Below are 115343 nucleotides of genomic sequence, written 5' to 3'. Positions count from 1 at the left end.
GCGGCCACCGTGCCGATAGCGCCGCTCGCTTGGCAGGCGGGCTTGCCGAGTTCGACACCCAGCGCGGTGGCGGCTTGTTGCCAGGACTGGCGCATCTCGAAATCCCAGTACGGCCAGGAGTGGGTGCCGGACGCGCGGTAGTTCACCTGCGCCGGGATGGCCAGGTTGGCCAGCTTGGTCACGAAGTTCTGCGAGGTGAGCCGGGACAGGATCTCCAGGCCCATGCCCGCGAAGTTGGTGCTCACCCCTGGAATGGCGGAGATCTGGTCGAAGGGACCGATGGCACCGCTGCCACTGGAAACGTAGAGGCTGACCCCCCTCAGTTTGTCGGCCAGCGCATACGGGTCATGCCCATCCCATTCGGGGCTCGTCGGCGGACCCCACATGGCGGCCGAGTCGAAACCACCCGCGTCACGCATAGCGAACTGAATCGCCTGCGGCATGCCCAGCGTCGTCGTGGTCAGAAAGCCGGAATAGGACGCGGCATGCCGCACGAAGCCGGGATTGCGGGCCGCGAGGAACATCGCGGCCGTGCCGCCCATCGACAGTCCCTCCATGCCCCGCACGTCCGATGCTCGCCAATGGCTCTCCAGCAGCGGCGGGAGTTCCTTGGTCAGGAAGGTCTCCCACTTGTAGTTACGGCCGTTGTTCGGCTCCAGCCAGTCGGAGTAGAAGCTGGCCTGTCCGCCGACCGGAAGGACGACGGTGACGTTCTTGTCGGCGAAGAACTCGACCGCGCCCGCCTCCTTCGTCCAGCCGCTCTCGTCCTCGGTGGCGCGCAGGCCGTCGAGCAGGAACAGCAGGGGGAACTCTGCTTCCGGGCGGGCATTCCAGTCCCTGGCCAGCAGCAGCTGCAGTTGGACCGGCGCGCCCATGGACGGCGAGGTCACCCACAGCGCGACGCGACGGTCGCTGAGCCAGTGGACCTTCTCCATGACCGCCGCGGACGGCGCGGCGGCGGGCTGCGCGATGGCGGGAGCAGCAACGGACAGGCTCGCGGCTAGTGGAACCACCAAGGCGCTGGCGAGCAGCATGAGCCGCCCGCGTGCCGAACGAGCGACGAGAAGCCCGCGCTTGCCCCAGCTATCGCGTGTTATCCCTGCCACAAGAGCTTTGTACTCCGGTTATGGCGGCGTTTACGGGAGACACGCGCTGCTCAGCAAACTTTGTTCGCGGCGTTCGCGAGGCGAGCTGTCCCCGAACGCAATTCAGGCCGCACCGAGATCGGTGCGGCCTGAATGCGTCGGAGCGAACTAGGTCACCAGGCGCCGGTGGCGTCCAGGATCATGTTGCGCGAGTTGAACAGCTGGCCCTCCCAGTACTTCCAGGCGTGGGTGCCCGCCGCCGGGAAATCGTACCGAGCCGGGATGCCCAGCGAGTTCAGGCGAGACTGGAACGCACGGGTGTTCACCAAGGAAAGGGCTTCCAGCGCCATCGCGTTGCCGGTGTTGAACACGCCGACCGCCGAGTTCGGCTGGTCGTGCTGGCCCGGCAGGCCGCTGGCCGCCGAGATGTACATCGGCAGGCCGCGCAGCTGCGGCGCGAAGACGAACGGGTCCATCCGCAGCCACTGCGAGCTCCACGGCGCCGCCATCGAGTCGACGTTGTAGCGGCCTGCGTCGAGCATCGCGATGCGGATCGCCTCGCGCATGCCCGGCGCGGAGATGTTCAGGTAGCCCGAGTAGGAGGCGGCGAACTTGAACTGGTCGCGGTGGTAAGCCGCGAGGGCCAGCGCCGCGCTACCACCCATGGACAGGCCGACGACCGCGTTGTTGGTGCGCGAGACGCCGTAGCCTTCCAGGAAGGCCGGGAGCTCCTTGGTGAGGAAGGTCTCCCACTTGTAGGTGGTCTTCTGGCCGTTGAGGTTCGATGGCGCGTACCAGTCGGCGTAGAAGCTGGACTGGCCGCCGACCGGCATCACCAGGGTGATGTTGTCGTTGCCGAACTGCTGCAGCGCGTTGGTCTCGAACGACCAAGCGTTGCGGTCGTCGCGGGCACGCAGACCGTCGAGCAGGTAGAGCGCCGCGCTGCCACCGCGCGAAGCCCACTGCACCTGCACCTTGATCGGACCCATGCTGGAGGGAACCATCAGGTCCTCGAAACCACCCGCGGGCGCCCGCAATACCGGCGCATGCGCCGACGGGGCCGCGGTGGCGAGGGTCGGGGTCGCCAGTCCAGCGGCGGTCGGTAGCGCCAAGACGGCGGCACCGACAGCCAGAATTCGATTACGCCAACCGCGAGGTGCGCCTCGCCGTCCCGACGGTGTTCTCTTCGGCGCGGCCGCCCTGCCGAAACGCATGAATCCTGCTCTCTTTCTGCTGTTGTGGTGCCACCCGCCGCCCGAAGGCGAACCGGCACCCGTGTTGCCAACGAGACGCGCGTCACGGGCACGGTCCCGACCGTCCGGACCTGTGACGGCGCTACAACGATCTGGTCACACTTGCGCTCGCTGGACGATATTCGACGCCCCTCGGTTTAGCAAGGTCCGGGGCTTTCCACTGGTCGAAATCCCTCCGTTTGCACAAGGTGATGATGCGGTGACCTTATCGCGTTCATGCGGTGATGTCGTGTTGGAGCCCAAGATATTTCCGTCCCTGGCGAGAACTGTCACCGAGCCGAGATCCTGCCGAGTTCGGGGACCCATGTGAGCTCCCGCGACCTTCCGCACCCGACTCCGAGGCCGGAGTCGATTCGGCGCCGCCCGAGACCGAACCGTGATGGAGGCCGAGATCTGCCGAGATAGAGCTAGCGGTGGCCGTGAGCAATCGCACACGGCCAGTGCTAACCCTTCGATAGCAAACATTTAGCAAAGTTCAGTCCATGGCCCGCCGGGCGAACACGCAGCGCCACCGCAAACCAGCCAGCGCCGCAAAACCAGCACAACTCAACCGATGTGCGCCGACATATCCGGAATCATCCGCATGGCCTCGTCGGCCCAGTTGTTCCAGGCGTGAATGCCGAAGGGCGGGAAAGAGTAGACGGCGTTGCCGCCGCCGAGTGTCGCCATCCGGACCTGGAACGCGCGGGTATTGGCCAACGCCAGCGATTCCAGACCCATGCCGTTGAGCGTGCTGAACGACGGGGGGTCGGTCAACCCGGGCAGGCCACTGGCCGCCGCGATCCACAGGCGCGTGCCGTTGCGGACCAAGTTGGGCGCGAAGACGAACGGGTCCATCCGCAGCCACTGCGGGCCCCACGGCGGCGCCATCGAGTCGACGTTGTAACCGCCCGCGTCCATCATCGCCGTGCGAATCGCCTCGCGCATGCCGGGCGCCGAGATGTTCAGGTAGCCGGAGAACGAACCGGCGAAGCTGAACTGATCCGGGTGGTAGGCCGCCAGGGTCAGCGCGGCGCTGCCGCCCATGGACAAGCCGAAGGCGCCGTTGCGGTACGGGTTGAACCCGAGCCGGTCACGCAGCGCCCAGCGCAGGTTGTTGCTCAGGAACGTCTCCCACTGGTACCGGTAGCTCTTGCCCGGCCCGCCGGCGAACCCGTCGAGCATTCCGGAGCCGGTGCTCGAGCCGGAGCCCGCCGGGACGCCCAAGAACTCGCTCGCCGCGTTCCAGTCGGCGTAGAAGCTCGACATGCCACCGACCGGCATGACCACGTTGATGTTGTGACCGGCCAGGACTTCGGGGATGTTGGTCTCGATCTCCCAGCCGTTCAGGTGCTCCGGGGCCCGCATGCCGTCCAGCACATAGACGACCCGATTGGTGTTGCCGTTCGCGGCACGCAGAATCCGGGACTTGATCGGTCCCATGGGGGACTCGACCCAGAAGTCGAAGGCGGCGGGATTGAATGCCGCCGATGCCGGGGCACCGACGCCCGCGACGGTCGCCCCGAGCGGCAACAGCATTGCCACGGCGACACCGAGAACGAATCGCCGCACCCACGAACCGGTTGATCGAGACCTACCGGACCTGCGTTCCCAGCGCTCACTTCCCATCACATGCGACCTTTCCCTCGGACGACCTGATCGGCAAACATCTAGTGACCTCCACCGACCCCCTCATCGGACACCGAGACCCGACGGTCCGTGAGAAACGGACGAATCGACCTCTGCGTATGTGGTTCAGGTATCAATCGGAAACGAATGCCTTCATGTTGCTGGATAGTGATCCAGACCACAACTACCGCAGCGTTTCGTCTTCATATTCGTTACCGAGGGAATGTGGGACGACCCGAGAAAAAGACCGACCGCCCTGTACCAATGGCACAGGGCGGTCGGTTCCTCGTTTACTGCCTACCTATCCGATGTTCGCGGAGAGGTCCGGGATCATTCGATAGACCTCGTCGGCCCAGTAGTTCCAGTTGTGCACACCCACGGCCGGGAAGTCGTAGGTGACGTTGTTCGCGCCGAGGGTCAGCATGCGAACCTGGAACGCGCGGGTATTGGCCAGTGCCAGCGCCTCCAGGCCCATCGCGTTGACCGTGTTGAAGCTCAGGCCATCCGCCCCGCTCGGCAGGCCGCTACCGGCGGAGACCCACAGGCGGGTGTTGTTGGCCTTCAGCCGCGGCGCGAACACGAACGGGTCCATCCGCAGCCACTGCGGGCCCCACGGCGGTGCCATGGCGTCGATGTTGTACCCGCCCGCGTCCAGCATGGCGATGCGCAGCGCCTCGCGCATGCCCGGCGCGGAGATGTTCAGGTACCCGGAGTACGAACCGGCGTAGCGGAACTGGTCGGGGTGGTAGGCCGCCAGGGTGAGCGCGGCGCTGCCGCCCATGGACAGGCCGAATACGCCGTTGCCGTTCGGGTTGAACCCGAGCCGGTCACGCAGGGCCCAGCGCAGGTTCTTGGTGAGGAAGGTTTCCCACTTGTAGGTGCTGGTCTTGCCGGGGCCACCCGCGGAACCGGTCAGCAGGCCGGAGCCCGAGTTCGCCGAACCGCTGGAGGAGGAGCCCGCACTGCCGAGGCCGAAGAAGTCACTGGGACCGTTCCAGTCGGCGTAGAAGCTGGACGGGCCGCCGACCGGCATGACCACGTTGATGTTCCACTTGGTCAGCTCGCGCACGACCTCGGTGTCGATCTCCCAGCCGCTCAGGTCGCTACGCGCCCGCATACCGTCCAGCGCGTAGACCACGCGCCCGGTGTTGCCGTCGGCGGCACGGAAGACGCGCGACTTGATCGGGCCCATTTCGGAATCGACCCAGAAGTCCATGCCGTCCGGATTGAACGCGGCGGAGGCCGGGGCGGCAGGGCCTGCCACCGACACCCCGAGCGGTAGCAGAACAGCCAGCGATACCAGCATGGATCGCTTGAGCCAGGAGCCTGCTCTTCGAGTATTCAGACGACGCCCTATCACGCCACGCATCAGTTTCTAGCCTTTCGTTCCACAGCGACAGCGGCAAGCCGTCCACACGGTAACCCGCCGATGCCCACGACCAGTGGACGCCACGGCCGGGCCTACGGTCGTAGCCTATATCGGTATAGATGCGTCGGCGTTATCAAAAAGAGATAAAGCGGTGTACGCCACTTTATCGAACTCGCACGATGGGCCCTGCACAGCATGCTCGGTGGGCCCATCTGCCGCATGGGTTCAGCGCGGTGCGAGCGGTTGCGGGAACGGATCGACCAGCCCGCAGCGCTGGATCTCGTACTTCGGCACCCGGTCGATGCGGTACTTCGCGAACCGCAGCGCGTTGCGGAAGTTGTGCCGGAAGCGCTCGAAGGTGAGCGGGTCGCGGGAGGAGATCAGCAGCGCCTGGGTGTCCGGGCAGGACATCGCGGTTCGCGCCTGGGTCACCCACTTCTCGTCCAGGTACCAGGGCATCCACGGCTTCTTGTCGACCATGCCCGCGTCCACGACGACCCAGTCCGGGTACAGGCTCTTGTCGTGCCCGATCCGGCCGTCGGCGAGCCGATCGGTGTGCGCGGCCAGCGGGTAGGCCAGGCCCATCGGATCGATCACGTGCACGTCCAGCGGGACGTTCATGCTGGTCATGCCCAGATTGAGGAAGTAGACCGTGTGCCCGGTGCCGCCCGCGGGAATGGGCTGCGGCGGTGGAGCGATGTACCAGAACGTGAACGACGGCGAGTTGAGCAGCAGTCCGCCCTTCGGGCTGGCCGCGATGTCGTTGACCATCGCGCGGACGCGCGGGTAGTCCATGTAGTCCTCGGCCAGGATCGGGTGGTCGTGACCGGTGTTGATCACGTAGTAGATCCGCTCGTCGACGATGCCGGTCGAGGTGATCTTGGTACCGGTCTTGATCGCGGTGGTGCCCGCCGCGAACAGCGCCCAGCCCGCGGTGCCGACGAGCGCGACCGCGAGCACCGCGAAGGACCAGTCGGCCCGCGAACCGCCCACGGGCACCCGGATCGGCAGCACCGCGACCGGGAGCAGCAACAGGAACAGCTGCGGAAGCAGCATTCGGCCGTGCATGAAGTCGCCGCCGACCCGAAGCGCGTACAACGTCAGCAGCAACCCACTGACCAGGACCATAGTGACCACCGCGCCCGGCGAGCGCAGCCAACTCCGCACCCTGCCGACGGACCAGCCGCCTACCTCGTCGCGGTCGGCCTGCGCCGTCCGGCTCGCCCGTATGCGGGCGGCGACCACGCCGGCGATCAGCAGCACCAGCAGCGGGACCCACAGGAAGTACGGGCCGACCAGATCCCAGAGGTAGACGAAGCCCTGTCCCCATTTGGCGCCACCCGCGTCCTTCGCGACAGCGGTGTTCGGGTAGGGCAGGCCGTAGTAGCCCATGCGCCAGATCTGGTAACCCATCGGGACCACCCCGGCTACGACGACGATCATCGCGCGCAGCACGATCGGGCGCAGCCTGCTCTCCGGCATGGGCGCCAGGAAGATCATCAGCAGTGCGAAGGCGCCGACCAGCGTCATCTCGGGACGGATCAGCGGAGCGAGTCCGGCGAGGAAGACCACGCCGAGCAGCCCGGGCAGCCGAACCGATTTCGACTGGCTCCACCGCATCAGCTGCCACCACAGCAGGCCGATCCAGCAGATCACCAGACCGCTCTCCAGACCGGAGGTGACGTAATCGCGAGCCGGGGGCAGCGCGATGTAGACCAGCACACCCGCGGGCAGCAGGAGTCCGGCTCCGGTCCCGCCCCACAGCCTGGCCGAGCCGAGCATGGCGAATACGACCGCGGCCAGCGACACCGTGAGCGCGGCGCCGAGCACTACGTATTCCAGCCGCGCCTGGGTCAGCCAGCTGAAGAACCACACCAGATAGGTCCACGCCGTGCTGGTATTCGCTTCGACGCGCTCGCCCGGGTTGAAGACGGGGCCGTTGCCCGCCATCAGGTTGCGCACCGTGCGCAACACGATGAGGCCGTCGTCGGCGATCCAGCGCCGCTGCCAGCCGCCGATCGCGAAAAGAACTACGGTGAGCGCGATCCCACCGACGAACGTGGCTTTCGATAGACGGGCGGAGCGCGACATGGAGCGCGCCGGCTCCTCGGCCGACCGCCCCCCCGCGTATTCCGTTCGCCCCGCTACCAGCATCTCGTCAGGTGAGATAGACAGCGACACCTACCGCTCCGATCCAGGCGATTGCGAGGAACTGCAGGACGCGGTCCCCCAGCGCGATCTCTTCGGGCTCACCGGCCTCGCCACCATCGACGTCGACCGCGTAACGCAGGATTGCGATGGTAAACGGGATCATCGAGATCGCGAACCACTCGGTGTGATTCGCTCGGTCCTGCTCGAATGCCCACAGCCCGTAGAACACCACCACGGCCGTCGCGGCGAGCGTCCAGATGAAGCGCAGGTAGGTGGGGGTGTAGTACTCGAGCGACTTGCGGATCTTGGCGCCGGTACCCAGCGCGATCTGCAGTTCGGCGTAACGCTTGCCCGCGGCCATGAACAGCGAACCAAAGGCCATGATCAGCAGGAACCATTGCGACAGCGGGATATCCGCCGCCGCGCCGCCCGCCACCGCGCGCAGCAGGAAGCCCGAGGACACGATGCAGATGTCCAGCACCGCCTGGTGCTTGAGGCCGAAGCAGTAACCCAGCTGGATGCCGATGTAGACCGCCATCACCACGGCCAGATGCCACGACGCGAGGAACGACCCCGCGAGCGACCCGGCCAACAGCAGCGTCGAGAGCAGGTAGGCCAGGTTCACCGGGACGATGCCCGCGGCGATCGGCCGGAACCGCTTGGTCGGGTGCGCCCGGTCGGCCTCCACGTCGAGCGCGTCGTTGACCAGGTAGATGCCCGATGCGGCCATGCAGAACACCACGAAGGCGACGCCGACGTGCGCGAGCACATCCACGTCGGTGACCGTGCCCGCGGCCAGCGGCGCGGCGAGCACCAGGACGTTCTTGACCCACTGCCGCGGACGGACAGCCTTGAACAGACCACCGGCCAGCGTCTTGGGCGGGCCCTTGACAACGGCCTCGGCTAGGTCGGCGCCGGTCGGCTCTTCACTCATGTCAACCAAGGCTCTTTCTTGTGCGGTCACTCTCGAGTCTCTTTTCGGCGGCAAGCAGGGCAGCGGCGGACGCGGCACCGAGCGCGGAACCGGCGAGCACGTCGGAGGGATAGTGCACCCCCAGGACCACTCGGGAAAGCAGCATCGGGGGGACGAGCACCGCAGGCAAGGGTAGCCCGGTCAATCTGCCGAGCAACACGGCCGCCGCCGTGGTCGAGGTCGCGTGCGAGGACGGGAAGCTCAGTTTGCTCGGCGTCCCGACGTTGACCTGCACCGTTGGGTCGTTCGGACGCGGCCGACGGACGACGCGCTTGATGACGATCGAGGCCGCGTGCGCGCCGACCGCGCCGACCGCGACCCCGGCCCATTGCCTGCGCCGCGGCTTGTCCAGCAACCAACCCGCGGCGGCGATGCCGACCCAGCCGAGCGCGTGCTCGCCGAAGTGCGACATGCCGCGCGCCGCGGACACCACAGTGGGCTTGTTGCCGAGGGTGGCCTGCACGGCGTTGATGATCGCGACTTCCGGTGGCGCCGCGGGCGCCTGTTCGGCCGCGGATTCCGCGGACACCGGGCCGCCGTGGCCGTTCGCGCTCTGCGGCCGCCGGTACACCGCCGCGTCGTCGGCCGCGCTCGCTCCGAGACTCACTGCTGCCCATCCTTCGTGTCGATGCCGAAGACCTTCTCCCACGCCGCGGTGCTGGTCAGCTGCGGGTGGGCGGCGCGGTAGCGCTGCTGCATCTCCGGGAAGCGAGCGGCCAGCTCCTTGCGCAGGCGCATCGCCTCCTTGAACAGGCCGAGCGCCTGGCGCGGATCACGCTTGCGGTAGACGACACCGCGGCCGTCGGCCGTGGTGACGGTGACGCCGTCGACTTGGGAGAGCAGGAACCACCGTGCGTCCAGGGTCGGCACGTTCAACTGCGGAGTCTCATGGTGTTCATTGCGCGCCGGGCGGAAGTTGTGCACCACACCCTTGGCCAGCCGGACCACCTTGGCAAGCGGGTTGGCGGGCTCGCCCACCGCGCCGACGCCGAGGTGACTGGCCAGCGGCAGTTCGGTGGACGAGGGCAGGATCACCGCGTCGGGGTACTGCTTGCGCAGCTCGTGCACCGCACCCAGGGCGCTGGGCAGCAGCTGGAACAACCGCTCCGGGCCGGCGAGGAAGTCGCGGATGGCCAGGTTCTGGATCGCGACCGTCGAATACTCCAGGCAAAGCAGGTGTTTCAGGGTTGCTTTGACCGTGTTGGCGACCATGGCGCGGCCGTTGCCCGGCAGATGCAGCGAGGCGACCACCAAGCGGTTGCGCAGGTGGAAGTACGCCTGCCAGTCGATCGCGTCGTCCTTGTCGCTCCAGGCCATGTGCCAGACGGCCGCGCCGGGCAGCGTGACGGTCGGGTACCCGGCGGCGCGAGCGCGCAGGCCGTACTCCGCGTCGTCCCATTTCAGGAACAGCGGCAGCGGCTGGCCGAGCTCCTCGGCGACGCGGCGCGGGATCACGCAGGTCCACCAGCCGTTGAAGTCGACATCGATGCGCCGGTGCAGCAGCTTCGAGTTGTCCCGGTCCTTGAGCGGGTACTTCGAGAAATCGTGGTCGTATTCGACGTTCGGCGCCGCGGTCCACATGAAGATGCCGCGATCGACGACCTCGCCCATGACGTGCAGGTGCGAGCGCTCCTGCAGATTGAGCATCTGGCCGCCGACCAGGACCGGCGACTTGGCGAAGCGGGCGAAGGCCAGCGCGCGCAGGATCGAGTCCGGCTCGATCTCGATGTCGTCGTCCATGTAGACGATGTACTCGGCGTCGGTGCTCTTCAGCGCCTCGTACATGACCCGGCTGTAGCCGCCGGAACCGCCCAGGTTGGGCTGGTCGTGAATGGCCAGCCTGCCGCCGAGCGCCGCGGCCGATTCCGCGAAGCCGGGCTCGTCGGCCACCTTCTTGGTGCCCTGGTCGGGGATGATGACGGCCTTGATCTTGTCCAGCACCAGCGGGTCCGCACCGAGAGCGGCGAGGGTCTGCACCGCGTCGGTGGGCCGGTTGAAGGTGGGCATGCCCACCGCGATGCTGCCCTCGCCGGGCGCCTCGACCGGCGCGTACCAGCCGCCGGACAACAGCGTGACCGCCGTGTCGGTGGTGATGTCGAACCAGAGCCAGCCGCCGTCCTCGAACGGGCCGAAGTCGGTCTCGAATTCCACGATCACCGAGTCGGCTCCGGTCGCGACCGCGAACTCTTTGCCCTGCACATTGATGCGTGAGCCATCGGCCTTGGACCTGTACAGGTCGACTCGGCCGTGGCCGGCCAGTTCCAGCCGGAGCACCACCGACGACAGGATGCTCCAGCGCCGCCAGTAGCTCGCGGGCAGCGCATTGAAGTAGGTGCAGAAAGAGACCTCCGACTCCGCGCCGATCGACAGCGAGGTTCGGGTGGTGGCGTGCGCTCGCCGTGCGTTGGTGGCGGATTCCTCGACGTAGAGGGTGCGCACGTCCAGCGGTTCGCCCGGACGGGGCAGGATGATGCGCTGCAGCAGCGACTTCGCGCGGGTCTCGGTGGTCTGGTCTGCCAAGATGGATTGGGAGGTCATTCTGCTCCTATGCCTCCTGGTCGGTCACGAGCGGCGCGCCGTCTTCCAGGTGCGGGCGTAGCACGTTATCGAACGTGTTCAGCGCGCTGCCGATCGCCATGTGCATGTCCAGGTACTGGTAGGTGCCGAGCCGGCCGCCGAAGACGACCTTCGCCGTCGCGGTCTCGTTCTTGGCCCGTTCACGGTAAGCCAGCAGCTTTGCCCGGTCCTCCGGGGTGTTGATCGGGTAATACGGTTCGTCGCCGGTCTGCGCGAACCGGGAGTACTCCCGCATGATCACGGTCTGGTCGGCGGGGTAGTCGCGTTCCGGGTGGAAGTGGCGCGGCTCGATGATGCGGGTGTAGGGCACGTCCGCGTCGTTGTAGTTCATCACCGAGGTGCCTTGGAAGTCACCGACGGGCAGCACCTCCGTTTCGAAATCGATGGTGCGCCAGCCCAGCTCGCCCTCGCTGTAATCGAAGTAGCGGTCCAGCGGGCCGGTGTAGACGACCGGCGCGTCCGGGCTCTCGGCGCGTAGCTGCTCACGTACTTGGAACCAGTCGGTGTTCAGCCGCACCTCGATCAGGTCGGAGGCGGCCATGTTCTCCAGCCACTTGGTGTAGCCCTCGCGAGGCAGGCCCTCGTAGGTGTCGTTGAAGTAGCGGTTGTCGAAGGTGTAGCGGACCGGCAAGCGGGCGATGTTGCCCGCGGGCAGTTCCTTCGGGTCGGTCTGCCACTGCTTGGCGGTGTAGTCGCGGACGAACGCCTCGTAGAGCGGGCGGCCGATCAGCGAGATGGCCTTCTCCTCGAGGTTCTGCGCGTCCTTGGTTTCGATCTCCGAAGCCTGCTCCGCGATCAGCTTGCGCGCTTCTTCCGGCGAGAAGTAGCGGCCGAAGAACTGGGCGACCAGACCGAGGCCCATCGGGAACTGGTAGGCCTGCCCTTTGTGCATCGCGAACACGCGGTGCTGGTACCCGGTGAACTCGGTGAACTGCGTGACGTAATCCCAGACCCGCTTGTTCGACGTGTGGAACAGATGCGCGCCGTACTTGTGGATCTCGATCCCGGTTTCCGGATCCGGCTCGGAGTAGGCGTTGCCCCCGAGGTGGTGGCGGCGCTCGATCACCAGAACCCGTTTACCCAGCACCGTGGCGGCGCGTTCGGCAACGGTCAGCCCGAAGAATCCGGAGCCGACGACGATCAGATCGAACTGTGAGGCGGAATTGACGGAGTTACCCGGGGACGATGCGACGGTCACGGGAGCCCAGAGTATCGGAAGTCCTCGCCGTGTCCTGGGGGAGTCGGAACCTGTGCTGGGCGGCACCGCTCCCCGGCCTGGTTTCACGCCGGGGACCTCCGAATTTCGCCGGACGTTTGCCGAAAGGGGGATCGACGGCAACCGGCCCGCGGTCTACTATCCGGCCGACCCAGTGCGCGGGGTGTTCCGCGTCACGTCCTTTGCCCGTTCCTATACGCGATCAAGGGCCCTTTCCATCGCTCCCAAGGATCAGACGGGAAAGCCCACGTCGAGCTCGACCTTTGTCCCGCTGGGTGCACAGCCGCCAGTAACGGGTCCGCCGAGTACCGCACCGCTGATCCGGACGATCTCGACTCCGGAACGAACTCCGGGTGGGATAGGCCTGCACCCCCATAGGTCGACGGCCGGTACGCGTGCTCCGCGTACCGGCCGTCGGTCGGTGTGATCTACAGGTTCCGCTCGGCGTAGACCTTCATCGCGTCACGCACGAATTCCGCGGTGCCCGCGCCGTGCACGTCGTAGTTCACCGCGAAACGCGGGTCGGCGACGTACATCTCGCCCAGACCGATGAAGGCTTCCTTCACCACGGACCGGCCTTGCCAGCCGACGCCGATCCAGTCGAGGTGGCGCTGGGCGATGGCCTGCACCTCGTCGCTGTCGGGGGCGACCCCGGCGGCGTGCGCCCGGCCGTAGTCGGCGGCGATGTCGAGATGGGTCTGCTGGAAGGCCTTCTTGTCCGCGTCGGACATCGAGCGCCACCAGCGGTCGCCGCTCTCGTAGGCCTCCTTGCCCCAGCGTTCGATCACCTCGTCCTTGTACTTCGTGTGGTCGAAGCCGTCGAAAACTTCTGCTGCCACGAGTTGTTCACCTCTTTCCGTCTTGTGCAGCGTGGTTTGCACCGACTCGATCTGGCGCCGGATCCGATCCTGTTCCTGCTGTAGCAAGTCCAGGTGCGTGCGCAGCGCGGCGGTGGTGTCCTGTTCTCCGGCAAGGACTTCGGCGATGACCGGAAGGCCGAGGCCGAGTTCTCGCAGCAGCAGGATGCGTTGCAGCCGCACAAGGGAGCCCTGGTCGTAGTAGCGATACCCGTTGGCGCCGATCCGGCTGGGCGGCAACAGCCCGAGCTGCCCGTAGTGGCGCAGCGTGCGGCTGGTGGTACCGGCCGCCTTCGCCAGATCCTGAATGGACCATTCCCCGGTGACCATGGTCATGACCGCGTTCTCCCTTCTTGTCTCGTCGGTACAACCAGCATGCAAGTTGACGCTACGTCAAGGTCAAGCCCGATTCGACCGTTGTCCGGTCACTCGGCGACACACCGCCGGAGTGATCTCGCGCCGCCATCGGCGGATCCTCACCGGCGACGCGCGAGGCCGGGTCAGCGCCCCACTGTTTCCTGCAGTGGTTGTGCCACATCGCCGGACGGAGGCGCGCCACCAGAGGAAGCCAGACCGCTGGCCGGAAGCGCACCACCGGACGGAGGCGCCGCGTCAGGCCCACCAGCAGCCGGGGGCGTACCACCAGTCGATGCGGTCGACGGAGCCTCCTGCGCCCCAGTCGGGTCCGGCACCAACTGCAACAACCTCGTGAAGTCGACCACCTGCGCGCCGAGCGTCGGTGTCGCGATGATGACGCCGTTGGTGTAGAGGCGGTAGGTGCCCGCGTGTTGCGGCAGGATCATCTCCGGCCCGAGCGGCGTGCCGACAGCACTGGTCGCGCCGCCGATCCGGCGGTACTCGGCGTCGATCACCGATTCGGCGCCGGGCACCTGCCTCTGCGGATGCTCGGGCGGTGCGGTCGCGAGTAGTTCGCGAGGTGCGGGGCCGACATCCAAGGTGTAGATGTCCGCGGGTGCTCCGCCGTCGGGCGCGGCGGAGTACTCCGTGCGCAAGATCCGGCCATCGCGCAGCAACACAGTGCCCGCGGTCGCGGCGACAGCGGCGGCCGCCCGCGGGTCTTCCATTGCGGTACCGGGATATTCCTGGCAGTCGGTGGTGTCGCAGGTCTGCGCGTACGGATAACGCTGCTCGGCGAGGGCGTACGAGCGCGCCGCGATCGCCTGCGCCCGCAGCGCCTCGCTCGCACCCTTGTCTGCCCAGTTGGCCTGCATCTCGGCCGGGACCACGCCGAGTAGATAGTCCTCGACGTCCACCTGGTTGATCGTGCGCGGCACGCCGTCCTCGGTGGCGACGCCGAGCGCGCCGCGATACGCCGGTCCCCTGCACAACGTGAGATGTTCGGCCGCAGGACGATTCGGCCGGGGATCGAGCGGGTGGATCCACGGGTCGTCGGTGGCCGCCTGCCACAGCACCGCACCGTCGCAGCCGACGGTCACGACGACGTTCGCGCCGCCGCCGGGCAGCGGCGTCAGATGCGCCACCTGACCGGGCGCCACCTCGCGGCCCGCCACGCGCAGACCGGCGGCGGCAAAGGCGCCCAGGGACGAGTCGTCCTGCGCCATGAGGCGAACCCGAAGAGCTGTGGGCGCGACGGCGGCCAGCGCCGCGCCGGGGTAGTAGTGCGCGAGGATCCGTTCGGCCACCCACCCGTCCTGCGCGCTCGCGAACGCGCCGACCTGGCTCATGCCGCGCCCATGCCCGGGCCCGGCCACGGTGCGGTACCGCGTGTCGGTCGGCCAGGCGGACAGCAGGACGGCCGCACCGACGACGAGCGCGGCTCCGCCGAGCGCCATCGGTCGCGGAGTCGACCGGATGCGCGCCCGCCGACCTCGCGGGATGCGAGATTCGGCACCGCGGCACGTTCTCACAAAGCATTTCGACAACCGCCGCGCTCGTGTATTCCGGTGCATTCGTTGACTCCCATGATTTCCGGGACCGGATCGACTCGATACCGGTCGGCATGTCGTCCCCCACCGGTCGCAATCAGCGAGCTACATTCGAGCAATCACCATAATCCTCAACAAGAGGTTTAGACCTGTGACAATTGTGGCTATTGTTATCGTTGAGACATCAGGTAGCAACCTCGAATTGCTCGTGACCACCGGTTCGACCTGATTGGAGACGCTCGTGCGGTACCGCAAACCGAAACGCTCCTACGTGCTCCCGGTTGTCACCACCCTCGCGGTAGCGGCGCCGCTCGCCACGCTCACACTCAGTGACTCGACCGACTACCGGACCGCCACCGACAGCGGACCGGCCGCCGTACCGGCCCAACTCGCCCGAGTCGCACTCACCAACGCGCCCGATATCGTGCTACCGCTGCGCGAACTCACCGGATTGGAGCTGCCTGATCTGCGCCTATCCGACCTGCGCATGCTGCCGATTCCGGAGTCCATTCCGATACCGGACGGACTACCGCTACCACCCGGCGTACAGCTGCCCGAAGAAATACCTCTACCCAGAATGAATTCCGGCCAAACCTCCGGGCCGCACATATCTCCAGGACAGACGCTCCCCAGTCCGAATTCCCCCGCTCAGCCGAATCCCGAACGCGCCCCGAGCAGCGTGCGCTTCATCGCAGATCCCGATCGGCTCCAACCCGGTACCACTCCCGACACTCCCGCGCTGTCACCCGGCGTCGTGACCCCCGAGCTGATGAGCCAAGTGGGGGCGCAGGTGAAAGAACTCTCCCGCGACACGCCGTTCAGCATGGTCGCACTCACCGCCGAGGAGCTGGCGAATACCAAGGCCACGATCCGAGCCCGGCAACCCGATGGCACCTGGGGGCCCTGGTACGACACCGAACCGGTCGACACCCACCGCACCGACCGCTCCGGGCCGGGCGCGACCGACGGCACCGAGCCGATCTACGTCGGCAACACGAACGCCGTCCAGGTGCTGGTCACCCAAGCGTCGAAACCGGAGGTCCAGCCGGTGGCGCAGCCCGTTCATATCGCGGAGGACCCGACCCAACCGACCGACCCGCACGTCGGGGACCCGGCCCAGCAGACCATCCCACATTCCGGCGACCCGGCCCAGCAGACCAACCCACACGTCGGGGACCCGGCCCAGCAGACCAACCCGCACGTCGGCGACCCCGCCACGCAACCTGTCCCCCGCTCGGACGATGTCGCGCAGACCGCCGATCTGACCGCCGTGCTGATCGATCCCGGCCGCGGCGCCATCGACGGCTCGCTGCACAACGTGGCCGCAGCCCTGCCCGGCGGCGGGCCGAGCGTCATCACCCGGGCCCAGTGGGGTGCGGACGAGTCGATCCGCTGCGAAGAGCCCACCTACGACGAGGGCCTCGGCGGCGTCACCGTGCACCACACCGCGGGTCTCAACGACTACAGCAAGTCCGAGTCCGCCGGGATCGTCCGCGCGATCTACACCTATCACGCGCAAACGTTGGGCTGGTGCGACATCGGCTACAACGCGCTGGTCGACAAGTACGGCCAAGTCTTCGAGGGACGCTTCGGCGGCCTCGACCGCCCGGTGCAAGGCGCGCACGCGGGCGGATTCAACGAGAACACCTCAGGTGTCGCGCTACTGGGGAACTACGAATCCACGCCACCGACGGACGAGGCGATCAACGCGATCGGCGCGTTCGTGGGCTGGCGCAGCAAGGTCGCGGGACTGGATCCCAAGGGCTACACCACGATGTACTCCGAGGGGACGTCGTTCACCCCGTACGCAAAAGGCGAAGCCGTGCGGCTGCCGATTGTCTTCGGACACCGCGATGTCGGCAACACCAGCTGCCCGGGAGACGCCGCGTACGCGTCGATGGACCGGATCCGCGACATCGCCGCCGGTGCGCCGGGCGGCCCCTCCGGCGGGTACCACCCGCGGACATCGCCGGGCACCGAACTCGATGTCGCCGCCCTCGCCGAGTTGACCACCAAGTTGCTGAACATGGTGCACGACAACATCATCGCCAGGCACTGGTCGCAATCGGGCGGATCGAACGGACCGCTCGGCGCCGCGCAGTCGGAGGTACTGCCCGCCGCGCAGGGCCAGCAGTATGCGAAGTTCACCAACGGCTACGCCTACACCGTGCCGGACGGACAGGTCGTCGAGGTGCTCGGCACCATCCGGGACCGCTTCCTGCAACTCGGCGCCGACATGGGCGTCCTCGGACTCCCGCTGCGCAACGCCTACCCCGTCCCGGACGGCCAGCGCGCCGACTTCCAACACGGCTCACTGATCCTCAACCAGCTCACCGGCATCGTCACCACCGTGTGGAAGACCTACAACGACACCCACCAGGAGCAACTGCACCGGAACAGCCCCGTCGCGGGCCCCACTCCGGGAAGCAGCCCGACCGCGAACGGTGCTGAATCACCCGCTGTCCCCGCACCCGCGATCACCCCGACTCCCGACACCCGAACCCAGGTCGGCGCCCAGGCCCAGCCACCTGCTGCCCCCGCCCCAACTGGCGAAGGCATCCCCGCACCCTCTGCCCCGGCCCCACCCGACGAAGACATCCCCGCACCCTCTGCCCCGGCCCCAGCCGACGAAGACATCCCTGCCCCCGCCGCCCCAGCCCCACCCAACGAAAGCATCCCTGCACCCGACGCCCCAGCCTCACCCGACGAAGGCGGACTTTGATGCGGCGCTTTCCACCTCAAGCCCCAGCACCGGCCCAACCCTCATTTTCGAGCGAAGCGAGACCGAGCATTCCCCGTTCGCGGCCCGGCTCGCGTCCGAGCGGCCGACGCGCAAGCGACGAAGTCGCAAGCGGCGGTCGCTCGGACGCGAGCCATAAGGGGGCCGCGAACACGCCGCGACGGAGTCGCGGCCAAACAAGCACAGCCGCGAACACGCAGCGCCGCAGGCGCTGCAAATCAGACAGAGCCTTCCCACCAGCGTTCGAGGACGCGCGCAACTCCATCGTCGGAGTTCGATTCGGCGATCTCGTCGGCGGCCGCGAGGGCTTCGGGGTGGGCATTGCGCATCGCGACGCCGTGACCCGCCATGGTGAGCATCGGGACGTCGTTGGGCATATCCCCGAACGCGACGACGGTGGCCGCGTCCACGCCGAGACGCTGGGCGACCACCGCGAGGCCCGAGGCTTTGGTGATGCCGGGCGCGGAGAGTTCGATGAGGCCGTGCTCGGTCGAGTAGGTGATATCGGCGCGCTCCCCGATCAGGGGAGCGAGCACGGTGCGCATATCGGTGCTGCGCGCACCGGGTAGCCGGATGAGCATCTTGATGGCCGGTGCGTCGATGACCTCCTCGCGGGCGACCGAGGTGTCGTCCGGATTGAGCCAGGCGTGCTCGTACTGCGGCGAGCTGACGAATTGCGGCGTCACCGCGTCGTGCGCGCTCTCGCCCACCCGTTCCGCGGCAAGACCGCAGCCCGGCAGCGCGCGCTCGGCGACATCGGCGAGCCAGGCGAGCGTCGCGACATCCAATGTCATGCTCGCCAGCACCCGATCGGCGGCGGCGTCGTAGATCACCGCGCCGTTGCCGCACACGCACAGCGGCGCATGGCCCAGCCCCTCGACCACCGGGGCGATCCAGCGCGGCGGACGGCCCGTGGCCAGCACGAACGGCACACCGTCTGCGATCAGTGCTCCCACCGCGGCCTTGGTCCGCGCGGTGATCCGCTCGTCGTGATCGATGAGCGTGCCGTCCACGTCGGTGGCGACCATCTTGGGCTTGGGCAGGTGCAAAGGCCTCACCTCTTCCATCCTGCCGGACAGCGCCCGGCCACCGCCCGGCCCGTCGCCGGATCAGGATCGGACATGCCCGAACGTCTCGTGGCACGCGCGCGGGCAGGCACGTCCTTATGATCGGGGGCTAATACCGACGCTGGCTCGTCCAGCCGAAAGACCAGAGGACTGATGACCGGCTTCCTGCTACGACGCGCGCTCAACTATGTCGTGCTGTTGCTGCTGGCTTCGTTCCTGACGTTCAGCCTGGCGTCCCTGACGTTCCGGCCGTTGGACAGTCTCGAACAACGCAACCCGCGGCCGCCACAGGCAGTGATCGACGCCAAGGCCGAGGAGTTGCACCTCAACGACCCGATTCCGCAGCGGTACCTCACCTGGATCAAGGGCATTCCGCAGGGTGATTTCGGCACCACGTTGGCCGGTCAGCCGGTGAGCGAGGAACTGCCGCGGCGCGTCGCGGTGAGTTTGCGGCTGCTGATCGTCGGCTCACTGGTAGGTACCGTTCTCGGGGTTCTGATCGGCGCGGCGGGGGCGATTCGGCAATACAAATTCAGCGACTACTTCACCACGGTGGTGTCGCTGCTGGTGTTGAGCACGCCGGTGTTCCTGCTCGCGACGTTGCTGAAGTACGGTGCGCTGGAGATCAATTCGCTCAGCGGCGAGCAGGTCTTCCTCTACACCGGCGAGACCTCGGCGAGCAAGATCGACGGCTTCTGGCCGCAGCTGCTCGACCGCGTCCAGCACTTGATCCTGCCCACCGCGGCTCTGGCCCTCGGCGGCATGGCCGGCTACAGCCGCTACCAGCGCAACGCCATGCTCGACGTGCTACAGAGCGATTTCATCCGCACCGCCCGCGCCAAGGGACTCACCCGCAGCAGAGCGCTCTACAAACACGGCCTGCGTACCGCACTGATCCCGATGGCGACGCTGTTCGCCTACAGCCTCGGCGGCCTGATCACGGGCGCGACGTTCACCGAGAAGATCTTCGGCTGGCACGGCGTCGGCGAATGGCTGGTGGACTCGATCAACGCCCAGGATTTGTACGTGGTGGTGACGGTGACCGCGTTCGCCGGACTGGTCGTGCTGGTGTCGGGTCTGCTCTCCGACATCGTGTACGCGATTCTCGACCCCAGGGTGCGTGTGGGATGAGCGACAGGCCCATCGGAGGCAGCCCGCGTAATCACGTAGATCCCGCCATGGGGGCAGCATGACCGAAGCCGAAATCATCGTCCAAGGCGCTCCCGAGGTCGCCGCGGCCGGACGGCGCAAGCTGGTCTGGCGACGTTTCCTGCGCAACAAACCGGCCGTGGCCGGCGGCGTGATTCTGATCTTGCTGTTCGTCGCGAGCTTCGTGCTCCCGCCCCTGCTGCCGTATGACTACCAGCAACTGGATTACACCGCGCTGCTCCAGCCGCCGAGCCTCGAGCACCCGTTCGGTACCACCCAGATCGGTCAGGACGTGCTCGCGCAAACCCTGCGCGGCCTGCAGAAATCCTTGATCATCGGTCTGTGCGTCGCGCTGTTCTCCACGGCGATCGCGGCGACCACCGGTTCGCTGGCCGGGCTGCTCGGCGGCTGGACCGATCGCGCGATCATGTGGCTGGTCGATCTGCTGCTCGTGGTCCCGAGCTTCATCGTCATCGCGCTGTTCGCGCCGCGCACCAAGGGCAGCGGATCCATTGTGCTGCTGATCATCCTGCTGTCCTGCTTCGGCTGGATGATCTCCGCGCGGATCGTTCGCGGTCTGACGCTGAGCCTGCGCGATCGCGAATTCGTCCGCGCCGCACGGTACATGGGCGCGCCCACTCGCACGGTGATCCTCAGCCACATCATCCCGAACATCGCCTCGATCCTGATCATCGACACCACGCTCACCGTCGGCGCGGCGATCATGGCCGAAACCGGGCTGAGCTTCCTCGGTTTCGGTGTGCAGCCGCCGGATGTGTCGCTGGGCTCGCTGATCGCGACGGGCACCAAGTCGGCGCTGACCTATCCCTGGCTGTTCCTGTTCGCGGGCGGTCTGTTGATCATCACCGTGCTGTGCGCGAATCTGGTCGGCGACGGACTGCGCGACGCGTTCGATCCCAGCGCCAAGCGGGCGCGGTCGAAGAAGAAGGCGAAGGCATGACGCACTCGACCACACCGCTGCTGGAGATCACCGACCTGCGCGTCTCCTTCCCCAGCGAGGAGGGCCGGATCGACGCCGTCCGCGGCGTCACCTACACGGTGTCCGACGGTGAAGTACTCGCGATCGTCGGCGAATCCGGTTCGGGCAAGTCGGTGTCGTCGCTGGCGGTGATGGGGCTGCTGCCGGAGCAGGCGCGGATCACCGGCTCGATCCGGTTCCGCGGCCGCGAACTGCTCGGGCTCGGCGATCGCCCGTTGTCGCAGCTGCGCGGCAGTTCCATCAGCATGGTGTTCCAAGACCCGCTGTCCGCGCTCACCCCGGTCTTCCGGGTGGGCGAACAGATCGCGGAAGCACTGCTCGCGCACGGCAAGATGGGCAAGTCGGACGCCGCGAAGCGGGCGGTGGAACTGCTCGACTTGGTCGGCATCCCCGACCCGGAGGCGCGGGCCAAGGCATTCCCGCACGAATTCTCCGGCGGCCAGCGCCAGCGCGTGGTCATCGCGATGGCGATCGCCAACGACCCGGCGCTGATCATCTGCGACGAGCCGACCACGGCGCTCGACGTCACGGTGCAGAAGCAGATCCTCAACCTGCTGCGCAAGGCGCGCGATATCACGGGTGCGGGCGTCATCATGATCACCCACGACATGGGCATCGCAGCCACGCTGGCCGACCGCGTCGCCGTGATGTACGCGGGCAGGATCGTCGAGACGGCTACCGCCGCGGAGCTGTTCAACACGCCGCGAATGCCTTACACCGTCGGGCTGCTCGGCTCGATTCCCCGGATGGACGGTCCCGCACGCCGTGCACTGATCCCGATCGTCGGTGCGCCGCCCGCCATGCACGCGCTGCCGCCGGGCTGCTCGTTCGCGCCGCGCTGCCCGATCGCGATCGAGGAGTGCAAGGCCGCCGAACCGCCGCTGGAGATGACCGAACCCGGGCACGCCGCCGCCTGCATCCGCACCGCCGAGATCGGCACGGACGCGCTGTTCGAGGCCTACCGCAGCGAGATTTCCGAGCCGGAGGCCGAGGCCGAGGTGGACTCGCAGGTGGTGCTGCGGGTCTCCGACCTGGTAAAGGTCTTCCCGATCACCTCCGGTGTGGTGCTGCGCCGCCGCAAGGGCGAGATCAGGGCGGTCGACGGCATCAGCTTCGAGGTGCGGGCCGGGCGCACCTTGGCACTGGTCGGCGAGTCCGGTTCCGGGAAGTCCACCACACTCACCCAGATTCTCGATCTGGTTCGCCCCCAGGCGGGCGCCATCGAGATCATGGGCAGCGACGTCGCGTCGATGAGCAAGGCGCGCAGGCGGGAGATCCGCAGGAAGATGCAGATCGTCTTCCAGGATCCCACCGCCTCGCTCGATCCGCGCCTGCCGATCTTCGACGCGCTCGCCGAACCGCTGCGCATCGACGGGCGTCCGCGGGCCGAAATCGCCCGCCGGGTACCGGAATTGCTCGAGCAGGTCGGGCTGCGCCCGGAACACGCCGACCGCTACCCCGCCGATTTCTCCGGCGGCCAGAAGCAGCGCATCAGCGTCGCCAGGGCGCTCGCGCTCGATCCGGAGTTGCTCGTGCTGGACGAGCCGGTGTCCTCACTGGATGTCTCGATCCAGGCGGGTGTGCTCAACCTGCTGCGCGATCTGCAGGCCGAGCGCGGACTGTCCTACCTGTTCGTCTCACACGACCTGTCCGTGGTCCGCAACCTGGCGCATGACATCGCGGTCATGTATCGCGGCAAGATCGTCGAATACGGCACCGCCGAACAGATTTTCGCGGCGCCGGCGCACGAGTACACGCGCGCGCTGATCGATGCCGTGCCGGTACCGGCTGTCAGCCGTTAGGGGGAGGAGAGCGCGATGCGAATCCGATGGAACCGAGGCTGCACCCGGCCGCGCTCGGTGCGCTGGACGATCCCCGTCGTCGCGCTCGGGCTGGTTGTTGCTGGGTGCGGCACGGACAGCGTGGAGTCCGCCGAGGGACTCTCCGATGCGCTCGGCACTGCCAGCGACATCAATCCGCGGCACCCGGACGAGCTGCGTGAGGGCGGCAACCTGCGCCTGGCCACCACCTCGTTCCCCGCGAACTGGAACACGCTGTCCAATGACGGGCACGAGGGCGAGATCGGCGACATCGAGCGCCCCTTGATGCCTCGCGCATTCGACACCGACGCCGCGGGGCAGCTCACCATCAACAAGGACTACTTCACCGATATCCAGCTGACCGGCACCGACCCGCAGCAGGTCACCTACACGATCAATCCGAAGGCCGTCTGGTCCGACGGCACCCCGATCACCTGGGAGGACATCCGCTCCCAAGCCCATGCGCTCAGCGGCGCCGACAAACGCTTCCTGATCGCCATCACCAGCGGCTTCGATCGTGTGGAGAAGGTCGAGCGGGGCGTCGACGACCGGCAGGCGATCATCACGTTCAAGCAGCACTACGCAGAATGGCGTGGCCAGTTCGCGGGGAACATGGCGCTGTTCCCCCAATCGGTGACCGCCGACCCCGACGCGTTCAACCACAGCCTGGCCGACCACATGGGCCCGACGGCGGGCCCGTTCCTGGTCGAGTCCACCGATCGCACCCAGGGCCGCATCGTGCTGGCCCGCAACCCGAAGTGGTGGGGCGACAAATCGAAGCTGGACACCATCACCTACACCGTGCTCGACCGCGCGGCATGGGTGGGCGCACTGCAGAACAACGAACTCGACGCCGTGCGCCTGAACACGATCGACGACGTCAAGACCGTGCGCAATACCCCGGGACTGGTCGTGCGCCGGGCGCCGGGCAATCGCTGGCGGCACATCACGTTCAACGGCGCCCCCGGCTCCATCTTCGCCCATCCGAAACTGCGTGTAGCCATTTCGAAGGCCATCGACCGGCAGGGCATCGCCACCGCAACCCAGAACGGTCTGGTGGAGAACCCGAAGCCACTGAACAATCACGTCTTTCTGCAGGGACAGGCGGGCTATCAAGACAACAGTCTCGGCTACGACCCCGCGGCCGCGGCGAAGGAGCTCGACGATCTCGGCTGGAAGCTGGTCGGCGACGTCCGCGAGAAGGACGGCCGCAAGCTGGTCATCCGCGACGTGATGTACAACGACACCACCTGGGTGCAGATCGCGCAGATCATCCAGCAGAACCTGGCCGCGATCGGGGTGCGGCTGGAGATCGACACCAGACCGGGTGCCGCGTACTTCACGGACGTCATCCAGCCGGGCGATTTCGATGCCGCACAGTTCATCTTTTCCGGCGACGCGTTCCCACTCAGCAGCATCCCGCAGATCTACGCCTATGATCCGGACGACCTTCAGGGTAACTACGGACGCATCGGCTCACCCGAACTGAACGCCCTGATCGACCGCACTCTCTCGGAGCTGGACCCGGCGAAGGCTGTCGACCTGGCCAACCAAGTGGACCGAGCGGTCTTCGAGGAGGGCCACTCGCTGCCGCTGACCCAGTCCGAAGGAAACTTCGGTATCCGCGCCGACATCGCCAACTACGGGTCCCCCGGGCTCGCCTCATACGACTACACCAAGATCGGATTCGTGAAATGAGACCGCTTCAGCCCACCTGGAACCATCGGCGGCGGATGCGCGCCGTGACAGTTCGGACTTTGGCCGCGGGAACGGCGCTCACGATGCTCCTGGCCGGTTGCGGCTCGGGCGACAGTGCCGTGCAGACGGGTTCCAGCGCGATCGGCTCGACCAACGACATCAATCCCCGAGACCCGAGCGAAGTGCGCGACGGCGGTAACCTGCGCCTGGCCATCACCGCGTTCCCCGCGACGTTCAATGCGCACCACGTCGACTCCGACGGCGATCTCGCCGAGGTGGTCGACTGGACTCTGCCGGGACCGATCACGGCCGACGCGGCGGGCGAAATCTCGACCGACCACAACTTCTTCACCGACATCGAGCTGACCGAGACCACCCCGCAGACGGTGCGCTACACCATCAACCCCAAGGCGGTCTGGTCCGATGGCAGCCCGATCACCTGGGAAGATCTGCGCTCCCAAGCCGGGGCGCTGAGCGGGCGCAATACCGAGTACCGCGTCTCGGCGACCCAGGGCTACAGCAGGATCGCCACCGTCGAACGCGGCGCCGACGACCGTCAGGCCATCGTCACCTTCGCGCAGCACTATGCGGAGTGGCGCGGCCTGTTCAGCCAGTTGTACCCGAAGGAGTCGACCGAGACGCCGCAGGCGTTCAACGAGCGCGACCGCAACGGGCTCGCCAAGTCGGCAGGGCCGTTCGTGATCACCTCGGTAGATCGAGCGCAGCAGCGCATCGTGCTCGGTCGCAATCCGAAATGGTGGGGCGCGACACCGAAGCTGGATACCGTCACCTACAGCGTGCTCGACTACTCGGCCCGGCTCAACGCCCTGCAGAACAACGAACTCGACGCCATCGATGTCTCGGGCATCGAGGAGGTCAAGGCCGCGACCAATTCGCCCGGCATCATCGTGCGGCGCGCTTCGCGCGCGTACAACTCGCACATCACCTTCAACGGTGCGCCCGGTTCCATTCTCGCGGACCCGCGCCTGCGCGTCGCCATCGCGAAGGCCCTCGACCGTCAGGGCATCGTGACCGCGCTGCAGAACGGGATCGTGGAGAACCCCAAACCGCTGAACAATCACATCTACCTCGACGGACAGAAGGGCTACGAGGACAACTCCGCGGTGATCGCCTACAACCCGGACGAGGCGGCCCGGATGCTGGACGAACTCGGCTGGAAGCTCAACGGCGAGATCCGGGAGAAGGACGGCCGCCAGCTGGTGATCCGGGACGTGATGTTCCAACAGGACACCTGGGTGCAAATGGCGCAGATCATGCAGCAGAATCTCGCGCGCGTCGGGGTCAAGCTGGTGATCGAAACCTATCCGGGCAACGGCCTCTTCACCGACGTGATCGATCCCGGCAACTTCGACATCGCCCAGTTCAGCTGGTCGAGGAGCATTTTCCCGCTCGGCGCGCTGCCCCAGATCTACGCCTACGACCCGGCCAACCCGCTGAGCAACAAGGGACGGATCGGCTCGCCGGAACTGAACGCGCTGATCGAGCAGACCATCTCCGAGCTCGATCCCGCGAAGGCGATCGAACTGGCGAACCAGGCCGACCGGATGATCTTCGAGCTCGGACACTCGGTGCCGGTCGCGCAGTCGGCGGGCAACGTGGCCGTTCGCGCGAACGTGGCCAATTTCGGCGCCTTCGGGCTGGCCTCGCCGAACTACCTCGAGGCAGGCTTCTTGAAGTGAGGCCGTTCGGTAGGAGGTAACGAACAGGAAGGAGCGAGCCATGCGGATCCGTTCACTGACCACACGACTGGCGATCGCCGCTGTCGCGATCGGATTGGTGGCCTCCGGGTGTAGTTCGGACGACGAGGGCGCCCCCGCGGGCTCGGCCGCCGAGGTCGGCACCATCAACGACATCAATCCGCACGATGTCAGCGAGCTACGCGATGGCGGCAACCTGCGTTTGGCGATCTCGGCGTTTCCCGCGAACTGGAACAGCTTGTCCAACGACGGGAACGACGCCGAGACCGGCGGGATCGAACGGCCGATGATGCCGCGCGCGTTCCGGACCAACGCGGCGGGCGAGCTTTCGGTCAACACCGACTACTTCACCGACGTCCAGCTGACCAAAACCGCGCCGCAACAGGTGACCTACACGATCAATCCCAAGGCCGTGTGGTCCGATGGCACCCCGCTCACCTGGGAAGACATCCAGTCCCAGGCCAACGCGCTCAGCGGCGCGGACAAGGCGTTCCTGATCGCCAACAACAGCGGGTTCGATCGGGTCGAGAAGGTCGAGCGCGGCGTCGACGACCGGCAGGCGATCATCACCTTCAAGCAGCACTACGCCGAATGGCGCGGCCAGTTCGCGGGCCTCACCTTCCTGTTCCCCAAGTCCGTCACCGCCACCCCTGAGGCGTTCAACAAGAGCCTCGTCGACGGCATCGTGCTGACCGCGGGACCGTTCGTCGTGCAGTCCACCGACCGAGCACAGGGAAGGATCGTGCTCGGCCGCAATCCGAAGTGGTGGGGTGACACCCCGAAACTCGACACGATCACCTTCAGCGTGCTCGATTCCTCCGCTCAGTTGCCCGCATTGCAGAACAACGAGATCGACGCGGCCGGGCTCGGCACCCGAGACGACTCGAGCACCGCGAGGAACACCCCGGGCATCGCCATCCGCCGGGCCCCGGGCAACAGCTGGAACCACTTCACCTTCAACGGCGCACCCGGTTCCATCCTCGCCGACCAGAAGCTGCGTGTGGCCGTCTCGAAGGCGATCGACCGGCAGGGCATCGTCACCGCCATCCAGAACGGCCTGGTGGAGAACCCGAAACCGCTGAACAACCACGTGTACCTCCAGGGCCAGGCGGGCTATCAGGACAACAGCCTCGGCTTCGACCCGGCAGCCGCGGCGAAGGAACTCGACGACCTGGGCTGGAAGCTGGTCGGCAACGTCCGCGAGAAGGACGGCCGCAAACTGGAGATCCGCGACGTCATGTACCAGGACGACACCTGGGTGCAGATCGCGCAGATCATCCAGCAGAACCTCGCCGCGGTCGGCGTCGAGCTGACCATCGAAACCAAGCCGGGCAAGGGTTACTTCACCGATGTGATCCAGCCGGGCAACTTCGATGTTGCGCAGTGGACCTGGGTGGGCGACCCGTTCCCCCTCGGCAGCCTCAACCAGATCTACGGCTACAACCCGAACGACCTGCAGGGCAACTACGGCCGGATCGGGTCGCCGGAACTGAACGCGTTGATCGAGCAGACCGTGTCCGAACTCGATCCGAAGAAGGCGATGGAACTCGCGAACCAGGTCGATCGCAAGGTGTTCGAAGAAGGCCACTCGCTGCCGCTGATGCAGTCCGCGGGCAACGTCGGGGTGCGTGCCGACTTGGCCAACTACGGGGCCGCCGGGCTCGCGTCTCTGGACTACACGAAAATCGGTTTCTTGAAGTGAGTTCCGGATCGGGCCACCCGCTGGCCTATCCGCTCACGGTGACGATCGGCGCCCTCGCGGTCTGTGCCGCCTGGGCGCCGTTCGGCACGCTGGATCAGTTGGCGGCCATCGCGACTGTCGCGCTCGGCGTAATCGCATACACGGGGTATCGGCTCGGTGTCGCATTCGGGCTACTGCCCTTCCGGCGTTCGGGCTCGCCGCGGACGGTGCGCGTGACCCGCGTTCGCCAGCAGCACCGCCTGGTCAGCCGATCGTGGTTGCAGATCGCCGGAACGGGCCGCCCGCGCTGGCTTCCGGTCTACTTCGATCCGACGCTGATCACCCTCACCGAAACCGAGGCAGACCTCAGCGATCGCACGATCCACAGCGCCGACCGACGTCTCTACCCCTCCGGCCGCCTCCGCGACGTCGAACCGCCGGGCCGCTTGATCGACAACCCCAGCCGCCCCGACCCCGACGCCCCTGCACACGCCGCCAAGGCGACCCGTCTGCGCCGCCGCCTTCTACTCGACGCCCAATCCACGGTCGCCGCTCCCTTCGCCGCCCTCCTGTGGGTCTACATCGACGGCGGCTCCCTGCCCACCTTCCTCGCCGCCACGACCATCGCCGCAGCGACAACCGTCTGGCTCTCCGCCATTCGCGGCTCCGACCCCACCTGAGGTCCAACGCCACGCCGGTTCGGGGAAACTTGTTCGCTGTTGCCTTGGCGGGAGATACCGCTGTCAGTCAACATCCTCGCTGGGCATGACCCATAGTTGTTTCAGCTCCGGAACCGCGCGCTGTATGGTGACGAAGTCCGTGTCGTTATGCACAACCGTGGCATCGTGTCGCAGCGCAACGGCGGCGATGTGCACGTCCGTGGTTTGCGCCCCGCGGCCCGCGCCGATCTTCCAGAGGGCGGATCTGATCAGCGCGACTTGCTTTTCGACTTCGTCGTCGAACACCTGCCACCGGAACACCGAGCCGTACAGCTCCGTGATGAACTTCAGATCCTGGGCGTTGCGCGCGCTGAATCGCGCTTCGTCCATGGTCACCGTGCATGCGCACAGGACCCCGACGACCGCAAGTTGGTCGATCTTCCGTTTGACCACGGGCTTCGCCCAGTAGCGGGACATCACCGATTGGTCGAGCAGATAGTGGGGGCGATCGCTCGGCGCTGTCACTGGTTGTCCGCCGCGGTGACGTCAGCGAGCTCCTCCTCGGTAAGGAAGGGGTTGTGGTCCATTCGCTTCAGCCGGTTCAAGGCCGCGCGCTGTCGGTATCCCTGCACTAGTTCCGACATGGCGAGGTTGATGACGGCCTTCTTGGTGGTGAGGCCGGTCAGCCGCATAGCTTCGGCAAGGATCTCGTCCGGAATCTCTACCGTAGTCGCCATGACAACCTCCAGAATTATGAATTGCTCGTATCAATAATACCCCTGAATCGTAATATGACTCGCTGAACTAAGGCGACGCCAGGCGATTGGTCTGACCACTTGACCTCCTGACCAATCGGGCGCAAAGTAGACGCATGGCGTTGCAACCTGTGGTCAAGCGGTCGGTGTCGGCGGATGTGTTCGAGCAGATCGCGGCGGATGTGCTCAGTGGGGAGCTGGCGCCTGGAGCGACGCTGCCCAGCGAGCGGCAGTTGGCGGAGGCCCTGGGAGTCTCGCGGCCCGCGGTGCGGGAGGCGCTGCAGCGGCTGGCGGCGGCCGGGCTGGTGTCCGTGCGGCAGGGGGACGCGACCACCGTGCTGGACTATCGGCGCGGGGCGGGGCTCGAGGTCCTGCCCAGGCTGCTCGTGCAGGCCGGGGAATTGGAGCCCGCCGTCGCCCGCAGCATTTTGGAGGCACGGCTGCACAACGGGCCGAAGGTTGCGGAGCTGGCGGCACGCCGGATCGGCACCACCGGCGCCGACGAGGTCCGCGCGCTACTCGACGCCTCTGTCGAAGCGCTTGCCGCCGAACAGGATCCGATCGCACAGCAACGGCATGCGATGGAGTTCTGGGATCACGTCGTGGACGCGGCCGATTCGATCGTGTTCCGGTTGATGTTCAACATGTTGCGCGCCGCCTATGAACCGGCGCTCGCGGCGCTGGCCCCGATCATGTCCGCCGAGGTGGGCAACGTCGGGGCATACCGCGAACTGGCCGCCGCCATCGTGGCGGGAAGGCCGCAGAAGGCCGCCACCACCGCTCGGGCGCTACTCGAGCCGGCGACCACCGCATTGATCGAGGTCCTCGGCGGACCCTGAGCACGCATCACCTAGGAACAACAATGACGAAATCCAAGGCATCCGAACCGGATACGGCCGACGCGGAGGCGCGGGCGAAGGTCCGCCGAGACGAGCGGGCGCTGCGCCGCGGACTGTCTCTCGGCCAAGCGTTCCGCGAATTCCTCCGGCATCCCTCGCCGTGGATGATCGCGACCACGCTGGTGGTCGCGGTGATCGGCCGGATCGTCGCCGGCGACTGGCAACCGTCCGACCTGCTCGTGCCCGCCGTGATGCTGGCGGTCTTCCCGGTCTTCGAGTGGATCGTGCACGTCACCGTGCTGCACTGGCGGCCGCGGCGGCTCGGCCCGATCGCCCTCGACAGCGAGCTCGCGCGCAAACACCGCGAACACCATGTGGATCCGCGCAATATCCCGCTGATCTTCATCCCGACGAAAACTCTATCGGTGCTGGTCGTCGTACTGATCGCCCTGGCCGCGTTCGCCTTCCCGCGGCTCGGCCTCGGCCTGACCTTCCTGATCACCATCACGCTGCTCGGGCTCGGTTACGAGTGGACGCACTATCTGGTCCACACCGACTACAAACCGAAAGGCTCGCTCTACCGCGCGGTCTGGCGCAACCACCGCCACCACCACTACAAGAACGAGCACTACTGGTTCACCGTCACCACCTCCGGCACCGCTGATCGCCTCTTCGGCACCTACCCCGACCCGGCGACGACGGAGAGCTCCCCCACCGCCCGCAACCTGCACTCGGCCTGACCCCGACAGCAGCCGTCCTGCGGCGAATAGCGGGACGGCAGCTACTGGTCGGCACCGCATCGCGCGTAGATGGTTGTGGCCGGTACGCGAATCACCCCGCCGAGAACACCGGTGGGCGATAGCACGGGCGGCTGCGTCCGGAGTCCGCTCACGCAGGGCGGTGGATGGCGCCGACGGAGTTCCCGCACACACCTAAAGGACGGCCAGATCGCGATCGAGGACGGCTCCTGCACGTCAAGGTGCGGCATCGGCCGACGTTCAGGTCGTCTCGGCCTCCGCGGTCGCTGTGGTCACCTACCCGGCCCGATCCTGATCTCCAACACTGAACCCGGTCCGCGCGCGGACCGGGTTTTGTCGTGTGCTCCGGACCACACTTGACGGATTCATACCCTAGGGGGGTAGGGTAGATCAGGAGAACGACGCAACCGAAGAGGAGATCGACCATGAGCACCGCCACCACCGTGACCGTCACCGGGATGACCTGCGGCGGCTGCGCCGCCTCGGTCCGGGACGAGATCAGCAGCGTCTCCGGCGTCGGCTCCGTCGCCGTCGACCTCGCCAGCGGCCGGGTTACCGTCGAGAGCGCTGGCCCGGTCGAGCGCGCCGAACTCTCGGCCGCGATAGCCCGAGCGGGCTACGCGGTCGCCGACTGAGCACCGAAACGGAGCGCTGGCGATGAACGCATCCATAAAGTTCGGCGGTTTCGCCCTCGGCCTCGCGGCGGTCTTCGCGATCGCCCTCGCGACCGGCGCGGTCATCGGACCCGATCCCGCCGAGCCCACCGCACACAACTCGGGACCACACGACGGACCCGCCGAACCGAGCGAGGCCCACTCAGAAGCACTACCTGGAGGAATGATGGCGACCGACCGCGGATACACTCTGCGGCTCGACACCGCACAGGCCGCACCGGCAGCGAACGTGCCGCTTCGCTTTCGCGTCCTGGACCAGAACGGGACGGCCGTCACTCACTATGTACGCAGCCACGACAAGGATCTGCATTTGATCGTCGTGCGCCGCGACATGGTCGCCTTCCAGCACGTGCACCCGGTGCTGGGCGGAGACGGAATCTGGAGCGTCCCACTCGATCTCACCCGCGCGGGCGACTACCGGGTGTTCGCCGACTTCACCCCGGAGGGCGGCGACAACCTGACCCTGGGCGCGGATCTGCGGGTGGCGGGCAAGTACGACCCGCAACAACTCCCGGCCGCAACCACCACCGCCACGGTCGGCGAGTACACCGTGACGCTGGACGGCGTCGTCGTCCCCGGCCGGCCTTCGTCGGTGACCCTGTCGGTGCGCCGCGGCGGCAAGCCGGTCACCGACCTACAGCCCTAACTCGGGGCCTACGGCCACCTGGTGGCACTGCGCGCCGCAGACCTCGGGTACCTGCACGTCCACCCGGAGGGTCACCCCGGTGACGGCGTGACTCCGGCCGGACCGGGCATCACCTTCGCCCTCACGGCGCCGAGCGCGGGCGACTACCGCCTGTTCCTCGACTTCCAGCACGAGGACGTGGTCCGCACCGCCGAGTTCACCCTGACCGTTGCCAAGGGCACCCCCGCCGCAGCCACCACCATCCGCACCGAACACACTGGTCACCAGCCGGTGCCGGGCGGCCACACCCACTGACTCGTCGATCCACACCGCCCGCACAGAACGGAGCACCCACGATGACCACCGCGACACAACCACCGCCCTCCGGGCTGGTAGAGCTGGTGATCGGTGGCATGACCTGCGCGTCCTGCGCCGCCCGCATCGAGAAGAAGCTGAACAAGCTCGACGGCGTCACCGCAACGGTGAACTACGCCACCGAGAAGGCGCGGGTCGAGGTCAGCGGCGACGTCTCGCCGGACGACCTGATCGCCACCGTCGAGCAGGCCGGTTACACCGCGGCGCTGCCCGCCCTGCCGAAACCGCAGGAAACCGCACCCACCGAGGATGATCCGGCGGCCGCGTTACGCACCCGCTTGCTGGTCTCGCTGGTGCTGTCGGTGCCGGTAGTCGCCATGGCGATGATCCCGGCTTTGCAGTTCACCCATTGGCAGTGGCTCTCGTTGACCCTCGCCGCGCCGGTCGTGGTGTGGGGCGCGCTGCCGTTCCACCGTGCGGCGTGGACCAACCTGCGCCACGGCACCGCGACCATGGACACCCTGGTGTCGATGGGGACGCTCGCCGCGCTGGGCTGGTCGCTGTACGCGCTGTTCTGGGGGACCGCGGGTATCCCGGGAATGACCCACCCGTTCGAGTTCACCATTTCTCGGATGGACGGCACCGGCAGCATCTACCTGGAGGCCGCGGCCGGCGTCACCACGTTCATCCTGGCCGGGCGCTTCTTCGAGGCACGCGCCAAGCGGCGCGCGGGTGCGGCACTGCGTGCCCTGCTCGAGCTGGGCGCGAAAGAGGTCTCGGTGCTGCTGCCCCGTGCCAGCGACGGGCCCGGCGGAGGCAGCGTGCGCAACCACGCAGGGCCCCGGGAGCACGGCAGTGGATACAGCGGGGCTGAGCGGCGGATTCCGGTGGAACAGCTGATCGTCGGTGATCGGTTCGTGGTGCGCCCGGGTGAGAAGATCGCCACCGACGGCGTCGTGGTGGAGGGCGCCTCGGCCGTCGACGCCTCGATGCTCACCGGCGAGTCGGTGCCGGTGGAGGTCGGTCCCGATGACGCGGTGGTCGGCGCCACCGTGAACGTCGGCGGCCGGATCGTGGTGCGCGCCACGCGGATCGGGTCCGATACCCAGCTGGCGCAGATGGCGCAGTTGGTCGAAGAAGCGCAGACCGGTAAGGCGCAGGCCCAGCGGCTGGCCGATCGAATCTCCGGCATCTTCGTGCCGATCGTGATCGCGTTGTCGGTCGCGACGCTCGGATTCTGGCTCGGCACCGGCGGATCCGTAGCGGCCGCGTTCACCGCCGCGGTGGCGGTGCTGATCATCGCCTGCCCGTGCGCGCTCGGGCTGGCCACGCCGACCGCGCTGATGGTCGGCACGGGGCGCGGCGCACAGCTGGGCATCTTGATCAAAGGCCCCGAGGTGCTGGAATCGACTCGGCGGGCGGACACGGTGGTGCTGGACAAGACCGGCACCATCACCACGGGCCGGATGACCCTGCTCGACGTCATACCCGCCGCGGGCGAGCAGGTCTCGAGGATCTTGGAACTGGCTGGAGCGCTGGAGGATTCGTCCGAGCACCCGATCGCGCAGGCCATCGCCAAGGGCGCCCGTGAGCGGGTGGGCGAGCTGAAGCCCGTCGAGGACTTCGCGAACCTCGAGGGCCTCGGCGTACAGGGTGTGGTGGACGGTCACGCCGTGGTGGTCGGCCGGGCCCGGCTCCTCGCCGACTGGTCACAGCACTTGGACGACGACCTGACGCGGGCGATGCGGGCGGCCGAGACCGAGGGCAAGACTGCCGTCGCCGTGGGCTGGGACGGCGCGGCGCGCGGCGTGCTGGTGGTCGCGGATGCGGTGAAACCGACCTCCGCCGAAGCGATTTCCCAGCTGCGCGCACTCGGCCTCACCCCGATCATGCTGACCGGCGACAACCAGGCCGCCGCGGAAGCGATCGCCGCGCAGGTGGGCATCGACGAGGTGATCGCCGAGGTGCTGCCGCAGGACAAAGTGAACACCGTCAAGCGCTTACAAGTCGAGGGCAAGGTGGTCGCCATGGTGGGCGACGGCGTGAACGACGCCGCGGCGCTGGCCCAGGCCGACCTCGGCCTGGCCATGGGCACCGGCACCGACGTGGCCATCGAGGCGAGCGATCTGACCCTGGTCCGCGGCGACCTGCGGGCGGCGGCGGACGCGATCCGGCTCTCACGCCGGACACTCGCGACCATCAAGGGCAATCTGTTCTGGGCGTTCGCCTACAACGTGGCCGCGATCCCACTGGCCATGGCGGGCCTGCTGAATCCGATGCTCGCGGGCGCCGCCATGGCGTTCTCCTCCGTCTTCGTGGTCAGCAACAGCCTGCGCTTGCGGAGCTTCCGCTCGACGGCGCGATAACAGAAACACCGGACGGGACCGCACACGGAGTGCCGTCCCGTCCGGGTATCGCCAGGCGGCTTTCGCGTCAGCGCATATGCGTATAACGGCATTGGTGAGAGTACTCCCGGCGCAACGGAATCCGAAATGGAAGAGCTCAGCCCCGAAGGGTGGTCACGGTGACGAGCGAGGGTTGGATGAACATCCCGTACACCTCGATCGACACCCCGCCCGTCGGGGATTCGCTTGCCCACCGGGCGTGCTCGGTGATCCCCGCTCCGAGCATCGCTTTCGCTCCGGGCGACCAGGCGACGGCGACCTGGCTCAGCGCCGGTCCGAGGTTCAGGTTCGCGATCGCGGCGGACTCACCGTGGTCGAAGTAGACCTCGGTCCCACCCGGGAACGGGTTCACCGCCACCGCGGACGCGCTCGCACTACCGAACGCCGCGGCCGAACCTCCCGCTACGAGCGCTACCACGACCGACATGACCCGACGACGCATGCGAATCCCCTTTGTGTCAGCGGACTGGCCACCTGCCAGTCATGCCACCCTTGCCCAGCGCCTACCGTTCGGCAATTCGATGTGATGTCAATCACATTTATGGGCGGGTGGTCGACGCGCTCGTTCCGGCCACGAAAGCGCTCGCATGATCGGCTGCCCATTCGGCGTAAGTGCGGGCCCGCCCGAGGATCTCGGCCACCTCACCGGTGATGATCGCGTTGCCTCCCGCACGCACGTAGGCCTGACCCGCCAGCGCCCCGTCCGCGTACTCGGCCGACATTCCGGACGCGAGCATGTATTCGCGCGCTTCGGCTTCCGCGATGTCGATGACCTCGACCGGATGGCCGACGAGGGCGGCCATAGTGGCGGCCAGGTCGTGGGTAGTGCGCAGCTCTGGCCCGGTGAGGTTGTAGACCCGGCCCGCGTGGCCGGCGGACACCAGCACCTCGACAGCGACCGCGGAGACATCGCGGGGATCGATGACACCCTGGGCGGCGTCGGCGGTCATATTCGGCACCGGCTTTCCGGAGCGGATGGCCTCGGCCCAGCTCAGCGTGTTGGAGGCAAAGGAACTCGGCCGCAGGATGGTCCACTCGACGCCACTCTCGCGCGCGGCCTGCTCACCGGGCAGATGCCAGGTTCCGACGCGGCCCAGCTCGGTATCCCCGGTGCCGATGGCGGAAAGCTTGACGATGCGGCCCACACCCGCGTCGCGCGCCGTGGCGACCAGCGCGCGGTCGGCCTCCACATATTCCGGGCCGAGGACGCCGACGATGAACGCGGCGTCCGCGCCGCTCATCGCTGCCGCCATGGACGGCAGATCGGTGTAGTCGCCCCGCACCACCTCGACGCCCGCGGGGACTTCGGCGCGACCCGGGTCCCTGGTGACGGCGCGAACCGGCACGCCACGGTCGGCGAGCTGACGGACGATTTCACTTCCGATGGTGCCGGTGGCACCGGTGATCACGATCATGTGGACCACCGTGCCGCGTGTCAGCGCAGGTCTGCTAGGAAATTTCGGCACGCCCGGCGGGACACGGACTGCCTACAGTGGATGCGGTGACCACCATGCTGCGCCCGCCTCGCGTAACGACCGACCTGGTCGAATCGTCCGAGCTCGCGCCGGAGTCGCTGCGGCCGTGGCTGTCCGAACTCGGCCGGATCCCGACCGTGCTCGACCTGTCCGAACCGTTCGCACACGTTCCGCAGACGTCGACCACCATCGTGCTGCGCGCCGAACACGACGGCCCGCGCGATGCACTCGTGCTCGGGCCGCAGACCAAGGCGATCTACTCGCGGGCGAACAAACCGGCGGGCTGCGTCCGCCTGCGCCTGGCGCCCGGGGCCATCCCCTCGCTGCTCGGCGTCCCGGCCGCGGACCTCACCAATAGGGTCGTGCGGCTGGCGGATCTACCCGGCCCGGCCGCCCACCTCGCCACCGAGTTGGTCGAACTCGAACCCGACGAGGTAGTTCCCTATCTCGCGGACGAGCTGCCGCGCCACGCCGCCGACGATCCGGCCCAGCGCGCGTACCGCCGCCTGCTCGCCGCAGCGGTGGCCGCCATCGCCGACGACGACCCCGTTCCCGTCCCCGAGCTCGCCGCGCGACTGTCGGTCAGCGAACGCCAACTCCGCAACCTCTTCACCAGCGGAATCGGCGTCTCCCCCAAGCATTTCGCGCGCATTGATCGAGTCCGCAAGGTCTTGTCCCAGGCCAGAGACACCCCGTGGGCCGACATCGCGGCCGCCACCGGCTACTACGACCAATCCCACATGGCGGCCGACTTCCGCAGCCTGATGGGCGTTCCACCCACGTCATTTCTCCGAGGTGACGTACCGGCCGCTACCCCCTGCAGCAGCCCTGTTGGCTCCTGAGTACCGAAAGCCCACTTGCTCAACGATCTCGGTTCTCCGGAGGCTCGATCGGCTCCATGTACAACCGTTCGCATGGGAGCCGAGGCAGACCCTCGGCCCCATCGGGCAAGATCTCTACCGCGTCCGGGTAGTGGACGCGCCGCCACTCCTGGGCGAATGTCATCGCGGCTGTGCAGCACGCGGCGAACTCCAGCCGAAGCCCGTGCCAGAACACACTGAGGCGGACATCCGGCCCTGACGGATCCGGGGATGAATCGCCGCTCATCACACACCTGATCTCAGCGTCGAAATCTGGTTGTCCGACATATGGCATCACCCCTGAGCCCGGCGATTGGGCGGAATCTGGTCCGCCCATGCCCGAATGGCTTCGACCACAACTTGCCCAGAAGGGCGAAAGCTATTGCGCGGCGGCTCTATCCAGCAACGAATCGAGCCGACCGATGCAGTGGGAGACGGCAGCGCGATGGTCGCACCTTCCCGGCAAACCGATACGTCCAGCCGGAACAACTCGGCGAACAGCGGCACATCGTCGGGCAAATCGGGCCGGATGAGAAAGGACCATCGGCCCGAACGCGGATGTCCCACAATAGGTCCTAGCGGAACGCCTCGACTCTGCATGTGCGCTTTCACCGCCTGCCCCAGCCGAGTAGGCATCGTCATCGCCCACACCGATCCGGCTCGCAGCACGATCCGCCCGAGTTCAGGAGGATCGACCACCGCGGGCAGGTCACACTGCCGCCGATAGAACAGACACCGCGACCGCGGCGTGTCACCACAGGCTTCCATCCGTAACCCCCACTCTCACATCGAAAGACGGTTGAGGTGCGCCCGGCCCCGATGGAGAGTGCATCATCAGGACGGGATGGGCGGGCGGAGTTTGAGCTTCCCTACCGGGCGCGATCCCAGCGTTGATCAGGCGCGAGGCCGTTCCAACTACGTTTCCAGGACGTTTGGGACGTTTGCACGTTAAGGTTCGGACTGTCCCCCCTGCCATCGGAGGTAGTACGGTGAATGAAGCCCTCCGGCAAGCGATGGCGAAAGCCGGTGTCACAGGCCAACAACTTGCCGAAAAATGCGATGTCGATGTCAAGACAGTTAATCGGTGGGTGTCGAACCCTACGCGCATCCCTCATGCGCGGCACCGGTGGATGGTATGCAAAGCCCTAGGAGTAGAGGAGGCTGATTTGTGGCCTTCAGCAGTACGAGTGACACTCAAGACCGGACCTGACCGTGAAATTGTTCAAGTATTCCCCTATCGTTCGGCGGCTCCGGCATCGTTGTGGCGGACATTGGTTTCCAACGCCCGACGTGAACTCACTTTCGCGGGGTACACTAATTATTTTCTCTGGCTGGAACATGCAAACTTCGGAAATATCCTGAAAAGGAAAGCAGCGAACGGATGCCGAGTTCGATTCTTGATAGGAGACCCGAAGAGCGAGACCACCCGCGAAAGAGAGAGTGAAGAAAACGTTCCACTGACCCTGTCTACGCGCATCGCCGTTACCACTGGCGAACTACAGAAGCTGCGGGGGCTCGGCAACCTCGAAGCTAGATTCGAGACAGGCCATGTCAACTTGTCGGTATTCCGTTTCGACAACGACATGATCGTTACTCCCATCCTGGCTAGAAGGGTGGGCCACGATTCCCCGATGCTGCATATCCGCCGCGAACAGAACGACGGAATGTTCGATCGGTTCAATGACCACGTCGAAGAGCTATGGTCGCGTGGTGTCAGTATCTGGGAGGATGGGCATCATGGGACGACGTGACTACGAGAACGACCCGAACGCACCGCAGCCGAATAGCCTGGTACCGGCTGCCTCGGTAGTGGTAGTGAATGTGGCCGGACAAATCCTGCTACAACGGAGAACCGATAACGGAATGTGGGCCCTGCCGGGCGGCAAGATGGAATTAGGTGAGTCACTCGCCGATTGCGGTATACGTGAAACGAAAGAAGAGACCGGAATAGATATCCAGATAACGGGTATCATCGGTACTTACACAAACCCCCGCCATGTCTTCGCGTACGATGACGGTGAAGTCAGACAAGAATTCTCGATCTGCCTCCTCGGAAAGGCGGTCGGCGGAGAACTCAGCGTCTCCGACGAGTCTCATGAGGTTGCATGGTTCTCTTCGGCCGAGATCGACTCGCTGCCGATGGTCAACAGCATTCGACGCCGCGTAAACGATTGGCTTTCGGGAAAGTACCCCGTAATCAGATAGGGCAGCGTATACCGTTGCGCCGAGGCCGACGCGTTGGAATACATCCGGAAGACCGCCGGACCAGTTCGAGCAAATCTGCAAATCAGGCATGCCGTATCCAACCGAGCAGAGAATGAGCAATCGACGCGACTACTATCGAGATCCCAACGCCCCGAAGGCAAACAGCCTGGTTCCTGGCGGCTCTGCCCCGATCATCGACGATACGGGCGCGATTCTCATGCAGCGCCGGGCCGATTCAGGCAACTGGTCCCTACCGAGCGGCACCATGGAGATCGGCGAGACTCTCGAACAGCGCGTAGTCCGCGAGACCAGGGAAGAACCGCCCCTTGGCCTACCCTCAGCTGGGATTTCTGAACGCAACCAGAGCCGGTTGACCACGCTGGAAGCCAACGGTTTCCGATCGAACTGCGGGAGGTAAGCCGGGTACGGCACCCGACGCGCCCAGTACCGCCAGATGAAAACAATGGTAGGTGATGCCTGGAATGAAGCTCGGGCAGAGAAGTCTCTGGCGATGCCCCCCAGTAGAGCCCACCCTCCATGGGTGTATCGGAGCAGTGCTGGGCACGCCGGGTGCCGTACCCGACTTACCTTCCGCCGTCGATCACGCACCCACAGTCCCAGCCCAGTCAGCCGGCTGTGGTGGCGTTGCAGAACTTGAAATCATCGAGCGGAGTCAAAAGGCGGTCGTAGCGGGTTATTCGAGCCGCCATTTGACTACCTCCGATCTCACGGTGGTACGCGCTGCCTCCCCGATAGCGAAAGTTATCTGGCAACAACTTTCTTGATCGGCGGTGCCTGTTTCTGCCGGTTTGACTACTTCCGGCCTCGCTCCGAACTGTCCCATCTTGTGGTTCGGGCTTATTCGGGTGCGTAGAGCTCAGGCAAGAACAGCGCTTCGGCGCCGTCGCGGGTGTAGAGCTTCCGTTGCAGGGAGCGCAGGATCGTGATCGCTTCGGTGTCGCGTATCGCGTTGACGAGTTGGAACTCGACGCCCGCGCCGAACAGGTCGCTACCGAAGGACAGTTCGCTCAAAAACAGTACCCTGGCGGTCTCGACCTCGGTCAGCATGGCTCCGTCGCGGACCGCGCGACGGAGCCTGGCGGCTTCGTCATCGAACCGATCACGGTCGGCAAACCCCAGTGCGCGCACTGGGATCGGTGCGTTCGTCGACACTCCGACCCAACTGGCCAGAGCCCCGTCCACGAAATCGCGTTCCGCGGGCGTCAGCTTCGACATATCGAATTCCATCAGTATCTCTCCTGAAGTCGTTGTCACTGCCTACCGGTTACCACCAGGTTTCCGGGCGGCGTCCCTCCGGTGCCGCCGGGGACCCTGCCAGGGTCGAGTGATGGATCCGTGGTCTGGTTGGTGAGCCGGATGAACTCGCCCAATGGGTCCTTCGGCCGGTAGACGGTGCCGTGATCAGTAGTGCTGGGTCGACGATGACGATGAACCCGTCGAAACTCATGACGGGATTGCCGACTTTGTCCTTGCCCAGACGCTCCATTTTTATGCATCGAGTTCGATGTCTTCAGGACCACGTCCGCGATCTGGTTGTATCTGTCCGCGATGCCGGCCAGCGCCGAGACGCCCCAGCTCAGCACCTCACCCGGTGTGGGTGTCGCTCTAGCTACCATCGTGGGCACCGGTCGGGATCAGATCGGTCACCGCAGCCAGCTGGGCGGCGGCCACCATATCGTCGTCGCGGTAGGTACTCGCCGCATGCCCGAGCAGCTCTGAGAACCGAGTGAACCGGGCCTTCAACGTCTCTCGCGCTTGGGCCGCCAACGGAGTCGTGGACCCGAGACTGTGCCCGACCACGGATCCATTCAACTTCCCGTCGACCTGATCGGCGCCCAAGGACGCAGCTCCATCTATCTCTGTCGGCAACACAGCCAATGCTTGCGCCGCCGTCCGCAGGTTCTCCGGATTGACTTCGAACACAACGATCCCCCACTCCGGCTCGACCCTCGTCCGGCTCGACCCAGCCTAGTTCACCGCATCAGCCACTCATCGCGAACCTCTCACTCCGGCGCGTTTCTCGAACACAGCGAACCCGTTGCGGGCCTGCGACTTCCGCATTGGTCTGCCTGGTAGGTGATGACCACCTGAGGTCCGATGGTTGCTGGGCCTGTAGTCCCACCGGCCGGAACCAAGAAGGATCCGCCGCCGCCTCCTCTGCCGCCGCTTTGTGTTGGGTTGCCAGTACCTGCCATGCCGCCCGCGCCTCCCTGCAGGCTGACTCGTCCACCTCCAGCCATCGGGTCGAGAACAACGGGCTGAGGTGTATCGGACAGTCCCAGCCCAGTCGACCAGCTGTGGTTGCGTTGTCGAACTCGAGCATCGAGCGGAGTGAAATGGTGGCTTCAGGACAAGAGACAGCGACCATTTGACTACCCCCGAGCTCACGGTGGCACGCGCTACCTGCCCGACTTCGGTTTTGTGACACCGGATTTACGGTTGCGGGCAGGAAACTGCAGCGTGTCTGCCGCGGGGCCGGGTCGGCGCGATACTCGTGCACAACCGTCACCACGACGGCTGGGTGGCCACCGCGCTGAAGGGAAGTTCCATGACAACCAGCCTGCCCGCATTCCCCGCCGCGAACGAGACTCCGCTAGACACCTGTATTCGGCTCCGGGAGATCGCGCCCGTAGTCGAGGTGGAGTTTCCCGGCGGCGTGCCCGCCTACCTGGCATTGACGCACACAGCCGTACGCGAGATTCTCGCCGGCGACAACAAGACGTTCGCCCGCGACCCGATGCACTGGCCTGCCCTGCACGACGGATCGATCGCGGAGGACTGGCCACTGCGTGCCGTCGTCCAGGGCGACCACCTGTCCACCAAGGATGGCGACGACCATCGGCGGCTGCGTGGCCTGATCAGCAAGGCGTTCACGCCGGGCCGGGTGCATGCGCTGGAGCCGCGGATCCAGGCGATCATCGATCGATTGCTCGATGACGTGGTGGCCGCCGGCGATGGGGTGGACCTGGTGCCCACCTTCACCGAAGCGCTGCCGATGGCGGTGATCTGCGAACTGTTCGGGGTGCCGGAGCCGGAACGGGCTCATCTGCGGCATTGGACCGCTACCCTCCTGGCGCACACCACCCCGCCCGAGGAGGCGTTCGCGACGCAGAACGCGCTCATGGCGTACCTGCACGAACTGACCGATCGCAAGCAGCGCGAGCCCGGCGACGATCTCACCACCGGCCTGGTGCAGGCTCGGGACGAGGAGGACAAGCTCACCACCGACGAACTGGTGGCCGTCTTGTGGATCATGCTGGTCGCCGGTCACGAGACCACGGTCCATCTGCTCGGATACGCCATCTTGGCGCTGGCTCGGCACCCCGATCAGCTCGAGTTGGCCAAGGCCGAGGACCGCTGGGCCGACGTGGTCGAAGAGACGGTGCGATACCGGCATTCGGTGATGATGACCAGCTGGCGGTTCACGCTGACGGAAGTCACCATCGCGGGCGTGACCATTCCCAAGGGGAACGCGGTCGGCGTGGCCTACCAGGCGTGTGGCATCGACCCGGCGGAGTACGGCGAGACCGCGAACGAGTTCGACATCACCCGCAAGCAGCAGTCCGGCCATCTCGGGTTCGGCCACGGGCCGCGGTACTGCATCGGCGCCGGGCTGGCCCGCCTGGAGGCCCGGCTCGCGCTCGCCTCGCTCTACCGGCGGCTGCCGGACCTCGCACTCGCGATCGACCCGAAAGACATCCCTTACTCGCCGTCCTTCTTCACGATCGGCCCGCTGTCGGTGCCGGTGAAGCTCGGCGCCGTCCAGCCGTGACCATCTGCGGCCCGGTTCCGATTCCCGACCTCGGTTTTCCGGAACCGGGCTCTGCGTGCCGGCCGCTGTCCGCGCACCAACGGTCGACGTCCCGCGGTCAGCGAAGCTCGGCTCACCGCCTCTCCATTTCCTCCCGCTCCAGGATGGCGACGCTCAGGGTGCGATTCTCATGCGATGGGTCATGTGCTGTCCGGAAGCCTGGCAGCCGACACTTGCCAGGACAATTAGGCCTCGTGTCGCATACGACCGGCGGCCTTGGCTCGGCGCCTGGCCATTTCCTCCTTTTCCAGGACAGCCGCCTGGGCGAGAGTAGGTGCGGTGCCGCCGAGCCGAACGGGGACCCAACGGGCTCCCTCGGGCATCGAGTAGTTCCGCTGGGCGGCTTCCAGCAGTTCGTTCATGCGGGCGCGCATGGTGGCGGTGAGTTCGTCCGCCGGTTGGGTCGGCGGGATCGGGGCGCCGATGCGGATATTGATCGGAAAGTTGTGGCGGCCAAGCTGTTTCGGGATGTCCTTGGTCCAGATGCGGTGCGCGCCCCAGATGATCAGCGGAATGATCGGGACATCGGCCTCGATCGACATTCGGGCCGCACCGGACTTGAACCCCTTCAGCTCGAAACTGCGGCTGATGGTCGCCTCGGGATAGACGACGACCAATTCGCCGTCCCGCAGCGCGGTCACGGCGCGGGCGTACGACTCCGCGCCTGCCGTGCGATCGACGCCGATCGCCTTGCAGTGCTTCATGAGGAAACCGATGATGCCGTGCTCGAGTTCGGCCTTCATCATGAATCGGACGTTGCGGCCGGATTTGCGCCCGACCAATCCCACTTCCATGAAATCCAGATAGGCCGTGTGGTTGACGGCGAGCACAGCGCCACCGGAGCGCGGAATGTGCTCTTGGCCTCCGATATCGATACGCAGACCCTGCGCGAAGAAGATGGTGCGGGCCAAGCCGGTGAGGATGTCGTAAACCGGTTCCCGCGCCATCGCACCTCCCGTTACTGCCCCGCCGCGTTCTTGCGCGCGACCTTCTCCTTCGCCTCGGCGGCATCCATCGCGTCCGCTTCCTCCAGGGTAGGAGCGCTGCCGCCGAGCCGGGTGGGAACCCAGTACGCGCCGGGCTCGTGCACGTAACCTTTCTGCAGGTCGAGCAGCATCTCCTGCATGGTCGAGCGCAGTTTGGCCGTGAGTTCGGCGGGAGGCTGGAACGGCTGGATCGGTTCGCCGACCGCGATCGCAATTGGCGTGTTGGTGCGGCCGAGCCGCTTCGGGAAGCCCTTGGTCCACACCCGCTGCGCACCCCAGATGACGATCGGGATGATCGGCACCTCCGCCTCGATGGCCATGCGCGCCGCGCCGGATTTGAACTCCTTGATCTCGAAGCTGCGGCTGATGGTCGCCTCGGGGTACACGCCGACCAGCTCGCCACGGCGCAGATATTCCACCGCGGCCTGGTACGAGTCGGCGCCCGCCGAACGGTCGACCGGAATGTGCTTGAGCGCCCGCATGATCGGACCGGAGATCTTGTCGTCGAAGACCTCCTTCTTGGCCATGAACCGGATGTAGCGCTTCGGGGTGCGCACCGGCAGGCCCGCGTAGGTGAAGTCCATGTAGCCGGTGTGGTTCACCGCCAGCACGGCGCCACCCCGTGCGGGGACGTGTTCATCGCCCTTGACGGTGAACTTCAGACCTTCGAGAAAGAAGACGGTACGGGCCAGCCCGATGATCGTCCGGTAGACGGGTTCCACAAGTCCGCTAGCGTAGTCGCTGACCGTCACCTCCGGCAGTGCTCCGCGTGCCGCACCGGAGCGAGGACGCGCGAGCAACCCCAACCGCCCGCCCTGAGGGAAGAGGATCGTCCAAGTGCAACGCGCCCGACCGGTACCGCGTGATTACGACCACAGTCCGGCGCGCGATCGGGTTCGGGCATCAGCGAACCCGGACCAGCCGACGTCCACAGCCGCCCATCCGACTCGGCGCCAGAGCGCCCGGCATGGTGGAGCAGCGCTGATCGGTCGGGAATCAACGCCGCTGGGGCAACCGGCGTGCACCCCCACGCACTCGACTCGGCGCCGGGGCGCCCGACCGCGTATGCGCGCATCGATGATCGGCCTGGCCCTGATCGGCGCGGGCGCGCTGACCGGCTGCGACTCCGTTGCCGGTATCCCGGACGAGAGCGCCGCACCGGCAGCGGCGCGCACGACGCCACCCGCCGCCGTCCCGGCGACGACACCACCAACCAGCTCGTCGCTGCCGCCGGTGCCCGCCGACGCTCCGCCGGTGGGCGCGGTCGCCGGGCTTCCCGCCGCGGCGAGCGCAGTGCAGCGCTGGGCTGCCGACCTGCAATCGCACACCATCGCCGAGATGCAGGAGAAGTGCTGGACCATCGCGCCGAAGAACGTGGCCGACATGTACGACGACCAGCAGTCCGTCCTCGCCGCCCTGGCACAGCCGGGGACGGCAACCGAGGACACCGTCATCTGGCAGAGCAGGACCACTACGGTCGCCATCGATCGCGCGGAGGTCGAGACCGGCTACGCCTGTCCGCGCGTCGCCGAGGCCGGTGCGGACGTCGCCTACAACGACGCCGACGCCAGGCACACCGTGCGCCGCTACTTGTCCCGCTTCGTCGGATCTCCGCTCGATCCGGCCGACCAGGAAGGCACCTACCCGCTGGTCTGCAAGGCGTCTCCGGCCACCTGGGATCCCACGGCCACCGGACGCGCGATCCCCGCCCCGCTGGCCAATAACCAGGGCATGCTGACCGGTACCACCGCATTCGCCGACCAGCAGATCCGCTCGGAACAGCTGAACGCCGACTATGTCGCGGTGCTCGTCCCGGTGACAAACTCCTCGGGTGTGGCGCAGACCCGCACCTTCACCCTGCGATCCGGGCCGGACGGCTACTGCATCGGCGAGGTCTCCGCGTAACTACTACCCTGGTTGGCTGGTAACAGCAGGAGGAGCAGCTAGTGCAGATCACCAGCGTCGGACACGCCGGATTCCATATCCGCACCGCGGCCGGGTCGATCCTTTGCGACCCCTGGGTGAACCCCGCGTACTTCGGTTCGTGGTTCCCGTTCCCCGACAACACCCAGCTCGATTGGGACGAGCTGGGTGCCTGCGACTTCCTGTACGTCTCGCATCTGCACCGCGACCACTTCGACGCGAAGACGCTGGCCAGGCACGTCAACAAGGACGCGACCGTCCTGCTGCCGGACTACCCGGTGCCGGACCTGCGGCGGGAGTTGGAGCACCTGGGCTTCCACAAGTTCTTCGAGACCGAGGACTCGCTCAAGCACACCGTGACCGGTCCGGGCGGCGACCTGGACATCATGATCATCGCGCTGCGCGCGCCCGCCGACGGTCCGATCGGCGACTCCGGGCTGGTCGTCTTCGATGGCGAGACCACCTGCTTCAACATGAACGACGCCAGGCCCGTCGACATGGACGTGCTGCACGACGCGTTCGGTCACGTCGACATCCATCTGCTGCAGTACTCGGGCGCGATCTGGTACCCGATGGTCTACGACATCCCGGCCCGCACCAAGTCGAACTTCGGCAAGCAGAAGCGTCAGCGTGGCATGGACCGGGCCCGCAGTTACATCGAGCAGGTCGACGCGACCTGGGTGGTGCCTTCGGCGGGTCCGCCGGTGTTCCTCGATGACGAGTTGCGCTACCTCAACGACGATCGCGGCGACGAGGGCAACATCTTCCCGGACCAGAAGGTGTTCCTGGAGCAGATGGAGATCCACGGCAACACGGGCGGGATCATGATGATCCCCGGCTCGGTCGCCGACGTGCGCGGCGCCGAACTGACGCTGACCCACTCGAGCGACCCCGCGGAGATCTACGACAACAAGGCCGAGTACATCGAGCGGATGGCGCAGCGCCTCGCGCCGGTGCTGGAAGCCGAGAAGGCGACCTGGGCCACCACCGCCGAGGGCGCGCTGCTGGAACCGCTACAGAAGCTCTTCGAGCCGATCATGGCCCAGAGCGACCTGATCTGCGACGGCATCGGCTACCCCGTCGGCCTGGTGATCGGCGAGGAAACCGTGGTGCTGGACTTCCCCAAACGCACGGTGCGCGGGCCCGTCGAGGGCGAGGGCCGCTACCGCTACGGCTTCCGCATCGCGCCGGAACTGGTCCGCACAGTACTGCGCGACCAGGAGCCGGACTGGGTGAACACCATCTTCCTGTCCACCCGTTTCCAGGCCTGGCGAATCGGTGGATACAACGAGTTCCTCTACACCTTCTTCAAATGCCTCACCGACGAGCGGATCGCCTACGCCGACGGCTGGTTCGCCGAGGCCCACGACGATTCCGCCTCCACCGAACTCGGCGGCTGGGAGGTGCAGCGGCGCTGCCCGCACCTGAAGGCGGACCTGTCGAAGTTCGGCGTGGTGGACGGCAACACGCTCACCTGCAACCTGCACGGCTGGCAGTGGGATCTGGAGTCCGGACGGTGCAAGACGTCCAAGGGACACGAACTGCGCACGCGCAAGCTGAGCTGATCACCGGGCCTTCCGGCCGGTGCGCACCGGCCGGAAGCATCGCGGGCAGACGCTAACGCTCGGAGACCTCACGGGTGAGCCTCGACGACCACGGGCACCACATGCACCCCGGCAGGAATGCGCCGCACGCCTCGTCGAGATGATCGTTGACGTACATGATGCTGGCGTCGCAGACCTCGATCGCCATGGTGAAGAACGTGATGGTGTCCGGGTCCAGGTGGAAATCCCACCCCGGGTTGTAGGGTGTCGGGAGTTTCCTGATCCGCCCCATGACATGCACAGACATCTGCTCATCGCCCGACAGGATGCGACGGGCCTCGGCGATCCGCTGCTCGTTGTTCAGCTGGATGATGAATTCCTTGCCGGAGTAATCGGTGAATGCGAAGAGCGCCATGACTTTCCCCTCTGGGTCGATGGATCTCGGATGCTGCACCAGTGCCACTCGATGGTAGCGGCGCAAGACACAGAAAGATAGCTAGAAAGTAGCTGTCGACTACAGCGGAAGCTCATCGGCACCCGAAGGCGAACCTGTCGAAGTTCGGCGCGGAAAGAATGTACGACCCGAAACTCAGCGGGAAATCCCCGCAGGGGTCTCGTTGCGCTCGGGCGGACGCGGGCGCCGCGCCGCTTTCGCCGTGCGGATCAGCTCGCGGATTGCGATACCGCCTCTGGCGACGGGGGCAGCGACGCGGCCGTCGGGATCGATCAGTACGGCGGACGGGGTTCCGCGCACCCGATAGCGCAGAGCCGCCTCGTTGCCCTGCTGTACCAGCGAAGGAATCTCGCCGAGCCCGTTTTCGATGCCCCACGCGGCCTGCTCGACAGCGTCACCGTTACCGACCGCCACGATGGTCAGGGCATCGCCGGTGCGCGCGTGCCAGCGTGGCAGTTCCCTGGCCAGCGCAGCGCACAGGTCACAGCCCGGATGCACGAATACCAGCAGCACCGACCGATCCCCGGTCAACAGTCCTTCCAGTGTGGTCTTCCCGTCTCTGGCGTCGAGCAGTTCGAATTCCGGCGCCACCGAGCCCACCGGCAGGCCCTCCGCGCCCAACGTCGACAGCGCCTGCTCGTCGACCCGGCGGCGCAGGGCGCGCAGTTGCCCCGCCAACCACGCCAGCATCGCCGCCAGCGCGGCGACCACCGCACAACCGACCGCGTTGTCCGCGGGCAAGCCCATCGGCAAACGCGGATGGGTCAGCGCGCCCACACCGACGGCCGCGGCGAGCACGAGGAGAACGCCGTTGCGCGCCAAGGTCTTCGGACCGATGGGCATCGCGCTGACAGCGCCGAAGCAGGAACAGGAGGGCCGCTCACCACGGCGCAGCAAGCGCAGGATCGCCGCCGTGAACACAGCGAGCAGCAGCAGCGCCGCGACCGCGGCCAACCCGGAAACCCTGGGAAGCAACAGCGCGACCGCGATCATCGCCTCGGCGATCGGCAGTCCCCATGCCACAACGGGCACCCAGCGCAGCGGCACCCCGAAGTCCCCCACCGCCTGCCGCGTCGCGCTCCGATCCGCGAGCTTGCCCCAGGCCGACAGCCCGAACACGACACACAGAACCAGCCGTGCAACCCATACCCCGTATTCGATCAGCATGAGCGCACCATTCCACACTCATGCGCTTTGAACATGAATGACTCGACCGGGCTTTTCAGGACCGAGATCGAGTAGCGACGCCGACCGCGACGAGGGTCAGCACGCAACCGATGATCGCGGTCACCGACAGGCCCGCGGTTGTCGGGGTGAACAGGTCGAGGACCAGGGCGAACAGCAGTTGTCCTGCCACCGAGGTGAGGCCGAGCAGCAGCACGCCGATCCAGCGCACGGTCAGGGCGGCCAGCGCGATGAAGGCGACTCCGATCAACCCACCGAGATAAAGCCATGGCTCGGTGGGGAATTCGGCCGGGCCACCGGAGGTCGCGATCACGGCGGCCTCGAAGACGAGCAGCGCGCCCAGGCCGACACAGAAGTTGACCATGGCCGCCGAGAGCGGCCCGCCGACGGCGCCGACGTTGCCGTTCACCGCCTGCTGCCAGGCCAGACCGATCCCGGCCAGCGCCGGGAGCACGATCAGCAGCGCGGTCGGTGCGTCGCGCAGCGCGTCCGGCACGGAGAGACCACCGGTGGCGGCGCGGCTGTGGCCGATTCCGGCGACCAGTACCGCGAGCAAACCGAGCGCCGCACCGGCCAGACGCACGGAGGTGACGGGCGTGCGCCCGCTCGGGCCGAGACCGAGCCGGTCGACGACCAGGCTGCTGAGTAATTGGCCCGCCACCGTCGCGACGGTGAACGCGGTGACGCCGATGGCCGCGACAGTGAGACCCTGGCACGCGACGAAGAACGCACCGCAGAGGCCTCCGAGCAACTGCCACGGCCGAAGCACACCGTCGGTCACCGCCCGCCGCACCTGCCGCGCGCCATCGCGGAGCCGCCCGCTGACCGCGAAGGCCACCGCGAGCACGAGGAGCCCCGTGCCGAAACTGATGGTGGCGGCCGCGATCCCATCGTGCAGGCGCGCACCGAGCGCACCGTTGATCCGTCCCTGCACCGCGACACCGGCGCCGATTCCGAACCCGAAGACCAGCCCCAGTCTCACCTGCACGGTCATAGCCCGCACGCTACCGGGGCGAGATCAACGTCCAGTCCAGCGGCCGCCGCACTCGTCCGCGCACGTTATCGCACACCGCCGCCCACGCGAATGACCCGGCATTTGCCACTCACCGGCGACGAGGGAGCCAGCGGGGCGTCAGCGCGGCTATGCCGAGCATGGCGGCTCCGAGCAGGGCCAGCAGGGTTGACATGGAGTACCAGATGGCCGCTACGGCGGCGAAGCCGAAGACCGCGAGCGCGACCACCTCGCTCAGCAGGCCGGACACCGAGGTGACCGTGGCACGGGCCGGGCCCTCGATCGCCTCTTGCAGACGGGCACCCGCGACGACCACCGCGTTGTGCACGATGCCGTAGGAGATGCCGATCGCCGTGAATCCGAGCACCGCCAGCGGATACATCAAGTCGGGCCGCCGTGCCGCGAGCCCTGCGACCAGCGCGCCGCCGAGGAACAGCACACCGGCGACACCCATCACGATTCCCATCGTCCGACCCGACATGCCTTCGGTCCGCCCGCCCAGCACGGAACCGACCAGCGAACCCAGCACGGTGAGACCGACCAGCAGCGGCACCACCGCCGTGGAGACACCCACCTGCTGCGCCAGCAGTGCGAAATACTCGTCGAACGCCGTGATGCCGAACAGCAACGCCTCCAGCAGCACGCCATAGCGCACCGCCCTGACCCGAACCGCCTCCGCGACACCGGCTTTCAGCATGCCGAAGTACCGGGCGAACGGCCGCGGCCGCTCGATCACGCCGCCCGGCAACGCATCTCGCTCGATGACTGCGCCATCGCCCGCATCGCTCGTGCCGACGTCACCCGGAGCGGATCCGCGAGGGGCGTCCAGGGCAGACGGCCGCGCAGCCGAACCCGCGCCAACCATGACATCCGAGTCGACGGGACGATCCGCTGCGCCGCCATCGTGAACCGACACCACATCGACTCGGAGGGCTGAGTTATCCGGATCGGTATGTAGCAGCGCGGAACGCGTGACACCGGATCGCGCCGCACGGTCTTCCCCGGACGACTCCGATACGACGTCCTCCAAGTCGTCGACGTCCACCGCGGAGACCGCCTTCGGCGCGGCGGGCAGCGACAGCGCGATCACCGTGTGCAAGGCGGCGACCGCGACGCTGGACCAGCCGACCAGTGCGTAACCACCGTAGAGATAGAGCGGGGTCGCCGCGAGGATGGCGACGACGACGGCCGCTTCCGCGCCCGCGCGGGTGTAGCCGAGGATGCGCGGGTAAGTCGCGGATTCGCCGCGAGCGGCGAGGTCGTCGTAGAGCAACGCCTCGAACGTGCCGGAGGCCAAAGCGCCCGAGCTACCCCACAGCACGAATCCGGCGGCGAAACCCGCGAAGGAGGGCGCCACCGTCCACAGCGCGAAACCAGCGGTCAACAGCGCGCCGCTCAGGACGAGCAGACCGCGCCGCGAGACCGTGTCGGCCCACGCTCCGGAGGGCACCTCCAGGAGGAACGACGTCGCCGACCAGATCGCGAACAGCGCGGAGATCTGCCCGGTGCTCATGCCGTGATCGGCGAACAGCAGGGCATACAGCGCGTAGAGCGGAATCAGTTCACCGATGCTCATGAAGAGCACGGCCCGAACCGTCAGCGAGCGCAGGGTGAGATGGTGCGCGCTACCCGTCGAGCGGGCGCGCGGCGTTTTCGCGAATCAATAGGCGTAGATGAGCAAACGCATGCCGTCAGCATGTACACGGTCACCCGGCGGCGTCAAGGGATTACCCGGCGACGGCATGGGAGTCAGCGCGGTGCCGGGCAAGCTGCCAGGCAGCTGCAACTGGATCATCCGAGTAGCGCCACGGACTCAGCCGGGATGTCGGACTTGGCGGGGCGTTGTCGGGAGGATCAGTGCAGTGGTACCCAGCCGTTGGCGTGGACCGAGTCCCCGTCGCCCAGTTCCCGATCCGTGCCGCCGAGAGCGACCCGGCCCTGGTTCTCGTTGAGGTCGCTGATCAGCTCCGACACCGGATGCGAGTCGCTGTAGTGATAACCCTGCGCGAGCGCGAAGCCGAGCTCGGTGAGCACCGCGGCCTGGTATTCGGTCTCCACGCCCTCGGCGATCACCTGGAGGTCGAGCGCGTTGGACAGGGCGGCGATCACACCGAGCAGCGGTGGCGCGGGCGAGCCCGAGCGGATCGCGGCGACGAAGGACTGGTCGACCTTGAGAATGTCGCTCGGCAGGGTGGCCAGCCTGCTGAGCGAAGAGTATCCGGTGCCGAAATCGTCGATGGCGATGCGCACACCCCGCTCACGCAAGGTGTGCAGATTCGCGATCGCGGTCTGTGATTCGGCGGCCAGCTCGCTCTCGGTCACCTCGAGCACGAGCTGATCGGCGGGCCAGCCGGTACTGGCGAGAATGTCGGCGACCCGGTCGGCGTAGCCGGCCTCGGCCAGCTCGAGCCCGCTGACGTTCACGTTCAGCGTCAAGTCGAGCTGGGCGAAGGTCTCTTGCAACCGAGCGGCGTCCGCGCATGCCCGGCGCAGCACCAACTCGTCCAAGTCGGCGATGAGGTCGTATTCCTCGGCGACGCGGATCAGGCCCTCGGTGGTGACGTCCGGCTGCGCGCTGGACGACCAGCGCAGCAGCGCCTCCACGCCGACCGCCTTGCCGCCGCCCTCGGTCAGGCTGACGATCGGCTGGTAGTGCACATCGAGGGCGCCGCGGTCGATCGCCTCGCGCAGCTCCACCGCCAGCGGCAGCTGCCGGGAGGACTCCAGCACCGTCCGGTTCCGTCCCGCCTGCTTGGCCCGGTACAGGCCGACATCGGCACGGCTGACCAGCAGAGATCCTGATTCCCCCGGCTGCCAGGAGGTGACGCCCGCCGAACAGCCGGTGGTCACCGCCGCGCGCAGCTGTTCGGTGAGCAGGATCGCGGCCTGCTCGGTGGTATTCGGCAGCAGCAACGCGAACGCGTCTCCGCCATAACGGGCCAGGCGCTGGTCGGGGGCGAGCAGTTTCGACCAAGTGTCGGCCACCCGCTGCAGAACGGCGTCGCCCGCGCGGTGACCGAGATGATCGTTGATCTTCCGGAAGCGGTCCAGATCGACCAGCACCAGAGCGAGTCCCTGCCCGGACCGGGTGGCCTGCTCGATCGCGTTGTTGAGCGCACGATCGAAGCCGCGGCGGTTGAGCAGGCCGGTGAGCACATCGATATCGGCCTCGGACGCCATTCTGGTCAGGATGCCGACGACCACGCCGACGCCGAAGGTCACACCGGCCGGGATCAAACCCGACCACCACGGCAGCCCCGGAGTCACCGGGCGGGCGGGCAGCACCCACATGCACAGCGCCAACGCGAACGCGATGTGGGCCGCCGCCTGCGACCACGCGAAGAACAACGCGGCGTCGCACGCGATGAAGACGTAGAAGGACGCGAGGCTGATCGCGCCGACCGTGTTCGGGAACGAGTGCACCGCGATGGTCACCAGCACCGTCGCGATCGCGACGTAGATGTGGTGGATCGAATGCGGCAGTCGCGGCCCCCACGCGAGCAGCGTCAGACCGAGCACCAGCGCTACCGCCGCCGCCCCGCCGACCAGTGGCCGATTACCCTCCTCGCCAGGGGCGATCGCGGTGATGAGCAGGCCGAGAACCCCGCCCATGACGTAGAACGCCCCGGTCGTCCGAGCCATGACCATAGCTGTCGCCAGCGCAGATGCGGCCCGCACCCGAGTCCGGGTATCGCCGCGAGACCCGATTCCTCGCACGATGAATAGCCTAGACATAAGGAATCCCGCCGGTTGCCACATCCCCGGAATCCGGCATGGCGAACCGGTAGCTATTCACCTGTAGGTCACACGCTCGTCGTCAGTTCGGCGGCCGGAGCACCTCGGTGCCGACGAACGGGACCAGCGCCGACGGAACCCGGACCGACCCGTCGGCTTGCTGATGGTTCTCCAGTATCGCAACGATCCAGCGGGTGGTTGCCAGCGTGCCGTTCAAAGTGGCGGCGATCTGTGGCTTTCCATTCTCGTCGCGATAGCGCACGGCGAGGCGGCGAGCCTGGTACGTAGTGCAGTTGGAGGTCGAGGTGAGTTCCCGATAGGTCTGCTGGGTGGGTACCCACGCCTCGCAGTCGAACTTGCGCGCGGCCGAGCTGCCCAGATCGCCCGCCGCGACGTCGATCACACGGTAGGGCACCTCGACGGCCGCGAGCATCTCCTGCTCCCAACCGAGCAGCCGCTGATGTTCGGCGTCGGCCTGGTCCGGCGTGGTGAAGACGAACATCTCCACTTTGTCGAACTGGTGCACCCGGATGATGCCGCGGGTGTCCTTGCCGTAGCTGCCCGCCTCCCTGCGGAAACACGACGACCAGCCGACATACCGCTTGGGACCGCCGCTCAGATCGAGGATCTCGTCCGAGTGGTAGCCCGCCAGCGGCACCTCCGAGGTGCCGACGAGGTAGAGATCGTCGTCGGCGAGGTGGTAGACCTCCGCCGCGTGCTGGCCGAGGAACCCGGTGCCCGCCATGATCTCCGGACGCACCAGCACCGGTGGGATCATCATGGTGAAGCCGTTGGCCACCGCCTTCTGCGCGGCCAATTGCAGCAGACCCAGTTGCAGCAGCGCGCCGTAACCGGTGAGGAAATAGAACCGGGCGCCGGACACCTTCGCACCGCGCTCGGTGTCGATCAGGCCGAGCGACTCGCCGAGTTCCACATGGTCTTTCGGCTCGAAGTCGAATTCCCTTGGCGTGCCGATGGTGCGGAGCACGACGTAATCGTCCTCGCCGCCCGCGGGAGCGCCCTCCTGCACCACGTTCGAGATAGCGCGGTGCGCGGCGTCCAGGTCGGCGTCGGCGGCATGCTGCGCGACCTCGGCCTCCTTGACCTTGACCGACATCTCTGCCGCCTGCGCGAGCAGCGCGGAGCGCTCCTCCTTGCTCGCCTTTCCGATCAGCTTGCCCATCGCCTTGTGCTCGGCGCGCAGATTGTCCGCGGTGGCCACCGCGGCACGCCGCGCCGCGTCCGCTTCGAGCAGCGCGTCGACGCGGGCGGGGTCTTCGCCGCGGGCGCGCTGCGAAGCACGGACCGCGTCGGGGTCGTCCCGCAGGAATCGGAGGTCGATCATGGGCCACCAGCCTAGTGGTCGGCGCATTGCCGTTTCACGCCGATATCCCAGGATGGGGTCCATCGGCGCGGGATCGCGCGCATAGTGGGCTTGTGGGTACCCCATTCGACGAGACCGCCATCGACAACGCGCTGGCCGACCTCACCGCCGGCGAGAAGGCATGGGCCGCGACTCCGCTGCGCCGCCGCCGCGAGCTGCTCGACGAACTCCACACTCGGACCGGCCGCTTCGCCGAGGACTGGGTGCGGGCCGCGTGCGTCATCAAGGGCCTCGACGAGGATTCGCCGCTGGTCGGCGAGGAGTGGATATCCGGCCCGCTCACCCTGTTGCAGGCGACGGCCGCCCTCTCGGCGACCTTGGCCGTGCTGGAGACCGGGTACAGCCCGCTGACGGGGCTCGCACTGAAGGAGGCGCCGGGTGGGCGGGTAGCGGTGCCGATCCTTCCGCACGGCGTCTACGACCGGCTGCTGCTCAGCGGTTTCCGCGGCGAGGTATGGCTGCGGCCCGGCGTCGACGCCGACACCGCGCGCAGGCGGGCCGGACTGGGGCAGCTGGATCCGACGGCGACCGGCGGCATCGGCGCGGTGCTCGGCGCGGGCAATATCACCTCGATCCCGCCGCTGGACGCGCTCTACGAGCTGTACGCGCACAACCGAGTGGTCGCGCTGAAGCTCAACCCCATCACCGACCCGCTGTACACCGTGTTCGAGATGGTGTTCGAACCCCTGCTCGAGCTCGGTGTGCTGCGGATTCTCACCGGCGGCGCGGAGCAGGGCGGCTACCTCGTGCATCATCCCGAGGTCGCGCACGTGCATATGACCGGCAGCGCGCATACCCACGACGCGATCGTCTGGGGGCCCGGCCCCGAGGGCGTACGGCGGAAGACGGACAACCGGCCACTGCTGGACAAGCCGATCACCAGCGAGCTGGGCGGCGTCTCGCCGACCATCGTGGTGCCCGGTGCCTGGTCCGACGCCGATTTGCGCTACCAGGCCGCGCACGTGGCCACTCAGCGGCTGCACAACGGCGGCTACAACTGTGTCGCAGCGCAGACCGTCGTGCTCAGCGCGGAATGGGACCGCAAGAACGAGTTCCTCGACGAACTGCGCATAGCCCTGGAGCGGGCGCCGCAACGGACGGCGTATTACCCGGGCAGCGATGCGCGTGTCGCCGACGCGCTGGCATCGTATCCGGAGGCCGAGCGCCTCGGCGCGGGCCGCGTGCTGATCGACCAGCTGCCGCGTACCGACACTCCGCTGCTGCGCACCGAATACTTCTCTCCGGTGCTCGGGGTGGTCGAACTGCCTTACGCGGGGGGCGAGTTCCTGCAGCGTGCGGTGGACTTCGCGAACACCGAGCTGACCGGGACACTCGGCGCGAACGTGATCGCCCCTCCGGCGACCATCCGCAGGCTCGGCATCGCCTTCGACCGCGCGATCGAGCGGCTGCGCTACGGTGCGATCGCGGTGAACGCCTGGACCGGCCTGGCCTTCCTCGCGCCGCGCGCCGCCTGGGGCGCCTTCCCCGGCCACACCCTGGACGACGTGCAGAGCGGAATCGGCGTGGTGCACAATGCGTTGCTGCTCGACGATGTCGAGCGCACCGTGGTGCGCGGTCCGTTCCGGCCCGCGCCGCGCTCGTTGGTGGGCGGCGAACTCGCCCTCTCGCCGAAGCCGCCGTGGTTCATCGACAACCCCACCGCCGCGACCACCGGCCGCAGGCTGACCGAGTTCTACGCCAGTGCCAACCCGGCCAGGCTGCCCGGCGTGTTCCTGTCGGCACTGCGCGGCTGACCGCCGGGCGGGGCTGCCGCGCCGATAGGGCCAGGTCGTGGCACCACGGCACGGACACTGCCATGATGGACCGCGATGTCCTCCGAACATGTGCCCCGGTCCCGGCGAGCGCCAAGGCGCGGCGCGCCCTCGCGCGCCGACGCCGTACGCCGCACATTCGATTCGGCCAAGGCCGCGCTCGCCGACAGCGACCTGCGCAATCTGCATCTGTCGGCGCCCACCTTGCGCTGGGGTCTGCTCGCCGTGGCCGTCGGCGCCGTGGTCGCGGCCCTGGTGACGCTGTTCGTGACCGGCTTCGACAACGAGAAGGGGCTCGAGGCGCACAATCCCGGCTCGCCGCTGCAACCCGTACTGGACAAGGAGTTCGGCACTGCGGCCAAGGGCGACTGCCTGAGCTGGACCAAGCCCGACCGATCCGACCTGGTCAAGGTGAACTGCTCGAGCAAGCACATGTTCGAAGTAGCCGGCGATATCGACATGAGCAGGTATCCGGGCAAGGAGTTCGGCCCCGGCTCGCGGTTCCCGGACTCGCTGCGGCTCACCGAACTCAAGGAAGAGCACTGTGTCCCCGCCGTGCAGAAATACATGTCCGGTCGCTTCGATCCGCGCGGCAAATACATTGTCGGACTGATGTATCCCAGCCCGGACGGCTGGCAGCACGGAGACCGCACGCTGCGCTGCGGGTTGCAGGTCGCGGCCAGCGTCGGCACGCCGCCTTCGGCAGGCAGCGCCACCGAGCACGACCAGTCCAGGGTGTACGAGCCCGGCATGTGCCTCGGCATCAACCAGAATCTGCCCACCGATCCGGTGGATTGCGCGCAGCCGCACGCCGTGGAGATCATCGCCACCATCGATCTCGCCGCCCACTTCACCGGCGGCCCGCCGCCGAAGGAGGAACAGGACAAGTTCGTGGAGGAAGAGTGCACCCGCACCTCGACGGACTACCTCGGCGGGCCGGACGTGATCCGCAACAAGACGCTGACGCTGTTCTTCGACTACATCGACGCTCGCAGCTGGATGGCAGGCAGCCGCAAGCTGGACTGCATGCTCGGCAAGGGAGCCGATCAGGAGGGCTTCGCACCGATCACCGGTTCGGCCAAGGGCGACATCCTGATCAACGGCCAAGCCCCGGTACCGCCGCCGAACAACGGACGGTCCACGCCCATACCACTGCCCGGCGCCGCGCCGTTGCCGCCGCAGCGGCCGAGGTAGCCGATCGCCCATGCCCGTCTCGATGTCCGCCGACCGGTTCGAGGAATTGGTCGGCGACGCACTGGATCTCATCCCGCCCGAGCTCGCCCGCGCGATCGACAATGTGGTCGTGCTGATCGAACCGCGCAATCCGGAGGATCCGCACCTGCTCGGGCTGTATCACGGCATCGCGCTCACCGAACGCGATAGTCAGTACGGCGGAGCGCTTCCCGACACCGTGACGATCTACCGCGAGGCCATTCTCGAACTCTGCGCCGACGATGCGGAGGTGGTGGAAGAGGTGGCGGTCACCGTGATCCACGAGATCGCACACTATTTCGGGATTGACGAAGACCGTCTGCATCAGCTGGGATGGGGTTAGTCTTTACCGAGTTGTATTGCGTACCCACAGCCATGGGTGTGTAATCGGCAGGGAGATCGAAAAGTTGGGGATTCGATGGAACCGATCGCGTTGCTGTCGCGTCCTATCACTCGAAGGGGGAATTCTCGTGGTTCCGCCCCACAGCCACTAGAAGGAGTCGAGTCATGGTTGGACATGTACTGATCGCACCCGAAGCCATTCTCGCCGCCGCGGCCGAGCTCGACCTGGTCGCCGAACGGCTGGCCGCCGCCGCGGCGATCACCGCGCCCGCGACGCACGTATTGCCCTCTGGCGCAGAGGAAGTCTCGTTCGTCAGCGCCAGCCACTTCAACCAAGGCGCGCTGTCGCACGACCGCGCGATCGCGCAGGCGATTCTGGAATGCCACCACGCGGCGGCGACACTGCGCATGCAGTTGGCCCAGCACGTCGCCGGTGATGTGGTGCGTGCCGCAGGCATCAGCGCCATCCAGGTGTAGGTCCGCCACCGAGACCGTCAGCAACATTTATTCAGGGGAGTAGTCAAACATGGTTGCAGGAGTCACCGGCGTGATCTGGGCGGCCCGGCCGTCGGAGATCAATTCGGCCACCCTACATGCGGGCGCCCACGCGATTCCCATCTCGGCCGCCGCCACCGCCTGGGGCGGGCTCACCGCCGCCTGGATCGACGCCACAACGACCGTCGCCAGGGTGATGGCCGAACTCGGCATCGGCATGCAGGGCGTCAACGGTATCGCCGCGCTGAGCAAGCTCACCGGCTTCCTCGGCTGGTCCGAACAGCAGGGCGTCCAAGCGGCCGCCATGGGCGGGAAGGCCGCGGCGAACGCCATCGCCTACACCGTCGCCGCATTGGCGATGCCGAGCCCACCGGAGATCGCGACCGTCAACACCGCCTTGGCCGTGTCGGCGAACCCGGCGGGCGTGGTGACCGGCGCCTTCGAGGTCGCGGAGATCGCCAGGCACGCGATGGACATCCGTGCCGCACTGGTCATGGAGACCTACGAGGCCGCGACCAGCGCCATGCTCGCGACCCCCGCCGAGTTCCTGACGCCGCCGCCGATCGCTCACGGCGCCGGAACAGCCACCCCCGAGCAGGCGGCCAACACGGCGTCGGAGGTCCCGGCCGATCCGATCCAGGCCGCCGTCGCCGCCACCCAGGCGTTCTTGAGCAACCCCGGTGTGGCAAGCGCCGCCACGCAGGCGGCCCAGGCCGTCGGCTCGATCGCCACCACCGGCGTTTCGACGGTCGGAAATGTCGCGGGCAGCGCGATCGCGGCGGCGACCACCAGCGCTCCCGCCGTATCGGGCATGGCTCCCATGGCTATGAGCGCCGGTGTGGCCGCCGCCGGTAGCGCCGCCGCGACCCGCGCGGTGTCGTTCTCCGGCATCGGATCCTCGGCGGGAATGAGCGGTTCCCTCAAGCTCCCGGAAGGCTGGGGCGGGAGCGGCGCGATCGGTGCCGGCTCCGCACCGGCGCAGGAGGCCGCCGCCAACCGGATCGACGCGGCGCCGGTCCGGCAGACGAATACGGGCAACGGGAACCCGCTCCTGGGGAACCAGGCCCGCAGCGACGAGGACGACGAGTCCGAGCACAACGGCCGGGACTACCTGCGGTCGACCGAGCACTTCAACGACGGCCGGTTCGCCGCCGACGGAGTCATCGGCGGCGGTGACATCAGCGGGACGGCTAGGTGACCGTACTCGGTGCGGGCCGCGGCCCATCGACGCTCGAGGCGGTCGTCCTGTCGCTCGACGAGATGCAGTTTCTCATGGAGAAGCTGGAGATCGAGCTCCCAGTCGTATTGAACGCGCGGGGACGCTACGACAACCTGACCGACCACAAGACGGCGATGGACGCGGCTGCCGAGTCCCTCATCCAGCGCGAGCTCCTCATCGATGGAGTAGTGCACAGCGATCTGGAGAATCGGCTGCGCGCCCTGAACCGGCCGCACTGGATCATCGCGCTGCGGTTGGTCGTCGATGGGTGGGTAAGCCGCTTCTGTCTGGCGAAGGGTGTCGACCTTCCGGTCGTCGCCCTTCGCGGGCAGGAGTCCTACGTCATCGATGAGGCCGGAATCGATCTGCCCGGAACGGTGCTCGCGGCACTCGGCTACGCGGAACCGCTCGAGCTCTATGGCATGAACGCGCCGACCGAAGAACTCGCCACGATCTTCGGAGACACCGGTGACGCCGCCGCCACCGCGCAACGCCTGACGAAGGTCGGCAACCCCGCGAACGACGCAAAGACTCTGGCCGCGGCCCTGGTCGAGATCCACTCGTATGCCGAGATCGTCGGCGTGGTGTACGGCGACGGCACCAGAGACGTGGCCGACAACCACATCGCCGTATTCAATACGCGCGCAGGGCGATTCATCATGACCGCGAGCAAGTCCGACGACGGCGTGAAGTGGAGTTCGCTCAGCAGCGGAACCACCGCACGATTGCGCACGGCGGTGCAGGATCTGATCAACTCGCTGCCGGAACGCGAAGATTTCCCGCGGAATCCGAAGCTGTCCTGAGCGGGGCCGTCCGCCCTCGCTAACCCATCGGGTCGTCGGAGGTCGGCGCGACGTCGTATCCGAACGGCGGTGTGAACCGGCCCCAGCGAATGCACTCCCAGCCGCCGTCGGGCATCGGGACCAACTCGATGGTTTCGGTGTTGTCCAGGTGGTTGTTCGTCGTGAACGGGGGTTGCACACCGGCGAGCGTGCGACCGACGAGCCGCATGGCGGCGCCGTGACTGACCACCATTACATCGCCCGCACCGTCGTCGGGCGCCAGGTAGGTAGCCCGCACCTCCGCGATCGCCGGCAGAAAGCGGTCCAGGACATCCTGGGCGGATTCTCCACCGGGCACGCGCAGCGCGAGATCGCCCTCGTGCCAGGCGCGATAGATCCGCTGGAAGGTCTGATGGGCTTCTTCGCTGTGCTGTCCTTCCAGATCACCGGCCTGTACCTCGTGCAGGCCGTCGAGCACCATGGCAGCCACGCCGGTGGCGGCCTCGATGTAGCTCGCGGTCTGCCGTGCTCGCAGCGCCACCGAGGAGAACAGCACCTTCGGCGGCCGAAGCAGACTCTCGCCGAACGTCTTCGCCTGTGCCGCACCGCGTTCCGTCAACGGCAGTCCCGGCACCCTGGTGTCCAGCAGCTTGGCGACGTTTCCTTCGGTCTCACCGTGCCGGACCAGAATCAACCTGCCGGTCATAGGTCCGCCATCCCCTTTCTCAACTGAATCAACCACTCCGCCGCAGCTTCGTCCGATGGTGGCGGCGCGCCGGTTGCCGAAGTCGCCGGCCACGACCCGAGGAAGCGGATCCGCGCCGTGCGGTGCAGCGCCTTGAGCGCCTCGGCCACCGCCGTGTCGTCGATATGCCCCACGCAGTCGAGATAGAAACGGTACGTGCCCATACCGGTCCGGGTGGGCCGGGACTCGATCCTGGTCAGATCTATTCCGCGCGTGGCGAACTCGGCGAACGCGCGCATCAGCGAACCCGGCTCGTTGGGCAGCTCCAGCACGATGGACGTGCGGTCCGCGCCGGTGGCGGGCGGCGCCACGGTGGGGTGGGTGCACAGCACGAACCGCGTGATCGCTTGCTCGTGATCGGCGACGCCGGAGGCCAGTGCGATCAGCCCGAGCCGTTCCCCCGCCAGCGCGGTGGAGACGGCGGCATCCGCGTGGCCCGCGACCACGTCTTCGGCCGCCGCGGCATTGGACGCCGACGTATAGGACCGCGCGTGCGGCAGGTGCCGTGCAACCCACAGCCGCACTTGGGCGGCAGCCACCGGGTATGCGGCCAGGGTCTGCGCGTCCGCCAGGGTCGTCCCCGGCTTGCCGAGGATCGTGAAGCTCACCTCGAGCTCGGTCTCGGCGACGATCTGCAGACGCGGGCCGATTGCCAGGGAGTCGAGCGTCGCCGAGATCGACCCTTCGATGGAACTCTCGATCGGCACCACCGCGCCGTCCACGTCGCCGGAGCGGATCAGGTCCAGCGCGGCACCCTGGCTGGGCGCGGCGACCCGCTCCACGGGCCGGTCGAAGGCTCCCGAGGATTCGAGTTGAGCGAGGGCCATCTCGGTGAAGGTTCCGGACGGCCCGAAGTACGCGATTCGCGGCACGGTTACGAGATTACTTGCGAGCCCCGCCGCTCCCCACGGATTGCGACTGCCGGGCCGGCGCACGGCGGGTATTTCGCGCTCCCCGGGCGCGGGCTCAGCATCCGTTGAGCACACGCAATGCGTCGATCACCTGGTCGGCTTCCTCGCTTTCGATGGCGAGCAGGACCGATCTGACGGCCTCGACCGCCGGTGGTTTCAGCGAACTCAGGAACGCGATGTCGGGCGTGCTCAGGGCGGTGCGGATGTCGTCGCCGCACAGGGCGGCGGCCGTGGCGGCGACGATGGCCACCGCGCGCTGACCGGAGGAGGTTCGTGCGACGAAGCCGGTACCGGAGTGCGCCGCCGCCGCGAGGAAGTCGGCGATGTGGGCGTCCGGGGCCTCCAGTTCGAGGATCGGCGCCGCGGCGCTTGCGCCGATGTTGCGGACCAACCCGTCGACCAGGCTGCGCCGCGGGGGCGTCGACAATGTCATCAGCACCGGTTCCCCGGCTTCCGTCCTTTCCGACACGCCCTCACCGTAACAATCCCTGATCGCCCTCACCCGCGATGGCCAGCGCACCCGCATCGGACGATGCGCCCGCCACGAAGGCGCTGCCCGGGCGGGTCACGGACCTCCTTCCGCTTCGCCACGCCGACTTCCGGGCCGCGGACTGCGGTGTGCTCAGGCCGAGCGAAACACTTGCGGAACCAGGCTATGTCACTTAGCTTAGGGTAACCTAATGTAACGCGACCGAGCACCGGAGGTTTTGCATGCCGCGTCCGACCCTGACCGTCGCACCGTCCACCGCCGAGCGGGTGCGCAGCGCGTGCGTGCACGCGGAGCAGGCGGTACTCGCCATGCCGGGCATCGATCCGACGGCCGCGTCGGTGCACCATGTGCGGCCTTGTGGCGACGCGGTGATCGCGGTGCCGACCGCGTCGGTCGCGGCGATCCTGGCCGGCAACTCCGGCGAGAACGGGGCGACCGCAGTGCTGGAACTCACCGACCACGCGCCCCTGCCGTTGCGGGAGCCGGTGCGCGCATTGGTCTGGCTGCGCGGCTGGGTGCGTGCGGTGCCCACCCGAGCGCAGCGCGCTCTGGCCACCGAAGTGGCGAAGGAGAACCCGCATCCCGGACTGCTCGACGTCGGCTTCGGCGCAACCCTGCTGCGACTGGTGATCAGCTCCGCGGTGGTGGCCGACTCGACCGGCGCGGAATCGGTGAGCAGCGACGAGTTGCGGCTGGCGCAGCCGGATCCGTTCTGCGCCATGGAATCCGCGTGGCTGCAGCACATGCAGGCCGATCACGCCGACGTGGTCGCCCAGCTGGCCAGGCACCTGCCGCCGCGCCTGCAACACGGCATCGTGCACCCGCTGGCCATCGACCGTTACGGGCTCACCCTGCGCGTCGAAGGACACGACGGCGACCACGACTTCCGCCTGCCGTTCAGCGCCCCGGCCGACGACATCGAGGCGCTCAGCCGAGCCGTGCGCACCCTGGCGGGCTGCCCGTTCCTCAACGGCCTACGCCGGATCTGATTCGCCCGGTTCACGAAGTCGGCCGCAGCAGCTCCTACCGGTCTCGTCGACCAGGCACGCCCCCGTCGATCCCTATTCGCAGGCCGCTGACATGGCTGAGCAGACCGTGCCATAAACCGGCTGCCTTCCGGCCCGTGCAACAGCGTTGCCGCGATCATGTGGCCGGCCTCGGGGTCCATCCGGTCCACCGTCGCGGCCAGCTGGGTGGCCGCCGCGATCGAATCGTCGGCCGCCGACTCGAATCGTGCCGCGAGATTCGCGGACGACCACAGGTCGAGCGTGTCGTCCGGCAGCGGCCCCGAGCAGGTGCACCGGATCAGCGCGAGTAGCCACCGCTCCAGCGCACCAAAGGCGAGACTGTCAAGCGATGCCGCGGCCGAGTGCACGCACCGGCGCTGGGCGCTCGACCAGCGCGTTCACGTCGATCACCCCAGACGCGGCACCGCAACGAAGTTGGCCACGCCGACCCCGGATTCCGCTGGTCACGGCCTTCCGACGCGGACGTGCCGCGCGCCACGCAGGGCCGGCGCAATAGATTCGAGGCATGCGTGCGAAGTCCGGTGCCGAGTGGGACGAGGTCGAGCCGACCGATCGGGAACGGTTCGCGCTAAAGCTCGAGATCGCCGTCGTGCTGCTCGTCACATTCGGCCTCAGCGGGCTGAACGCGGCGCTGTCGCTGGTGGAGAGCGCCATGGCACCCGGCGGGGTCGAGGGGCAGACCATCGCACTGAACCCGTCGCGGGCCACCCAGTCCACTATCGACCTACTGTTTCAGCTGCTCAGGGTGCTGCGGCTGGTCGCGTGGGCAGCGCTGGGGCTGTATCTGTTGTGGCGCGGCGGCATCGGGCCGCGGCTGATCGGGCTGGCGAGCCGGGTCCGGTGGCGTACGGACGTGCTACCCGGCATCGCGCTCGCCGCGATCATCGGATTGCCAGGACTAGGGCTGTATCTCGTCGCGCACGCCTTGGGCGTCAGCGTGACGATCGTGCCCGCCTCGCTCGGCGACTACTGGTGGAGGTTGCCCGCGCTGATCCTGTCGGCCTGCGCGAACGCCGTGGCCGAAGAGGTGGTCGTGGTGGCGTTCCTGCTCACTCGGTTGCGCCAGCTCGGCTGGTCGGCGCACTCGGCGCTGCTGGCCTCGGCGCTGCTGCGCGGGAGCTACCACCTGTACCAGGGGCTGGGCGGCGGGCTCGGAAACTTCGTGATGGGCGTCATATTCGGTCACTATTGGCAGCGCACGAACCGGCTGTGGCCGCTCATCCTCGCGCACGCGACCATCGATGCGGTCGCCTACATCGGCTATACCATTCTGCGCGGCCATGTTTCGTGGCTGCCGTAACGCAACTGTGCCCTCCGGCTCGCTAACGGCCCGGTCCCGTTGCCGAATTACCAAGCAGCACCGTCTCCACCCCGGTGTACACACGCGGCACCCGATGACCGCCCGATAAGTAGAGTCTCAGTGATGAACGGCGACGACCCCCAGCGCAACGCGCAAGCGCGCCGGATGCCGCCGCCAGGCAGGCCCGGTGAACCCCCGATGCGGCGCCGCATGCCCGCGCCTGGGCCCGGTGCGCCGCCGCCGATCGAGCCCACCCAGGTGGTGCGCCGCGACGGGCCACCCCATCCGCCGCCGCTGGCATATTCGCAGATCCCGCCCGAACCGGCACGGCGCATGCCGCCACCACGCACGCACGCTCCCACGCAGCGCCCGGTCCCGCATCACGAGGGTCCCCGGCATGCGCCCACGCAGCGCCCGGTCCCCTTCGACGATGGGCCGCCACACGCGCCCAGGCGGCAACCGCGACCGTACCGCGAAGGTCCGCCGCCGGTACCCCCGCGTGGCGCGCGCCCCGCCCGGGCGCCGCGACCGCGCCGCAAGCGCCACCCGTTCCGCTGGTTCCTGGTGATCCTGCTGGTCCTGGTCCTCGCTGCCGTCGGCGCCGTGATCCAGCTGGACAGCTCGCTCAACCGCATCCCCGCGCTGACGAACTACGCCCAGCGGGTCGGTGACACCCCGGGTACGAACTGGCTGCTGGTCGGCTCCGACGGACGCGCCGGACTGACGCCCGACCAGGAGCAGGAACTCGCCACCGGCGGTGAAGTGGGTCCCGAGCGCACCGACACGATCATCCTGGTGCACGTCCCGGAGTCGGGTAAGACCACCTTGGTGAGCCTGCCGCGCGATTCCTACGTCAGCATCCCCGGCCACGGCAAGGACAAACTCAACGCCGCGTTCGCCCTCGGGGGCCCGGCCCTGCTGGCACAGACCGTGGAGATCGCCACCGGCCTGCGCCTCGACCACTACGCGCAGATCGGCTTCGGCGGCTTCGCCAGCGTGGTCGACACGCTCGGCGGCATCGACGTCTGCGTACCGAAACCGATCGACGATCCGCTCGCAGGCATCGACCTGCCCGCGGGCTGCCAGCGCTTGAACGGGCCGCAGGCGCTGGGCTTCGTGCGCAGCCGCGCCACCGCGCTCGCCGATCTGGACCGGATGAACAACCAGCGGATCTTCATGGCCGCCCTGCTGGAGAAGGCGACCAGCGGCGCCACCCTGGCCAACCCGTTCAAGCTCTGGCCGCTGGCCTCGGACACCGCGAAGTCACTGAAGGTCGACAATGGCGACCACATCTGGGACCTGGGCAGACTGGCCTGGGCGCTGAAAGGCGACGCGGTCACCACTGCGGTCCCCATCGGAGGATTCGACGACACCGACAGCGGCAACGTCCTGCTGTGGGACAAGGACAAGGCGAGCCGGTTCTTCGACGCGCTGGCCGGCGACCAACCCGTCCCGGAGGACCTGCTGACGCGGTAGCGTCGGTGCCATGCCGGACACCGATGTGGCCCAGTCCTTTCCCGACTTGCTGCGCGCGCAGATCCGTCACGGGTTCACCGCCGCACAGCAGTATCTCGCCGCCGCTGTGTACTTCGACTCGAAACGGTTACCGCAGCTGGCCGGACACGCCTACACCCGCTCGCGCGAGCAGTACGCGAACGCGCTGCGCATGGTGCAGTATCTGCTCGACCGCGATCTCGAGGTGCGAATCGGCGGGCTGGCGGAGATCCATTCCGCCTTCGAAAACCCACGCGCCGCACTGGCTTTGCTGCTGGAGATCGAGCAGAGCCGGAGCACGCAGATCAGCGACCTGGCCCGGGCAGCGCGCACGTCCGGAGACTATCTGGGTGAACGTTTCGTCCAATGGTTCCTCGAGGAACAGGTGAAGAACGTGGCCGGGATGACCACGCTGCTGACCGTGATCGACCGCGCCGACGGCCAGCTGTTCGACGTCGAAGAGTTTGTCGCGCGCGAGCTACGAGCTGGGCCACGCGCCGATATCACGGCGCCAAAAATGGCGGGCACACTGAAGAATTAATTAGGCAATACTAGCCTCAATAAGGCTGCACTTGGATGACAGGCGCTGTGACCAGCGCTAATGTCACTGCTATGTCAAGCCATCCGGAATCCCCCCGCAGCAAATTCCACAGCCTGTTGCAAGATCAGATCCGGCACGAATTCAATGCCGAGCATCAGTACATCGCGATTGCGGTGTGGTTCGACAATGCCGATCTGCCGCAGCTGGCCAAGCGGTTCTATGCGCAGGCTGTCGAAGAACGCAACCACGCGATGATGATCGTGCAGTACTTCCTGGACCGGGATATCAGTATCGAACTTTCCGGCATCGACGCCGCGAAATCCCGGTTCGACCATGCCCGTGAACCGATCGCGCTGGCGCTCGCCCAGGAGAAGACCGTCACCGAGCAGATCGTCCAGTTGGCGAGCACCGCCCGCGAAGAGGGCGACTACCTCGGCGAACAGTTCATGCAGTGGTTCCTGAAGGAACAGGTCGAGGAAGTCGCCAAGATGACGACCCTGCTCAACATCGCCGACCGCGCCGGGTCGAATCTGTTCGACCTGGAGGAATTCGTCGCCCGGGAAATCAGCGGCCCGAGCGACGCCTCCGGCGCGCCTTCGGCGGCGGGCGGCTCCATCTGACCGCGTTCTCCGGAAAAGGCAAACGGGCCCAGCTCCCCAGGAGCTGGGCCCGTTTCCGTTTCAGCGGGATACCCCGGCAGGCAATGGCGCCGGGCATTGTCCTGGCCAATGTGCGCATGCGTCTATGAGTTACCCAATATCAGATAACTTCGGTAAGTCTGTCCTCACCCGCTGGCATTTGTGATCAGCCGAGAACCCAACCCCGGACAATGATTGGAAATCGGCGACGAGCGCGTCCCCCACTTCCGAGCAACCGCCACGTCCGCGATGAAGTCGCCGGCGACGGTCGCTCAGCCATAAAGGGGCTGCGAACCCGCAGCGCCGTAAGCGCTGCGGAAACAACACAGCTCAGCGCAGTGTGACCTGACGCGACCGCAGGCCATCGCGGGAACGCCGCTCGTCGGCCGTCAACGGCGCATCGGTGGCCAGTGCCTCGGACAATCGAGCGCCGAACTCGACCGCGGGCTTCACCCACTCGTCGGAGTGCCGCTCGGGGTCCAGGTCGAATACCGGGACGAGCACACCGTGCGTGCGGAAGGAACCGGCGAACCGCGAGCCCTCGCCCAGATGCAGGCCACCCCCGGCGTGCACGCGGGCCAAAGCCAGCATCAGATCGTCCTCGTCCTCGGGCCGCACCCAGCGAATGTGCGCCTTCTCGCCCGCGTGCACCCACCACGCCGCACCGATCGCGTCCGGGTCCAGCGCGAGCCGCGCGGACGGCATGATCGCCTGCTCGGCCTGCTCGATGGTCGCGGCAACCTGCTGATCCGGCTCCACGCCCTCCGGCACCCACCAGTCGAAGTCCTGGTGCACGGTCACGTCCAGGGCTGCGGCGGGCTCGATGACGTCGGCCAGCCGCGGTCCGCCCGAAACGCTCTCCACCGACGTGAGCGAATCACCGGGCTCGGCGGACTGCGTCCACAGAATCGCCGCGGCCAGATCCGCAGCCGGGTCGGCGCCCTGGAACTGCACCTGCGCACCGACGTAGCCGCTGGGCTCGTCACCGGCACGCACCAGCGCGGCCACCGCGCCGGGCAGCACCGTGGCGAGCACGACCGGGCGCTCGGCGGCGACCGAGGGCGACAGCGTCAACCGCGCGGTGGCCGACGGAACGAACTCGCGTAGTGCGACCAGATCGCACTCCGCGGCCAAGCCCTCGAACGGACGCGTGACGGCCTGTGCCGCCTGCTCTTGCGCTGCCCGTCGCTCGGCGAGACGCTGCGCCCGGTTCCCGCCGGGCTTTGGACTGTTGCGCTTGCTCTTACCCACGAGGGCTCAACCTACAGGGTGCTGTGTTGGTTTTGGCAGCGCCTGCGGCGCTGCGTGTTCGCGGCCCCCTTATGGCTCGCGTCCGAGCGACCGCCACTGGCGACTTCGTCGCGGACGCGGCGGCCACTCGGACGCGAGCCGGGCCACGAACAGGCAATGCTCGATCTCGCTGCGCTCGAAAAGCGAAGCGGGGCCCATTTGGACACGTCGCGCGAAATCCGATGCACCAGATGTCCACGGGTGAAACAGGCACGCCGCTGGAGGACCGACGACTGCATCGCCAACCCACAGCCACTCGGACGCGAGCCGGGCCACGAACAGGCAATGCTCGGGCCCGCTGCGCTCGAAAAGCGAAGCGGGGCCCATTTGGACACGTCGCGCGAAATCCGATGCACCAGATGTCCACGGGTGAAACAGGCACGCCGCTGGAGGACCGACGACTGCATCGCCAACCCACAGCCACTCGGACGCGAGCCGGGCCACGAACAGGCAATGCTCGGGCCCGCTGCGCTCGAAAAGCGAAGCGGGGCCCATTTGGACACGTCGCGCGAAATCCGATGCACCAGACGTCTACGGGAGATACCGGCGCGCCGCTGCTGCACTGGCGACTGCATCGCCGACCCATCGGCCAGTTGTAGTAAACGGCGCAACAGCGGACCAGCGGGCCGTGCCTCCCCTGTCTCGCCGTACACCGTCGAGGACGGTCTAACCGGCCCCGGTCGCCGTGCGCAACCGGTTCAGGCGGCGTCGAGCAGCGACTTGGTGCGTCCCGGGTGATTGGTGGCGATCCAGCTGACGCCGAGGTCGGCGCAGAGCTGGATGTCGCCGGGTTCGTCGACCGTCCAGCAGTAGGTGGCGCGTCCAGCGGCGGCCGCCTTGTCGACCAGCTCGGGATGCTCGCGCAGCGTCTTCACCGAGGGGCCTACCGCGGTGGCACCGACCGTGGTCGCGGCGGATCCTCCCAGGTAGCGGGAGGATTCGCCGAGCAGAACGGTGGGCAGCAGCGGGGCGGCGCGGCGGATACGCCAGACCGCGGTGGCCGCGAAGGACATCACCACCGCCCGCGAGTGGTCGGCCGAGGCGGGGGTGGCGATGCCGAATCGCTGGAGCTCGGCCAGCAGCTTGTTCTCCACCAGTGCGCCGTAGCGGACCGGATGCTTGGTCTCGATGAACAGCTTGGTGGGCCTGCTGCGCCAATCCAGCACCAGGCTGATCAGCTCGCTGAGGGTCAGCACCGAGGCGGGCGCGCCGTCGGCGCCGAAGTCGAGCTCCCGCAGTTCGTCCAGGGTCATCTCGCTGACCAGCCCGCTGCCCGAGGAGGTCCGGTCGACCGTGCGGTCGTGCACGCATACCAGATGCCCGTCCCTGGTCAGCCGGACGTCGCATTCGACGCCATCGGCGCCCTCCTGCAGCGCCAGCTCGTAGGCGGCGAGTGTGTGTTCGGGACGCGCCGCCGAGGCGCCTCGATGTGCGACGACGAATGGCGCGCGATTGCCCTGGCTCACTTGGCCATAACCTCCTCCTGCTCACGGTCCCCAGCACCGTTGTTCTCGTGTGCGGGCGCGGCGGTCGTCTGGGGTGCCGAGTCGGCCGTGCCGCCCGGATGGACCGGCTCGATCACCGGTACGGCGGGATCGACCGCGATCAGCCAGCGGCGTGCGCTCCGGCTGCGCCCGAGCAGATCACGTCCATCGATCGTGCGCAGCACCCACAGGGTGAGCAGCGCTACCACGGCGGCAATCGCATCGGCGAACGCGGTGAACAGCACTCCGTCCGCCTTGACCTGCAACGAGTCGGCATTCCGCCACAGCAGCGCGGCCAGCGCGACGCCGCCGCCGACAACCCAGGCCGCCCACCAGATCCGAATCGCGCGCCGCGACCGCGGGTCACCACGCAGGGCGGCCACCTCGGTCAGGAAGATCCCCGGCCACAACAGGTTGACCACCGGAACCAGGCAACCGAACGCGAGCACCCGCGGCGAACGCGGGTCGCGCTGCCCCGCCTCGGCGTAAACCGCCTGTCTGATCTCGATCAGCCTTCCGAGCGTACCGATGGCCGCCAGCAGCGCGAACACGAGCGCGAACACTCCCGCGAGCACGACCAGCGCGTCCGAGGCGAACAGCACGCCGGGGTGGATCAGGCGCGTCCGGTTGCGTAACAGAACCGCGTAGCGAGCCAGTTCGGCGAGAGCCGCGAGCACGAAGACGGCCGCGGTCGCGGCGAGCAGCTTGGTCGCCGAATCGGTCAGCCTGCCGAGCGGACGGCGCGGCGCGGCCCCGTTCTGCGGCGGCGAGTCGATCAGACCCCAGCGCGGCATCTGCGCATAGCGGGGCGTCCGCGCGGCCGCGGGCGGGGTGCCGGGCGGCTGCGCCCGGGTGCGATGGTCGGGCTTACGTGCCACCCAGCGGTAATTACGGCGGTCGGCGGGCGCGTCGATCGGCGCGGGCGAGAGGAGCACGCCGCGACAGCGTGGGCACCAGTGCATCGGCGCCCCTTGCACGGCCCAGCGCGCGCCGCAGCGCGCACAAGGTTGCACCACCGTACTCACCGCGCACCTCGTTCTTTCGTCAGTAGATCTTCGCCTCGTGGTCGCCCTCCGCGACCAGCGGGCGGCCCGCCTGCTGCCATGCCACCATGCCGCCGTGCACCTGGATGGCCTCATATCCGATCTGCATCAGATATTCGACCACCTGCAGAGAACGGCCACCTTGCCGACAGACGACATACAGGTCCGCGTCGGGTTCCAGCTCATCGATCCGCGCGGGCACGTCGACCATCGGAATGTGGAGCGCACCCGGCGCGTGTCCGAGCCGCCACTCGTCATCCTCGCGCACGTCGAGCAGAATCGGTCGCGGCGTATCGGCCGAGGCGGGCGCACTGCTGTCGAGTTCGGCAGGCACCTCCGCCACCGTGACCGACGGAACGTGGGGGCTCGTCACAGATTCGATCCTGCCATGGGGGCCGGTGTGCCGTGCAGTTCCGTGCCCGGGCAGAAGGCTCGACAGCAGCCGACGACTTCAGGTATGTTCTCCACTCCGGAACTCGACCGCCGCCCCGCTCCATGCTGGTTGTGCATAACTCGGTCGAAGTTATCCACATAATCCACAAGCTGATCCACAAGCCGCGGCTATGGAAGAACGCGCCATCGAAAGGGTGCCTCTATCGGGCACTCGCTCGGCCGGACTCGGTGTTTTTCATACTTTCGGCCCGAAACCACCGAGCCCTGAGGACGTTCTCCCTGGTCAGCTCCCCCACGTCGAGCGATGCGAATGACCGATCCGGGACTCCCCTCCTGACCATCCCGGAGCGGCCATTCGTCGCCGACCTCGGAACCTGCGGCCGAAGAGGCTCCGATATCTACTTGGACGGGACCGGGGCGCATTCGGTTCCATGAAAAACGAGAACGCCGCCGAAATACCGGGTTCCGGCGGCGGCGGTCGGTAGCCTGGGCTTATGAACGTGAGCAGGGGGCTACTCGACGGAATGGACACCGCCGGCCTCAACGTCGCGCTGTCCGAGGCCACGTGCCTCGGCCTCGCGGTGGACGAGGCGGCCAATCAGCTACGACTCGACCTCGAAGTGCTGACACTTCGCGAGCACGGCACGGCAGCCGAGGACTACCGGGTGCAACTGACATTCACCGGCGTGAGCCGGGTCGCCGCGTCACTGCGGACGCAGCACTGGGACGATGTGGAGCCCCGGGTGCTGCCGCTGCAACTGGACGGCCTGGACGAGGCCATCCGCAGCTTCGGCGGCGGGCGGCTGCACGGCTGGGAATTCATCGACCTGGACGACAGCGGCTGGGCGCTGTGGAGTGAGCTGCTCAGCTTCGATACCCGGATCGACGACCACAAATCCGCGCACGTTCTGGAGTTCTCCCAGGAAGAGGGCATCGACCCGCGCGAGCTGGACGTCCGGGTGTGGTTCGACGGCATCACGGTGTACGACACGCAGGGCAAGCAGATCTCGCTGGCGGATTTCATCGCGGACGGAGTCCGCTGGTGGGAGGCACACGATGCGGGCGACCCGCGGGCAACCCGCCCCGGCATCGCTCCACCGCTGTAACCCGCCTATGCCAGATTGAACGTCGAACCGCACATCCGGTAACGGATGTGCGGTTCCTCCTTTCAGCCGGACTCGCTCAGTCGCCCGGGCCCACGGGGCAGCTCACGCCGGTGGCATGCACCGGGCAGTATCCGCCCGGGTTCTTCGCCAGGTACTGCTGGTGGTAGCCCTCGGCGTAGTAGAAGGCCGACAGTCCGGGCAGTGCCGCGATCTCTGTGGTGATCTCGCCGTATCCGGCCGCGGCCAAACGCTTGCCGTAGGTCTCCGCGGTCGCGCGAGCGAGATCGGCTTGTTCGGCGTCGAGCGTGAAGATGGCCGAACGGTACTGGGTGCCACGGTCGTTGCCCTGACGCATGCCCTGGGTGGGATCGTGGTTCTCCCAGAACTGCCCGAGGACGCCCGCGTAATCGATTACCGCGGGGTCGAACACGACGAGTACGGACTCGGTGTGGCCCGTCCGCCCGCTGCACACCTCTTCATAAGTGGGATTCGGCGTGTGCCCGCCGACGTAGCCGACCGCAGTGGTGTAGACCCCGTCGATTTCCCAGAATCCCTTCTCCGCGCCCCAGAAACAGCCCATCGCGACCACCGCGACCTGCATGCCATCGGGAAACGGCGGCTGGATCGGGTGACCGTTCACGTAGTGGGTATCCGGCACCAGGAGCGGCTCTGCCCGGCCGGGCAGGGCCTGTTCCGGAGTGACCATGGCGGGTTCGGGGAGGCTGAGGCGTCCCACTAGTTCGTCGTACCACGACATGGTTCGATGCTACGCGTGCGTTTCCAGTGGGGCCGATGTTCGTGATGTGACGGTGCGCGACCCGCCCGATGGCGGCCGGCAGTTGCCGCGCCTGCATCGATGGGTTCGGTGTGCAGTTTGCGCGGCGACACCGGAATGCGCGGGCATCAGCCCAAGTTGGAATCGACCGGGTGTACGAATGATGGTTGGCTGTGCTCGGAACAACGGGCACAACCAGCCCGACATAGGAAGGGACATCGTGGCTGAGTACACGCTGCCAGATCTGGATTACGACTACAGCGCCCTGGAGCCCCACATCTCCGGGCAGATCAACGAGCTTCATCATTCCAAGCACCACGCCGCCTACGTCGCCGGTGCGAACACCGCATTGGAGAAGCTGGAAGCGGCCCGCGAAAGCGGCGACCACAGCGCCATTTTCCTCTACGAGAAGAACCTCGCGTTCCACCTCGGTGGGCACGTCAACCACACCATCTGGTGGAAGAACCTCTCCCCCAACGGCGGTGACAAGCCGGTCGGCGAGCTGGCCGCGGCGATCGACGACCAGTTCGGCTCGTTCGACAAGTTCCGCGCGCAGTTCACCGCGGCGGCCAACGGTCTGCAGGGCTCGGGCTGGGCGGTGCTCGGCTTCGACACCCTCGGGCAGAAGCTGCTGACCTTCCAGCTCTACGACCAGCAGGCCAACGTCCCGCTCGGCATCATCCCGCTGCTGCAGGTCGACATGTGGGAGCACGCCTTCTACCTGCAGTACAAGAACGTCAAGGCGGACTACGTCACCGCGTTCTGGAACGTCGTCAACTGGGCCGACGTGCAGGAGCGGTTCGCCAAGGCGACCTCTCAGGCCAAGGGCCTCATCTTCGGCTGAGCCTGCCCCGGCACACCGGTAGGGTCCGCGAATCCGTCGCGCCACGCGGCTCGGGTTCGCGGACCCTTCTGTTTCGTAGCCGAAGCGGGCGCTTTGCCGAACACCGCCCGATTGGCACTCTTTGGTACTTGTGTGCCAGGTGACTCGTGGTTCATATTCGGGAATCCACCGAAAAGGACGGGCAAGGCCGCCCCGGTTTCATCACGGGAGGCAGAAATGCGCACGAACGAACCCATCGGCATCACGCCGTTCCACTCGCGTGGGTCGCTGCGGGGCTTCGTCATCTCCGGCCGCTGGCCGGACACCACCAAGGAATGGGCCCAAGTGCTCGTGCTCGCGGTACGTGTGGCCACGCTTCCCGGGCTACTGACGACCTCGACGGTGTTCGGTGTGCGCGAGGAACTGCCCGACGACCCCGCCCCCGGAACGGTCGGCCTGGTGCTGGCCGAAGGTCCCGTGCTCGGCGACGAAGCCGTACAACCGGGCCGGTTTGCCACACATGTGCCGCCCGCCCTGCTGATGCTGCATCCCCCGTCCGAAACCCTCCCTTCGCTGCCCGAATGCACGGGCGCGGCCTCCGGCTGCGTCCTGCTGCCCGGCGTGCCGCATCTGGGGCTGGAGCACCGCGCCGCCTGGGCCGAGGCGGAGTCCGACGGCACGGTCACGTCGCTGGTCAGCCGGGTCGGCCTCGACCCGATCAGCGATCCCGACACCGCGGTTCTGGCTATGCTGCTGGCCGCGTGAGGGTAACCGAAATTCCTCGCGTGGATCGCCAAACTTATTGTGCGCATTGCGATTTCGACTACAGCAATTTGGCATGACGAATCCGGCGCGGTAGAGTCGGGAGCAGCGAAGGGGAGTAGCCCCCAATTGCGCAGTCGACATACTGACCCGCCGCCCCAAGTGCGCCCTGGTCCGGCTGCGTGAACCGGCATCGATCCGGTGGGCGAGACCTTCGGCCCGGACAACCAGCTCGTTGTCGGCCGGAGGCGACCCGTAACTCCGACCGGCAGGCCGGAGACTTTGGAGCAGCTACACATGATCGCCACCGTATTGCTGAGCATCGGCATCGTCTTTCTCGCCGAGCTCGGTGACAAATCCCAGCTGATGGCATTGGCGTTCGCGCTGCGCTATCGCTGGTGGGTGGTGCTCGGCGGCATCGCGACGGCCACGGCAGCGGTGCACCTGATCTCGGTCGGCGTCGGCTATTTCCTCGGTGCGGCACTGCCCACCCGGGCCATCTCGCTGGTCGCCGCGATCATCTTCCTGGCTGTCGGTCTGTGGACGTTGCGCGAGCACTTCAGCCCCGCGGACCCGGACCCGGAGCCCAAGACGCCCAAGGCCGTGAGCGCGCCGTTCTTCGTGGTGCTGTCCGCGTTCCTGCTGGCCGAATTGGGCGATCGGACCATGTTCGCGACCGCGGCGCTGGCCGCCGACTTCGACTGGGCCGGCGTCTGGCTCGGCTCGACCGTCGGAATGGTCGCGGCCGACGCACTCGCCATCGCGGTCGGCATCCTGGTCGGCAAGCATCTGCCGGAGCACGCGATCGGCATCGGCTCGGGCTTGCTGTTCCTCTACTTCGGCGCGGCGACTCTGCTCGGCACCCTCGTACCCACCATGGGAGGACCGCTCGTCGCCGCCGTTGCCCTCTCCGCCCCTGCAGCTGCTTTCGGAGTGCTGCTGACTCGGCGAGCTGTCGAAGCCCGGCGGTCCGCCTCCGCTCGGGCGTCGACCGTCACGGAGTCTGCGCCGATCGCAGCTGGCCGGCCGCCTCGCCGACCCGCTCGTTGAGCTGGGCGACGAAGCGCGCCAGCAGTTCGATCTCGGCGGTGTCGTATCCGTCGAGATGCGCTCCGATCGCGGCGCCGAGACCGGAGAACAGCGCCGCTACCGCGGCACTTGCCTCGTCGAGCGCGACGAGCACGCGACGCCGGTCATGCGGATCACGCTCTCGTCGGACATAGCCTGCGCGTTCCAGCCGGTCGATCAACGCGGTCACCGCGCCGCCGCGGGTGATCCCGAGCCGAGCAGCCAAGCTGCCAGGGGTCTGCGGGCCATCGATGCCCAGGACATTGAGACAGCTGAGATCGGTCAGCGTGATCCCGAGGCGCGCCGCCACAGCCGAGTGGAACATGACGGTGCGGGTTGCTTGGACCCGAAGCTCGTTCTGCAACGAAGTCAGGGCCGCGCTCCGGGTTTTCCCTGATGTCACCGCACCGGGCTCCTTTCTATTCTCTCTGTAATAGAGAGTCTCTGAAACAGAGAATAGTTGAGGACGTTAGGAGTTCGGAACATGACATCGAAGCGCGCGATTCCGCTGTGGCTGCTTGTGATCTTCGTCGGCATCCAGTTCGGTGCGGGATGGTATGAGAAGCTCGGCATCATCCCGCTGTGGGAGAGCGCCCCGCCCGACCAGGTACTCACCGCTATGGAGGAATCCGGCTTCAAACGGGCCGGGCGAGCCTTCTGGCCGTTCGTATCACCTGTGGTCACACTCCTGTCGCTGATCAATCTGTTCGTCGCGTGGCGCACACCCGGCCCCTTCCGGCGCTGGTGGATCGCGGGCGCCGCGATCATGACCTGCTACTCCGTGACAACCTACGGCTACTTCGCGACCCAGATGCTGCTGTTCCAGTCCGGAGGCGCCGAATGGACACCCGATCGCGTGGAGTCGTTCGTCGAGCTCTGGACTGCGCTGAACTACCCGCGCATGGCGCTCGGCGGCATCGGCTGGCTGTGCGCATTGCGCGCACTGTCGCTGTCGGCCGCCCGCGCGGATCATCCGGCCCCCGCCGGAGTGCTCGCCTGATCATTGCGCCCTGACGGGGTCCGGACGGACTCTGTCAGGGCGCATGGTCCACCACCGCACACCCGTACAAGCCGCCACCTCGACGCACCAGATCCAGCAGTGGTTCCCGCAGGGCGAGCAGACCGTCCGAGTCACCGGCCGCGATTCGAGCGGTGACCATCGACCCCACCGCGGCGGCCAGGGTCTGGCAGGCGAAACGCTGCTGTTCGGTCCGCGCGTCGAGCACGTCGACGATCAGACCGACGAACAGCTCCTGCAGCTGGGCACGGCGCGCGATTGCTGCGGATCCCACCGCGAAGACCTCGACCAGGAACAGTCGCGCGCTGGCCGGGTCGTCCACCAAGTGCTGGAGGTAGGCGCGGAAGATCCGGTCCATCCGCGCCATGGGGTCCGTGTCTCCTCTCACGACCGAAACCTCTTCTGCCCCAGTGGCGTCGGCGATCCGGTCGAGCAGCAGCCGCACGGCGCGCTCGTAGGCCGCCTCGAAACAGTCCTCCTTGGAGCGAAATTGCTCGTAGAAGGTTTCCCGGGATACCCCGGCCCGCTTCAGGATCGCCGCGACCGACGTTCCGATATAACCGCCTTCGGCCATGGCCTCCGCTGTCGCGATCAAAATCCGCTCACGTTGCGAGGCGATCACCTGCTCCCGCGGCAGGCCGTGCCTACCGCGCGGAAGGCGTGCGCTGATGGCCGATTCGGTCATACGTGACTCCGGTATTCGGTTGAGCTGACTTAGCTGCTCCATTTTGCGTGGTCGTTTCGGGTGACCCGCAGGACAGGGTGCCCACCTGGTCGGGAGAGCGTGCGCGCCCCGCCATACGCCGTGCTGGCGAACAGTTCGTCGGTGGTGACGCTACCACCGGGGAACATCCTCGTTCGCAAAGAGCCCACCGGGTCGAGCACCGAGGGAGCCGTGCGGCCCGCTCGCTGAGCACCGGTTCTGCGACTGCCTCAGCCTCCGCTCGGCCCGGCGCGGGCCGCGGGCGGGCTGCGTCCGGCTGCGCCTATTAGGGTGCAATTGACGAAGGGCCAACTGGCTGTCACGAACGAGAGGACCATCGTGGAGATTTCGGGTTCCGCCGCCATTGTCACCGGGGGCGCATCGGGCCTCGGCGCCGCCACCGCCAAGCGTTTCGCCGAACTCGGCGCCACCGTCTTCGGACTTGATGTGCCGCAGTCGATCGAGCGCGCCGGCGACAACGTACCTGCCGGGGTCACCCTCATCGCGGCCGATGTAACCAGTAACGACGAGGTCGCCGCTGCCGTCGAGCAGGTCGTCGAGTCGGGCGCGCCGCTGCGCATCGTGGTCAACTGCGCCGGTGTCGGCTGGGCCGGACGCATCCTGTCCAAGAACGGCCCGCACGATTTGGAGCTGTTCCGCACGGTCATCACGGTGAACCTGCTCGGTACCTTCAACGTCATGCGGCTTGCCGCCGACGCGATCGCCAAGACCGAGGCCGTGGACGAATACGGCCAGCGCGGCGTCGTCATCAACACCGCTTCCGTCGCCGCGTTCGAGGGCCAGATCGGCCAGATCGCCTACTCGGCGTCCAAGGGCGGCGTACACGGCATGACCGTTCCGGCCGCGCGCGACCTGGCCCAATTCGGCATCCGGGTGAACACGATCGCCCCCGGCATTATCGACACCCCGATGCTGGCCGGCGTCACCGAGGAGTACCGCAAGGGCCTGGAGGCGGGCGTGCCCTTCCCATCCCGCCTCGGCCGTCCGGACGAGTACGCGCAGCTGTCGCAGTACATCGTCGAGCACGACTACCTGAACGGCGAGACCATCCGCATGGACGGCGCACTGCGCATGGCCCCGCGGTAATGCCGCTTCGATAGTCCGGCAGCGCGCGGTTCCTCTTCGGACGAGCCGCGCGCGGCCGTCGTCATCGCTGTGGCTTGTGCCCGATGCCGAGGTACGCGGTGGTGGACAGCGGATAGTTCGGCCGGTACTTCTCCGCGAGAAACGCCTGCATGACCGCGGCGCGTTCGGCCCAGACCTCCGCGCTGACGCTGTGGCGCATGAGTTCCAGCGGCGCGCTGCTGCGCACCATGGTCTCCCACATCTGCGCCGGACTGTCGAAGGGGAGCGCGATCGAATGCCGCTGGATCGACACGGCTTCGAAGCCCGCACCACGCATCTCCGATTCGAAGACCTCCGGGTTCTCCAAGCTCAGGAAATTCGGCTGCGGCTCCTGGATGTCCGGGTCGGCCGCGGCCAGGGCGCCGAACATCATCCGCATCAGCGGCGAGTCCGCGACCGGCGCCCAGCTCGACACCACCGCCGTGCCGCCCGGCCGCAACACCCGGAACAACTCGGCGAACCCTCTGGCGCGCTCGGGGAAGAACATCAGCCCGAACATCGAGAACCCGGCGTCGAACCGATCGGACTCGAACGGCAGGTCCTGCCCGTCGCCGACCCGCGCCCGGATATTGGTCAGCCCGCTGGCCGCGGCGTCCTGCGCCAACCGCGCGATCATCGGCTCGGAGAAATCGATCGCCTCGACCAGCGCCACGTGTTCGGCTGCCAGCAGGCTGAGTGTGCCCGGCCCCGCCGCGACGTCCACGACCTGCGACGCAGGCGACAGGGCGGCGAATTCGAGCGCCCGGGCCGAGAACGGCCGCATGATGGCGGGCGCGAACTCGGCATATCCGTCGGCGACGAGATCCCACGGCTCGGCGACGGCGAGCGGGTTTGCGGACATGTTCGGACGATCCTTTCAGCCATCCCCATCTAACCGCGCCACACCGGGAGGAACTCCCCAGTCCTGCGAATATGCCATCTCGGCAGTCTCAGTAACCGCGAAATGGCCGAAACAGCGTCCAGCGGAACAGCCGCGACCGGAGGACATTACGGCCCTCCGGTCGCGGACGGTTCACAGCGTGCGGGTGAGCCGGTCGGAGAGGATGTGGGCGAAGTGCGCCGGATCCTTCAGCTCGCCGCCCTCGGCCAGCACCGCCGTACCGAAGAGCAGCTCGGCGGTTTCGGACAGCTCGGTCGCGGTGCCCGCGTCGGCCTCCTCCCGCGTCGCCGCGTACGCCTCGCGCAGCCCGGTGACCAGGGGGTGGGTCGGATTGAGCTCCAGAATCCGCTTGCTCTCCGGCAACGCCTGACCCGACGCGCGGTACATCCGCTCCAGCATCGGCGTGAAGTCGAACACGTCACCGACCAGGCAGGCCGGGGAAGTGGTGAGCCGGTTGGTCAGGCGGACTTCCTTGACGCTCTCCTCCAGCGTCTTGCCCAGCCAGGCCAGCACGTCGGCGAAGTCCTTGTCCTGCTGCTCGCGCAGCGCCTCGGAGGCCTTCTTCTCCTCTTCGCTCTCCAGGTCGACCTCGCCCTTGGCGATGGACTGCAACGGCTTGCCGTCGAAGTCGGGCACCGAGCCGACCCACATCTCGTCGACCGGATCGGTCAGGATCAGCACCTCGCGGCCCTTGGCCAGGAACGCCTCCAAATGCGGGGAGCTCTCGACCTGCTGGCGGGTCTCGCCGGTCATGTAGTAGATCGTGTCCTGGCCTTCGGGCATCCGCTCCACGTACTGGGCGAGCGTGGTCAGCTCGGACTCGGAGTTCGTCGAGGCGAACGAGGAGACCTGCAGGATGGTCTCGCGGTTGTCGAAGTCCGAGAGCAGGCCCTCCTTGAGGACGCGGCCGAATTCCGTCCAGAAGGTCTGGTACTCGGTCTGGTCCTCGGCGCCCTGCAGATCCTTCACCGTGGACAGCACCTTCTTCACCAGGCGCTTGCGGATCATCTGGATCTGCCGATCCTGCTGCAGGATCTCCCGGGAGACGTTGAGCGAGAGGTCCTGCGCGTCCACTACGCCCTTGACGAAGCGCAGGTATTCCGGCATCAGCTCTTCGCAGTTGTCCATGATGAACACCCGCTTGACGTAGAGCTGCACACCGCGCTTGTGCTCGCGGGCGAACAGGTCGAACGGCGCGTGCGACGGGATGAACAGCAGCGCCTGGTATTCGAAGGTGCCCTCGGCCTTGAGCGGAATGATCTCCAGCGGATCGTCCCAGCCATGGCTGACGTGCTTGTAGAACTCCTTGTACTCCTCGTCGCTGACCTCGCTCTTGGGGCGGGTCCACAGCGCCTTCATAGAGTTGATCGTCTGGTCCTCGAGGACCGTCTTCTCCTCGGCGTCCTCGCCCTCACCCTCGGTGACCGTCCGCTCGACCTGCATGCGGATCGGCCAGGCGATGAAGTCGGAGTACTTCTTGACGATCTCCCGCAGCTTCCAGTCCTGGGTGTAGTCGAAGAGGTGGTCCTCCTCGTCGACCGGCTTGAGGTGGAGCGCGACCGACGTGCCCTGCGGGATCTCGTCCAGTTCTTCGATCGTGTAGGTGGAGCTGCCCGCGGTCGACTCCCACCGGGTGCCGGTGGTCTCGCCGGCATGGCGGGTGGTCAGCGTGACCTTGTCGGCGACCATGAAGGTGGAGTAGAAGCCGATGCCGAACTGGCCGATCAACTCCTCGGCCGCCGCCTCGGACTTGGCCTCGTTCAGCTGCTTGCGCAGCTCGGCGGTACCGGACTTGGCGAGGGTGCCGATCAGGTCGACCACCTCGGCGCGCGACATGCCGATGCCGTTGTCCCGGACGGTCAGGATCCGGTTGTCCTTGTCGACCTCCAGCTCGACGTGCAGGTCCGACGTGTCGACGTGCAGATCTTTGTTCCGGAAGGACTCCAGCCGCAGCTTGTCCAGCGCGTCGGAGGAGTTCGAGATCAGCTCCCGCAGGAAGGTGTCCTTGTTGGAGTAGACCGAATGGATCATCAGCTCGAGCAGCTGATGTGTCTCTGCCTGGAACTCGAGTTTTTCGACGTGCTCTGTCACGTCGCGATGGTACCGCCGCTGCCGAGCGACGGGGCCGAAGGAGGTACCGAGGACGCGTGCCGGAAATCGGTCAGGCCAGGAACCTCGAGGTCGGCGCGGGTCGTCATCCACTCGCGCAACACCTGGGTGGCGCGGACGTCGTCCTCGTTGTACTCCAGCAACCGGGTGCGCTGGGTCGGGTCGGGTGGCGCGCCGTCGTAGCCGACCGCGAGTCGATACCAGCTCATCGACGCCTCCCCGCCCGCCTCGGGATCGCGCCAGGCGAATCCGGCGACGGGTGCGATCTTCTTCAGTCCCTTGCCGTTCGGGCAGATGAACTGGTCGGACACGGCCTGGAACATGTCCACCCACTGCGGCCCGTCCACGAACGCGCGCACCTGCTCATGTGTCGGCACGCCCGGCCTGCCCGCGAATCGGCGCGCCGACTCGTACAGCCACTTGTCCTCGGCGGTGCGCGAATAGCAGTAGGCGGCGAACGTCTTCCCGGACGCGGCCGCCTCGGCGCGCACGGTCATCAGCCAGGTCCAGAACTCGCCGAAGGAGCGGCCCTCGTCCTCGGTCGGCAGCGGGTCCCAGGTCACGAACGGGCGGTACACGCCGTCCAGCAGCGTGCCCCACAGGTAGGCGCCGTGCTCTTGGAAGCTTTCCAGGTCGACGTCGACCTCCACGTCCGCCCGCCGGACCCGCACCGGCTCGACCCGGCGCACCAGCGGCGCACCGGCGATCCAGGCCCGCGCCGTGACCACAGCCTCGTCGAACGGACCGTGCTGCCAGTCCTCGGGATCGTCGCCGATCCAGGCGGCCAGCTCGTCGATCGTCTCGACGCCGTGCCCGCGCAGCACCTCGGCGCGGGATCCGGGCGCCACCAAGCTGACGTCGCGGCGCTCGATCAGCCAGCCCTCGCAGCTCGGCCCCTCGATGCCCCGCGTCCACCACGGGCACTGCCTGCACTCGGGCACCTTGGACGGCACGGTCGGCAGCTTGCCGCGCACCACCGCGATCCGGTCGGCGTAACGCCGGTCGTAGTCGGCCAGCAGCGGGGCGAGGTCGTGCACCAGGATGCGGTCGAAGTCGAAGCCGATCACGCCACCGACCACTGCGGGACTGGCCAGGCCGTGGCGCTGCAGCATTCGGTGCAGGTGGGCGAGCCGCTGCTGGTCGCGGGGCTGCTGACGTAGTTTGCGGTACGGATCCGGCTGCGGATTCCAGTGATACGGGTCCGTGGTGGTGGGGTGGAAGTCGGCCGGTTCCGGTTGGCGCGGATCGGTCACTTTGTGGTTCACCACGATGACCGGTATGTATCCGCCGCGGTCCTCGTCACGCAGCAGGATCTCCGCGCCGCCGCGCCGACCCGTTTCCGGCTCCTGCGGCAGGAGCCCGCCCCAGATGCGTTGCGCCCCTGCCGCACACGCGCGCATCGTCGCTTCGGCCCGCTCGGCGGCGCGCAGGTGCGGATCGATCACCACCCACGCTTCGGGGGCCGCCTCGATCAGCGCGTCGCGCACCCGCCTGCGGTGCGTTGCCGCGGCATCCCTGCGCTGGCGCACGCCCGCGTCCTCGGAGATTCCCGCCAGCGCTTCGGGATGTGCCGCGTCCAGACGCAGGCGGTGGCGGCATCCGATCAGCGCCCTGGCATCGATGAAGGCGGTCGACACGTCGGCGGGCCGATCCACGGCTGTGCCGTTGCGCTTGCGACCATCCTGGTCACCGATGTCCGAATCCACGCTATGCAGTATGGTCCCTCCCCCCGACAACTCCGGTAGGTGTCTATACCCTCGCAGCCGTGAGCATGGACCCGATAGGGTAGCGGCGAACTGTGTGACATGGGCGGACGGGCTTCCCCGGCGTCGTACTGCCATGGCGAACCAGCATGACGGAGGGCCTTCGATGGGGTTGTTCACGAAGCGCAAACGGCGGCCGAGCCGCAGGGCCGAGGCGAAAGCCCTCAAGCACAAGGCCACGATCGAGGCCAAGCTGGCCGCCAGGAACGACCGCAAGGCCCGCCGTGCCGAGGCGCGCACCCAGCGAAAGGTCGCCGAGGCACAGATCGCCACGCTCCAAGCGGAGGAGAAGGCCGCGCTGAAACTGGCGGCCAAGGCCGAGCGTGATCCGTTCACCGCGAGTCAGGTCAAGAAGTACCTCGGTGTGGCCCGCGTGCTCATCCCGGTCCTCGCCCCGCTCGCCTACCGTGGCGCGACGTTCCTGCGCGGTCGGCTCGACAGCCGCCGCGCCCAGCAGCTCGGCGTCGGCATCGACCAGCTCGGCGACTTCACCGGTCACGGCGGGAAGCTCCAGGCCAGGATCGCGAATGCGGAAGCGGCGCTGGAGCAGGTCGGCACGCAGGATGGCAAGGACAAGGGCGAGACGCAGAAGTTCGCCGCCGCCACCAAGGACCGTCTCGGCAGCCTGACCGCCGCCGTGCGCACCGCCGACCAGATGCCCGCCCATCGACGCCGCGCCGTGCACACGTCGATCACCCACGAGTTGTCCGGGATCGAGTCCGACATCCTGGCCCGGCTCGGCGTGCGCTGAGCCGCACCGTCCCGATGTCCCCGCACCCGATCGCCGGCCGCCTGCGCGGTGGCCTGGTCGGTGCGCTCGTCGCCACGCTCGCCGTCGCAGCGCATGGGGCCGCGGGCGGCGGTATTCCCGATTCCACCGAGCTGACGCTGCTGTTGCTGATCGCCACAGTGATGGGGTCGGCCGCGGGCGCGGTGCCGGTGCGTCCGGGTCCCGTCGTCCTCGGGTTGCTGGGGGCAGGTCAGCTGGCGAGCCACGCCGCCCTGTCGGGTCCGCTCGGGCACGACCACACCGGGCGCGGAACCGGCGGCGCCACAACGCTTTCCATACTGCCCGCCGGGTGGATGCTGTTCGCGCACGCCGTCGCGACGCTCGGTTGCGCGGTCCTGATCGTGCTCGCCGAGCGGCTGCACGCCGTCGCCTCCGGTGCACTGCGCGCGATACTCGCTCGACCGCGGACGTCGCGGATCGTCGGCGCGCCGCAATGGCCGGATCCCGGTCTTCCGCCCTATCGCTGTGCGCCGAACGGCGCGATCGGTCCTCGCGCCCCACCCGTGCCGGCCTGACTCCTCGACACCCACTTCCCTTCAGACAGAAGGCTTCAGCATGCACAGCTCGATTTCGCGCGCCGTCGGCACGACGGCCGCCGCGGCAGGACTCGTCCTGCTCGCCTGCGGCTCCGCCGCGGCACATGTCACGGTGGACGCGCCCGGGGCGACACCGGGCGGATACGCCGTCGCCACCTTCCGGGTGCCCACCGAATCCGACACCGCGAGCACCACGGCGCTCACCGTCACCCTGCCCAATCTGAAATCCGCTCGGACCGAGCCCATCGCGGGCTGGTCGGCCAGGGTCGAACGCAACGACAAGTCCGAGGTCACCGCGATCACCTGGACCGCTGCCCCCGATGCGCCCGGCATTCCACCTGGTCAATTCCAACGGTTCGCGGTGTCGGTCGGCCCGCTGCCCAAGCAGGATTCGGTCAGCTTCCCGGCCGAGCAGACCTACTCCGACGGCAAGGTGGTCAGCTGGGATCAGCCGGTCGGCAAGGACGGCGACGAGCCCGAACACCCGGCGCCGTCGATCACCCTGACCGGGGAAGCGAACGCGGTAGACGGGCACAAGGTGGGCAGCGAGGCCGCGGACGACGACGCGGACCACGCCGACGACACCGCCCGCTGGCTGGGCGGGATCGGCCTCGCGCTCGGCGTGCTCGGCGTCGCGCTGGGTCTCGGCAATGTGATTCGGGGGCGGCGCTCATGACCCGCCGTCTGCTCACCGCCGTTGTGGCGGGCCTGTTCCTGCTCGGATTCGGTATCGCCGCAACGGGAGTCGCCACCGCGCACTCCGCGGCCACCGGCAGCGTTCCGGAGGACAACGCGACCGTCGACACCGGACCGGCGCGGGCCAGCGTCACGTTCAACGAAGACCTGCAACCCAGCTTCCCTTCGCTCACCGTCGTCGGCCCGGACGGCAACCTCTGGTCCAAGGGCGATCCGGTGGTCGAGGGCAGGACGGTCGGCGTCGCCCTCGGCGAGCTGGGGCCGGTCGGCGAGTACACCATCGCCTACCGGGTGACCTCGGCCGACGGCCACCCGGTCAGCGGCAAACGGCACTTCACGCTCAGCAAGCCCGGCAACGGCACGCCCGGGCCCAAGCCCAACGCGAAGGCGAGCGAGAGCACGGACGACTCGGGCGGGGTTCCGCTGTGGGTGTTCATCGTCGGCGCGATCGTGCTCTTCGGCGGCGGGCTCGCATTCGCGTTGTTCGGCGGCAGGAGCCGCGGCCCGAAGCGGTGAACGACGCGAAGACCGGCGGCCGGGGCGCCCGGCGGCCAGCTGGCCGGGTGCCCTGGCCTGCGCTGCTGCTGGCCGTTCCGTCTGGGCTGCTCGGCGTAGCGCTCGCCTGGGTGCTGATCCTGCCAGGGCCGCTACCCGCCGAGGCCGTGGTCCGCGTGGTAGCCGACGGCGTCGGTGCGACCGCGCTCGGGTTGGCCGCGCTGCCGAGGGTGGCGCCGCGGCTGCGGACACCCTGGCGATTGCTCGCGGTCCTCGCCGGGGTTTGGGCGATCGCCGAGTTCGCCGTGTTGGTCTTCGAGGCGGCGGACGTGGTCGGCGTTCCGGTGGCCGACCTGGGCGCCGCGGAGTTCGGCACCTACCTCGTCGACGTCAGCGGCGGGCAGGTCGGTATCGCGATCCTGATCGGCGTCGGTGCGGTGGCGGGCGGGTCGGCGCTGGCCTTCCGACGGCCTCGGTCCGCCTCGACCGACCTGGTCCTGGTGTTCGCGGCGGTCGCGTTGGCGTTGCGCCCGATCACCGGGCACATGTCGCAGCAGGCGTTCGGCTCGGTGCTCGCGGCGGTGCACGCGTTGGCGGCGGCCGCCTGGTTCGGTGTGCTGATCGCGCTGGCACTGGTGGTGCGGACCCGTGGCGAGTGGGCGGTCGTACTGCCGCGCTATTCGGCGGTCGCGCTGCCGCTGGTGGTGACAGTGGGGATGACCGGATTGCTGAACGGCCTGGTCCGCGTCGGCGGGATCGGTCCTTTCGTCACGACCGGCTACGGCAGGATCCTGCTCGCCAAGACCGTGGTGCTGCTCGGACTGCTCGCGCTCGGGTGGTGGTGGCGGCGCAGCTGGGTGCCACGGGCGGCCGACCACCGGATGGGCGCGGAGGCCTCGCTGCGCCGGGCGGTCGCCGAGGTGGTCGTGATGGCGCTGGCATTCGGGCTGGCCGCGGCGCTCGCGGTCACCGCATGAATCGGTGTCGCCCTGCCCCGGTTAGTGTTTCCCCATGACCGAAGTGAAGATCGTCGAGGATTGTGTGGCCTCGGCGGAGTCCGCGTTCGCGTATGTGAACGACTACCAGAATCTGCCGCGCTTCCTGCACGGCGTCCAATCCTTCACGCCGGTCGGCGAGCAGACCGAAGGTGTCGGCGCCACCTTCGACGGACACATGAAGCTGGGACCCGCCGCGCTGAAGTCGCGGATCGAGGTGATCCGTTGGGAGCAGGGCTACGCCATCGGCGTGAAGTCCATCAAGGGTTTCGAGATCGAATCCACCTTCTTGTTCCACGCCAAGGGCGACGCTTTGTGCACGGTCGACGCGATCGTGGACTACCGGGTGCCGGGCGGGTTGGCCGGGCGGGCGCTGGGCAAGACCATCGAGCCGTTCGTGAAGATCGCCGTACAGCACACCACACACAACCTCGTCACGCAGATCGCGGCCTTCCACGTCGCGCGCACTGCTTGATTCGGAGCTGTCCCACCTCCCTTTTGCGGCTCGCCATGTGACGCATGGACGAGTTGGTCGTGGAGTCGGCTGACTCGGGTGGGCCGGGTTGCACGCGAGACACCCGGGTCGGGATGCTGGAGGGGTGAGCACCACCCCCTCCTTCACTCAGCAGATCGGCTATATCTGCGGCCGCACGCTGCCGGACTCGATGTCCGATTGGGTACGTGCGGACCTGCTCGGTCCCGGTGCGACGCGGCGTTATCTGCTGCGGTTTCTGGTGCCCGTGCTTCCGGTATTGATGCTGTTCCTGCTGCTGCCCGGTCCGCTGTGGATGGGCTTGGCGATGATGGCGCTGCTGTACCTGCCGCTGATCTACTTCACGGTGGCGTTGCTGTACGTCTACCGGCGGCACCGGCTGATCAAGCATGGACTCGACCCTGCGCTGGCGGATGCCGACGCCCGTCGCCGGACCGAACGCGAACGCCTCGACTACGAGCGCAGGCACGGCCGTGCCTGATTTGCTCGGTCTCGCTTCGCTCGAAAGCGAGGGTCGGGCCAGTGTGGTTGCCGTGCGAGGGCAACCACAGCTGGATGTTCGCTGCTCGCCGGTTGCGAGCACCTGAAGCTAGCGGTGGCTTATATCACAGGCATAGCCTGGATACATGAAAACCCCCACGATAAGGCAGCGGATCGCCTACGATGTCGGCCGCGAGCTCCCCGAGGAGCTGCACGAGTGGGTCATCCACGACCTCGTTGGGCACGGGGCCGTGGAACGCTATCTCGTCCGGTTTCTCGGGCCGATCATCCCGTTCTTCGCCTTGGTGCTGCTGTTCCCCGGGCCGCTACCGCTCAAGATCGGCTTGATCGTGATGATGATCGTTCCCCTGGTCGTCTTCACGGTCGCGCTCAGTTACGTCTGGCGCCGATTCCGCCTGGTCCAGCACGGCTTGAATCCGGAATTGGTCGACCACGGCAAAGTCTCCGAACACGACCGGGACCTGTACGAACTGCGCTACGGCCACCGATAGCGCCTGCCGCGGACGCGAGCCGAAGACGCGCGTGCGCTGAGCAACCATGTGCGGGGAGACTCGACGTCCCGAGCAGACACAGCCCCGCGATCGCACCGTGGCGCAGGCACGGCAAGATGAGCACAGTGACCGAACAGAATGTAATCGCCACCGCCGACCTGGCCGATGAGATCGGCCCGGAGATCCGCAGCTGCGACACGCAGTTCATTCAGTTCGGCGCGCGCGCGGCGTTCTCCGGACGCATCACCACCATCCGCTGCTTCCAGGACAACCTGCTGGTGAAGCAGACGCTCGGCGAACCGGGCGAAGGCAAGGTGCTCGTGGTCGACGGCGGCGCGAGCGTGCACACCGCGCTGGTGGGCGACATCATCGCCGGGCGCGGTGTCGAGAACGGCTGGGCAGGCGTCATCGTCAACGGCGCGGTCCGCGACTCCGCCATCCTGCGCACCCTCGATATCGGCATCAAGGCGCTGGGCACCAACCCGCGCAAGAGCACCCAGAGCGGCAGCGGTGACCGTGATGTGCCGGTCGAATTCGGCGGGGTCACCTTCGTTCCCGGCGAGATGCTCTACAGCGACCACGACGGCATCGTCGTGCGCGCCGAGAGCTGAGTCGGCGGCGCCCGGGTCACACTCCGGAGCCGACTGCCGACCGCCGCGCAGGCGCGGTCAGCCGGACACTCTGGCCTTGTGACCGGCGATGGCGACCACGTCACCGACGTGCAACTGCCGTCCACGACGTAGCTCGACCTCATCGTTCACTCGCACCAATCCGGCGGCGATCACCGTCTTTGCCTCCGAACCCGATTCGATCAAGTTGGCCAGCTTGAGAAATTGACCGAGCCGAATGACGTCATCATCGATCGGCACATCGACTGGTTCTGACATGGAGTAAATACTTACTCCCCCATCCGACCTCACCGAACACCGCCCTACGCCTCCAGCGATCCAGGGGCAAACCACAATCTGACCGCGAAAACCCCGTCGCATACGGTTCCGCCGAAAAGCGCACCATCGCACTTGGACAAAATGACATTCCACAGCACAGCCCCAGACACAATGCCGCACAGTCCGGTGACCAGCACACTTTCGGCCGCCGGTTCGTCCGAGCAGACTTTCCATCGCACCGAACCCGTCTCACGCACGACAACACCGATTCCACGACTTTCGAGCGAAGCGAGACCGAGCATTGCCCGTTCGCGGCCCGGCTCGCGTCCGAGCGGCCGCCGCGTCCGCGACGCAGTCGCCAGCGGCGTCCACTGGCCCACACAGGTGTCGGCGATCATAGGTGCTGTGGTTTCCGCATTGCGTGACCACTGGGCCCCACTTCCGTTTTCGAGCGAAGCGAGATCGAGCATTGCCCGTTCGCGGCCCGGCTCGCGTCCGAGCGGCCGCCGCGTCCGCGACGAAGTCGCCAGCGGCGGTCGCTCGGACGCGAGCCACAAGGGGGCCGCGAACACGCCGCGACGCAGTCGCGGCCAAATAAACACAGCCGCGAACACGCCGCGCCGCAGGCGTGGCAAATCCGACACAGCTGCGTACACACTGGTTCCGTGACATCCACGCAAGCCCAGCAACACATCGATACCGAACCGCCCCCGGATAGAACGCCGCCGGTCCCGCACCGCGGGCACGGACGACTTTCGGAAGTGCCGCATATCGCGGGATCGGTACTCGGTGTGTTCGCGGTGCTGTGCTTCCTCTGGAGCCTTTCGCCCGGACTGCGTTTCGTGACCCAGGTACCGCGCCGCTACATCGACGACCATTACTTCGACGCGCCGGACACCAATTTGATGTGGGCGCTGGTCGTCGGATTGACGGCGGGCGCGATCGCCAGCCGTAAACGAATCGCCTGGTGGTTGCTGGTCGGTTATCTCCTGCTCTATACGGCGGGCAATATCGCCACCTTCACCGGAGAAGGCGATATCAACGCGCTGGTGGCCATGGTGGTGCACCTCGCGGTGATCGGCGTGCTCATCGCGGCATGGCCGGAGTTCTACACCAAGGTGCGCCGGGGCGCGGGGTGGAAGGCGCTCGGCGTGCTGGTCGGCGGCTTGGCCGTCGGCGCGCTGCTCGGCTGGGGGCTGGTGGAGTTGTTCCCTGGCAGCCTGCCGCCGGGCGTGCAGCGACCGGCGTGGGCGTTATACCGGGTGACCGCGGCGGTGCTGGCCGAAAACGAGCACTTCGACGGTCATCCGCCGCCGTTCGTCAATTTCCTGCTCGGCTTGTTCGGCGCCGTCGCGCTGCTGGCCGCCGTGATCATCCTGCTGCGCTCGCAGCGTTCTGCCAACGCGATGACCGGGACCGACGAGTCGGCGATCCGCGGGCTGCTGGAGCGCTCGGATGTGGAGGATTCGCTCGGCTATTTCGGCACCCGCCGGGACAAGGCGGTCGTGTTCGCACCGAGCGGCAAGGCGGCCGTGACCTATCGGGTGGAGCTGGGCGTCTGCCTGGCCAGCGGCGACCCGATCGGAATCAGGGGGGCCTGGCCGCAGGCGATCGATGCCTGGCTGCGCTTGGCGGACCGATTCGGTTGGGCCCCCGCGGTGATGGGCGCGAGCGAACTGGGCGCGACGGCATATCGACGCGCCGGCCTGTCCGTGCTGCGCCTCGGCGACGAGGCAATTCTGGACACCAGGAACTTCTCGCTCGCGGGGCCGGAAATGAAGCCGGTGCGCCAGGCCGCGAACCGGCTCCGCAAGCACGGCGTCGCGGTGCGCATTCGCCGGCATCGCGATATCCCCGCCGAGGAGTTCCCCCTGATCATCGCCCGCGCGGACGGCTGGCGCGACACCGAGACCGAGCGCGGGTTCTCCATGGCCCTCGGCCGATTGGGCGATCCACTGGACGGCGATTGCCTGCTGGTCGAGGCGGTCAACCCGCAGGATCGGGTGCTCGGCATGCTGTCGCTGGTTCCATGGGGCCGCACCGGCGTCTCACTCGAACTGATGCGCCGCGATCCGCAAGGCCCCAATGGCGTGATGGAGCTGATGATCACGCAGCTCGCACTGAACTCCGAGCAGTACGGCATCACCAAGGTGTCATTGAATTTCGCGGTGTTCCGCTCGGTGTTCGAAGAGGGTGGGCGGATCGGCGCCGGTCCCGTGCTGCGCTTGTGGCGCGGCGTGCTGGTGTTCTTCTCGCGCTGGTGGCAGCTGGAAGCGCTGTACCGGTCCAACGTCAAGTACCAGCCGCACTGGGCGCCCCGGTTCTTCCTGTTCGAAGAGCGCAGGCAGCTGCCCCGAGTCGCGGTGGCCAGCGCGCTGGCCGAAGGCTTCCTCCCACGGCTCGGCAAGGAGACCGAGACCGTGGCACACACCGGCGTGCACACCGCGGTGCCCGCGACGGTGACGGGCCTGCACGCCGACGGCAGCCCCCCGGAGATCCCCGAGATTCCGGCCGAGGAGGAGCTTCCGCGCAGGCCCGAGCAGGTCCGCGTGCGCATGGACAAGCTTGCACGCCTTGCCGATTCCGGCATCGATCCCTATCCGGTCGCGTACCCGCCGACGCATACGGTCGCCGAAGCGCGGCGTTCCCCGCGCGGAACCACGGTCCGGGTCTGCGGCAGGCTGCTGCGGATACGCGACTACGGCGGTGTGATCTTCGCGGTGGTCCGCGACTGGACCGACGACATCCAACTGGTCATCGATCGTGACCGGGTCGGCGCCGAACGCAGCGCCGAGTTCGGCGAGTTCTTCGATCTCGGCGACCTGATCGAGGTGAGCGGCCAGATCGGGCACAGCAGGCGCGGTGAGCTGTCGCTGCTCGCGGTGGACTGGCGGATGCTGGGCAAATGCCTGCATCCCTTGCCGGACAAGTGGAAAGGCCTGTCCGATCCCGAGGCCAGGGTGCGGCAGCGCTACGTCGACATGGCGATCAACACCGAGATACGCGAGGTGCTGGCCAAGCGCAGTGCGGTGGTGCGCTCGCTGCGGGACTCATTGGACTCCTGGGGATACCTGGAGATGGAGACACCGATCCTGCAACGGGTGCACGGCGGCGCCAACGCGACGCCGTTCATCACCCACATCAACGCCTACGACCTCGACCTGTACTTGCGCATCGCGCCCGAGCTGTACCTGAAACGGTTGTGCGTCGGCGGTATGGAGAAGGTGTTCGAGATCGGGCGGACCTTCCGCAACGAGGGCGTCGACTTCAGCCACAACCCCGAATTCACCATTTTGGAGGCGTACGAAGCGCACAGCGACTACGAGCGCATGATGCACCTGTGCCGTCGGCTGATCCAGAACGCCGCGATCGCGGCCAACGGTGCGATGGTGGCGTTGCGCCCCAACGGAAACGGCACGTTCGAGGAAGTGGACATCTCCGGTGACTGGCGGGTGATGACGGTGCACGGTGCGGTATCCGAAGCGATCGGCACCGTGATCACGCCGGAGACCGGGGTCGAGGAACTGCGCCAGCTGTGCGACAAGGCCGACGTGCCGTATCAGCACGGCTGGGACGCCGGCCAGGTGGTCCTGGAGATGTACGAGCACTTGGTCGAGTCCCGCACCGAGGAACCGACGTTCTACATAGACTTCCCGACCTCGGTGTCCCCGCTGACCAGGCAGCATCGCAGTATCCCCGGCGTCACCGAGCGCTGGGACCTGGTCGCGTGGGGCGTCGAACTCGGCACCGCCTACAGCGAACTCACCGATCCGGTGGAGCAGCGGCGCAGGCTCACCGAGCAATCGCTGCTCGCGGCGGGCGGCGATCCGGAAGCGATGGAGCTCGACGAGGACTTCCTCCAGGCGCTGGAACACGCGATGCCGCCGACCGGCGGGCTCGGGATGGGCGTCGACCGGATCGTCATGCTGATCACCGGACGCAGCATTCGCGAGACGCTCGCGTTCCCGCTGGTGAAACCGCGTTGACCGAGTCTGCCCCGGGATAGGTTCTCATCGAACGAATCGGACGGCTACCCTTGGACATTCGGCTCCGGGAGGAGGCCGATACACCGTAAGGGGTTGCGAAATGTACCTTGACCTGCTGGCCAACGCGAGTCTGCTGGACCACTCCGTGTGGGCGAGCCCGGACGTCTGGATGGGTTCGGCGACCGAACTCGCCGCCAAAAAGAAGAAGAGCAGCAAGGGCGGGTTGATCGTCGGCGCGATTTGCTGCCTGCTGGTCGTGGCGTTGATCATCGGCGGCATCTATCTGTTGTCCAAGCGCAAGAAGAACACGTAGCGGCAGACGCCGACGGCCCGGCTCGCGCGAGGCGAACCGGGCCGTCGTCGTGGCGTGGTGCTCGTCCGAGGCGTGGTGCTACAGCGCCGTGCGCTCGGCGGCCACCTCCGCCTCCAGCCGGAGTTCGTCGTCGAACTCGGCGCCGCCCGCGCTCGGCGGTACCGACTTCAACACCACGACCGCGGCCGCCAGTGCGGCGACCACCAGCGCGGCGCCGATCCAGAACGCGAGCTGGAATCCGCTGGTCAACGCGTTGGGAACCGAAGTTCCCTGTTCCAGCAGGTGCTCGGACCGACTCGCCGACAAAGTAGCCAGCACCGCGAGGCCAAGCGCGCCACCGACCTGCATGGTGGTGTTGGCCAGTCCCGAGGCCAAGCCGGCCTCCTGCGGCTCCACACCCGACATCGCCAGGTTCATCAGCGCGGGGAACGCCAGGCCGGCGCCCGTGCCGAACAGCACCATCGGGCCGAAGATGTGCAGCCAGTAGTTACCGTCCACTGGTGCCTGGGTCAGCCACAGCAGCGCGGCCAGGATCAGTGACAGGCCGGGGATCAGTACCGTGCGCGCACCGAACCGCATCACCAGATGCTCGGAGTACCGCACCGACAGCACACCCATGATCGCCGCCACCGGGAAGAACGCCAGACCCAGTTGCATCGGCTCGTAGCCGAGCACCTGCTTCAGGTACAGCGAGCCCATGAAGAACATGCCGAACATGCCCGCCACGGTGAGTACCTGGATCACGTTGGCGCCGGAGAGATTCCGCGAACGGAAGATCCGCAGCGGCATCAGCGGGGTGCGGGCCGTCGCCTCCCGGAACACGAATCCGGCGAGCAGCAGCAGCGATGCGGCACCGAGCCCCAGCGTGACCGGGTCGGTCCAGCTGTACTCGGCCGCCGGTTTGACGATCGTGTACACGCCGAGCATCAGCGCCGAGGTGATCAGCACCGCACCCGGAATGTCGGCGCCGTCCTTCAGCCCCGCGCCCTGATCCTTGTCCAGGATCTTCATCGCGCCCACACCGACACCGATGCCGATCGGCAGGTTGACCAGGAAGATCAGCCGCCAGTCCAGCGCGGTGAGCACGCCGCCGAGCAGCAGGCCGATGGCGCCGCCCGCCGATGCGACGAAGGCGTAGCGGCCGATCGCCTTCGCCTGATCCCTCGGATCCGGGAACATCGCGAAGATCATGCCCAGGATGACCGCCGAAGTCATCGCGCCGCCGATGCCCTGCAGGAAGCGGGCCGCGATCAAGGTCACCTCGTTGATCGCGAGGCCGCACAGCACCGAGGCGAGGGTGAACAGCACCAGCCCGGACAGGAACATCGTGCGGCGGCCGATCAGGTCACCGAGCCGGCCGGCCAGCATCAGCAGCCCGCCGAAGGAGATCAGGTACCCGTTCACCACCCAGGCCAGACCGGCGGCGGTGAAGCCGAGATCCTGCTGGATGTCCGCGAGCGCAACGTTCACGATCGTGGCGTCGAGCACGATCATCAACATTCCGCCACACAGTACGTACAGCGCGAGCCAGGCGCGGCGGTCCGACACTCCAGCCCCGCCCGCCTGTTTTGGTCGTTCTCTTGCTTCAGCCACCACGTGCGCCTTCCACCCAAACGATCGTTACGGTGGCACGCTATCAACGATTAGTCCTAAAAGACAACTAATTAATTCAGTTGAAGTATCGACTGATATGATGTAGCCATGACGGTAGCCCCCGAGCATCGCAGCAAACGCAGCTATCACGACGCCTGCGGCACAGCCCGTGCACTGGACCTGGTCGGCGAGCGCTGGACCCTGCTCGTGGTGCGCGAACTACTGCTCGGACCCAAGCGCTTCACCGATCTGCGCACCGGATTGCCAGCGATCAGCCCCAATGTGCTGTCCCAGCGCCTCGATGAACTCGCGCAGGCCGGGGTGGTACACAAACGCAAGCTGCCGCCGCCGGTGAGCACGGCGGTCTACGACCTCACCGAGTGGGGCAAGGAACTGGACACGGTGGTGCTGGCGCTGAGCCGCTGGGGCGCCCGCGCCCGCAACGCCTACCGCTGCTCGGACATGAGCACCGACGCACTGGTCGTCTCGCTGCGCACGTTCTTCCATGCGGAAGCCGCCGAGGGCGTAAACGCCGAGTACGACCTCTACCTCACCGGACCCGATTCCGGGACGGACGAATTCCACGCCGTGGTAGCCGACGGCGTCCTCACGGTGAGCCGTGGCGCAGGCAACGCCTCTATTGCCATCCACGCGAGCGTCCCTGCCTTCGTCGCGGTCGTCTTCGACAGACACTCCCTGCGTGAAGCGGTCACCATGGGCGCGATGCAGATCACCGGCGACCTCACCGCCGCCGAACAATTCACCGACTTCTTCCAGCCCCCACCGGAGTGCTCGGCGAATCGAACCTAGTAGCCCTACTCAGAGTCGGTCGATCTCGGTGAGGTCGACGTCGATGTCGAACGCCTCTGGCCCGACGTAGGGGCCGGATGGAGCCGGTCGCGGTGATGCGGCAGAGTGGGCGTGTGCAGTTGATCCTTGTTCGCCACGCTCAACCGGTCCGGATATCGAACTCCGTGGGACCCGCGGACCCGGAGTTGGCGCCGGTGGGGCTGGAGCAGGCCGAGCGGGTGCCTGCGGCGCTCGGGCATCACCGGATCTCCCGGGTGGTGAGCAGCCCGCAGCGCAGGGCGCTGGAAACGGCGGCGCCTGCCGCCGCGAAACTCGGTCTCGACGTGGAGATCGTCGACGACCTCGCCGAATACGATCGCGATCTGCCCACCTATATCCCGATCGAGGAAGCCAAGATCGAATTCCGGGACGCCTACGAGCGAATCAAGGCGGGGGATTTCCCCTTGCAGGTCGATGGGGATGCCTTCAAAGCCAGGGTGCGCGCGGCCCTCTCCGACATTGTCGCTGCCGCCGACCCGGGCGACACCATGATCGTGTTCGCGCACGGCGGGGTGATCAATGTGACGCTGCAAGAGATCCTGGGACTGGAACGGCCGCTGACCTTCCCTATCGACTACTGCTCGATCACCCGGATTCTGTTCTCCCGCAGCGGACGCCGCACAGCGGCGACGGTCAACGAGAACGGGCATGTGTGGGATCTCTTGCCGCGCAACATCGCAACGCGAACCTGAGTCATTCACAGCCGATTGCCAGGGCCATCGCACCGGTGTCCCAGTGACGGAATCTTCGATGGGACCGGTGAGCTACTCGCACAGTGGCTCACGGTTCGAGAGAAAGGAATTCCGTGTCGTTCTCCAAAACCGCTACTCCGCTGCGGCGTCTCACTCGGGTGGCCGTGGCGGGCGCGCTGATCGCCGTCCCGCTCGTTGCTCTCGCCGCGACCGCGTCCGCCGAAACACCGGCCGCGCCGACCGATGGGATCCACGTCCTAGTTGTGGACGGACCGGAGCAGGGCATCGATATCAATCGGCCCCGTCACTTCGAAAGGTATGAAAGGCACGACGGCCCGTGCCCCGGCCCGGGTCTCCACCTGCGGCGCGATGCCCCGCCGCCGCGGCAGTTCCAGCAGTTCTTGCCGCCGACCGGTTCGAGCTAGCCCGGCTGGCGTCCGGGAAAACCGAAGGCCCACCTCCGAGAGTCCGGAGGTGGGCCTTGTGGTTGTGGCGATGGCTCAGGCCATGCCCGCGAGCCAGTTGCGCATCCAGGAGATGGCGGTCTGGCCGCCGCCCACCGAGTAGTTGCCGTACACCGTGTGGGCCTGCGACTTGTAGAAGCGCTCGAGGTCCTTGGCCCGCTGCTCGTTGGCCGAGTCGGTCAACTGCGCCTGCAGGGTCGGGACTCCGCCGAAGGCCATCAGGTCACCGATGATGTTGCCCGCCTCGATCTGGTAGCGCCAGAGGTTGGCAGGGTTGGCATCCGACGCCTGGGCGAGGAATCCGGCGAACCGCGTGACGAAGTCGTCGCTCGCGGTCGCGCAGTAGAGGTCGTCGACCGCGCAGATGGTGCGCGTGCGGTCGCTGACCCAGCCGAAGCCGCCGACCCGGGGGCCACCGGCGCCCGCGCCAGGAGCGACCGGACCGACCTGGACGTCGGTCGGCGAACGGCGCGGATCGGAGATCAGGCCGACGCCGGCGATACGATCGGGCGCCACGACGCTGAGACCGGTGCCGATCTCGGCCGCGAGGTCACCGGCGGCGTCCGCACCCTGGCTGTAGCCGACGAGCGCGATCCTGGTCGCGCCACAGCGCTGCGCCATGCCCGCGATCAGACCCCGCGCGTTGTCGACCGCCTCTTTCTTCGAGTTGCCGTAAACCTCACCCTCCCAAGGGAAGGCGGTCGCGGCATACGTCACATAGTCGACCTCCGCGGAGGACGGCAGACCGCGAGTGACACCGGACAGCATGCCGGGCTGCGGCGTCTTCTCGTGTCCGGTCTCCCAGGTACCCGGGATCGCCACCACGTACAGGCTCGGGCAACCGGGGGCCGCGCTCGCCGACCCGCTGCCGAAAACCAAGCCGGACATCACCGTCGCGGACGCGCCGAGAGCCGCGACGACCTTCTTCCACTGCATACCGCTCCAAACCTTTGCCCTCGTCGAACTTCCCGCCGAGTTGCCGCGTCAATGCTGAACTCATCGGATGTCGTTCCAGTGCACGCTGAGTGAACACATGCCACCCAACCGGTCAGGACGTGCACGGACAACCACATCTCAAGATCAGCGTCTCTCCGGAGATCACAATAAAGCCACAACCGCCGCAATGCCATTCGAAACCCGTAGTGTGTCGGATTTCCGACACTGGGGCGAACGGGTGCGGGAAAAGGTGTGCGCGCGGAAAGGCCGATCGATCGCGAGAAGGCGCCTGTGGACGAGTCGTCCACAGGCGCCTTCGGTTCCGCTCCGGTAAGAGGGGATCTAGCGCTGGGCCACCATGGTGGGGGTGATCGGCGCCGGAAGGGCAGTCTCGCCTTCCAGGTACCGGTCGACACCGGCGGCCGCGGCGCGGCCTTCGGCGATGGCCCAGACGATGAGCGACTGGCCGCGACCCATGTCACCCGCGACGAAGACGCCGGGAACGTTGGTCGCCCAGTTCTTGTCGCGCTGCACATTGCCGCGCTGGTCGTAGCCGACGCCGAGACCGGAGAGCAGGCCCGGCTTCTCGGGACCGACGAAGCCCATGGCCAGCAGCACCAGGTCGGCCTCGAGCGTGAATTCGGTGCCTTCGACCTTCTCGAAGCGTCCGTTGACCATCGTGACCTCGTGCGCGTCCAGGCCGGTCACCTTGCCGTCCGCGCCCACGAAGCGCTCGGTGTTCACCGAGAACACCCGTTCGCCGCCCTCCTCGTGCGCCGAGGAAACCCGGTACATCAGCGGGTAGGTCGGCCACGGGGTCGAGGCGGCCCGCTCCTCCGGCGGACGCGGCATGATCTCGAACTGGTGCACGCTGGCCGCGCCCTGGCGGTGCGAGGTGCCGAGGCAGTCGGCGCCGGTGTCGCCACCGCCGATGATGACGACCTTCTTGCCCTTCGCGTGGAGGGGCGGCAGGCCGTCGGCGTCGGTGACGTCGTCGCCGAGCTGCACCCGGTTGGCCCACGGCAGGAACTCCATCGCCTGGTGGATGCCGTCCAGGTCGCGACCGGGGATCGGCAGGTCACGGGCCACGGTGGCGCCACCGGCAAGCACGATCGCGTCGAACTGCTCGCGCAGCTGCTCGGCGGTGATGTCGACGCCCACGTTCACGCCGGTCTTGAAGACGGTGCCCTCGGCCTCCATCTGCGCGAGGCGGCGGTCGATGAACCGCTTCTCCATCTTGAATTCCGGGATGCCATAGCGCAGCAGACCGCCGATGCGGTCGGCCCGCTCGAACACCGTCACGGTGTGCCCGGCGCGGGTCAGCTGCTGCGCCGCGGCCAGACCGGCCGGACCGGAACCGACGACGGCGACCTTCTTGCCGGTGATGCGGGTCGGGTAGACCGGGGTCACCCAGCCCTCGTCGAAGGCGTTCTCGATGATCTCGACCTCGACCTGCTTGATCGTGACCGGATCCTGGTTGATGCCGAGCACGCAGGACGCCTCGCACGGCGCCGGGCACAACCGCCCGGTGAACTCCGGGAAGTTGTTGGTCGCGTGCAGCCGGTCGATGCCTTCCCGCCAGCGGTCCTTGTGGACCAGGTCGTTCCACTCGGGAATCAGGTTCCCCAGCGGGCAGCCGTTGTGGCAGAAAGGGATACCGCAGTCCATGCACCGGCTGGCCTGGGTCTGCAGGGTCTGGTGGGAGAAGTTCTCCTCATAGACCTCTTTCCAGTCCATCAGGCGCAGCGGCACCGGCCGCCGCTTCGGCAGCTCCCGAGAAGTGTGCTTCAGGAATCCCTGGGGGTCAGCCACGTGCGGCCCCCGAATAGTCACAGCGCCTCGTCGACGTCATCTCTAGAACTTTCCTATCAGCCACGAGCGGCCTCCATAATCGCTTCGTCCACGTCCTTGCCGCTCTTCTCAGCTTCGGAGATGGCGAGCAAAACTTTCTTGTATTCCCGCGGCATTACCTTGACGAAGTGGTTCACCTGTTGCGACCAATCGCTCAGAATGCGATCGGCCAGCGGGGAACCCGTCTGGTCACGGTGCTGGGTGATGATGTCGTGCAGCCAGGTGAAGTCGTCACCCGCCAGCTGCTCGATGGCGTCGGCCTGCTCGGGATTGAGCTTGGACGCGAAGGTGCCGTTCGGGTCGAAGACGAACGCCATGCCGCCGGACATGCCGGCGCCGAAGTTACGGCCGGTCTCGCCGAGGATGACCACACGACCACCGGTCATGTATTCGCAGCCGTGGTCGCCCACGCCCTCGACCACCGCGGTGGCGCCGGAGTTGCGCACGGCGAACCGCTCGCCGACCACACCGCTGAGGAACACCTGTCCGCTGGTCGCGCCGAACAGGATCACGTTGCCCGCGATGATGTTCTGCTCCGCGACGAACTCGGCGGGCGCGTTCAGCGATGGGCGAACCACGAGGCGGCCGCCGGAAAGACCCTTGCCGACATAGTCGTTCGCATCACCCTGCACGCGCAGCGTGATGCCCGCGGGCACGAAGGCGCCGAAGCTATTGCCCGCCGACCCGGTGAAGGTGATGTCGATGGTGTCGTCGGGCAGGCCTGCGCCGCCGTAGAGCTTGGTCACCTCATGGCCGAGCATGGTGCCGACGGTGCGGTTCACGTTCGTGATCTTGGTCTCGAACTTGACCGCCTGACCCCGCTCCAGCGCGTCCCGGCTCTGCGTGATCAGCTGCTGGTCCAGCGCCTTGTCCAAGCCGTGGTCCTGCGGCTTGGTGCAGCGGCGGTCCTGGTACATGAACGCCGTCTCGACGTCGTCCAGGATCGGCGACAGGTCCAGCTTGCTGGCCTTCCAGTGCTGCTTGGCCCGCGAGGTGTCGAGCAGGTCGACCCGGCCGATGGCCTCGTCGAGCGTGCGGAAGCCCAGCTGCGCCAGCAGTTCCCTGACTTCCTCGGCGATGAACAGGAAGAAGTTCTCGACGAATTCCGGCTTGCCGGTGAAGCGTTCGCGCAATACCGGGTTCTGCGTCGCTACGCCGACCGGGCAGGTGTCCAGATGGCACACGCGCATCATGATGCAGCCCGAGACCACCAGCGGCGCGGTGGCGAAGCCGTACTCCTCGGCGCCGAGCAGCGCGGCGATCATCACGTCGCGGCCGGTCTTCATCTGGCCGTCGACCTGCACCACGATGCGGTCGCGCAGGCCGTTGAGCAGCAACGTCTGCTGGGTCTCGGCCAGGCCGAGCTCCCAGGGTCCGCCCGCGTGCTTCAGCGAGGTCAGCGGCGAGGCGCCGGTGCCGCCGTCGTGACCGGAGATCAGCACGACATCCGCGTGCGCCTTGGAGACGCCCGCGGCGACGGTGCCGACGCCCGGCTCGGCGACCAGCTTCACGTGAATGCGCGCCTGCGGATTCGCGTTCTTCAGGTCGTGGATCAGCTGCGCCAGATCCTCGATCGAGTAGATGTCGTGGTGCGGCGGCGGCGAGATCAGGCCGACGCCCGGCGTCGAGTGCCGCACCTCGGCGACCCACGGGTACACCTTGTGCGCCGGAAGCTGGCCGCCCTCACCGGGCTTCGCGCCCTGCGCCATCTTGATCTGGATGTCGGTGCAGTTGGTCAGGTAGTGCGCGGTGACGCCGAAGCGGCCGGAGGCCACCTGCTTGATCGCGCTGCGCCGCCAGTCGCCGTTCTCCTCCGGCTCGAAGCGCGACGGCGACTCGCCGCCCTCGCCCGAGTTCGACCGTCCGCCCAGGCGGTTCATCGCGATCGCGAGGGTCTCGTGCGCCTCCGCGGAGATGGAGCCGTAGCTCATCGCGCCGGTGGAGAACCGCTTCACGATCTCCGACGCGGTCTCGACCTCGTCGATCGGGATCGGGCTGCGCGCACCGTTCTTGAACTTGAACAGCCCGCGCAGCGACGCGAGCCGCTCGGACTGGTCGTCGACCAGCTTGGTGTAGTCCTTGAAGATCGAGTACTGGCCGGAGCGGGTGGCGTGCTGCAGCTTGAACACCGTGTCCGGGTTGAACAGGTGGTATTCGCCCTCGCGCCGCCACTGGTACTCGCCGCCGACCTCGAGCTCGCGGTGCGCGCGCTCGGTGCGGTTCTCCAGGAACGCGATTTGGTGACGCTGGGCGACCTCGTCGGCGATCTCGTCCAGGGCGATGCCGTCCAGGTGCGAGCGCAGGCCGGTGAAGTACTCGTCCACCAGCTCCTGGGACAGGCCGATCACCTGGAACAGCTGGGCGCCGTTGTAGGAGGCCAGGGTGGAGATGCCCATCTTGGACATCACCTTCAGCACGCCCTTGCCCGCGGCCTTGTTGTAGTTCGCGACCGCCTTGCGGTAGTCGGCGGCCAGGTCGCCTGTGCTGCCCGGCATCTCCATGGCGCCGCGCTCGAGCATGTCCTCGATGCTCTCGAAGGCCATGTACGGGTTGATCGCGGCGGCGCCGAAGCCGACCAGCATGGCCATGTGGTGCACTTCGCGGGCGTCACCAGCCTCCACGACCAGGCCAACCATCGTCCGAGTACGTTCACGCACCAGGTGGTGGTGCACCGAGGAGGTCAGCAGTAGCGACGGGATCGGCGCCAGCTTCTCGTTGGACTCGCGGTCGGACAGCACGACGATTCGCGCTCCGCCGTCGATGGCGGCCGACACCTGGGTGTTGATCGCCTCGAGCGCCTTGCGCAGGCCCTTGCCGCCCTTCTTCACCGGGTACAGGCCGCGCACCACCACCGAGCGCAGCTCGGGGTGCGAACCGTCGTCGTTGATGTGCACGAGCTTGGCCAGCTCGTCGTTGTCCAGGATCGGCTGCTCCAGCGCGATCTGGTTGCACGACTCCGGTCCCGGATGCAGCAGATCGGCCTCGGGACCGATGTTGCGCTTGAGGCTGGTCACCACCTCTTCCCGGATCGCGTCCAGCGGCGGGTTGGTGACCTGCGCGAACAGCTGGGAGAAGTAGTCGAACAGCAGCCGCGGGCGGGAGGAAAGCACCGCGATCGGGGTATCGGTGCCCATCGAGCCGAGCGCTTCGAGGCCGGTCCTGGCCATCGGCGAGACCAGCAGGTTGAGTTCCTCGGTGGTGTATCCGAAGATCTGCTGGCGGATCAGCACGCGGTCGTGCGGCATGTGCACGTGCGGGCGGTCGGGCAGGTCGGCGAGGCGAGACACGCCCTTGTCGAGCCACTCCTGGTACGGATGCTCGGCGGCGAGCTTGGACTTGACCTCCTCGTCGCCGACGATGCGGCCCTGGGCGGTGTCGACCAGGAACATGCGGCCCGGCTGCAGGCGCGCCTTCTCGACCACCTTGGACGGGTCGATGTCCAGCACGCCGACCTCGGAGGCCATCACGACCAGTCCGTCGTCGGTCACCCAGATGCGGCTGGGGCGCAGGCCGTTGCGGTCCAGCACGGCGCCGACGACGGTGCCGTCGGTGAAGCACACCGATGCGGGGCCGTCCCACGGCTCCATCAGCATCGAGTGGTACTCGTAGAAGGCCCGCCCCTGCGGGTCCATGTTCTCGTTGCGTTCCCAGGCCTCGGGAATCATCATCAGCACGGCGTGGGGCAAGCTGCGGCCGCCGAGGTGCAGCAGTTCCAGCACCTCGTCGAACCTGGCGGTGTCGCTCGCCCCCGGGGTACAGATGGGGAAGATCTTCTCCAGCCGGTTCTTGCCCGCGGAGTCGGTGCCGAAGACGTCGCTGCGCAGCAGCGCCTCACGGGCACGCATCCAGTTCTCGTTGCCGGTGACGGTGTTGATCTCACCGTTGTGCGCCACCCGGCGGAACGGGTGCGCCAGCGGCCAGGACGGGAAGGTGTTGGTGGAGAAGCGGGAGTGCACGATGCCCAGCGCGCTCTCCACCCGGGAGTCCTGCAGGTCCAAGTAGAACGCGCGCAGCTGCGGCGTGGTGAACATGCCCTTGTAGACGAAGGTCTGCCCGGAAAGACTCGGGAAGTAGACCGACTCCCTGCCGACCGCGCCCTCACCCGCACCGGCCGACCCCAGTTCGTGCTCGACCCGCTTGCGCACCACGTAGGCGCGACGCTCCAGATCCATATCCGACAGCGGATCGGAAGCGTTCTTCGGCGAGGCGATGAAGATCTGCCGGAAGGTCGGCATGGCGTCGCGTGCCAGTGCGCCGAGCGACGACTCGTCGATCGGCACCTCACGCCAGCCCAGGACCTCCAGGCCCTCTTCCTTGACGATCTTCTCCACGCCGTAGGCGGCGCGCGCGGCTTCGCGACGGGCCTGCGGCAGGAACGCGATACCGGTGGCGTAGGAGCCCTCCGTCGGCAACTCGAAGTTCACGATGGCGCGGAAGAAGCGGTCGGGAACCTGGATCAGGATGCCGGCGCCGTCACCACTGTTGGGCTCGGCGCCTGCGGCACCACGGTGCTCCAGATTCAACAGAGCCGTAATAGCCTTGTCGACGATGTCGCGGCTGCGGCGGCCGTGCATGTCGACGACGAATGCGACGCCGCAGGCGTCGTGCTCGTTCGCCGGGTCGTAGAGACCGATGGGTCCAGGTGACCGGTGGCCAGGAAGTTGCGTCATGCCTCTGCCTTCAAGAAAGTCGGCCTTCGAAGAAAAACAGCCTTTCGTCGAATGCCTCCGTGCAAGACTGCGCCCGTACGTTCCGAAGCCAGCCGCGCTGATGGTCTTCGGCGTGCAGTCAGGTCTGCAGTTGTTTCCACCCGCTTCGGTGACGTAGTGGGTGCCCTTCGGTAACGGATCCCTAACAAGATCCTTACCTCCGAGCGGGTGCTCGCCCGCTACGCTGAGCACCGGCTAGGTGGCTGCCCGAGCGGGCGATGTGCCGAACATTCTGTGCTCGGCGTAAGAGCAAACGATAAGTCAGGTCCAGGGCCCAACCAACTTAGGTTTCGCTAATAACCCGGTTTAGCTGGGCTTCTTCATTCGGTCCTCCACGTGTGCGCGTTGTCCAGTGTAAAGCAGCGAGTACCGTGCGATCGATCCCTGTGGCACTCGGTGCCAGCTGGGAAAAACCGGTGTGCACAGCCGGCCCGAAACCTCCGCACAACCTCGGGAACCCGCCCTCACCTGCGTCGAAGAAGATTTCCCCGTACAGGGCCGGACAAACCAAGTAGCGGTGGCTAACTCGGCGATCGAGCCGATGAGACATCTACGACACGGGCGTGACAAGCCCCGAATGCGATCCGACCGTCCGGACTCTTTTGCCCGCTGTGGGATTCAGCACATTTTCAGCAAATATCAGAAAGTGGTGTTGGACACACCAGCTGGACAGCCGTTCAGGCCGGGCAGAGCGCGACCGCGGCTCGCACCAGCGCGGCCTGGTGCAGGGCGTCGAGCCGGCCGGTGACGAGCACGCCGAAGACGCTGCGCGCCAACCGTTCCGTGCAGTCCGGGGCGATCATCTCGGCCCGGTGGGCGGCCAGCTGGTCGAGGATTTCGACGTTCACCCGGTCGATGACCGGGCGCACGAATGCGAGGGCGGCGGGGGCGGTCGGCGCCGCGGCAGGGTCGAAGCGCCATCGCAGGATCAGGCCGCGCTGCACCGTCTTGTTCGCCTCGATCTGGCCGACGAACACCTGTCGTACCCAGTTCTCCGGCAGCTCACGGCCATTGCCGAGCCGGGCCATCGCGTCGTAGACCTCGGCCTCCCGGACGGGATCGTCGATGGCCGGCTCGATGCCGCGCTCGCCGGCCGCCGCCCACTTCGCCGCGGCCACCGCGTCGGCGGTATCCAGCCGCTCGACGACCAGCGCGACCAGCCGGTCCAGCGATCCGTCGGCCGGGGAAGCGCCCGCGCTAGCCGGCCACATGAGCAGCGCCGCCGCAAGGATCGCAAACACGACTCTGCGCATGCTGTGACCTCCCGGGATCGCAACGAATCACCGCGCCAGAGTAAGCGTATTCATGCACCGCGTTCCGCACGGGAGCTCGATGATATGTGAGCCTGGACACATCCGGCCGTCCCTGGTCGCTGACTCTGCCGAAGGCCTGTCACGCTGTCACAACGAATCCGTGACAGTTTCGTCGCGCCCGCGAAAGCGCCTGGGACGTAGAGGATGTGCCTTCCCATGACCGTCACCGGCTTGTTCACCTGGCTCGGCGGGGGCCGGACCAGCGAAATCACCGATCGCCACGAGCGCGCCGGCTATGCCGTCACGGGCGCCGCCGTGCTGCTGTTCGCGACGATTTCCGGCGCGGTCGCCGCGCTGGCCGCGGCCTCGACCGCATGGCCGCTGTGGGCGACCATAACGGCAGCGCTCGTGATCGCGGCGCTGACCGCCGCGCTCGCGCGAGCGGTGGCGACGGCGCGGCCGAGCGGAGGGCCGGATCGGCTCGGGCTGATCGCGCGCATCGCGGTCGCCGTGCTGGTCGGCGGATTGATCGCCGAACTCGCCGCGGTCGCGCTTTTCGGCGCGTCGGTCGATCGGATGCTGGACGCCGACGCCCAGCGTTCGGCCGAATCGGCTCCGCAGGTCGTCGCGGCGCAGGGCGAACTGGACCGGGCCAAGGCCGACCGCGCCGCGCTCGACCAGCCGATCGCCAAGGCGCAGCTGGATATCGACCGTGCGTTGGTGATCGCCCGCTGCGAGTACAACCCGACCCCCGAATGCCCGCAGACCAGGATCACCGGCGTACCCGGCCGCGGGCCGGAGGCACAGACGGCCAACGACATGCTCGACGACGCCCGCGGGCAGCTCGCCACGGCACACGGCCGGGTGGACGCGGCCGACCGGCGAATCGCCGACGACCAGGATGCCCTTTCCGCCGCACGGTCGGCCTCGTTCGACAGCGCCGATCGCGGGCTCGGCGCGCGCTGGCAGGCGATGAACGACTACACGGTGCGTGAGGCGTTGCCGCTGCGCATTCTCACCATCGTGGCGTTCGTCGTGCTCGCCCTGCTGCCACTGGTGCTGCGCTGGTGGCGTGGGGAGACCTCGTTCGACCGGCACAACGCGGCGCGCAGCGTACACGACCGCGCCGAGCGCGAAGCCGACACGGCTATTGCGGTCAAGCAGGCCGAAGTGCGTGCCGAAGCGGAAACTCTGCGCGCCGAACAGCAACTCACCGCCGCCCGCCTCGCCGTCGAGGCGGACACGGCCATCGACCGGGAACGGCAGCGCACCCGCATCATCGCGGCCATCGGCGGCATCGAGATCGGTATCACCGAACCGCCGCGCCGGCCCGAACTTCCCGCCGCGGCGGACGATCGAAAGGACAGCACTGTGCCCCATGAGGTGACGCCGAACCTACCCGCACCCGTGACCGCGAACTCGCCCGCTCCCGTCGTCGCGGCCACTCCCCCCGCACCCCAGAGCGGTGGCCTCGAGCTGCCGCTGATCGGTACGGTGCCGTTCACCGACACCGCCGCCCGCTTCATCCGGCCGCTGGTCCCGTCATTCGTCGCCAATGCGATCGACACCGCGACGCACCCGCTGCGCACCGCGCGCCAGGCGTTCGAGGAGGTCGAAGAGATCACCTTCACCCTGCGCCGCACCCGGAAGGTCACCATCGACGGCCAGACCTCGCACCCGCAGACCGTGGGCGTTCCGGTCGGCTACCAGCTCCAGCCCGGCTCCCCCGAGGTCGCGCACGCGCAGCACATCGCGTCCACCATCGTGGACGCCGACTATTCCGGTCCGCACGCGCCGCGCTACTCCCTTCCCCCGACCGGCGCCGCAGGCTACGGCCTGCCCACCGGCACGAACCGGGAAGAACTCCCCAGCCACCACCACGGCGAACTCCCCCACGCCAACCGCCGCGAACTCCCACCCGGCCGGTGACCCGCAGTCTCATCGGCAGTCGGTAGTCCCCACCGACCTGCTCGCCTGGCACCGGGACCAGTCGAATCGGCGACCGCCATCCCGGCCCCTCGCTGCGTGCTACCAGCGCGGCGAGAACGACATGCCGGAGTATCAGGTCCGCAAGTAGGAGGCGCTGTTCCAGCTGCGCCGCATCGCCCTCGGCGACCAGTGCTACAGCGCACGGGTGGTGGACGAGCACCGCGAACTGGCGACGCTGCTGCGTAGCAGCGATCCCGAGACGTTGGCCCGAGTCGCTCAGGAACACGTCGGCCCGGCCCGCCGCAGCCTCCTGGCCGACCTGCCCGAATAATCCCAGCGCGCTGTCGCGGCATTCGCGCACCGCACGCGGCGAGCGGGTGTGCAGCAGCCGTTACCCGCGGGCGCTGCGCAAGCGGAACGCCACCGCGGCGGCGAGCAGCAGGATCGACATGGTGCCGATGGCCGCGAAATGGATGCCCGAGACGAACGCCTCGTGCACCGAGACGAGGAACGCGTTCCCCGCGGCCTCCGGCAGCTCACGGGCGAAAGCCGTGGCGGAGCCAAGGGATTCGGTGGCGGCGCCGGTCTGATCGCCCGGCACGTCGGTCAGGTCGAGTCCGTTGCGAAAGATCGCCATCACCACGCTGCCTAGCACCGCGACGCCCAGCGCGATACCGGTCTCGTACGCGGTCTCCGATACGGCGGCGGCCGCGCCCGCTCGCTCCACCGGCGCCGAGCTGACCACCAGATCCGACGAAACGGTCAGCGCTACCCCCACGCCCGCGCCCACGAAGAGGAAGCCGAGGACGAACGGCGTCGTACTGACCGACGCGTCCGGACCGAGCCAACCGAACAGCGCGGCACCGAGCGCCGCCGTGGTGAGCGCGCCGCCGAGCACCGCGCCCGGCCGTATACGCCGCACCAGCCATGCCGCGGCGAGCGAGGCGATCATGCTGGCCAGCAGTCCGGGCAGGAGCAACAACCCCGCCTGCATCGGCGAGCGCCCGAGCACCAGCTGAAGGTACTGCGAGCCGAAGAACAGCACACCCGCCAGCGCGAACACCGCGAGCAGGTTGGTCACCACCGCCGTGCGGAACTTGGGCACCGCGAACAGCGCCAGGTCCAGCATCGGTTGCGCCAGCCCTCGCTGCCTGCGCACGAACCACACGCCCGCGAACACACCGAGCGCACCGATCGCGGCCAGGCCGAGGCTGGGTCCATGTGCCGCGAACTCCTTCACCGCATATACCAGCGGCACCAGCGCGAGCATCGACAGCGCCGCGCTGGGCAGGTCGAAGCGGCCGGGTCGCGGATCGCGCGACTCCGGGACCAGCACCGGCCCCAGACCCAGCAGCACCAGCATGACCGGGAGGTTCACCAGGAACACCGACCCCCACCAGTAGTGCTCGAGCAGCCAGCCGCCGAGCAGCGGTCCCGCCGCAGCGCCGCCGCCCGCCATCGCGCTCCACACCGCGATGGCGACGGTCCGCTGTCGCGGATCGAGGAACATCGACCGGATCAGGCCCAGGGTCGCGGGCATCAGCGTCGCTCCCGCGACACCCTGCAGCACGCGCGCCGCGATCAGCATTTCCGGCGTCATCGCCCAGGCGGCCAGCACCGAGGCGACGCCGAATCCGGCCGCGCCGATCAGCAGCAACTTGCGCCGCCCGATCCGGTCGCCGAGGTTGCCCATGACGACGAGCAGTCCAGCCAGGACGAACGAATAGACGTCGATGATCCACAGCAGTTGCGGCGTAGTGGGTGCGAGATCGGCGCTGATCGCGGGCACGGCCAGATCGAGCACCGTCGCGTCCACGGCGAGCAGCAGCAGGGCGAGCGCGAGCACGGACAACCCCGCCCAGTCGCGCGCGCTCGCGCGGGGCCGGGTGGGTGCACGGCCGGTGGTCTGGGTGGTCATGGTCTTTCTCGACTTCCATCGTCGTTTCTTACCGTCCAGACGGTATAGTACAGAACACTACCGTCCAGACGGTATAGTCAGCTCTCGTGACGGCTGACACCCGCGACCGCATCCTGGACGCGCTCGAAACCCTGCTGCTGGAAAAAGGCATGTCGCACGTGACGCTGGAGAACGTCGCGGCGACCGCGGGCGTCTCCAAGGGCGGCCTGCTCTATCACTTCAAGAGCAAGGACGCACTCCTCGCCGGGCTGGTCCGCAGGCTTGCCGAACGCGCGGCCACGCAGTTGGACGCCGCGGTCGCGAAAGGCGGCACGGTGGCCGAGTGGTACCTGCAGACACCGAACCCCGACAACGCCGCCGACGCAGTCGAACTAGCGGTCTATCGGTCCATGCTCGCGACCATGCGGACCATCGACGCCACCCCGGAACCGGACGAGGTCCAGCAGGCGCTGGTGGAGATGATGAACTCCTGGTCGGACGGGTTGGACGAGGAGGTCGCCGACCCGGTGCAGGCGGACATCATCCGGCTGGCCGGCGACGGAGTGTATCTGCGCGCCCTGCTCGGTCTTCCGCCCATCGACCCGATTCGTTACCGGCAGGTGGTGCAGCGCCTCCTGCAGCGCTGACGGTTAGACTCGGCCCGTGCTGCCAGCCGCCGAACCGGCCGGCGCCGTCGGGGCGGGAACAGATCCGGTGCCGGGGTTTCCTGGAACGACGGTGCCGATCCGACCGCTGAGTTTCCGCGAACTGCTCGATCTGCCGTTCGCGCTGATCCAGGCGAATATCCGCGCCCTGGCGGGAGTGAGCCTGGCGGGCTTGCTCGCCGCAGAGGCGGTGATCGTCGCGGTGACCGCGGGCGTCTCGGGACTGACCGACGGCTCCGACGCCGGCACCGCTTGGGCGGCGATCCTGTCCACCGCGGCCGGTGCGTGGTTGCTGCGGTTCGTGTTACGCGGGACGACGGTGGCGCTCGGACTCGCGACGGTCGGCGGGGCCCCGATCGGCTGGCGCACCGCGCTGGGCCGGTGTGGTGCGGTCTTCGGTCCGCTGCTGGTCTTCCAACTGTTGTTCACCCTGGTGGGCGTGGGCGTGATCGCGGTGGGCAGCCTGTTGATCGTGACGCTTCCGCTGGCATTGATCTGGCTCGGCTGGCTGCGGGCGCGCCGCTGGGTCGCGCTCCCGGTGCTGTTCGTCGAACGGACCTCGCATCGCGATGGCGTCGCACGTGCGAAACTGCTCGCCGAGGGCGCGGAATGGCAGACGACCGGATTGTGGATGGCCCAGCGCGCCCTGGGCGGACTGCTGGCGATTCCACTACTTGGCATCCCGCTGTTCATCACGGATTTCTCCGGCACCCATCGGTGGCCGGTGATCGTCCTGACCACCGCCGCCGTGCTGCTGGTGACGGCCTTCAGCGAGTTGGTAGAGGCGTCGTCACGGGTGGTGTGCTACCTCGACCGCCGTTGCCGCAGGGAGGGATTGGACATCCGAATCCCCATTCGGGAGGCGCGATGAACGGCCCCGCCCCCGGCACCCCTCGACTCGGCGCCGCGGCCGACCATCGGGCCGCCGCCGAATCGGCCGCGCAGCGCCGGGATTTCGACAGCGCGCTGCGGGAACGCTTCCGTGCCGTGCTGCGTGGCCTGGAACAGCATGGCGTGCTGGAAGTCCGGCGCTCGCGCACCGCACGGGAGACCGCCGACGACGTGACGACCACGCCGTCGCTGGAGGTCGCCACCGAACTACAGCCCGCCGCACACAGTTTCGACGAGGTGGTTTACGGCGGACGTCGCGCCACCGAAGACGAATACCGCAGGCTCGAATACGCCGACCGGTTCTCCGCCGGCGCGCCGCCGCCCGCACCGGAACCTACTGAGACCGAGGCGAAGGAGCAGGTGCCGCGCACCAGGCGCCGACTTCCTCCGCTGCCGAAACTTTTGCGCGACCCCAGATTCTGGGCTGCACTCGCCGCTATGGCCGCAGTACTGCTGCTGGTCTACAGCGCGCTGCAATCCTGCGGTGCGCCGACGGCCCCGCCGCCGAAACCACCACCGGATCTACCGGACGTCCCTCCGCCGGACGACTCTTTCGAGCCGCGCTTCGGCGCCGGCGATGACCCGATCTGGGATCGGCTGCCCGCACCGGTCTTCTACGGCGGAGTGCAGTTTCTCCTCGCCGCCGCGTTGGTGGTGTGGTGGCGGGCGCGGCGGCGGGGCGCTGTGGTGCGCGAGCCGCGCCCGGTGGAAGTCGCGGCGAACGAATTGCTCGCCGGTCAGGCCGCTCTGTATCAGCGCTCGAAAGACCACGACCACGTGGCCGGAAAGCTGCGAGCGGCGACGTTGCGCCGCATTCGCACACCGCTGGGCGTCACCGCGGACACCCCGCCGGACCGGATCGTCGCCGTCGTCGCCGCGCGGCTCGGAGCCGACCCGGCCCAGATCGCCGCCGCCCTGTTCGGTTCGGTGCCCGACCCGGGGACGCTGCGAATGGTGGCCGCCCAGCTCGAATGGATCGAAGCGGAGATCGGATGAGACACAATCGCGCAGCCCTTATCGAGCCGACGGTGTGCGGGATTCCCCGCAAGACACAGGAGATCGAATGACCAGCATCGATACCACCCTTACCGCCGAGGAAGCGCTCGCCGCGTTCCACACGCTGCGCGCCGAGATCGGCAAGGCGGTGGTCGGCAACGACAACGCGGTCATGTACTTGGTGCTCGCGCTGCTGTGCCGCGGCCATGTGCTGCTCGAAGGCGTGCCAGGCGTGGCGAAGACGCTGCTGGTGCGGGCATTGGCCACGGCGCTGGATCTGGACCACGCGCGGGTGCAGTTCACCCCGGACCTGATGCCCGGCGACGTCACCGGTTCGCAGATCTACGACCCGCACTCGGCGGAGTTCACCTTCCGGCACGGCCCGGTGTTCACCAACCTGCTGCTCGCCGACGAGATCAACCGTACTCCGCCGAAAACCCAGTCGGCGCTGCTGGAATCGATGGAGGAGCGGCAGGTCTCGGTGGACGGGAAGCCGCAGCCGCTGCCCGATCCGTTCGTCGTTGTCGCCACGCAGAACCCGATCGAGCAGGAGGGCACCTACCCGCTGCCGGAAGCGCAGCTGGACCGGTTCCTGTTCAAGGTGGACATCCACCTGCCCGGCCGCGACGACGAATTCCGCGTCCTGCAACGCCACGCCGCCGGGTTCGATCCGCGCGATCTGACCGCCGCGGGGCTGCGTCCCGTGGCGGGCCCCGCGCACATCGCCGCCGCCCGCGCTGCGATCACGAAGATGACTATCAGTCCGGAGGTGCTCGCCTACACCGTCGACGTGTGCCGGGCGACGCGCACTTCCCCCGCCGTGCAGCACGGTGCCTCCACCCGAGGTGCGACCGCGCTGATGGCGGCTTCCCGTGCGTTCGCCTGGCTCAACGGGCGCGGTTTCGTCACGCCGGACGACGTGAAGGCCGTCGCGGTCGCCGTGCTGCGGCACCGCCTGCACCTGCGCCCGGAGGCCGAGCTGGACGGGGTGACCACCGAGGGTGTGATGTCGTCGCTGCTGCTGTCGGTTCCGGTTCCGGTGTAGCGCATGGTCGTCACCGGTCGATTGGCCGCCGCGGCAGGAGTGGCGGCCCTGTTCGTCACCCTGGTGGTGCCATCTCCGCTGGGGGTGGTCGTGCTGACCTGCGCGCTGACCGCGGCGCTGCTCATCGATCTCGCCGCGGTCGGCCGGGTGCGGGATCTGGCGCTGTCCCGGCAAGCGCTGACCGTGGTGCGGCTCGGGCGCTCGACCGAGGTGGAGCTCGCCGCGGTGAACACCGGGACGCGGGTGCTGCGCGGCACGGTGTGGGATGACTGGCCCGCCAGCGCACGGCCCGAAAAACGCACACACCGGCTGGATCTCGCGCCCGGGACCAAGGTCCGGTTTCACACCACGCTCACACCGACCCACCGCGGCGATCGGGTCGCGGGACCGGTCACGGTGCGGCTGCTCGGCCCGCTCGGGTTGGCGGGCAGACAGTCCAGGCACAGCGTGCCCGCCCGGGTGCGCGCGCTGCCCGCATTCCGCGCCGAACGGCTGCTGCGGTCGAAAGTCAAACGGCTGCAACATCTCGAAGGCCGGAATGTGGCCAACCTCCGTGGACAGGGC

Annotated in this window: 104 protein-coding genes and 1 pseudogene (2 of these 105 only partly in view); 58 read left to right on the top strand and 47 right to left on the bottom strand. The window is 67.5% G+C overall.

Annotated features, from left to right (window positions below; all coding sequences use genetic code 11):
- From OHA40_RS16430 to OHA40_RS16380, 11 genes are all read right to left on the bottom strand, one after another.
- A protein-coding gene (locus OHA40_RS16430; protein ID WP_330234211.1) for an alpha/beta hydrolase-fold protein crosses the window boundary here: on the bottom strand, nt 1-1034 show its 5' portion. 766 nt of this gene lie to the left of the window's left edge; the window shows 1034 of its 1800 coding nt (coding positions 1-1034); its start codon is at nt 1032-1034; its stop codon lies beyond the left edge, outside the window.
- Nucleotides 1035-1258: 224 nt separating this feature from the next.
- Nucleotides 1259-2299: an alpha/beta hydrolase gene (locus OHA40_RS16425; RefSeq protein ID WP_330233901.1), complete on the bottom strand. Its 1041-nt coding sequence runs from the start codon at nt 2297-2299 to the stop codon at nt 1259-1261.
- A gap of 585 nt (nt 2300-2884) precedes the next feature.
- Nucleotides 2885-3946, bottom strand: a complete 1062-nt coding sequence (locus OHA40_RS16420) for an alpha/beta hydrolase (RefSeq protein ID WP_442944017.1) — start codon at nt 3944-3946, stop codon at nt 2885-2887.
- 301 nt (nt 3947-4247) lie between these two features.
- Nucleotides 4248-5315, bottom strand: a complete 1068-nt coding sequence (locus OHA40_RS16415) for an alpha/beta hydrolase (protein WP_442944016.1) — start codon at nt 5313-5315, stop codon at nt 4248-4250.
- A 225-nt stretch (nt 5316-5540) separates the two neighbouring features.
- Entirely contained in the window at nt 5541-7469 is a 1929-nt protein-coding gene (zomB, locus tag OHA40_RS16410; protein ID WP_442944052.1) for a flagellar motor control protein ZomB, read from the bottom strand.
- 4 nt (nt 7470-7473) lie between these two features.
- Complete coding sequence (locus tag OHA40_RS16405) at nt 7474-8400, bottom strand: decaprenyl-phosphate phosphoribosyltransferase (protein ID WP_330233898.1); 927 nt, start codon at nt 8398-8400, stop codon at nt 7474-7476.
- Between the two features lies 1 nt (nt 8401).
- Complete coding sequence (locus OHA40_RS16400; protein ID WP_330234209.1) at nt 8402-8968, bottom strand: phosphatase PAP2 family protein; 567 nt, start codon at nt 8966-8968, stop codon at nt 8402-8404.
- 74 nt (nt 8969-9042) lie between these two features.
- Entirely contained in the window at nt 9043-10977 is a 1935-nt protein-coding gene (locus tag OHA40_RS16395) for a glycosyltransferase (protein ID WP_330233897.1), read from the bottom strand.
- Nucleotides 10978-10984: 7 nt separating this feature from the next.
- Nucleotides 10985-12214: a UDP-galactopyranose mutase gene (gene glf / locus OHA40_RS16390; protein ID WP_330233896.1), complete on the bottom strand. Its 1230-nt coding sequence runs from the start codon at nt 12212-12214 to the stop codon at nt 10985-10987.
- 446 nt (nt 12215-12660) lie between these two features.
- The gene (locus OHA40_RS16385; protein ID WP_442944015.1) at nt 12661-13425 is read right to left on the bottom strand and encodes a MerR family transcriptional regulator; all 765 of its coding nucleotides are present in this window, start codon (nt 13423-13425) and stop codon (nt 12661-12663) included.
- Between the two features lie 164 nt (nt 13426-13589).
- Nucleotides 13590-14903, bottom strand: a complete 1314-nt coding sequence (locus tag OHA40_RS16380) for a SpoIID/LytB domain-containing protein (protein ID WP_330233895.1) — start codon at nt 14901-14903, stop codon at nt 13590-13592.
- 334 nt (nt 14904-15237) lie between these two features.
- Between OHA40_RS16380 and OHA40_RS16375 the strand changes: the two genes are divergently transcribed.
- Nucleotides 15238-17718: an N-acetylmuramoyl-L-alanine amidase gene (locus OHA40_RS16375; protein WP_330233894.1), complete on the top strand. Its 2481-nt coding sequence runs from the start codon at nt 15238-15240 to the stop codon at nt 17716-17718.
- A 236-nt stretch (nt 17719-17954) separates the two neighbouring features.
- Here the strand turns inward: OHA40_RS16375 and OHA40_RS16370 are convergent, their stop codons facing one another.
- A complete protein-coding gene (locus tag OHA40_RS16370) occupies nt 17955-18803 on the bottom strand; it encodes an HAD family hydrolase (protein ID WP_330233893.1) in 849 nt (282 codons plus the stop codon).
- Between the two features lie 153 nt (nt 18804-18956).
- Between OHA40_RS16370 and OHA40_RS16365 the strand changes: the two genes are divergently transcribed.
- From OHA40_RS16365 to OHA40_RS16335, 7 genes are read left to right on the top strand one after another with little or no spacing between them, the layout of a single operon-like run.
- Entirely contained in the window at nt 18957-19934 is a 978-nt protein-coding gene (locus OHA40_RS16365; RefSeq protein ID WP_330233892.1) for an ABC transporter permease, read from the top strand.
- Nucleotides 19935-19992: 58 nt separating this feature from the next.
- On the top strand, nt 19993-20913 hold the full coding sequence (locus tag OHA40_RS16360) for an ABC transporter permease (protein ID WP_330233891.1): 921 nt from the start codon (nt 19993-19995) through the stop codon (nt 20911-20913).
- Complete coding sequence (locus tag OHA40_RS16355) at nt 20910-22754, top strand: ABC transporter ATP-binding protein (RefSeq protein ID WP_330233890.1); 1845 nt, start codon at nt 20910-20912, stop codon at nt 22752-22754. The genes OHA40_RS16360 and OHA40_RS16355 overlap by 4 nt, the downstream gene beginning before the upstream one ends.
- Before the next feature lie 15 nt (nt 22755-22769).
- On the top strand, nt 22770-24470 hold the full coding sequence (locus OHA40_RS16350; RefSeq protein WP_330233889.1) for an ABC transporter family substrate-binding protein: 1701 nt from the start codon (nt 22770-22772) through the stop codon (nt 24468-24470).
- Between the two features lie 35 nt (nt 24471-24505).
- Nucleotides 24506-26170 carry an ABC transporter family substrate-binding protein gene (locus OHA40_RS16345; RefSeq protein ID WP_330234207.1) on the top strand — a complete coding sequence of 555 codons (1665 nt, stop codon included), beginning with the start codon at nt 24506-24508 and terminating at the stop codon, nt 26168-26170.
- Between the two features lie 40 nt (nt 26171-26210).
- Complete coding sequence (locus tag OHA40_RS16340) at nt 26211-27890, top strand: ABC transporter family substrate-binding protein (RefSeq protein WP_330233888.1); 1680 nt, start codon at nt 26211-26213, stop codon at nt 27888-27890.
- Complete coding sequence (locus tag OHA40_RS16335) at nt 27887-28549, top strand: hypothetical protein (RefSeq protein WP_330233887.1); 663 nt, start codon at nt 27887-27889, stop codon at nt 28547-28549. The genes OHA40_RS16340 and OHA40_RS16335 overlap by 4 nt, the downstream gene beginning before the upstream one ends.
- Nucleotides 28550-28612: 63 nt before the next feature.
- Here the strand turns inward: OHA40_RS16335 and OHA40_RS16330 are convergent, their stop codons facing one another.
- Nucleotides 28613-29053 (bottom strand): PIN domain-containing protein, encoded by a 441-nt coding sequence (locus OHA40_RS16330; RefSeq protein ID WP_330233886.1) that lies wholly within the window; start codon nt 29051-29053, stop codon nt 28613-28615.
- Nucleotides 29050-29265: a type II toxin-antitoxin system VapB family antitoxin gene (locus OHA40_RS16325; protein WP_330233885.1), complete on the bottom strand. Its 216-nt coding sequence runs from the start codon at nt 29263-29265 to the stop codon at nt 29050-29052. The genes OHA40_RS16330 and OHA40_RS16325 overlap by 4 nt, the downstream gene beginning before the upstream one ends.
- A 134-nt stretch (nt 29266-29399) precedes the next feature.
- Between OHA40_RS16325 and OHA40_RS16320 the strand changes: the two genes are divergently transcribed.
- From OHA40_RS16320 to OHA40_RS16300, 5 genes and pseudogenes are all read left to right on the top strand, one after another.
- The gene (locus tag OHA40_RS16320; RefSeq protein WP_330233884.1) at nt 29400-30122 is read left to right on the top strand and encodes a FadR/GntR family transcriptional regulator; all 723 of its coding nucleotides are present in this window, start codon (nt 29400-29402) and stop codon (nt 30120-30122) included.
- Between the two features lie 23 nt (nt 30123-30145).
- Nucleotides 30146-30862, top strand: coding sequence for a sterol desaturase family protein (locus tag OHA40_RS16315; RefSeq protein WP_442944014.1), 717 nt, complete (start codon nt 30146-30148; stop codon nt 30860-30862).
- A 443-nt stretch (nt 30863-31305) separates the two neighbouring features.
- On the top strand, nt 31306-31515 hold the full coding sequence (locus OHA40_RS16310) for a heavy-metal-associated domain-containing protein (protein ID WP_330233883.1): 210 nt from the start codon (nt 31306-31308) through the stop codon (nt 31513-31515).
- Nucleotides 31516-31537: 22 nt separating this feature from the next.
- Nucleotides 31538-32494: pseudogene (locus tag OHA40_RS16305) on the top strand (hypothetical protein).
- A 41-nt stretch (nt 32495-32535) separates the two neighbouring features.
- The gene (locus OHA40_RS16300; RefSeq protein ID WP_330233882.1) at nt 32536-34860 is read left to right on the top strand and encodes a heavy metal translocating P-type ATPase; all 2325 of its coding nucleotides are present in this window, start codon (nt 32536-32538) and stop codon (nt 34858-34860) included.
- Between the two features lie 136 nt (nt 34861-34996).
- Here OHA40_RS16300 and OHA40_RS16295 read toward each other — a convergent pair whose 3' ends face one another.
- Both OHA40_RS16295 and OHA40_RS16290 read right to left on the bottom strand, forming a co-directional pair.
- Complete coding sequence (locus tag OHA40_RS16295) at nt 34997-35341, bottom strand: hypothetical protein (protein WP_330233881.1); 345 nt, start codon at nt 35339-35341, stop codon at nt 34997-34999.
- A gap of 97 nt (nt 35342-35438) precedes the next feature.
- A complete protein-coding gene (locus OHA40_RS16290) occupies nt 35439-36314 on the bottom strand; it encodes an NAD(P)H-binding protein (protein ID WP_330233880.1) in 876 nt (291 codons plus the stop codon).
- A 95-nt stretch (nt 36315-36409) separates the two neighbouring features.
- On the opposite strand from OHA40_RS16290, the gene OHA40_RS16285 reads away from it, so the two are divergent.
- The 4 genes from OHA40_RS16285 to OHA40_RS16270 all read left to right on the top strand — a co-directional run bounded on the left by OHA40_RS16285 (nt 36410) and on the right by OHA40_RS16270 (nt 39857).
- Nucleotides 36410-37216, top strand: coding sequence for an AraC family transcriptional regulator (locus OHA40_RS16285; RefSeq protein ID WP_330234205.1), 807 nt, complete (start codon nt 36410-36412; stop codon nt 37214-37216).
- Between the two features lie 1007 nt (nt 37217-38223).
- Complete coding sequence (locus OHA40_RS16280; protein ID WP_330233879.1) at nt 38224-38985, top strand: helix-turn-helix domain-containing protein; 762 nt, start codon at nt 38224-38226, stop codon at nt 38983-38985.
- Complete coding sequence (locus tag OHA40_RS16275) at nt 38972-39439, top strand: NUDIX hydrolase (RefSeq protein WP_330233878.1); 468 nt, start codon at nt 38972-38974, stop codon at nt 39437-39439. The genes OHA40_RS16280 and OHA40_RS16275 overlap by 14 nt, the downstream gene beginning before the upstream one ends.
- A gap of 88 nt (nt 39440-39527) precedes the next feature.
- On the top strand, nt 39528-39857 hold the full coding sequence (locus tag OHA40_RS16270; RefSeq protein ID WP_330233877.1) for an NUDIX domain-containing protein: 330 nt from the start codon (nt 39528-39530) through the stop codon (nt 39855-39857).
- A 440-nt stretch (nt 39858-40297) separates the two neighbouring features.
- On the opposite strand, the gene OHA40_RS16265 is transcribed toward OHA40_RS16270, so the two are convergent.
- Together OHA40_RS16265 and OHA40_RS16260 are read right to left on the bottom strand one after the other, a co-directional pair.
- The gene (locus tag OHA40_RS16265) at nt 40298-40687 is read right to left on the bottom strand and encodes a hypothetical protein (protein ID WP_330233876.1); all 390 of its coding nucleotides are present in this window, start codon (nt 40685-40687) and stop codon (nt 40298-40300) included.
- Nucleotides 40688-41065: 378 nt separating this feature from the next.
- Nucleotides 41066-41299, bottom strand: a complete 234-nt coding sequence (locus OHA40_RS16260) for a hypothetical protein (protein ID WP_330233875.1) — start codon at nt 41297-41299, stop codon at nt 41066-41068.
- 709 nt (nt 41300-42008) lie between these two features.
- On the opposite strand from OHA40_RS16260, the gene OHA40_RS16255 reads away from it, so the two are divergent.
- Nucleotides 42009-43232: a cytochrome P450 family protein gene (locus tag OHA40_RS16255; protein ID WP_330233874.1), complete on the top strand. Its 1224-nt coding sequence runs from the start codon at nt 42009-42011 to the stop codon at nt 43230-43232.
- Between the two features lie 224 nt (nt 43233-43456).
- Here OHA40_RS16255 and OHA40_RS16250 read toward each other — a convergent pair whose 3' ends face one another.
- Both OHA40_RS16250 and OHA40_RS16245 read right to left on the bottom strand, forming a co-directional pair.
- Complete coding sequence (locus OHA40_RS16250) at nt 43457-44218, bottom strand: lysophospholipid acyltransferase family protein (RefSeq protein ID WP_330233873.1); 762 nt, start codon at nt 44216-44218, stop codon at nt 43457-43459.
- An 11-nt stretch (nt 44219-44229) separates the two neighbouring features.
- Nucleotides 44230-44979, bottom strand: a complete 750-nt coding sequence (locus tag OHA40_RS16245) for a lysophospholipid acyltransferase family protein (protein ID WP_330233872.1) — start codon at nt 44977-44979, stop codon at nt 44230-44232.
- A 355-nt stretch (nt 44980-45334) separates the two neighbouring features.
- Between OHA40_RS16245 and OHA40_RS16240 the strand changes: the two genes are divergently transcribed.
- The gene (locus tag OHA40_RS16240) at nt 45335-46162 is read left to right on the top strand and encodes a hypothetical protein (RefSeq protein ID WP_330233871.1); all 828 of its coding nucleotides are present in this window, start codon (nt 45335-45337) and stop codon (nt 46160-46162) included.
- A gap of 41 nt (nt 46163-46203) precedes the next feature.
- Nucleotides 46204-47745, top strand: coding sequence for a Rieske 2Fe-2S domain-containing protein (locus tag OHA40_RS16235; RefSeq protein ID WP_330233870.1), 1542 nt, complete (start codon nt 46204-46206; stop codon nt 47743-47745).
- Nucleotides 47746-47797: 52 nt separating this feature from the next.
- On the opposite strand, the gene OHA40_RS16230 is transcribed toward OHA40_RS16235, so the two are convergent.
- The 6 genes from OHA40_RS16230 to serS all read right to left on the bottom strand — a co-directional run bounded on the left by OHA40_RS16230 (nt 47798) and on the right by serS (nt 55455).
- Nucleotides 47798-48139: a BP74-related protein gene (locus OHA40_RS16230; protein ID WP_330233869.1), complete on the bottom strand. Its 342-nt coding sequence runs from the start codon at nt 48137-48139 to the stop codon at nt 47798-47800.
- A gap of 174 nt (nt 48140-48313) precedes the next feature.
- On the bottom strand, nt 48314-49345 hold the full coding sequence (locus OHA40_RS16225; protein WP_330233868.1) for a MauE/DoxX family redox-associated membrane protein: 1032 nt from the start codon (nt 49343-49345) through the stop codon (nt 48314-48316).
- Between the two features lie 55 nt (nt 49346-49400).
- Nucleotides 49401-50357: a DMT family transporter gene (locus OHA40_RS16220; protein WP_330233867.1), complete on the bottom strand. Its 957-nt coding sequence runs from the start codon at nt 50355-50357 to the stop codon at nt 49401-49403.
- 109 nt (nt 50358-50466) lie between these two features.
- Nucleotides 50467-51951 carry an MFS transporter gene (locus OHA40_RS16215; RefSeq protein ID WP_330233866.1) on the bottom strand — a complete coding sequence of 495 codons (1485 nt, stop codon included), beginning with the start codon at nt 51949-51951 and terminating at the stop codon, nt 50467-50469.
- A gap of 278 nt (nt 51952-52229) precedes the next feature.
- Nucleotides 52230-54017 carry a putative bifunctional diguanylate cyclase/phosphodiesterase gene (locus tag OHA40_RS16210; RefSeq protein WP_330233865.1) on the bottom strand — a complete coding sequence of 596 codons (1788 nt, stop codon included), beginning with the start codon at nt 54015-54017 and terminating at the stop codon, nt 52230-52232.
- A gap of 175 nt (nt 54018-54192) precedes the next feature.
- Nucleotides 54193-55455, bottom strand: coding sequence for a serine--tRNA ligase (gene serS / locus OHA40_RS16205; RefSeq protein ID WP_330233864.1), 1263 nt, complete (start codon nt 55453-55455; stop codon nt 54193-54195).
- Nucleotides 55456-55547: 92 nt separating this feature from the next.
- Between serS and OHA40_RS16200 the strand changes: the two genes are divergently transcribed.
- The 6 genes from OHA40_RS16200 to OHA40_RS16175 all read left to right on the top strand — a co-directional run bounded on the left by OHA40_RS16200 (nt 55548) and on the right by OHA40_RS16175 (nt 61337).
- Nucleotides 55548-57248, top strand: a complete 1701-nt coding sequence (locus OHA40_RS16200; protein WP_330233863.1) for an aldehyde dehydrogenase family protein — start codon at nt 55548-55550, stop codon at nt 57246-57248.
- Between the two features lie 75 nt (nt 57249-57323).
- The gene (locus tag OHA40_RS16195) at nt 57324-58460 is read left to right on the top strand and encodes a septum formation family protein (protein ID WP_330233862.1); all 1137 of its coding nucleotides are present in this window, start codon (nt 57324-57326) and stop codon (nt 58458-58460) included.
- A gap of 10 nt (nt 58461-58470) precedes the next feature.
- The gene (locus OHA40_RS16190) at nt 58471-58821 is read left to right on the top strand and encodes a metallopeptidase family protein (RefSeq protein WP_330233861.1); all 351 of its coding nucleotides are present in this window, start codon (nt 58471-58473) and stop codon (nt 58819-58821) included.
- 164 nt (nt 58822-58985) lie between these two features.
- Entirely contained in the window at nt 58986-59297 is a 312-nt protein-coding gene (locus OHA40_RS16185) for a PE domain-containing protein (protein ID WP_330233860.1), read from the top strand.
- Nucleotides 59298-59346: 49 nt separating this feature from the next.
- Complete coding sequence (locus OHA40_RS16180) at nt 59347-60513, top strand: PPE family protein (RefSeq protein WP_330233859.1); 1167 nt, start codon at nt 59347-59349, stop codon at nt 60511-60513.
- Nucleotides 60510-61337 carry an ESX secretion-associated protein EspG gene (locus tag OHA40_RS16175; RefSeq protein WP_330233858.1) on the top strand — a complete coding sequence of 276 codons (828 nt, stop codon included), beginning with the start codon at nt 60510-60512 and terminating at the stop codon, nt 61335-61337. Before OHA40_RS16180 ends, OHA40_RS16175 begins: the two co-directional genes overlap by 4 nt.
- A gap of 19 nt (nt 61338-61356) precedes the next feature.
- On the opposite strand, the gene OHA40_RS16170 is transcribed toward OHA40_RS16175, so the two are convergent.
- The 3 genes from OHA40_RS16170 to OHA40_RS16160 form a co-directional block, all read right to left on the bottom strand.
- Complete coding sequence (locus OHA40_RS16170; RefSeq protein WP_330233857.1) at nt 61357-62022, bottom strand: histidine phosphatase family protein; 666 nt, start codon at nt 62020-62022, stop codon at nt 61357-61359.
- On the bottom strand, nt 62019-62933 hold the full coding sequence (gene pheA / locus OHA40_RS16165) for a prephenate dehydratase (protein WP_330233856.1): 915 nt from the start codon (nt 62931-62933) through the stop codon (nt 62019-62021). The genes OHA40_RS16170 and pheA overlap by 4 nt, the downstream gene beginning before the upstream one ends.
- 94 nt (nt 62934-63027) lie before the next feature.
- A complete protein-coding gene (locus tag OHA40_RS16160; RefSeq protein ID WP_330233855.1) occupies nt 63028-63441 on the bottom strand; it encodes a hypothetical protein in 414 nt (137 codons plus the stop codon).
- Between the two features lie 242 nt (nt 63442-63683).
- Here OHA40_RS16160 and OHA40_RS16155 point away from each other — a divergent pair, with 242 nt between their 5' ends.
- From OHA40_RS16155 to OHA40_RS16135, 5 genes are all read left to right on the top strand, one after another.
- The gene (locus OHA40_RS16155; protein WP_330233854.1) at nt 63684-64451 is read left to right on the top strand and encodes a DUF2470 domain-containing protein; all 768 of its coding nucleotides are present in this window, start codon (nt 63684-63686) and stop codon (nt 64449-64451) included.
- A gap of 544 nt (nt 64452-64995) precedes the next feature.
- Nucleotides 64996-65790, top strand: a complete 795-nt coding sequence (locus OHA40_RS16150; RefSeq protein WP_330233853.1) for a CPBP family intramembrane glutamic endopeptidase — start codon at nt 64996-64998, stop codon at nt 65788-65790.
- Nucleotides 65791-65913: 123 nt separating this feature from the next.
- A complete protein-coding gene (locus tag OHA40_RS16145; RefSeq protein WP_330233852.1) occupies nt 65914-67266 on the top strand; it encodes an LCP family protein in 1353 nt (450 codons plus the stop codon).
- Nucleotides 67267-67276: 10 nt separating this feature from the next.
- Nucleotides 67277-67825, top strand: a complete 549-nt coding sequence (locus tag OHA40_RS16140; RefSeq protein WP_330233851.1) for a ferritin — start codon at nt 67277-67279, stop codon at nt 67823-67825.
- A gap of 71 nt (nt 67826-67896) precedes the next feature.
- Complete coding sequence (locus OHA40_RS16135; RefSeq protein WP_330233850.1) at nt 67897-68445, top strand: ferritin; 549 nt, start codon at nt 67897-67899, stop codon at nt 68443-68445.
- Between the two features lie 348 nt (nt 68446-68793).
- Here OHA40_RS16135 and OHA40_RS16130 read toward each other — a convergent pair whose 3' ends face one another.
- The 4 genes from OHA40_RS16130 to OHA40_RS16115 all read right to left on the bottom strand — a co-directional run bounded on the left by OHA40_RS16130 (nt 68794) and on the right by OHA40_RS16115 (nt 72653).
- Nucleotides 68794-69714 carry a DUF5926 family protein gene (locus tag OHA40_RS16130; protein ID WP_330233849.1) on the bottom strand — a complete coding sequence of 307 codons (921 nt, stop codon included), beginning with the start codon at nt 69712-69714 and terminating at the stop codon, nt 68794-68796.
- A 737-nt stretch (nt 69715-70451) separates the two neighbouring features.
- Nucleotides 70452-71219, bottom strand: a complete 768-nt coding sequence (locus OHA40_RS16125; protein WP_330233848.1) for a glycerophosphodiester phosphodiesterase — start codon at nt 71217-71219, stop codon at nt 70452-70454.
- The gene (locus OHA40_RS16120) at nt 71216-72172 is read right to left on the bottom strand and encodes a DUF4328 domain-containing protein (protein WP_330233847.1); all 957 of its coding nucleotides are present in this window, start codon (nt 72170-72172) and stop codon (nt 71216-71218) included. The genes OHA40_RS16125 and OHA40_RS16120 overlap by 4 nt, the downstream gene beginning before the upstream one ends.
- 109 nt (nt 72173-72281) lie before the next feature.
- On the bottom strand, nt 72282-72653 hold the full coding sequence (locus OHA40_RS16115) for a rhodanese-like domain-containing protein (RefSeq protein WP_442944013.1): 372 nt from the start codon (nt 72651-72653) through the stop codon (nt 72282-72284).
- Nucleotides 72654-73167: 514 nt separating this feature from the next.
- Between OHA40_RS16115 and OHA40_RS16110 the strand changes: the two genes are divergently transcribed.
- Nucleotides 73168-73779: a hypothetical protein gene (locus tag OHA40_RS16110; RefSeq protein WP_330233846.1), complete on the top strand. Its 612-nt coding sequence runs from the start codon at nt 73168-73170 to the stop codon at nt 73777-73779.
- A 76-nt stretch (nt 73780-73855) separates the two neighbouring features.
- On the opposite strand, the gene msrA is transcribed toward OHA40_RS16110, so the two are convergent.
- Entirely contained in the window at nt 73856-74536 is a 681-nt protein-coding gene (gene msrA, locus OHA40_RS16105; protein ID WP_330233845.1) for a peptide-methionine (S)-S-oxide reductase MsrA, read from the bottom strand.
- A gap of 238 nt (nt 74537-74774) precedes the next feature.
- Between msrA and OHA40_RS16100 the strand changes: the two genes are divergently transcribed.
- From OHA40_RS16100 to OHA40_RS16090, 3 genes are all read left to right on the top strand, one after another.
- Entirely contained in the window at nt 74775-75398 is a 624-nt protein-coding gene (locus tag OHA40_RS16100) for a superoxide dismutase (RefSeq protein WP_330233844.1), read from the top strand.
- A gap of 216 nt (nt 75399-75614) precedes the next feature.
- Nucleotides 75615-76142 (top strand): peptidase, encoded by a 528-nt coding sequence (locus tag OHA40_RS16095; protein ID WP_330233843.1) that lies wholly within the window; start codon nt 75615-75617, stop codon nt 76140-76142.
- Nucleotides 76143-76436: 294 nt separating this feature from the next.
- Complete coding sequence (locus tag OHA40_RS16090; protein ID WP_330233842.1) at nt 76437-77189, top strand: TMEM165/GDT1 family protein; 753 nt, start codon at nt 76437-76439, stop codon at nt 77187-77189.
- Here the strand turns inward: OHA40_RS16090 and OHA40_RS16085 are convergent.
- Nucleotides 77134-77610, bottom strand: a complete 477-nt coding sequence (locus OHA40_RS16085; RefSeq protein ID WP_330233841.1) for a MarR family winged helix-turn-helix transcriptional regulator — start codon at nt 77608-77610, stop codon at nt 77134-77136. The two genes, OHA40_RS16090 and OHA40_RS16085, sit on opposite strands and share 56 nt — an antisense overlap.
- Nucleotides 77611-77691: 81 nt before the next feature.
- Between OHA40_RS16085 and OHA40_RS16080 the strand changes: the two genes are divergently transcribed.
- Nucleotides 77692-78207, top strand: coding sequence for a DUF1772 domain-containing protein (locus OHA40_RS16080; RefSeq protein WP_330233840.1), 516 nt, complete (start codon nt 77692-77694; stop codon nt 78205-78207).
- A 34-nt stretch (nt 78208-78241) separates the two neighbouring features.
- On the opposite strand, the gene OHA40_RS16075 is transcribed toward OHA40_RS16080, so the two are convergent.
- A complete protein-coding gene (locus OHA40_RS16075) occupies nt 78242-78910 on the bottom strand; it encodes a TetR/AcrR family transcriptional regulator (protein WP_330233839.1) in 669 nt (222 codons plus the stop codon).
- Between the two features lie 357 nt (nt 78911-79267).
- On the opposite strand from OHA40_RS16075, the gene OHA40_RS16070 reads away from it, so the two are divergent.
- On the top strand, nt 79268-80035 hold the full coding sequence (locus OHA40_RS16070; RefSeq protein WP_330233838.1) for an SDR family NAD(P)-dependent oxidoreductase: 768 nt from the start codon (nt 79268-79270) through the stop codon (nt 80033-80035).
- 61 nt (nt 80036-80096) lie between these two features.
- Here OHA40_RS16070 and OHA40_RS16065 read toward each other — a convergent pair whose 3' ends face one another.
- From OHA40_RS16065 to OHA40_RS16055, 3 genes are all read right to left on the bottom strand, one after another.
- Nucleotides 80097-80915, bottom strand: a complete 819-nt coding sequence (locus tag OHA40_RS16065) for a class I SAM-dependent methyltransferase (protein WP_330233837.1) — start codon at nt 80913-80915, stop codon at nt 80097-80099.
- 171 nt (nt 80916-81086) lie between these two features.
- Nucleotides 81087-83045 (bottom strand): molecular chaperone HtpG, encoded by a 1959-nt coding sequence (gene htpG, locus OHA40_RS16060; protein WP_330233836.1) that lies wholly within the window; start codon nt 83043-83045, stop codon nt 81087-81089.
- Nucleotides 83042-84718 carry a TM0106 family RecB-like putative nuclease gene (locus OHA40_RS16055; RefSeq protein WP_442944051.1) on the bottom strand — a complete coding sequence of 559 codons (1677 nt, stop codon included), beginning with the start codon at nt 84716-84718 and terminating at the stop codon, nt 83042-83044. The genes htpG and OHA40_RS16055 overlap by 4 nt, the downstream gene beginning before the upstream one ends.
- 214 nt (nt 84719-84932) lie before the next feature.
- Between OHA40_RS16055 and OHA40_RS16050 the strand changes: the two genes are divergently transcribed.
- From OHA40_RS16050 to rraA, 9 genes are all read left to right on the top strand, one after another.
- The gene (locus tag OHA40_RS16050) at nt 84933-85577 is read left to right on the top strand and encodes a DUF6474 family protein (RefSeq protein WP_330233835.1); all 645 of its coding nucleotides are present in this window, start codon (nt 84933-84935) and stop codon (nt 85575-85577) included.
- Nucleotides 85578-85591: 14 nt separating this feature from the next.
- A complete protein-coding gene (locus tag OHA40_RS16045; RefSeq protein ID WP_330233834.1) occupies nt 85592-86131 on the top strand; it encodes a hypothetical protein in 540 nt (179 codons plus the stop codon).
- 40 nt (nt 86132-86171) lie between these two features.
- Complete coding sequence (locus OHA40_RS16040) at nt 86172-86828, top strand: YcnI family copper-binding membrane protein (RefSeq protein WP_330233833.1); 657 nt, start codon at nt 86172-86174, stop codon at nt 86826-86828.
- Entirely contained in the window at nt 86825-87364 is a 540-nt protein-coding gene (locus OHA40_RS16035; RefSeq protein ID WP_330233832.1) for a copper resistance CopC family protein, read from the top strand. Before OHA40_RS16040 ends, OHA40_RS16035 begins: the two co-directional genes overlap by 4 nt.
- Nucleotides 87361-88320, top strand: coding sequence for a CopD family protein (locus tag OHA40_RS16030; RefSeq protein ID WP_442944012.1), 960 nt, complete (start codon nt 87361-87363; stop codon nt 88318-88320). The genes OHA40_RS16035 and OHA40_RS16030 overlap by 4 nt, the downstream gene beginning before the upstream one ends.
- Before the next feature lie 34 nt (nt 88321-88354).
- Entirely contained in the window at nt 88355-88813 is a 459-nt protein-coding gene (locus OHA40_RS16025) for an SRPBCC family protein (RefSeq protein ID WP_330233831.1), read from the top strand.
- A gap of 124 nt (nt 88814-88937) precedes the next feature.
- Nucleotides 88938-89312, top strand: a complete 375-nt coding sequence (locus OHA40_RS16020) for a DUF5313 family protein (protein ID WP_330233830.1) — start codon at nt 88938-88940, stop codon at nt 89310-89312.
- 145 nt (nt 89313-89457) lie between these two features.
- A complete protein-coding gene (locus OHA40_RS16015) occupies nt 89458-89823 on the top strand; it encodes a DUF5313 family protein (RefSeq protein ID WP_330233829.1) in 366 nt (121 codons plus the stop codon).
- Between the two features lie 125 nt (nt 89824-89948).
- A complete protein-coding gene (rraA, locus tag OHA40_RS16010) occupies nt 89949-90434 on the top strand; it encodes a ribonuclease E activity regulator RraA (RefSeq protein WP_330233828.1) in 486 nt (161 codons plus the stop codon).
- Between the two features lie 57 nt (nt 90435-90491).
- Here rraA and OHA40_RS16005 read toward each other — a convergent pair whose 3' ends face one another.
- Nucleotides 90492-90710, bottom strand: a complete 219-nt coding sequence (locus OHA40_RS16005) for an RNA-binding S4 domain-containing protein (RefSeq protein WP_330233827.1) — start codon at nt 90708-90710, stop codon at nt 90492-90494.
- 44 nt (nt 90711-90754) lie between these two features.
- The gene (locus tag OHA40_RS16000; protein ID WP_330233826.1) at nt 90755-91366 is read right to left on the bottom strand and encodes a hypothetical protein; all 612 of its coding nucleotides are present in this window, start codon (nt 91364-91366) and stop codon (nt 90755-90757) included.
- A 9-nt stretch (nt 91367-91375) separates the two neighbouring features.
- On the opposite strand from OHA40_RS16000, the gene lysX reads away from it, so the two are divergent.
- Nucleotides 91376-94696 carry a bifunctional lysylphosphatidylglycerol synthetase/lysine--tRNA ligase LysX gene (gene lysX / locus OHA40_RS15995; RefSeq protein WP_442944011.1) on the top strand — a complete coding sequence of 1107 codons (3321 nt, stop codon included), beginning with the start codon at nt 91376-91378 and terminating at the stop codon, nt 94694-94696.
- Nucleotides 94697-94796: 100 nt separating this feature from the next.
- Nucleotides 94797-95009: a hypothetical protein gene (locus OHA40_RS15990; protein ID WP_330233825.1), complete on the top strand. Its 213-nt coding sequence runs from the start codon at nt 94797-94799 to the stop codon at nt 95007-95009.
- 78 nt (nt 95010-95087) lie between these two features.
- Here the strand turns inward: OHA40_RS15990 and OHA40_RS15985 are convergent, their stop codons facing one another.
- On the bottom strand, nt 95088-96602 hold the full coding sequence (locus OHA40_RS15985; RefSeq protein WP_330233824.1) for an MFS transporter: 1515 nt from the start codon (nt 96600-96602) through the stop codon (nt 95088-95090).
- 108 nt (nt 96603-96710) lie between these two features.
- Between OHA40_RS15985 and OHA40_RS15980 the strand changes: the two genes are divergently transcribed.
- The 3 genes from OHA40_RS15980 (at nt 96711) to OHA40_RS15970 (ending at nt 98568) form a co-directional block, all read left to right on the top strand.
- Complete coding sequence (locus tag OHA40_RS15980) at nt 96711-97412, top strand: winged helix-turn-helix transcriptional regulator (protein ID WP_330233823.1); 702 nt, start codon at nt 96711-96713, stop codon at nt 97410-97412.
- Nucleotides 97413-97525: 113 nt separating this feature from the next.
- Nucleotides 97526-98143: a histidine phosphatase family protein gene (locus OHA40_RS15975; RefSeq protein WP_330233822.1), complete on the top strand. Its 618-nt coding sequence runs from the start codon at nt 97526-97528 to the stop codon at nt 98141-98143.
- Between the two features lie 113 nt (nt 98144-98256).
- Nucleotides 98257-98568 (top strand): hypothetical protein, encoded by a 312-nt coding sequence (locus OHA40_RS15970; RefSeq protein ID WP_330233821.1) that lies wholly within the window; start codon nt 98257-98259, stop codon nt 98566-98568.
- 75 nt (nt 98569-98643) lie between these two features.
- On the opposite strand, the gene OHA40_RS15965 is transcribed toward OHA40_RS15970, so the two are convergent.
- The 4 genes from OHA40_RS15965 to OHA40_RS15950 form a co-directional block, all read right to left on the bottom strand.
- Nucleotides 98644-99543, bottom strand: a complete 900-nt coding sequence (locus OHA40_RS15965) for a cutinase family protein (RefSeq protein ID WP_330233820.1) — start codon at nt 99541-99543, stop codon at nt 98644-98646.
- A 342-nt stretch (nt 99544-99885) separates the two neighbouring features.
- Nucleotides 99886-101355 (bottom strand): glutamate synthase subunit beta, encoded by a 1470-nt coding sequence (locus tag OHA40_RS15960; RefSeq protein WP_330233819.1) that lies wholly within the window; start codon nt 101353-101355, stop codon nt 99886-99888.
- Nucleotides 101356-101411: 56 nt separating this feature from the next.
- Nucleotides 101412-106064 (bottom strand): glutamate synthase large subunit, encoded by a 4653-nt coding sequence (gene gltB / locus OHA40_RS15955; RefSeq protein WP_330233818.1) that lies wholly within the window; start codon nt 106062-106064, stop codon nt 101412-101414.
- Nucleotides 106065-106780: 716 nt separating this feature from the next.
- Nucleotides 106781-107356 (bottom strand): chorismate mutase, encoded by a 576-nt coding sequence (locus OHA40_RS15950; RefSeq protein WP_330233817.1) that lies wholly within the window; start codon nt 107354-107356, stop codon nt 106781-106783.
- A gap of 216 nt (nt 107357-107572) precedes the next feature.
- Between OHA40_RS15950 and OHA40_RS15945 the strand changes: the two genes are divergently transcribed.
- Nucleotides 107573-109285 carry a DUF4407 domain-containing protein gene (locus OHA40_RS15945; protein ID WP_330233816.1) on the top strand — a complete coding sequence of 571 codons (1713 nt, stop codon included), beginning with the start codon at nt 107573-107575 and terminating at the stop codon, nt 109283-109285.
- 205 nt (nt 109286-109490) lie between these two features.
- Complete coding sequence (locus tag OHA40_RS15940) at nt 109491-109616, top strand: hypothetical protein (protein ID WP_330233815.1); 126 nt, start codon at nt 109491-109493, stop codon at nt 109614-109616.
- A gap of 60 nt (nt 109617-109676) precedes the next feature.
- On the opposite strand, the gene OHA40_RS15935 is transcribed toward OHA40_RS15940, so the two are convergent.
- The gene (locus OHA40_RS15935) at nt 109677-111203 is read right to left on the bottom strand and encodes an MFS transporter (protein ID WP_330233814.1); all 1527 of its coding nucleotides are present in this window, start codon (nt 111201-111203) and stop codon (nt 109677-109679) included.
- 86 nt (nt 111204-111289) lie between these two features.
- Between OHA40_RS15935 and OHA40_RS15930 the strand changes: the two genes are divergently transcribed.
- The 5 genes from OHA40_RS15930 to OHA40_RS15910 all read left to right on the top strand — a co-directional run.
- Nucleotides 111290-111829: a TetR/AcrR family transcriptional regulator gene (locus tag OHA40_RS15930; protein WP_330233813.1), complete on the top strand. Its 540-nt coding sequence runs from the start codon at nt 111290-111292 to the stop codon at nt 111827-111829.
- Nucleotides 111830-111845: 16 nt separating this feature from the next.
- On the top strand, nt 111846-112718 hold the full coding sequence (locus OHA40_RS15925) for a hypothetical protein (protein ID WP_330233812.1): 873 nt from the start codon (nt 111846-111848) through the stop codon (nt 112716-112718).
- Nucleotides 112715-113734 (top strand): DUF4129 domain-containing protein, encoded by a 1020-nt coding sequence (locus tag OHA40_RS15920; RefSeq protein ID WP_330233811.1) that lies wholly within the window; start codon nt 112715-112717, stop codon nt 113732-113734. Before OHA40_RS15925 ends, OHA40_RS15920 begins: the two co-directional genes overlap by 4 nt.
- Before the next feature lie 67 nt (nt 113735-113801).
- Nucleotides 113802-114779: an AAA family ATPase gene (locus OHA40_RS15915; protein WP_330233810.1), complete on the top strand. Its 978-nt coding sequence runs from the start codon at nt 113802-113804 to the stop codon at nt 114777-114779.
- 3 nt (nt 114780-114782) lie between these two features.
- On the top strand, nt 114783-115343 hold the start of the coding sequence (locus tag OHA40_RS15910; RefSeq protein WP_330233809.1) for a DUF58 domain-containing protein. It continues 735 nt past the right edge of the window; 561 of the gene's 1296 nt are visible here — the first part of the coding sequence; it begins with the start codon at nt 114783-114785; its stop codon lies off the right edge, out of view.

The organism is Nocardia sp. NBC_00508 (assembly GCF_036346875.1).
Lineage (GTDB): Bacteria > Actinomycetota > Actinomycetes > Mycobacteriales > Mycobacteriaceae > Nocardia.
This window is presented reverse-complemented; position numbering and strand designations above follow the sequence as displayed.

Bases quoted from the DNA above. Each gene is read 5' to 3' on its own strand.
- OHA40_RS16425 (WP_330233901.1), bottom strand. From the start codon at position 2,299: ATGCGTTTCGGCAGGGCGGCCGCGCCGAAGAGAACACCGTCGGGACGG.
- OHA40_RS16420 (WP_442944017.1), bottom strand. From the start codon at position 3,946: ATGGGAAGTGAGCGCTGGGAACGCAGGTCCGGTAGGTCTCGATCAACC.
- OHA40_RS16415 (WP_442944016.1), bottom strand. From the start codon at position 5,315: ATGCGTGGCGTGATAGGGCGTCGTCTGAATACTCGAAGAGCAGGCTCC.
- zomB (WP_442944052.1), bottom strand. From the start codon at position 7,469: ATGCTGGTAGCGGGGCGAACGGAATACGCGGGGGGGCGGTCGGCCGAG.
- OHA40_RS16405 (WP_330233898.1), bottom strand. From the start codon at position 8,400: ATGAGTGAAGAGCCGACCGGCGCCGACCTAGCCGAGGCCGTTGTCAAG.
- OHA40_RS16395 (WP_330233897.1), bottom strand. From the start codon at position 10,977: ATGACCTCCCAATCCATCTTGGCAGACCAGACCACCGAGACCCGCGCG.
- OHA40_RS16385 (WP_442944015.1), bottom strand. From the start codon at position 13,425: ATGACCATGGTCACCGGGGAATGGTCCATTCAGGATCTGGCGAAGGCG.
- OHA40_RS16380 (WP_330233895.1), bottom strand. From the start codon at position 14,903: ATGGCGCTCGGCGGAGCCGCGCTCGTCGTCGGTGCGGCCGTCCTGCTG.
- OHA40_RS16370 (WP_330233893.1), bottom strand. From the start codon at position 18,803: ATGGAAGAGGTGAGGCCTTTGCACCTGCCCAAGCCCAAGATGGTCGCC.
- OHA40_RS16365 (WP_330233892.1), top strand. From the start codon at position 18,957: ATGACCGGCTTCCTGCTACGACGCGCGCTCAACTATGTCGTGCTGTTG.
- OHA40_RS16360 (WP_330233891.1), top strand. From the start codon at position 19,993: ATGACCGAAGCCGAAATCATCGTCCAAGGCGCTCCCGAGGTCGCCGCG.
- OHA40_RS16355 (WP_330233890.1), top strand. From the start codon at position 20,910: ATGACGCACTCGACCACACCGCTGCTGGAGATCACCGACCTGCGCGTC.
- OHA40_RS16350 (WP_330233889.1), top strand. From the start codon at position 22,770: ATGCGAATCCGATGGAACCGAGGCTGCACCCGGCCGCGCTCGGTGCGC.
- OHA40_RS16345 (WP_330234207.1), top strand. From the start codon at position 24,506: ATGCGCGCCGTGACAGTTCGGACTTTGGCCGCGGGAACGGCGCTCACG.
- OHA40_RS16340 (WP_330233888.1), top strand. From the start codon at position 26,211: ATGCGGATCCGTTCACTGACCACACGACTGGCGATCGCCGCTGTCGCG.
- OHA40_RS16325 (WP_330233885.1), bottom strand. From the start codon at position 29,265: ATGGCGACTACGGTAGAGATTCCGGACGAGATCCTTGCCGAAGCTATG.
- OHA40_RS16320 (WP_330233884.1), top strand. From the start codon at position 29,400: ATGGCGTTGCAACCTGTGGTCAAGCGGTCGGTGTCGGCGGATGTGTTC.
- OHA40_RS16315 (WP_442944014.1), top strand. From the start codon at position 30,146: ATGACGAAATCCAAGGCATCCGAACCGGATACGGCCGACGCGGAGGCG.
- OHA40_RS16310 (WP_330233883.1), top strand. From the start codon at position 31,306: ATGAGCACCGCCACCACCGTGACCGTCACCGGGATGACCTGCGGCGGC.
- OHA40_RS16300 (WP_330233882.1), top strand. From the start codon at position 32,536: ATGACCACCGCGACACAACCACCGCCCTCCGGGCTGGTAGAGCTGGTG.
- OHA40_RS16295 (WP_330233881.1), bottom strand. From the start codon at position 35,341: ATGCGTCGTCGGGTCATGTCGGTCGTGGTAGCGCTCGTAGCGGGAGGT.
- OHA40_RS16290 (WP_330233880.1), bottom strand. From the start codon at position 36,314: ATGATCGTGATCACCGGTGCCACCGGCACCATCGGAAGTGAAATCGTC.
- OHA40_RS16285 (WP_330234205.1), top strand. From the start codon at position 36,410: ATGCTGCGCCCGCCTCGCGTAACGACCGACCTGGTCGAATCGTCCGAG.
- OHA40_RS16275 (WP_330233878.1), top strand. From the start codon at position 38,972: ATGGGACGACGTGACTACGAGAACGACCCGAACGCACCGCAGCCGAAT.
- OHA40_RS16270 (WP_330233877.1), top strand. From the start codon at position 39,528: ATGCCGTATCCAACCGAGCAGAGAATGAGCAATCGACGCGACTACTAT.
- OHA40_RS16265 (WP_330233876.1), bottom strand. From the start codon at position 40,687: ATGGAATTCGATATGTCGAAGCTGACGCCCGCGGAACGCGATTTCGTG.
- OHA40_RS16255 (WP_330233874.1), top strand. From the start codon at position 42,009: ATGACAACCAGCCTGCCCGCATTCCCCGCCGCGAACGAGACTCCGCTA.
- OHA40_RS16250 (WP_330233873.1), bottom strand. From the start codon at position 44,218: ATGGCGCGGGAACCGGTTTACGACATCCTCACCGGCTTGGCCCGCACC.
- OHA40_RS16240 (WP_330233871.1), top strand. From the start codon at position 45,335: ATGATCGGCCTGGCCCTGATCGGCGCGGGCGCGCTGACCGGCTGCGAC.
- OHA40_RS16230 (WP_330233869.1), bottom strand. From the start codon at position 48,139: ATGGCGCTCTTCGCATTCACCGATTACTCCGGCAAGGAATTCATCATC.
- OHA40_RS16225 (WP_330233868.1), bottom strand. From the start codon at position 49,345: ATGCTGATCGAATACGGGGTATGGGTTGCACGGCTGGTTCTGTGTGTC.
- OHA40_RS16220 (WP_330233867.1), bottom strand. From the start codon at position 50,357: ATGACCGTGCAGGTGAGACTGGGGCTGGTCTTCGGGTTCGGAATCGGC.
- OHA40_RS16215 (WP_330233866.1), bottom strand. From the start codon at position 51,951: ATGAGCATCGGTGAACTGATTCCGCTCTACGCGCTGTATGCCCTGCTG.
- OHA40_RS16210 (WP_330233865.1), bottom strand. From the start codon at position 54,017: ATGGCTCGGACGACCGGGGCGTTCTACGTCATGGGCGGGGTTCTCGGC.
- serS (WP_330233864.1), bottom strand. From the start codon at position 55,455: ATGATCGACCTCCGATTCCTGCGGGACGACCCCGACGCGGTCCGTGCT.
- OHA40_RS16195 (WP_330233862.1), top strand. From the start codon at position 57,324: ATGTCCTCCGAACATGTGCCCCGGTCCCGGCGAGCGCCAAGGCGCGGC.
- OHA40_RS16190 (WP_330233861.1), top strand. From the start codon at position 58,471: ATGCCCGTCTCGATGTCCGCCGACCGGTTCGAGGAATTGGTCGGCGAC.
- OHA40_RS16185 (WP_330233860.1), top strand. From the start codon at position 58,986: ATGGTTGGACATGTACTGATCGCACCCGAAGCCATTCTCGCCGCCGCG.
- OHA40_RS16180 (WP_330233859.1), top strand. From the start codon at position 59,347: ATGGTTGCAGGAGTCACCGGCGTGATCTGGGCGGCCCGGCCGTCGGAG.
- OHA40_RS16170 (WP_330233857.1), bottom strand. From the start codon at position 62,022: ATGACCGGCAGGTTGATTCTGGTCCGGCACGGTGAGACCGAAGGAAAC.
- OHA40_RS16155 (WP_330233854.1), top strand. From the start codon at position 63,684: ATGCCGCGTCCGACCCTGACCGTCGCACCGTCCACCGCCGAGCGGGTG.
- OHA40_RS16150 (WP_330233853.1), top strand. From the start codon at position 64,996: ATGCGTGCGAAGTCCGGTGCCGAGTGGGACGAGGTCGAGCCGACCGAT.
- OHA40_RS16145 (WP_330233852.1), top strand. From the start codon at position 65,914: ATGAACGGCGACGACCCCCAGCGCAACGCGCAAGCGCGCCGGATGCCG.
- OHA40_RS16140 (WP_330233851.1), top strand. From the start codon at position 67,277: ATGCCGGACACCGATGTGGCCCAGTCCTTTCCCGACTTGCTGCGCGCG.
- OHA40_RS16135 (WP_330233850.1), top strand. From the start codon at position 67,897: ATGTCAAGCCATCCGGAATCCCCCCGCAGCAAATTCCACAGCCTGTTG.
- OHA40_RS16110 (WP_330233846.1), top strand. From the start codon at position 73,168: ATGAACGTGAGCAGGGGGCTACTCGACGGAATGGACACCGCCGGCCTC.
- msrA (WP_330233845.1), bottom strand. From the start codon at position 74,536: ATGTCGTGGTACGACGAACTAGTGGGACGCCTCAGCCTCCCCGAACCC.
- OHA40_RS16095 (WP_330233843.1), top strand. From the start codon at position 75,615: ATGCGCACGAACGAACCCATCGGCATCACGCCGTTCCACTCGCGTGGG.
- OHA40_RS16090 (WP_330233842.1), top strand. From the start codon at position 76,437: ATGATCGCCACCGTATTGCTGAGCATCGGCATCGTCTTTCTCGCCGAG.
- OHA40_RS16080 (WP_330233840.1), top strand. From the start codon at position 77,692: ATGACATCGAAGCGCGCGATTCCGCTGTGGCTGCTTGTGATCTTCGTC.
- OHA40_RS16075 (WP_330233839.1), bottom strand. From the start codon at position 78,910: ATGACCGAATCGGCCATCAGCGCACGCCTTCCGCGCGGTAGGCACGGC.
- OHA40_RS16065 (WP_330233837.1), bottom strand. From the start codon at position 80,915: ATGTCCGCAAACCCGCTCGCCGTCGCCGAGCCGTGGGATCTCGTCGCC.
- OHA40_RS16050 (WP_330233835.1), top strand. From the start codon at position 84,933: ATGGGGTTGTTCACGAAGCGCAAACGGCGGCCGAGCCGCAGGGCCGAG.
- OHA40_RS16045 (WP_330233834.1), top strand. From the start codon at position 85,592: ATGTCCCCGCACCCGATCGCCGGCCGCCTGCGCGGTGGCCTGGTCGGT.
- OHA40_RS16040 (WP_330233833.1), top strand. From the start codon at position 86,172: ATGCACAGCTCGATTTCGCGCGCCGTCGGCACGACGGCCGCCGCGGCA.
- OHA40_RS16035 (WP_330233832.1), top strand. From the start codon at position 86,825: ATGACCCGCCGTCTGCTCACCGCCGTTGTGGCGGGCCTGTTCCTGCTC.
- OHA40_RS16025 (WP_330233831.1), top strand. From the start codon at position 88,355: ATGACCGAAGTGAAGATCGTCGAGGATTGTGTGGCCTCGGCGGAGTCC.
- OHA40_RS16015 (WP_330233829.1), top strand. From the start codon at position 89,458: ATGAAAACCCCCACGATAAGGCAGCGGATCGCCTACGATGTCGGCCGC.
- OHA40_RS16005 (WP_330233827.1), bottom strand. From the start codon at position 90,710: ATGTCAGAACCAGTCGATGTGCCGATCGATGATGACGTCATTCGGCTC.
- OHA40_RS15990 (WP_330233825.1), top strand. From the start codon at position 94,797: ATGTACCTTGACCTGCTGGCCAACGCGAGTCTGCTGGACCACTCCGTG.
- OHA40_RS15980 (WP_330233823.1), top strand. From the start codon at position 96,711: ATGACGGTAGCCCCCGAGCATCGCAGCAAACGCAGCTATCACGACGCC.
- OHA40_RS15965 (WP_330233820.1), bottom strand. From the start codon at position 99,543: ATGCAGTGGAAGAAGGTCGTCGCGGCTCTCGGCGCGTCCGCGACGGTG.
- gltB (WP_330233818.1), bottom strand. From the start codon at position 106,064: ATGACGCAACTTCCTGGCCACCGGTCACCTGGACCCATCGGTCTCTAC.
- OHA40_RS15950 (WP_330233817.1), bottom strand. From the start codon at position 107,356: ATGCGCAGAGTCGTGTTTGCGATCCTTGCGGCGGCGCTGCTCATGTGG.
- OHA40_RS15945 (WP_330233816.1), top strand. From the start codon at position 107,573: ATGACCGTCACCGGCTTGTTCACCTGGCTCGGCGGGGGCCGGACCAGC.
- OHA40_RS15935 (WP_330233814.1), bottom strand. From the start codon at position 111,203: ATGACCACCCAGACCACCGGCCGTGCACCCACCCGGCCCCGCGCGAGC.
- OHA40_RS15920 (WP_330233811.1), top strand. From the start codon at position 112,715: ATGAACGGCCCCGCCCCCGGCACCCCTCGACTCGGCGCCGCGGCCGAC.
- OHA40_RS15915 (WP_330233810.1), top strand. From the start codon at position 113,802: ATGACCAGCATCGATACCACCCTTACCGCCGAGGAAGCGCTCGCCGCG.